Origin of the sequence: Streptomyces xanthophaeus (genome assembly GCF_000725805.1) — a bacterium.
GTDB lineage: Bacteria > Actinomycetota > Actinomycetes > Streptomycetales > Streptomycetaceae > Streptomyces > Streptomyces xanthophaeus.
Genome location: NZ_JOFT01000013.1, coordinates 1 through 113,123 on the forward strand (window position 1 = coordinate 1; position 113,123 = coordinate 113,123).

At 70.6% G+C, this 113,123-nt stretch carries 101 protein-coding genes and 5 pseudogenes (1 of these 106 running past the window's edge); 52 read left to right on the forward strand and 54 right to left on the reverse strand.

Annotation, left to right across the window (positions count from 1 at the left end; all coding sequences use genetic code 11):
* Both IO30_RS46810 and IO30_RS0107775 read right to left on the reverse strand, forming a co-directional pair.
* Window positions 1-98 (reverse strand): annotated as a pseudogene (locus IO30_RS46810) (class II glutamine amidotransferase); the annotation flags it as partial.
* Between the two features lie 64 nt (window positions 99-162).
* A complete protein-coding gene (locus IO30_RS0107775) occupies window positions 163-1,380 on the reverse strand; it encodes a hypothetical protein (protein WP_308443087.1) in 1,218 nt (405 codons plus the stop codon).
* A 295-nt stretch (window positions 1,381-1,675) separates the two neighbouring features.
* Between IO30_RS0107775 and IO30_RS0107780 the strand changes: the two genes are divergently transcribed.
* The 3 genes from IO30_RS0107780 (at window position 1,676) to IO30_RS0107790 (ending at window position 4,531) form a co-directional block, all read left to right on the forward strand.
* A complete protein-coding gene (locus IO30_RS0107780) occupies window positions 1,676-2,647 on the forward strand; it encodes a hypothetical protein (protein WP_157853147.1) in 972 nt (323 codons plus the stop codon).
* Between the two features lie 120 nt (window positions 2,648-2,767).
* Window positions 2,768-3,385: an HdeD family acid-resistance protein gene (locus IO30_RS0107785; RefSeq protein ID WP_051859124.1), complete on the forward strand. Its 618-nt coding sequence runs from the start codon at window positions 2,768-2,770 to the stop codon at window positions 3,383-3,385.
* Window positions 3,386-3,436: 51 nt separating this feature from the next.
* Complete coding sequence (locus IO30_RS0107790; protein WP_031140647.1) at window positions 3,437-4,531, forward strand: carboxylate-amine ligase; 1,095 nt, start codon at window positions 3,437-3,439, stop codon at window positions 4,529-4,531.
* Window positions 4,532-4,537: 6 nt separating this feature from the next.
* Here the strand turns inward: IO30_RS0107790 and IO30_RS0107795 are convergent, their stop codons facing one another.
* Both IO30_RS0107795 and IO30_RS0107800 read right to left on the reverse strand, forming a co-directional pair.
* Complete coding sequence (locus IO30_RS0107795) at window positions 4,538-4,813, reverse strand: isoamylase early set domain-containing protein (RefSeq protein WP_031140649.1); 276 nt, start codon at window positions 4,811-4,813, stop codon at window positions 4,538-4,540.
* Between the two features lie 160 nt (window positions 4,814-4,973).
* The gene (locus IO30_RS0107800) at window positions 4,974-5,438 is read right to left on the reverse strand and encodes a DUF6325 family protein (RefSeq protein WP_031140651.1); all 465 of its coding nucleotides are present in this window, start codon (window positions 5,436-5,438) and stop codon (window positions 4,974-4,976) included.
* A gap of 554 nt (window positions 5,439-5,992) precedes the next feature.
* Between IO30_RS0107800 and IO30_RS0107805 the strand changes: the two genes are divergently transcribed.
* The 4 genes from IO30_RS0107805 (at window position 5,993) to IO30_RS0107820 (ending at window position 13,343) form a co-directional block, all read left to right on the forward strand.
* On the forward strand, window positions 5,993-7,456 hold the full coding sequence (locus IO30_RS0107805) for a xanthine dehydrogenase small subunit (RefSeq protein WP_031140653.1): 1,464 nt from the start codon (window positions 5,993-5,995) through the stop codon (window positions 7,454-7,456).
* Window positions 7,453-9,852 carry a xanthine dehydrogenase molybdopterin binding subunit gene (gene xdhB, locus IO30_RS0107810; protein WP_031140655.1) on the forward strand — a complete coding sequence of 800 codons (2,400 nt, stop codon included), beginning with the start codon at window positions 7,453-7,455 and terminating at the stop codon, window positions 9,850-9,852. Before IO30_RS0107805 ends, xdhB begins: the two co-directional genes overlap by 4 nt.
* A 1-nt stretch (window position 9,853) precedes the next feature.
* Window positions 9,854-10,720: a xanthine dehydrogenase accessory protein XdhC gene (gene xdhC, locus IO30_RS0107815; protein WP_051902024.1), complete on the forward strand. Its 867-nt coding sequence runs from the start codon at window positions 9,854-9,856 to the stop codon at window positions 10,718-10,720.
* Between the two features lie 163 nt (window positions 10,721-10,883).
* Window positions 10,884-13,343, forward strand: a complete 2,460-nt coding sequence (locus IO30_RS0107820; RefSeq protein WP_031140659.1) for a SpoIIE family protein phosphatase — start codon at window positions 10,884-10,886, stop codon at window positions 13,341-13,343.
* 39 nt (window positions 13,344-13,382) lie between these two features.
* Here IO30_RS0107820 and IO30_RS0107825 read toward each other — a convergent pair whose 3' ends face one another.
* Complete coding sequence (locus IO30_RS0107825; protein ID WP_031140661.1) at window positions 13,383-13,991, reverse strand: TetR/AcrR family transcriptional regulator; 609 nt, start codon at window positions 13,989-13,991, stop codon at window positions 13,383-13,385.
* Window positions 13,992-14,198: 207 nt separating this feature from the next.
* On the opposite strand from IO30_RS0107825, the gene IO30_RS0107835 reads away from it, so the two are divergent.
* Window positions 14,199-15,044, forward strand: a complete 846-nt coding sequence (locus IO30_RS0107835; RefSeq protein WP_031140663.1) for an NAD(P)H-binding protein — start codon at window positions 14,199-14,201, stop codon at window positions 15,042-15,044.
* Window positions 15,045-15,103: 59 nt separating this feature from the next.
* Here the strand turns inward: IO30_RS0107835 and IO30_RS0107840 are convergent, their stop codons facing one another.
* From IO30_RS0107840 to IO30_RS0107870, 7 genes are all read right to left on the reverse strand, one after another.
* Window positions 15,104-15,832 (reverse strand): GAF and ANTAR domain-containing protein, encoded by a 729-nt coding sequence (locus tag IO30_RS0107840; protein ID WP_031140665.1) that lies wholly within the window; start codon window positions 15,830-15,832, stop codon window positions 15,104-15,106.
* Window positions 15,833-15,837: 5 nt separating this feature from the next.
* A complete protein-coding gene (locus IO30_RS0107845) occupies window positions 15,838-16,569 on the reverse strand; it encodes an ANTAR domain-containing protein (RefSeq protein WP_157853149.1) in 732 nt (243 codons plus the stop codon).
* A gap of 383 nt (window positions 16,570-16,952) precedes the next feature.
* Window positions 16,953-18,656, reverse strand: a complete 1,704-nt coding sequence (locus IO30_RS0107850) for a hypothetical protein (RefSeq protein WP_051902028.1) — start codon at window positions 18,654-18,656, stop codon at window positions 16,953-16,955.
* A complete protein-coding gene (locus tag IO30_RS47590; protein ID WP_272933188.1) occupies window positions 18,653-18,778 on the reverse strand; it encodes a hypothetical protein in 126 nt (41 codons plus the stop codon). The genes IO30_RS0107850 and IO30_RS47590 overlap by 4 nt, the downstream gene beginning before the upstream one ends.
* 499 nt (window positions 18,779-19,277) lie before the next feature.
* On the reverse strand, window positions 19,278-20,708 hold the full coding sequence (locus IO30_RS0107860) for a DUF2252 domain-containing protein (RefSeq protein ID WP_031140671.1): 1,431 nt from the start codon (window positions 20,706-20,708) through the stop codon (window positions 19,278-19,280).
* Window positions 20,709-20,779: 71 nt separating this feature from the next.
* Window positions 20,780-21,274 (reverse strand): DUF1269 domain-containing protein, encoded by a 495-nt coding sequence (locus IO30_RS0107865; protein WP_051859128.1) that lies wholly within the window; start codon window positions 21,272-21,274, stop codon window positions 20,780-20,782.
* A gap of 294 nt (window positions 21,275-21,568) precedes the next feature.
* Window positions 21,569-23,125 (reverse strand): DUF4246 domain-containing protein, encoded by a 1,557-nt coding sequence (locus IO30_RS0107870; protein WP_444545631.1) that lies wholly within the window; start codon window positions 23,123-23,125, stop codon window positions 21,569-21,571.
* 262 nt (window positions 23,126-23,387) lie between these two features.
* On the opposite strand from IO30_RS0107870, the gene IO30_RS0107875 reads away from it, so the two are divergent.
* Window positions 23,388-24,704, forward strand: a complete 1,317-nt coding sequence (locus IO30_RS0107875; RefSeq protein ID WP_031140677.1) for a polysaccharide deacetylase family protein — start codon at window positions 23,388-23,390, stop codon at window positions 24,702-24,704.
* Window positions 24,705-24,743: 39 nt separating this feature from the next.
* On the opposite strand, the gene IO30_RS0107880 is transcribed toward IO30_RS0107875, so the two are convergent.
* Window positions 24,744-26,588, reverse strand: coding sequence for a transglycosylase domain-containing protein (locus tag IO30_RS0107880; protein ID WP_051859129.1), 1,845 nt, complete (start codon window positions 26,586-26,588; stop codon window positions 24,744-24,746).
* A gap of 537 nt (window positions 26,589-27,125) precedes the next feature.
* Between IO30_RS0107880 and IO30_RS0107885 the strand changes: the two genes are divergently transcribed.
* Window positions 27,126-28,265: an amidase domain-containing protein gene (locus IO30_RS0107885; RefSeq protein ID WP_031140681.1), complete on the forward strand. Its 1,140-nt coding sequence runs from the start codon at window positions 27,126-27,128 to the stop codon at window positions 28,263-28,265.
* A 56-nt stretch (window positions 28,266-28,321) separates the two neighbouring features.
* Here IO30_RS0107885 and IO30_RS0107890 read toward each other — a convergent pair whose 3' ends face one another.
* Window positions 28,322-28,762: a hypothetical protein gene (locus tag IO30_RS0107890; protein WP_157853151.1), complete on the reverse strand. Its 441-nt coding sequence runs from the start codon at window positions 28,760-28,762 to the stop codon at window positions 28,322-28,324.
* Window positions 28,763-29,046: 284 nt separating this feature from the next.
* A pseudogene (locus tag IO30_RS40220) lies at window positions 29,047-29,764 on the reverse strand (amino acid permease); the annotation flags it as partial.
* Between the two features lie 119 nt (window positions 29,765-29,883).
* Here IO30_RS40220 and IO30_RS46815 point away from each other — a divergent pair.
* A pseudogene (locus IO30_RS46815) lies at window positions 29,884-30,245 on the forward strand (hypothetical protein); the annotation flags it as partial.
* Here IO30_RS46815 and IO30_RS0107910 read toward each other — a convergent pair.
* Window positions 30,196-30,399, reverse strand: coding sequence for a cold-shock protein (locus tag IO30_RS0107910; RefSeq protein ID WP_031140688.1), 204 nt, complete (start codon window positions 30,397-30,399; stop codon window positions 30,196-30,198). The pseudogene IO30_RS46815 and the gene IO30_RS0107910 overlap by 50 nt on opposite strands.
* 263 nt (window positions 30,400-30,662) lie before the next feature.
* Here IO30_RS0107910 and IO30_RS0107915 point away from each other — a divergent pair, with 263 nt between their 5' ends.
* From IO30_RS0107915 to IO30_RS0107930, 4 genes are all read left to right on the forward strand, one after another.
* The gene (locus IO30_RS0107915) at window positions 30,663-30,989 is read left to right on the forward strand and encodes a carboxymuconolactone decarboxylase family protein (protein ID WP_031140690.1); all 327 of its coding nucleotides are present in this window, start codon (window positions 30,663-30,665) and stop codon (window positions 30,987-30,989) included.
* A gap of 72 nt (window positions 30,990-31,061) precedes the next feature.
* Window positions 31,062-31,727: a trehalase-like domain-containing protein gene (locus tag IO30_RS40225; RefSeq protein ID WP_031140691.1), complete on the forward strand. Its 666-nt coding sequence runs from the start codon at window positions 31,062-31,064 to the stop codon at window positions 31,725-31,727.
* Between the two features lie 83 nt (window positions 31,728-31,810).
* Entirely contained in the window at window positions 31,811-32,107 is a 297-nt protein-coding gene (locus IO30_RS40230; protein ID WP_078903890.1) for an amphi-Trp domain-containing protein, read from the forward strand.
* A gap of 92 nt (window positions 32,108-32,199) precedes the next feature.
* Window positions 32,200-32,946, forward strand: coding sequence for a CPBP family intramembrane glutamic endopeptidase (locus IO30_RS0107930; protein WP_031140694.1), 747 nt, complete (start codon window positions 32,200-32,202; stop codon window positions 32,944-32,946).
* 27 nt (window positions 32,947-32,973) lie between these two features.
* Here IO30_RS0107930 and IO30_RS0107935 read toward each other — a convergent pair whose 3' ends face one another.
* Entirely contained in the window at window positions 32,974-34,668 is a 1,695-nt protein-coding gene (locus tag IO30_RS0107935; RefSeq protein WP_078903909.1) for an alpha/beta hydrolase, read from the reverse strand.
* 154 nt (window positions 34,669-34,822) lie between these two features.
* On the opposite strand from IO30_RS0107935, the gene IO30_RS0107940 reads away from it, so the two are divergent.
* On the forward strand, window positions 34,823-36,163 hold the full coding sequence (locus IO30_RS0107940) for a diacylglycerol/lipid kinase family protein (RefSeq protein WP_031140697.1): 1,341 nt from the start codon (window positions 34,823-34,825) through the stop codon (window positions 36,161-36,163).
* 51 nt (window positions 36,164-36,214) lie between these two features.
* Here IO30_RS0107940 and IO30_RS0107945 read toward each other — a convergent pair whose 3' ends face one another.
* From IO30_RS0107945 to IO30_RS46825, 3 genes are all read right to left on the reverse strand, one after another.
* Complete coding sequence (locus tag IO30_RS0107945; protein WP_031140699.1) at window positions 36,215-38,935, reverse strand: cation-translocating P-type ATPase; 2,721 nt, start codon at window positions 38,933-38,935, stop codon at window positions 36,215-36,217.
* A 63-nt stretch (window positions 38,936-38,998) separates the two neighbouring features.
* Window positions 38,999-39,970, reverse strand: coding sequence for a polyphosphate kinase 2 family protein (locus IO30_RS0107950; protein WP_031140701.1), 972 nt, complete (start codon window positions 39,968-39,970; stop codon window positions 38,999-39,001).
* Window positions 39,971-40,001: 31 nt separating this feature from the next.
* Window positions 40,002-40,418, reverse strand: a complete 417-nt coding sequence (locus IO30_RS46825; RefSeq protein ID WP_237403373.1) for a three-helix bundle dimerization domain-containing protein — start codon at window positions 40,416-40,418, stop codon at window positions 40,002-40,004.
* A 261-nt stretch (window positions 40,419-40,679) separates the two neighbouring features.
* Here IO30_RS46825 and IO30_RS0107960 point away from each other — a divergent pair, with 261 nt between their 5' ends.
* On the forward strand, window positions 40,680-41,183 hold the full coding sequence (locus IO30_RS0107960; RefSeq protein WP_031140704.1) for a GNAT family N-acetyltransferase: 504 nt from the start codon (window positions 40,680-40,682) through the stop codon (window positions 41,181-41,183).
* Between the two features lie 174 nt (window positions 41,184-41,357).
* Here the strand turns inward: IO30_RS0107960 and IO30_RS0107965 are convergent, their stop codons facing one another.
* Complete coding sequence (locus IO30_RS0107965; protein WP_031140705.1) at window positions 41,358-42,614, reverse strand: esterase/lipase family protein; 1,257 nt, start codon at window positions 42,612-42,614, stop codon at window positions 41,358-41,360.
* A gap of 515 nt (window positions 42,615-43,129) precedes the next feature.
* Here IO30_RS0107965 and IO30_RS43155 point away from each other — a divergent pair.
* The 3 genes and pseudogenes from IO30_RS43155 to IO30_RS43165 all read left to right on the forward strand — a co-directional run.
* Window positions 43,130-43,918 carry a PP2C family protein-serine/threonine phosphatase gene (locus IO30_RS43155; protein ID WP_078904614.1) on the forward strand — a complete coding sequence of 263 codons (789 nt, stop codon included), beginning with the start codon at window positions 43,130-43,132 and terminating at the stop codon, window positions 43,916-43,918.
* Between the two features lie 350 nt (window positions 43,919-44,268).
* Window positions 44,269-45,315, forward strand: a complete 1,047-nt coding sequence (locus IO30_RS41765) for an FUSC family protein (RefSeq protein ID WP_234321643.1) — start codon at window positions 44,269-44,271, stop codon at window positions 45,313-45,315.
* A 161-nt stretch (window positions 45,316-45,476) separates the two neighbouring features.
* A pseudogene (locus IO30_RS43165) lies at window positions 45,477-46,200 on the forward strand (alcohol dehydrogenase catalytic domain-containing protein); the annotation flags it as partial.
* A gap of 152 nt (window positions 46,201-46,352) precedes the next feature.
* On the opposite strand, the gene IO30_RS0107985 reads toward IO30_RS43165, so the two are convergent.
* Window positions 46,353-46,565, reverse strand: a complete 213-nt coding sequence (locus IO30_RS0107985; RefSeq protein ID WP_078903911.1) for a hypothetical protein — start codon at window positions 46,563-46,565, stop codon at window positions 46,353-46,355.
* Window positions 46,566-46,781: 216 nt separating this feature from the next.
* Between IO30_RS0107985 and IO30_RS43170 the strand changes: the two genes are divergently transcribed.
* Window positions 46,782-47,015 carry a DUF6479 family protein gene (locus IO30_RS43170; RefSeq protein ID WP_078903892.1) on the forward strand — a complete coding sequence of 78 codons (234 nt, stop codon included), beginning with the start codon at window positions 46,782-46,784 and terminating at the stop codon, window positions 47,013-47,015.
* A 79-nt stretch (window positions 47,016-47,094) separates the two neighbouring features.
* On the opposite strand, the gene IO30_RS0107995 is transcribed toward IO30_RS43170, so the two are convergent.
* Window positions 47,095-47,361 carry a DUF4235 domain-containing protein gene (locus IO30_RS0107995; RefSeq protein ID WP_031140717.1) on the reverse strand — a complete coding sequence of 89 codons (267 nt, stop codon included), beginning with the start codon at window positions 47,359-47,361 and terminating at the stop codon, window positions 47,095-47,097.
* Window positions 47,358-47,672, reverse strand: a complete 315-nt coding sequence (locus IO30_RS0108000; RefSeq protein WP_031140719.1) for a hypothetical protein — start codon at window positions 47,670-47,672, stop codon at window positions 47,358-47,360. The genes IO30_RS0107995 and IO30_RS0108000 overlap by 4 nt, the downstream gene beginning before the upstream one ends.
* A 271-nt stretch (window positions 47,673-47,943) precedes the next feature.
* Here IO30_RS0108000 and IO30_RS0108005 point away from each other — a divergent pair, with 271 nt between their 5' ends.
* Window positions 47,944-48,525, forward strand: coding sequence for a DUF2231 domain-containing protein (locus IO30_RS0108005; RefSeq protein WP_051859132.1), 582 nt, complete (start codon window positions 47,944-47,946; stop codon window positions 48,523-48,525).
* Between the two features lie 36 nt (window positions 48,526-48,561).
* On the opposite strand, the gene IO30_RS0108010 is transcribed toward IO30_RS0108005, so the two are convergent.
* The gene (locus tag IO30_RS0108010) at window positions 48,562-49,005 is read right to left on the reverse strand and encodes a hypothetical protein (protein ID WP_031140723.1); all 444 of its coding nucleotides are present in this window, start codon (window positions 49,003-49,005) and stop codon (window positions 48,562-48,564) included.
* Window positions 49,006-49,142: 137 nt separating this feature from the next.
* On the opposite strand from IO30_RS0108010, the gene IO30_RS0108015 reads away from it, so the two are divergent.
* Window positions 49,143-49,304, forward strand: coding sequence for a hypothetical protein (locus tag IO30_RS0108015; protein WP_031140725.1), 162 nt, complete (start codon window positions 49,143-49,145; stop codon window positions 49,302-49,304).
* Between the two features lie 312 nt (window positions 49,305-49,616).
* Window positions 49,617-49,985: a PRC-barrel domain-containing protein gene (locus tag IO30_RS0108020; RefSeq protein WP_037893473.1), complete on the forward strand. Its 369-nt coding sequence runs from the start codon at window positions 49,617-49,619 to the stop codon at window positions 49,983-49,985.
* Window positions 49,986-50,052: 67 nt separating this feature from the next.
* On the opposite strand, the gene IO30_RS0108025 is transcribed toward IO30_RS0108020, so the two are convergent.
* The 4 genes from IO30_RS0108025 to IO30_RS0108040 all read right to left on the reverse strand — a co-directional run bounded on the left by IO30_RS0108025 (window position 50,053) and on the right by IO30_RS0108040 (window position 53,532).
* The gene (locus IO30_RS0108025) at window positions 50,053-51,333 is read right to left on the reverse strand and encodes a preATP grasp domain-containing protein (RefSeq protein ID WP_031140729.1); all 1,281 of its coding nucleotides are present in this window, start codon (window positions 51,331-51,333) and stop codon (window positions 50,053-50,055) included.
* 137 nt (window positions 51,334-51,470) lie between these two features.
* Window positions 51,471-51,686, reverse strand: coding sequence for a hypothetical protein (locus tag IO30_RS0108030; protein WP_031140731.1), 216 nt, complete (start codon window positions 51,684-51,686; stop codon window positions 51,471-51,473).
* Window positions 51,687-51,824: 138 nt separating this feature from the next.
* Window positions 51,825-52,055 (reverse strand): DUF5133 domain-containing protein, encoded by a 231-nt coding sequence (locus IO30_RS0108035; protein ID WP_031140732.1) that lies wholly within the window; start codon window positions 52,053-52,055, stop codon window positions 51,825-51,827.
* 286 nt (window positions 52,056-52,341) lie between these two features.
* A complete protein-coding gene (locus IO30_RS0108040) occupies window positions 52,342-53,532 on the reverse strand; it encodes a cytochrome P450 (RefSeq protein ID WP_031140733.1) in 1,191 nt (396 codons plus the stop codon).
* A gap of 183 nt (window positions 53,533-53,715) precedes the next feature.
* On the opposite strand from IO30_RS0108040, the gene IO30_RS0108045 reads away from it, so the two are divergent.
* Window positions 53,716-54,390 carry a helix-turn-helix domain-containing protein gene (locus IO30_RS0108045; RefSeq protein WP_031140734.1) on the forward strand — a complete coding sequence of 225 codons (675 nt, stop codon included), beginning with the start codon at window positions 53,716-53,718 and terminating at the stop codon, window positions 54,388-54,390.
* An 82-nt stretch (window positions 54,391-54,472) separates the two neighbouring features.
* Here IO30_RS0108045 and IO30_RS0108050 read toward each other — a convergent pair whose 3' ends face one another.
* From IO30_RS0108050 to IO30_RS0108065, 4 genes are all read right to left on the reverse strand, one after another.
* Window positions 54,473-54,646 (reverse strand): hypothetical protein, encoded by a 174-nt coding sequence (locus IO30_RS0108050; RefSeq protein WP_157853153.1) that lies wholly within the window; start codon window positions 54,644-54,646, stop codon window positions 54,473-54,475.
* A 75-nt stretch (window positions 54,647-54,721) separates the two neighbouring features.
* A complete protein-coding gene (locus tag IO30_RS0108055) occupies window positions 54,722-56,659 on the reverse strand; it encodes an APC family permease (protein WP_031140738.1) in 1,938 nt (645 codons plus the stop codon).
* Window positions 56,660-56,999: 340 nt separating this feature from the next.
* On the reverse strand, window positions 57,000-59,150 hold the full coding sequence (gene kdpB / locus IO30_RS0108060; protein ID WP_031140740.1) for a potassium-transporting ATPase subunit KdpB: 2,151 nt from the start codon (window positions 59,148-59,150) through the stop codon (window positions 57,000-57,002).
* Window positions 59,151-59,410: 260 nt separating this feature from the next.
* Complete coding sequence (locus tag IO30_RS0108065; protein ID WP_031140742.1) at window positions 59,411-61,297, reverse strand: APC family permease; 1,887 nt, start codon at window positions 61,295-61,297, stop codon at window positions 59,411-59,413.
* A 241-nt stretch (window positions 61,298-61,538) separates the two neighbouring features.
* Here IO30_RS0108065 and kdpF (IO30_RS42570) point away from each other — a divergent pair, with 241 nt between their 5' ends.
* From kdpF (IO30_RS42570) to IO30_RS0108125, 11 genes are all read left to right on the forward strand, one after another.
* A complete protein-coding gene (gene kdpF, locus IO30_RS42570) occupies window positions 61,539-61,628 on the forward strand; it encodes a K(+)-transporting ATPase subunit F (RefSeq protein WP_037893476.1) in 90 nt (29 codons plus the stop codon).
* A 34-nt stretch (window positions 61,629-61,662) separates the two neighbouring features.
* Window positions 61,663-62,049, forward strand: coding sequence for a hypothetical protein (locus tag IO30_RS0108075; protein WP_031140744.1), 387 nt, complete (start codon window positions 61,663-61,665; stop codon window positions 62,047-62,049).
* 87 nt (window positions 62,050-62,136) lie between these two features.
* The gene (locus IO30_RS45880; protein WP_167347250.1) at window positions 62,137-62,292 is read left to right on the forward strand and encodes a hypothetical protein; all 156 of its coding nucleotides are present in this window, start codon (window positions 62,137-62,139) and stop codon (window positions 62,290-62,292) included.
* Entirely contained in the window at window positions 62,289-62,378 is a 90-nt protein-coding gene (gene kdpF / locus IO30_RS42575; protein ID WP_037789535.1) for a K(+)-transporting ATPase subunit F, read from the forward strand. The genes IO30_RS45880 and kdpF (IO30_RS42575) overlap by 4 nt, the downstream gene beginning before the upstream one ends.
* Before the next feature lie 6 nt (window positions 62,379-62,384).
* Window positions 62,385-64,049: a potassium-transporting ATPase subunit KdpA gene (gene kdpA / locus IO30_RS0108090; RefSeq protein ID WP_031140746.1), complete on the forward strand. Its 1,665-nt coding sequence runs from the start codon at window positions 62,385-62,387 to the stop codon at window positions 64,047-64,049.
* Entirely contained in the window at window positions 64,046-66,151 is a 2,106-nt protein-coding gene (gene kdpB / locus IO30_RS0108095; protein WP_031140748.1) for a potassium-transporting ATPase subunit KdpB, read from the forward strand. The genes kdpA and kdpB (IO30_RS0108095) overlap by 4 nt, the downstream gene beginning before the upstream one ends.
* A 7-nt stretch (window positions 66,152-66,158) precedes the next feature.
* Complete coding sequence (locus tag IO30_RS0108100; protein WP_031140750.1) at window positions 66,159-66,836, forward strand: potassium-transporting ATPase subunit C; 678 nt, start codon at window positions 66,159-66,161, stop codon at window positions 66,834-66,836.
* Between the two features lie 121 nt (window positions 66,837-66,957).
* Window positions 66,958-67,647, forward strand: coding sequence for a response regulator (locus IO30_RS0108105; protein WP_031140752.1), 690 nt, complete (start codon window positions 66,958-66,960; stop codon window positions 67,645-67,647).
* A gap of 58 nt (window positions 67,648-67,705) precedes the next feature.
* Window positions 67,706-70,249, forward strand: a complete 2,544-nt coding sequence (locus IO30_RS0108110; RefSeq protein WP_031140754.1) for a sensor histidine kinase — start codon at window positions 67,706-67,708, stop codon at window positions 70,247-70,249.
* Window positions 70,250-70,979: 730 nt separating this feature from the next.
* The gene (locus IO30_RS0108115) at window positions 70,980-71,786 is read left to right on the forward strand and encodes an SDR family NAD(P)-dependent oxidoreductase (RefSeq protein ID WP_031140755.1); all 807 of its coding nucleotides are present in this window, start codon (window positions 70,980-70,982) and stop codon (window positions 71,784-71,786) included.
* Between the two features lie 270 nt (window positions 71,787-72,056).
* The gene (locus IO30_RS0108125; RefSeq protein WP_245234110.1) at window positions 72,057-72,596 is read left to right on the forward strand and encodes a GNAT family N-acetyltransferase; all 540 of its coding nucleotides are present in this window, start codon (window positions 72,057-72,059) and stop codon (window positions 72,594-72,596) included.
* A gap of 37 nt (window positions 72,597-72,633) precedes the next feature.
* Here the strand turns inward: IO30_RS0108125 and IO30_RS0108130 are convergent, their stop codons facing one another.
* The gene (locus tag IO30_RS0108130; protein WP_031140759.1) at window positions 72,634-73,320 is read right to left on the reverse strand and encodes a response regulator; all 687 of its coding nucleotides are present in this window, start codon (window positions 73,318-73,320) and stop codon (window positions 72,634-72,636) included.
* A gap of 626 nt (window positions 73,321-73,946) precedes the next feature.
* Between IO30_RS0108130 and IO30_RS0108135 the strand changes: the two genes are divergently transcribed.
* On the forward strand, window positions 73,947-74,759 hold the full coding sequence (locus tag IO30_RS0108135) for a GNAT family N-acetyltransferase (RefSeq protein ID WP_031140762.1): 813 nt from the start codon (window positions 73,947-73,949) through the stop codon (window positions 74,757-74,759).
* Window positions 74,760-74,814: 55 nt separating this feature from the next.
* Here IO30_RS0108135 and IO30_RS46835 read toward each other — a convergent pair whose 3' ends face one another.
* Both IO30_RS46835 and IO30_RS46840 read right to left on the reverse strand, forming a co-directional pair.
* On the reverse strand, window positions 74,815-75,195 hold the full coding sequence (locus IO30_RS46835; RefSeq protein ID WP_234321645.1) for a hypothetical protein: 381 nt from the start codon (window positions 75,193-75,195) through the stop codon (window positions 74,815-74,817).
* Window positions 75,196-75,298: 103 nt separating this feature from the next.
* Window positions 75,299-75,691: pseudogene (locus IO30_RS46840) on the reverse strand (Na+/H+ antiporter); the annotation flags it as partial.
* Between the two features lie 464 nt (window positions 75,692-76,155).
* Here IO30_RS46840 and kdpF (IO30_RS44455) point away from each other — a divergent pair.
* The 4 genes from kdpF (IO30_RS44455) to IO30_RS0108160 all read left to right on the forward strand — a co-directional run bounded on the left by kdpF (IO30_RS44455) (window position 76,156) and on the right by IO30_RS0108160 (window position 80,499).
* A complete protein-coding gene (gene kdpF, locus IO30_RS44455) occupies window positions 76,156-76,245 on the forward strand; it encodes a K(+)-transporting ATPase subunit F (protein WP_107065056.1) in 90 nt (29 codons plus the stop codon).
* A gap of 2 nt (window positions 76,246-76,247) precedes the next feature.
* Entirely contained in the window at window positions 76,248-78,827 is a 2,580-nt protein-coding gene (locus IO30_RS0108150) for a sensor histidine kinase (protein ID WP_051902036.1), read from the forward strand.
* A 191-nt stretch (window positions 78,828-79,018) separates the two neighbouring features.
* Window positions 79,019-79,342, forward strand: a complete 324-nt coding sequence (locus IO30_RS0108155; RefSeq protein WP_237403378.1) for a hypothetical protein — start codon at window positions 79,019-79,021, stop codon at window positions 79,340-79,342.
* Window positions 79,342-80,499: a hypothetical protein gene (locus IO30_RS0108160; RefSeq protein WP_051902038.1), complete on the forward strand. Its 1,158-nt coding sequence runs from the start codon at window positions 79,342-79,344 to the stop codon at window positions 80,497-80,499. The genes IO30_RS0108155 and IO30_RS0108160 overlap by 1 nt, the downstream gene beginning before the upstream one ends.
* On the opposite strand, the gene IO30_RS0108165 is transcribed toward IO30_RS0108160, so the two are convergent.
* The 4 genes from IO30_RS0108165 to ppk2 all read right to left on the reverse strand — a co-directional run bounded on the left by IO30_RS0108165 (window position 80,423) and on the right by ppk2 (window position 87,499).
* Complete coding sequence (locus tag IO30_RS0108165) at window positions 80,423-81,955, reverse strand: pyridoxal phosphate-dependent decarboxylase family protein (protein WP_078904607.1); 1,533 nt, start codon at window positions 81,953-81,955, stop codon at window positions 80,423-80,425. The two genes, IO30_RS0108160 and IO30_RS0108165, sit on opposite strands and share 77 nt — an antisense overlap.
* 169 nt (window positions 81,956-82,124) lie before the next feature.
* Window positions 82,125-84,833, reverse strand: coding sequence for a pyruvate, phosphate dikinase (gene ppdK / locus IO30_RS0108170; RefSeq protein ID WP_031140774.1), 2,709 nt, complete (start codon window positions 84,831-84,833; stop codon window positions 82,125-82,127).
* Between the two features lie 116 nt (window positions 84,834-84,949).
* Window positions 84,950-86,650, reverse strand: coding sequence for a SulP family inorganic anion transporter (locus tag IO30_RS0108175; protein ID WP_031140776.1), 1,701 nt, complete (start codon window positions 86,648-86,650; stop codon window positions 84,950-84,952).
* A 54-nt stretch (window positions 86,651-86,704) separates the two neighbouring features.
* A complete protein-coding gene (gene ppk2, locus IO30_RS0108180; RefSeq protein ID WP_031140778.1) occupies window positions 86,705-87,499 on the reverse strand; it encodes a polyphosphate kinase 2 in 795 nt (264 codons plus the stop codon).
* A 175-nt stretch (window positions 87,500-87,674) separates the two neighbouring features.
* Between ppk2 and IO30_RS0108185 the strand changes: the two genes are divergently transcribed.
* The gene (locus IO30_RS0108185; RefSeq protein WP_051902040.1) at window positions 87,675-89,357 is read left to right on the forward strand and encodes a sensor histidine kinase; all 1,683 of its coding nucleotides are present in this window, start codon (window positions 87,675-87,677) and stop codon (window positions 89,355-89,357) included.
* 8 nt (window positions 89,358-89,365) lie between these two features.
* Here the strand turns inward: IO30_RS0108185 and IO30_RS0108190 are convergent, their stop codons facing one another.
* Both IO30_RS0108190 and IO30_RS41780 read right to left on the reverse strand, forming a co-directional pair.
* Window positions 89,366-89,869, reverse strand: a complete 504-nt coding sequence (locus IO30_RS0108190) for a pyridoxamine 5'-phosphate oxidase family protein (RefSeq protein ID WP_031140782.1) — start codon at window positions 89,867-89,869, stop codon at window positions 89,366-89,368.
* Between the two features lie 128 nt (window positions 89,870-89,997).
* Window positions 89,998-90,324, reverse strand: a complete 327-nt coding sequence (locus tag IO30_RS41780) for an STAS domain-containing protein (protein WP_051859136.1) — start codon at window positions 90,322-90,324, stop codon at window positions 89,998-90,000.
* Between the two features lie 262 nt (window positions 90,325-90,586).
* Between IO30_RS41780 and IO30_RS0108200 the strand changes: the two genes are divergently transcribed.
* Window positions 90,587-91,294, forward strand: coding sequence for a response regulator (locus IO30_RS0108200; protein ID WP_037893482.1), 708 nt, complete (start codon window positions 90,587-90,589; stop codon window positions 91,292-91,294).
* A 78-nt stretch (window positions 91,295-91,372) separates the two neighbouring features.
* Here IO30_RS0108200 and IO30_RS0108205 read toward each other — a convergent pair whose 3' ends face one another.
* Window positions 91,373-92,248 (reverse strand): universal stress protein, encoded by an 876-nt coding sequence (locus tag IO30_RS0108205; RefSeq protein WP_031140788.1) that lies wholly within the window; start codon window positions 92,246-92,248, stop codon window positions 91,373-91,375.
* 237 nt (window positions 92,249-92,485) lie between these two features.
* Here IO30_RS0108205 and IO30_RS0108210 point away from each other — a divergent pair, with 237 nt between their 5' ends.
* The gene (locus IO30_RS0108210; RefSeq protein ID WP_031140789.1) at window positions 92,486-94,846 is read left to right on the forward strand and encodes a phosphoketolase family protein; all 2,361 of its coding nucleotides are present in this window, start codon (window positions 92,486-92,488) and stop codon (window positions 94,844-94,846) included.
* 29 nt (window positions 94,847-94,875) lie between these two features.
* On the opposite strand, the gene IO30_RS43180 is transcribed toward IO30_RS0108210, so the two are convergent.
* Window positions 94,876-96,753 carry a PAS domain S-box protein gene (locus IO30_RS43180; protein ID WP_107065057.1) on the reverse strand — a complete coding sequence of 626 codons (1,878 nt, stop codon included), beginning with the start codon at window positions 96,751-96,753 and terminating at the stop codon, window positions 94,876-94,878.
* 204 nt (window positions 96,754-96,957) lie between these two features.
* A complete protein-coding gene (locus tag IO30_RS0108225) occupies window positions 96,958-97,242 on the reverse strand; it encodes an SHOCT domain-containing protein (protein WP_031140791.1) in 285 nt (94 codons plus the stop codon).
* Between the two features lie 407 nt (window positions 97,243-97,649).
* On the opposite strand from IO30_RS0108225, the gene IO30_RS0108230 reads away from it, so the two are divergent.
* The 8 genes from IO30_RS0108230 to IO30_RS0108265 all read left to right on the forward strand — a co-directional run bounded on the left by IO30_RS0108230 (window position 97,650) and on the right by IO30_RS0108265 (window position 104,502).
* Window positions 97,650-98,345, forward strand: coding sequence for a CBS domain-containing protein (locus tag IO30_RS0108230; RefSeq protein ID WP_031140793.1), 696 nt, complete (start codon window positions 97,650-97,652; stop codon window positions 98,343-98,345).
* A gap of 280 nt (window positions 98,346-98,625) precedes the next feature.
* Window positions 98,626-99,495: a universal stress protein gene (locus tag IO30_RS0108235; RefSeq protein WP_031140795.1), complete on the forward strand. Its 870-nt coding sequence runs from the start codon at window positions 98,626-98,628 to the stop codon at window positions 99,493-99,495.
* A 28-nt stretch (window positions 99,496-99,523) separates the two neighbouring features.
* A complete protein-coding gene (locus IO30_RS0108240) occupies window positions 99,524-100,210 on the forward strand; it encodes a CBS domain-containing protein (protein WP_031140797.1) in 687 nt (228 codons plus the stop codon).
* 240 nt (window positions 100,211-100,450) lie between these two features.
* Window positions 100,451-101,056 carry a CBS domain-containing protein gene (locus IO30_RS0108245; RefSeq protein ID WP_031140799.1) on the forward strand — a complete coding sequence of 202 codons (606 nt, stop codon included), beginning with the start codon at window positions 100,451-100,453 and terminating at the stop codon, window positions 101,054-101,056.
* A gap of 12 nt (window positions 101,057-101,068) precedes the next feature.
* Window positions 101,069-101,695, forward strand: coding sequence for a CBS domain-containing protein (locus IO30_RS0108250; protein ID WP_031140801.1), 627 nt, complete (start codon window positions 101,069-101,071; stop codon window positions 101,693-101,695).
* 9 nt (window positions 101,696-101,704) lie between these two features.
* Window positions 101,705-102,361 carry a CBS domain-containing protein gene (locus IO30_RS0108255; protein WP_031140804.1) on the forward strand — a complete coding sequence of 219 codons (657 nt, stop codon included), beginning with the start codon at window positions 101,705-101,707 and terminating at the stop codon, window positions 102,359-102,361.
* Window positions 102,362-102,609: 248 nt separating this feature from the next.
* The gene (locus IO30_RS0108260; RefSeq protein WP_031140806.1) at window positions 102,610-103,485 is read left to right on the forward strand and encodes a universal stress protein; all 876 of its coding nucleotides are present in this window, start codon (window positions 102,610-102,612) and stop codon (window positions 103,483-103,485) included.
* Window positions 103,486-103,512: 27 nt separating this feature from the next.
* Window positions 103,513-104,502 carry an Acg family FMN-binding oxidoreductase gene (locus IO30_RS0108265; RefSeq protein WP_031140808.1) on the forward strand — a complete coding sequence of 330 codons (990 nt, stop codon included), beginning with the start codon at window positions 103,513-103,515 and terminating at the stop codon, window positions 104,500-104,502.
* Window positions 104,503-104,575: 73 nt separating this feature from the next.
* Here IO30_RS0108265 and IO30_RS0108270 read toward each other — a convergent pair whose 3' ends face one another.
* From IO30_RS0108270 to IO30_RS0108310, 9 genes are all read right to left on the reverse strand, one after another.
* A complete protein-coding gene (locus IO30_RS0108270) occupies window positions 104,576-106,051 on the reverse strand; it encodes a bifunctional aminoglycoside phosphotransferase/ATP-binding protein (RefSeq protein ID WP_031140810.1) in 1,476 nt (491 codons plus the stop codon).
* A 103-nt stretch (window positions 106,052-106,154) separates the two neighbouring features.
* Window positions 106,155-107,030 carry a universal stress protein gene (locus tag IO30_RS0108275; protein WP_031140811.1) on the reverse strand — a complete coding sequence of 292 codons (876 nt, stop codon included), beginning with the start codon at window positions 107,028-107,030 and terminating at the stop codon, window positions 106,155-106,157.
* 244 nt (window positions 107,031-107,274) lie between these two features.
* A complete protein-coding gene (locus IO30_RS0108280) occupies window positions 107,275-108,639 on the reverse strand; it encodes a Ni/Fe hydrogenase subunit alpha (protein ID WP_031140813.1) in 1,365 nt (454 codons plus the stop codon).
* A complete protein-coding gene (locus IO30_RS0108285; RefSeq protein WP_031140815.1) occupies window positions 108,636-109,454 on the reverse strand; it encodes an NADH-quinone oxidoreductase subunit B family protein in 819 nt (272 codons plus the stop codon). Before IO30_RS0108285 ends, IO30_RS0108280 begins: the two co-directional genes overlap by 4 nt.
* Window position 109,455: 1 nt before the next feature.
* Entirely contained in the window at window positions 109,456-110,262 is an 807-nt protein-coding gene (locus tag IO30_RS0108290; protein WP_031140818.1) for an FAD/NAD(P)-binding protein, read from the reverse strand.
* Complete coding sequence (locus tag IO30_RS0108295; RefSeq protein ID WP_031140820.1) at window positions 110,259-110,744, reverse strand: cyclic nucleotide-binding domain-containing protein; 486 nt, start codon at window positions 110,742-110,744, stop codon at window positions 110,259-110,261. The genes IO30_RS0108290 and IO30_RS0108295 overlap by 4 nt, the downstream gene beginning before the upstream one ends.
* On the reverse strand, window positions 110,741-111,910 hold the full coding sequence (locus IO30_RS0108300; protein WP_031140822.1) for a 4Fe-4S dicluster domain-containing protein: 1,170 nt from the start codon (window positions 111,908-111,910) through the stop codon (window positions 110,741-110,743). The genes IO30_RS0108295 and IO30_RS0108300 overlap by 4 nt, the downstream gene beginning before the upstream one ends.
* 42 nt (window positions 111,911-111,952) lie before the next feature.
* Window positions 111,953-112,489, reverse strand: a complete 537-nt coding sequence (locus IO30_RS0108305; RefSeq protein ID WP_031140824.1) for a hydrogenase maturation protease — start codon at window positions 112,487-112,489, stop codon at window positions 111,953-111,955.
* A 134-nt stretch (window positions 112,490-112,623) separates the two neighbouring features.
* A protein-coding gene (locus tag IO30_RS0108310; RefSeq protein WP_031140827.1) for a potassium channel family protein crosses the window boundary here: on the reverse strand, window positions 112,624-113,123 show its 3' portion. Its footprint extends 388 nt past the window's final position; the window shows 500 of its 888 coding nt (coding positions 389-888); its start codon lies off the right edge, out of view; its stop codon occupies window positions 112,624-112,626.

The window sequence follows — 113,123 nt, forward strand, 5'->3', positions numbered from 1 at the left end:
TTCGAGTGCAGGCTCTGGTCGATCAGCGAATGAGCCGGTTTGTACAGGATGGTGTCGAGCAGCATGGGTGTTCCCGAGTACGCGAGCCATCGGCACATGTGCGATCACCTCCCTGCCATTCTCACGGGCCCTTCTGGTAACCGCCACGCAGGCGGCGGCGGGCTACCGGCCTGCCGGGCGCTCCGTCCTCGTGGTCTGGCGGCCGCCGGCCGCCAGCAGTGCCAGTACGGCGAGCACGGCGAGGAGGATGAGGACCAGCAGCAGGACGGTGAGCACCGTGGGGTGGTTCCACAGGGCGAACACGAGGGCGATGACGAGCAGCACTCCGGTGGTGATCCAGCGCCGGTTGGCCTCCACCCACGTGCCGGCCCGCCCGGTGTGCACTCCGTGGGAGGCGCCCCACCCGGCGGCGGAGTCCGCGGCGCGTTCCGCCGTGCCCCGTACCCCGCGCGGCAGCCGGCCGGCACCGGACAGGTAGGCGCCGAGGGCCACCACGATCCCGAGGACGATCGCGGTGCGGATGCTGACCCTCAGGAACCGCACGAGCGTGTCGAAGACGGCCGCTGCGGCGGCGGGCGACTGGACCTGTTCCGGGAGGTGGTCGAGGTAGTAACGGCGGGCGATGACCAGGCCGATGGCGAGGATCAGGCAGGCGGCGGCCGCGCACAGCATGGTGGTGACCAGCGCGCGGCGCCGGCGCCGCGCGAGCAGCACCCCCGCCACCCCGAGGAGCACGGTGAGCACCGGCAGCCAGTTGCCGAGGACGTCGAGGAGGTGGACGGCGCTTCTGATCTTGGCCAGTTTGTCGGACTGGAAGAGGACCATCTGCTTGTCGACCTCGGGGATCTTCTCCGCGGGGGCCAGCCCGGCCTTCACGAGGTCCTCCTTGACCCTCTCCACGGCTTCCCCGACGTCGAGTGTGACGGTGCCGCCCTCGACCCCCACCGCGCCACGGCCCTGGCCGGTCAGCGCGTGCACCACCGCGGAGTGCGCGGCACGGTTGGCGGTCGTCCAGACCTTCTCGAAGCGGTCGCTCTCCACGAAACGGGTCGCCACCTTGGACACCGCCGCGTCGGCGGCCGAGTCCAGCTGCGGGCCCAACGCCTTGACCGCCGTGCCGACGCGGGGCGGCAGCCCCTGCGATTCGAGCCATTTCGCGAGGTCGGCCGTGACCTGGGCGCCGTCGACGCGGACATCGGCCGCGTCGGTGATGCGGCGTACGGAGGCCGCTTCGATCGCCGGGTCGGAGGCGAGGGGGGAGACGGTGGACACGTACCGGTCGGTGTCCAGCACGATGTCGTGCACCCAGACCGTGAGGAGCGAGAGGGGGACGAGGATGCAGGTGAGCGTGATCAGCACCGCCGAGACGGTGCTCTTCACGATCCGCCCACCACGCGATCCACCCGCCCGGACCGGTGCGGGCGCCCCGGCGGACGCACCGGCGGGCGGCTGTGCGGGCGGCTCGGGCGGGACACTCATAACGCTCCCTGGGGACGGCTGAGGCGAAAGTCCGGCTACCGGCCATTGCACACCTGGCTCCAGGGATCCGCGCGTTCTGTTGCGCCCACCGTGGCAAGGGCAAGCGCAGCGGGCTGCTGTCCTCCGGCGGCTCCACCGGTGGCTCGTTAGGCTGGCAGTGAGACCTCCGCACCACTCGTACGACTGGAGGCGTCGCGTGTCCCCTCACCTGCCGCCCAGCCCGACCCGAACGGCTGTCGTGGCCGTGTGCGTGGCCGCCCTGGCCGCTGCGCCGTCGGGCCCCGCGCTCGCGTTCACCGGTGGCAACCACGAGACGGTCACACGGGCGGCCCTGCCCTGGGAGCCGGCCACCCTGTCAGCGATGGCGGATGCCCGTGACGGGGCGGTCAACGCCGACGACCACGGCGGATACTTCCTCTCCGGTCCGCTCCACTGCGACAACGCCGACTACCTCGCGGCCCGCTACGGCCAGGACTATCCCCGCAGCCGGGACGAGGCCACCACCGAGCTCCTCGCCTGCATCGGTACCTCCGTCGCCCGCTTCCGCAACGCGGTCCGGGCGGCCGACGGCCTCGTCGACGCCGACGGCAAGGTCAGGGCCGACCAGAGCGACCTGTCCTCCCCCTCCCCCTGTGTGTGGAACGAGGCGCCCACCCGCGCCAAGTGCGCGGTCCTGGAACAGCTCGGCCGGGGCTGGCACCCGATCCAGGACTTCTACTCGCACTCGAACTGGTCCGACCGGGCCGCGCCCGGTCCCGTCGGCCTCGACAACCCTCCCGGACTGGCACGTACCGATGTCGCACCCTTCTTCGACATCCGCCGCTACAGCGCCATGAAGGACGCCGACTGGACCCGGGACGCACGCACCCGGATACCCGTGGACCTCACCACCGGCTGCTATTCCGACATCGACTCCACCGGCGTGAAGTCCGCGGACTGCGCCGGCCGCGTCACCCACAACCGTGACCTGAACAAGGACACGGCCGCGTCCCGCCGCTCCAGAACCGGCGACAACTTCGCCCGCGCCACCTCCGGGGCCACCGCCGAGACCACCCGCCAGTGGAACGACTTCAAGGCCGAGCTGCGCGCGGCCTATCCGGACCATCGGCGCGGCGAGCAGATGGCCTGCGCCCTGGTCCACGACGACCCGGCATCGAGTTGCCCCTGAACGGCCGGGGCCGCGCCAGCTGTGACATACCGGCTTAAAATGGGCCTGACAGGTGGACAAGGCATGTCCGATGGCTTCGAAGGGCCCCGCAGGGCCGTTCGGCCGACCCCGGAGGCCCTGATGGCCGTATCCCCCGACGCAGCACCGCACCGCAGGCAGAGCAGCGATCCCGAGGACGTCCTCAGACAGCTCGGAGGCTCCTGGCACTGGGCGCTCGGCATCGCACTCGCGACCCTGATCCCGGGCATCCTCGTACTCGTCTGGCCCGACGAGACGCTGCACATCCTGGCCGTGATCCTCGGTCTCCAGCTCCTGGTGGCCGGTGGCTTCCGGTTCGTCACGGCGTTCTCGCACGGCGGCGACGGGGGCGGCAGCAGACTGGCCGGAATCCTGATCGCCATGCTGGCCTTCCTCGCCGGGGTGCTGGTCCTGCGGCATCCGATGCAGACGGTCGGCGCGCTGTCGCTGATCGTCGGAGTGTTCTGGCTGCTGACCGGGGTGCTCACGGCGTACGTGGCGATCGCCGACCGCACGCTCGTCCACCGCGGCCTGCTCTTCGCCCTCGGCGCCCTCGGCACCGTCGCCGGGATCGTCGTGCTCTGCTTCCCGGTGGACTCCGCGGTCGCCCTGACCCGGCTGCTGGGACTGTGGCTCGTCCTGCTCGGCGTGTTCGAAGTGGTGATGGCTTTCGCCCTGCGCTCCGCCACCCGCCGGATCACGCCCACGCCTCCTGGGTGAGCGGCGGCCGTCGACCGACTCGCGCCCCCTGAGTGAGGGTAGCCACACATCATGATCACTTTTGGGGTCGAAGAGGAGTACCTGCTGGTCCACCCGGAGACGCTCCTCCCCACTCCGCTCGTGCAGGACGTGCGTGCCACGGCACGCCTGGCGCCGATCGCGGACGAGCGCGAGGTCCAGGACGAGCTGCTGCAGGCGCAGATCGAGGTCGCCACCCCGGTGTGCACGGCCTTGGAGGAGGTGGGCGGACATCTCCTGCGGCTGCGTCACGCGGTCGCATCCGCCGCGCAGGAGAACGGCTGCCGCATCGCGGTCTCCGCCACCGCGCCGGTCAGGGGCGTGGCCCCCGTACCCGTCACCGGCACGCCCAGGTACCTGAAGATGGCGGGCGAGGCCCGCTTGCTGGTGGACGAACAGCTGATCTGCGGGATGCACGTACACGTGGGCGTGCCGGACCGGGAGACCGGGGTGGCCGTCCTGAACCGGCTGCGCGTCTGGCTTCCGACACTGCTGGCCATGTCCGCGAACGGTCCCCTGTGGGACGGGCGGGACACCGGCTTCGCCAGCTGGCGCACGATCGTCTTCGGCCGCTGGCCCGTCAGCGGACCGCCCCCGTACTTCGCGGGAGCCGCGGACTACGAGGCGCGGGCCGACGGGCTGCTGGAATCAGGGGTGATCCCCGACCGGGGGCAGATGTACTGGCAGGCCCGGCTCTCCGAGCGGTACCCGACGGTCGAGGTGCGCTGCTGCGACGTGCAGTTGGAGGCGGACGACGCCGTCATGCTCGCCGGGGTCATCCGCGGGCTGGCCGCCACCGCGATCGCCGAGGAGAAGGCGGGGGTCGCTCCGGCGCTGTGCCGGCCCGAGGTCCTGCAGGCCGCGACGTGGCACGCGGCCCGGCACGGGATGAGCGGCACGCTGGTGGACCCGGCCGGACGGATGCGCAGCAGCGGGGACGTGCTGTGCATGCTGTTGCGGCACATCGCGCCCGCGCTGGAGGAGAACGGTGACTTCCGCGAGGTGAGCTCGCTCGTCCACCGGCTCCTCCAGCAGGGCACCGCGGCGGACCGTCAGCGCCGGGCGCTGGCCGAAGCCGGTCTGCCGGCCCTCTCGGCCCTGATCACGGCAGGATCCACCACCGCGTGAGGTGCCTCAGGTGTGCAGGCGGCTGTTGTTACCGTCGTGGGCGTCCGCGGTCTCGTCGTCGAACCAGTAGTCGCCCGCGGCCAGGTAGCGGAAGGAGTGGACGCTCTTGCCCGGCAGGGCGACGGTGACGGCGCGCATCCCGTCGCGCCTCGGGGCCAGGGTATGGGTGCCCGGCTGCCAGTCGTTGAAGTCTCCGACGACGCTGACGGGGCCGGGCGGGGTGTCGGCGGGCAGGACGAAGGTGACCTCGGTGCGGTCCTTGCGCTGCTTGCGTTCGAGCACGGGGAAGGGCTCCTGACGGCAGGGCGGGTAGGTGTGCCCATGCTCGGCCTGCCGCCGCTGGTCGGCGGGGGACACGGCCGGGAGCCGCCGCGGCTTCACTCGCCCGGCGCTGCACCGGAGGGCGGGCCGGTCCTCCGACCGGCCCGGACCGCGGGCCCTCTCACTGCGGCGGGCGGTCCCCGGCGGCGGCTTCCTCCGCGTCGAGGGAGGCCAGGATGGCCTGCACGGGGATGCGTCCGCTCGCCACCATCTGGGCACCACTGCGGCGCAGGGCCCGGGCGAAGGGGGCGGCCCACCGGTTCTCGTACACCAGGATCGCGGCCGCGCTCCCGGGCTGGAGGGCGTTGCCGGCGTCGTCGAGGTCGTCCTGGTCGAGCAGTTCGGAGGACACGCCGTCGAAGACGGTCAGGCCCAGTGCGTCCGCGTCGTCGCCGAGTGCGGTGAGCTCCAGGGCGGTCACGGTGCCGTCGGCGTCCTTCCGTACGAACCGGAGGTCCAGGAGGCGGATGAGGCCCTTGTCCACCAGGTCGATCAGCAGGGGGAACGCCTCGCCCGTCATCCGGTTCCCGGGGAACTCGACGACCAGGTAGTCGACCGGGCCCATGTCTTCGATGTCGTCGCTCATGAGCACTCCTTGCGTGGGGGCCGCGGGCCGGCGGTGTTCCTGCGGGAACGGGTTCCCGCAGGCGACGCAATCGTGCGGTGGCGGCGGACGCAGCTCTGTTCTCATTGCAGCATCCGCCGTACGGCCCCGCACCTTCGCGCCGGGCGGGCTGGATGCGCCTACGAGAACTCCGACGGCGGAGCGGCCTGAGTTCGTGGAATCCACCGACATCGGCACTTGACCGGCGAACCTGCGGCAACGTAACTTCGAGCGCACCGACTCGTGGGCCACTGGAAGGAGGCGAAGCCGGATGTCGACCATCTCCGAACTGCTGCGCCTCGCTCACCAGATCGCGTGGGCCCCGGGCCGCGTAGCACACGGCTGCTGAACAGCCCCTTCCCGGCGTGCCCGATCGCGGCCCCGGAACCTCTCCACCTCTGTCACCACTCACGGCACATCTCTGCGTGCCGATCTGTCGCGCTCCGGGTCATCGAGCTGCGCCACTGAAAGAGAAAGCACCTTCACATGGCGACTAGGACAGTCATATCCACCGCCCGCCGGAACGAGGACCTGTCATGGTAGCGGCGCGGATCACGGTCAACGGGAAAGAGACCCCGATCGCACCGGCCGCACCCCACACCACGGTGCTGGACTTCCTGCGCGAGCGCGGCCTCACCGGCACCAAGGAGGGCTGCGCGGAGGGCGAATGCGGCGCCTGTTCGGTGCTGGTGGCCCGGCCCGGGGTGAACAGCCCCACGGACTGGGTGGCGGTCAACGCCTGCCTGGTCCCGGCCGCCGCCCTCGACGGTCAGGAGGTCATCACCTCCGAAGGCCTCGCCACCCCCGGCGAAGCCGGTGCGCCCGCCGCGCTGCACCCCGTACAGGAGGAGATGGCCGTCCGCGGCGGCTCCCAATGCGGGTACTGCACACCGGGGTTCATCTGCAGCATGGCCTCCGAGTACTACCGGCCCGACCGCTGCGCCCACCCGGATCCGGCCGACGGCGCCGATCCCGAGCACGGTCCGAACGGCTTCGACCTGCACGCGCTGAGCGGAAACCTCTGCCGCTGCACCGGCTACCGCCCCATCCGCGATGCCGCGTTCGCCGTCGGTACGCCCGCCGAGGACGACCCCCTGGCCCGGCGTCGCGAGCAGTCACCGCCCGCACCGGCCGCCACCGCCTACGCCCAGGGCGACAGCGAGTTCCTCCGGCCGGGCACGCTGGCCGATGCGCTGCGGCTCCTGCGCGAGCGCCCCGACGCGGTGGCCGTCGCCGGAAGCACCGACTGGGGCGTGGAGGTGAACATCCGTTCCCGCCGGGCGCCTTGCGTGGTCGCGGTCGACCGGCTGCCCGAACTGACGCAACTGCGCGTCGGATCCGACCGCGTCGAGATCGGGGCGGCGCTGACGCTCACGGAGATCGAACGCCGCCTCGACGGCAGCGTCCCGCTCCTGGCGCAGCTGTTCCCGCAGTTCGCCTCCCGCCTCGTCCGCAACAGTGCGACCCTCGGCGGGAACCTCGGTACCGGGTCCCCCATCGGCGACAGCCCGCCGGTGCTCCTCGCCCTGGAGGCCTCGCTGGTGCTCGCCGACGCCGACGGTGAGCGCGAGGTCCCCCTGGCCGACTACTTCACCGGCTACCGGCAGAGCGTGCGCCGTCCCGGCGAGCTGATCCGCGCGGTGCGCATCCCGCTGCCGCTGTCGCCGGTCACCGCCTTCCACAAGATCGCCAAACGGCGTTTCGACGACATCTCCAGCGTGGCGGTCGCCTTCGCCCTCGACATCGAGGACGGGATCGTACGCAAGGCACGCATCGGTCTCGGCGGCGTGGCCGCCACCCCGATCCGCGCCCTCGCCACCGAGGCGGCCCTGGAGGGCAGGCCGTGGGAGGCCCAGACCGTCGAGGCCGCGGCCCTGGTGCTGCAGGCCCAGGGGACACCGATGGACGATCACCGCGCCAGCGCCGGCTACCGCTCCGCGATGCTCGGCCAGAGCCTGCTGAAGATGTACGCGCAGACCACCGAGGAGGTGTCGTCATGAGCCATCTGTCCGAACGGCCCGAGAAGCCCGTGGTCGGCGTTTCGATGCCGCACGAGAGCGCCGACCTGCACGTCACCGGCGCCGCGCTCTACACCGACGACCTGGTGCACCGCACCAAGGACGTACTGCACGCCCACCCGGTCCAGGTCATGAAGGCCCACGGCAGGATCACCGCACTGCGCACCGCGCCCGCGCTGGCCGTGCCCGGTGTCGTCCGCGTGCTGACGGGGGCCGACGTACCCGGGGTCAACGACGCCGGGATGAAGCACGACGAACCGCTGTTCCCCGACGAGGTCATGTTCCACGGCCACGCGGTCGCCTGGGTCCTCGCCGAGACCCTGGAGGCGGCCCGGCTCGGTGCGGAGGCCGTCGAGGTGGAACTCGACGAGAAGCCCTCCGTGATCACGCTCGGGGAAGCGATCGCGGCGGAAAGCTTCCACGGCGCCCGGCCGTTGATGCTGACCGGCGACGTCGATGCGGGCTTCGAGGACTCCGCGCACGTGTTCACCGGCGAGTTCCAGTTCTCCGACCAGGAACACTTCTATCTCGAGACGCACGCGGCGCTGGCCCTCGTCGACGAGAACGGGCAGATGTTCGTCCAGAGCAGCACCCAGCATCCCTCGGAGACGCAGGAGATCGTCGCGCACGTCCTCGGCCTGCACAGCCACGAGGTGACCGTGCAGTGCCTGCGGATGGGCGGCGGCTTCGGCGGCAAGGAGATGCAGCCGCACGGGTTCGCGGCCGTCGCCGCGCTCGGCGCCAGGCTGACCGGCCGGCCGGTCCGGGTGCGGCTCACCCGGACCCAGGACCTGACCATGTCCGGCAAGCGCCACGGGTTCCACGCCACATGGAAGATCGGCTTCGACTCCGAGGGCCGCATCCAGGCCCTGGACGCCACCCTGACCGCCGACGGCGGCTGGAGCCTGGACCTGTCCGAGCCCGTGGTGGCCCGCGCGCTGTGCCACATCGACAACACGTACTGGATTCCCAACGCCCGCATCGCGGGCCGCATCGCCAAGACCAACAAGGTGTCCAACACCGCCTTCCGCGGCTTCGGCGGACCGCAGGGCATGCTGGTGATCGAGGACATCATGGGCCGGTGCGCACCCCTGCTCGGCCTGGATCCGATGGAGCTGCGCGAGCGCAACTTCTACCGGCAGGGCCAGTCGACGCCGTACGGACAGCCGGTTCCGCGCCCCGAACGGATCTCCACCGTCTGGCGGCAGGTCCACGACGACGCGGCCGTCACCGACCGCAAGCGCGAGATCGCCGCCTTCAACGCCGCGCACCCCGACACCAAGCGGGCACTCGCGCTCACCGGGATCAAGTTCGGGATCTCGTTCAACCTCACCGCCTTCAACCAGGCCGGTGCGCTGGTGCTGGTCTACAAGGACGGCTCGGTCCTGATCAACCACGGCGGCACCGAGATGGGGCAGGGCCTGCACACCAAGATGCTCCAGGTGGCCGCGACCACGCTCGGCATCCCGCTGCACAAGGTGCGCCTCGCCCCGACGCGCACGGACAAGGTGCCCAACACCTCGGCCACCGCCGCCAGCGCCGGCACGGACCTCAACGGCGCCGCGGTCAAGAACGCCTGCGAGCAGATCCGCGAGCGGCTGCTCCAGGTGGCCGGCACCCAACTGGGCGCGAACGCCTCGGACGTGCGCATCGTCGAGGGCGTCGCACGCGTCCTCGGCAACGACGAGGAGCTGGCCTGGGACGACCTGGTGCGCACCGCGTACTTCCAGCGCGTCCAGTTGTCGGCGGCCGGTTTCTACCGGACCGAGGGCCTGCACTGGGACGCGAAGGCCTTCCAGGGCTCACCGTTCAAGTACTTCTCCTACGGCGCCGCCGCGGCCGAGGTGGAGGTGGACGGCTTCACCGGCGCGTACCGCATCCGGCGGGTGGACATCGTGCACGACGTCGGCGACAGCCTCTCCCCGATGATCGACATAGGTCAGGTCGAGGGCGGTTTCGTGCAGGGTGCGGGCTGGCTGACCCTTGAGGACCTGCGCTGGGACGCGGGTGACGGGCCGAACCGCGGCCGTCTGCTGACCCAGGCGGCGAGCACGTACAAGCTGCCGAGCTTCTCGGAGATGCCCGAGGAGTTCAACGTCAGGCTGCTGGAGAACGCCACCGAGGAGGGTGCGGTCTACGGCTCCAAGGCGGTCGGTGAGCCCCCGCTGATGCTGGCCTTCTCCGTACGGGAGGCCCTGCGGCAGGCCGCCGCTGCGTTCGGGCCCGCCGGAGCCAGCGTGGAACTCGCCTCCCCCGCGACACCCGAGGCGGTGTACTGGGCGATCGAAGGAGCCCGTAGGGGCGGCGCGCGACACGGCGGCGACGCGCCCGACGGCAGCGGGGTCCCGACCGACGCAAGTGCTTTGAGCAATGCCTGACATGAGCTGGGTGGCCGCGGTCGCGCGGTTGCGGGCACGCCGGGAACCCGGCGTGCTCGTGACCGTCGCGACCGTGCGCGGCCACGCGCCCCGCCGCGCCGGTGCCAAACTCGTCGTGGGCCGGACCGAGACGTGGGGTTCGATCGGCGGCGGCAACATCGAGGCCGTCGCCATCGACCGGGCGCGCGAGCTGAACGGCACGCCCGGTCCGGAGCCGGAGCTGATGGAATTCGCCCTCAACGACAAGGTCACCGGCCGGCACGGCGTGCAGTGCTGCGGTGGAGCCGTCACCGTGCTGCTCGAACCGCTGCCGGTGGTCGAAGCGGTGGCGGTCTTCGGCGTCGGGCACGTCGGACTGGAACTGGCGCGCATCCTGGCCCGCCACCACCTCGACCTGCACCTGATCGACACCCGCCCCGACATGCTCACCGAGGAGCGGCTCTCCGTGCTCGCGGACGCGGTGGCGCAGGTCCACGTGCACCACAGCCTGCTGCTTCCGGAGGAGGTGCTCACCGAGCTGCCGCCCGGCACCCACGTCCTGGTCATGACCCACGACCACGCCGAGGACGCCGCGCTCTGCGACGCCGCCCTGCGCACCCCCGGCCTCGGGTCGATCGGCTTGATCGGCTCGGCCGCCAAATGGGCACGCTTCCGGCAACGCCTGGCCACCGAGGGCGGCCACGACGCCGCCACGATCGACCGGATCAAGACCCCGATCGGGATCGCCGGGATCACCGGGAAGGAACCCGCCACGATCGCGGTGAGCGTCGCGGCGGACCTGCTGCGGACCTTCGAGGAGGCCCGCCACCGGGAGGTGCCGGACACGGTCGCCGCAGTGCCGCACGCTCCCGTCGCCGGTATCGCCTGAGCGGCACCGCGCGCCTGCGGCGGCCGTCCTCCGCCCGGGCCGGGCTCGCGCGACACTGGTGGGTGAGGCCTGAAGCGGTACCGGATGGCGCAACGCCTCTGGCTCCCGTTCCGGACATGGACCAGCATGAGGACAGCGGGACCGGCGGACGAGATGGGCACGCATGCGCGCCAGTGAGAGCAACCAGGACTATCCCTTCGCCGTCACGAACACGGCCGCGGCCCTGCTGGACGGTGCCGGGACGGTCGTCGCCTGGACACCGGCGGCCGAAGCCCTCCTGGAGCGCACGTCCACGGAAGTGTGCGGCCGCCACGTACGGGACCTCCTGGCGGATGCGGGCAGCTGGGAAGCGGTCCTGGCCCAGGCCCGGGGCAGGCAGCCGCGGCAGGAGGGGTGGGAGGGCCGGGCCACGCTGCGGCACGGCACGGGACGCGAGCTGGCGATCGGCTTCCGCGTCATCCCGCTGAACGACGGCGCGGGCGCGGACGCGGCCCGCTGCCTCGTCCTGGGGGCGCCCCTGGAGCTGGTCGCCCAGTGGCGGCAGGACCACGCCTTCACCCAGGAACTGTTCCTGCAGGGCCGGGTGGGGCTGGCCGTCTTCGACGCGGACCTGCGCCTGCTGCGGACGAACACGCACCTGCTGCCGTACACCGGGGTGCCCGTCGCGCTGAACGGCCGGCGCCTGGCCGACTTCCTGTGGGCCGAGGACGCGCGGATCATCGACGAGCGGCTGCGGGAGGTCATGCGCACCGGGACGCCTCTCGTCGGTTTCGAGACGACCGTGCGCACCCTGGACGACCCGAGGGGCGGCCGGGTCGTGACCGTCCAGGCGTTCCGGCTCCAGGAGCCCGACGGAGATCCGATGGGTGTGGCGGCGGTGTTCACCGACGTCACGGACCACGAGCGGTCCCGTCGGCGCCTCGACCTGCTGTACCGGGCGACCGGGGCGCTGGGCGGTTCCCTGTCCGTCCCGCGCACGGTCGAGGACCTGGTCGAGGTCCTGGTGCCCACGTTCGGCGACTGCGCCGCGGTGGATCTCGCGGAGACCGTGCTGACCGGTGGTGAACCACCCGCCGACGGGCACCACGCACTGCCCCTGATCCGGATGGCCGTCGCCGGAGCGGAGGCGGACGCGCTGCGTACGGGTACGACCCACTTCACGGCGACGGAGGCGGGCATGCCGCTGCCCGTCGCGCCCGGTGCGCGGGAGTGCCAGGGCGAGCTGGTCACACGCCTCGGAACCCCGTCCGCGGGGTCAGGGGACGACGCGGCCCCGGAGTGGGCCACCGCCGTCCCGGGTGCGCATTCGGCCATGACGGCGCCGCTGTGCGCCCGCGGCATCATGTTCGGGAGGCTCACGCTCTGGCGCACGGGGGACGCGTCCCCGCTGGACGAGGAGGACCTGGCGCTCCTGGAGGAGGTCGCCGTCCGCGCGGCGGTCGCCGTGGACAACGCGCGGCGCTACACCAAGGAACGCCGTACCGCGGTGGGCCTGCAGCGCAGCCTCCTGCCTCCGGCCACCTCGGAAAGGCCCGCACTGGAAGCCGCCGGCCTCTACCTGCCCGCCGATGCGGACAGCGGGGTGGGCGGCGACTGGTTCGACGTCATCCCGCTGTCGTCGGCCCGGGTCGCCCTGGTGGTCGGGGACGTCGCCGGTCACGGGCTGCACGCCACGGCCATGATGGGGCGCCTGCGCAGCGCCGTACGGGCGATGGCGGACCTGGAACTGGAGCCCGAGGAGCTGCTGGCGCACGTGGACGACATGGTCCTGCAGGTCGTCGCCGAGGCCGAGAGCGAGGACCCGGAGGACGCCGACGCGGGCACTCCGGTGCCCAGCGGACCGGCCGGGGCCACCTGCCTGTACGCCGTCTACGACCCGGTCACCCGCAATTGCGTCATGGCCAGCGCCGGCCACCCGCCGCCGGCCGTGGTCGGCCCGGACGGAACGGTGGAGTACGTCGAGCTGAGCCCCGGCCCTCCCCTGGGGGTCGGTGGCTGGCCCTTCGAACCGGTCGAACGGAACCTGCCCCCGGGAAGCGTCCTCGTCCTGTACACCGACGGCCTCATCGAACGCGGTGAGGGGGACATCGACCAGGGCATGCGCGACCTGGCGGACCGGCTCGTACGGGCGGACGTGCTCGGCCGGCCGCTGCGTCAGGCCCGCCACGACATCGTGGAAGGCCTGCCGCCGGGCAGGCTGAGGGACGACGTCACGCTCCTGCTGGCCCGCACCCGGGTGGTGGAGGCCGGCTCCATCGCGACCTGGCAGCTCGATGCCGACCCGGCGAACGTCGCCGACGCACGCCATCTCGTCCTGGCCCAGCTGACCGCCTGGGACCTCGACGAGCTCGCCTTCAGCACGGAGCTCATCGTCAGCGAGCTGGTCACCAATGCCATTCGCCACGCCGGTGGCCCGGTCCGGCTCCGGCTGATCCGGGCGGACACCCTGACCTGCGAGGTCTCGGACTCCAGCAACACGCAGCCGAGGATGAGGCGTGCCCGGAGCTCCGAGGAGGGCGGTCGCGGCCTGTACATCGTCGCCCAGCTCTCGCACCGCTGGGGCTGCCGCTACACCATGGGCGGCAAGACCGTCTGGTCCGAACAGAGCCTGCCCCTCGCCTGACCGTCCCCTGCGGTCGTTCCCGCGGTGCGGGCGGCGGCCTCACTGCCCGTCGGCCGGTCCCCGTCGCGTGCGGGTGTCGAGGATCCCGGCGATGAACTCGGCCAGCTGCTCGCGCAGTTGCTCACGGGGCACGCCCTTGTCGCCCGCCAGATAGGCGACGAGGTCGGCCCGGGTGGCGGCGAGCAGGGCGTGGGCGGTGAAGTCCGTGCCGGCCGGGCCCGGGATCTGGTCCAGCAGGTCCCGGAGCAGGGTGTGCCACCGCTCGTAGTGCGCGGTCCGGTAGGGACTGTCCGCGCCCGTCCCCTCCAGGGCCAGGGCGAGGTGGCGGTTGTCGAGTTTGAAGCACAGGACGGCGTCCAGCAGGGCGGGCACGCGCTGGAGCGGGGCCGTGGCGGGCCCCAGCGGTGGCGGACCGTCCTCGACGGCGTTCCTGATCGGTTCCAGCCGCGCCTCGTACAGCGCGCCGATCAGCCCGGTCCGGTCCCCGAAGGCCCGGAAGAGCGTCCCCTTGCCGACGCCGGCCGCTGCCGCGATGTCGGCCATGGTCACGTCCCCGGGGCTCGGGCAGTGGGCGAACAGCTCATCGGCGGCGGCGAAGACGGCTGCCCGGTTACGGGCCGCGTCCTTGCGTGGGCTGCGTTCGGGCATCGAGATCCTCCGTTTGCGATCCGGACCGGCGGTCCGTATCGTTCACGAAGAAGCGGACCGCTGGTCCGTATCGTACGGGACGGAGTGCCTCATGCCCGCAACCACCTCACCGGCGGATCCGTACCGCCCCAGTCCGCGCCTGCGCGACTACCGGAACGCCCTCGCCGTCGAGGCGTCCGGGATCGACTTCACGGGGAGCAGCGCCCGATGACCCTCACCCCGGCCGTCCTCGTCACGGGCGCCACCGGCACCACCGGCAGCCGGACCGCCGCGCAGCTGATCGCCGCGGGCCACCGCGTCAAGGCCGCCGGACGCCGGGCCACCCCGTTCCCGGGGGCGGAGCCGGTCCGCTTCGACTGGTACGAAGGCGCCACCTTCGGCGCCGCCCTCGACGGAGTGGACCGTGCCTACCTCGTCCCGCCCGTCGGCGACCCCGATCCGGCCGCGGTCATGATGCCCTTCCTCCGGGAGGCCCGCGCCGCCGGAGTGCGTCGCGTCGTCCTCCTCAGCTCTTCGGCGATCCCTGCGGGCGGCCCGGCGGTCGGGGAGGTCCACCGGGCGCTGCCGGGCCTGTTCGACGAGTGGGCGGTCCTGAGGCCTTCCTGGTTCATGCAGAACTTCACCGGCGAGCACGCCCACGCCGACAGCATCCGCGAGGAGGGGGTCATCCGGACGGCAGCCGGGTCCGGCCGGGTCGGATTCGTCGACGCCGACGACATCGCCGCCGTCGCCGTGCACGCCCTGGCGGCCGACCGGGCGCCCGGCACCGACCTGGTCCTGACCGGGCCGCAGGCCCTCGGCCACGACGACATCGCCGCGATCCTCACCCAGGTCAACGGCCGCCCCGTGGTCCACCGGCACCTGACCTACGAGGAGCTGCGCGACCGCCTGGCCGCAGCGATACCGCAGGAGTTCGCGGCCATGCTGGCCGCCATGGACCGCGCCATCGCAGACGGAGCCGAGGACCGCACCACGGACACCGTCCGCCGCCTCACCGGCCGCCCGCCGAACCCCTTCCGGGTGGTGGCGGAGCGGGAACTGCGCACGGGTTGATTCCCGCACCCTCCCTGCCCCCGCCCCACGGCGGGCGCCCCGGCCACGGCGCGGCTCCGTCAGGTGCGGTCCATGGTCTCGGTGTCGAAGGCGCCCGAGGTGATCTGCGCGGCGAGCTCGGAGAGCTTGATCCGGTTGCTGCGGGCGTGGCGGCGCAGTGCGGTGAAGGCGGTGTCGGGGTCGGTCTGCCAGCGCTCCGCCAGGACGCCCTTCGCCTGTTCGATGGTGATGCGGCTGTTCAGCGCCGCTTCCAGCTGCTGGCGCTCGACGGCATGCCGGTCGATGGTGCGCTGCTGGAGGATGGCGATGGTGGCGACGTCGGCCAGCGCCTGGGCGAGGCGCACGTCGGCGGGGGTGAGGGTCCGGGTGTTCCGGTGGAAGAGGTTGAGCGCGCCGATGACCTGCTGGCGCAGGCTCATGGGCAGGGCGTGGGTGGTGGCGAAGCCGGCCTCGCGGGCGGCGGCGGCGAACGCGGGGAACCCGACGGTGGCCGCAGGGGTGTTGAGGTCGACGTTGAGCCAGGTGTGTCCGGTGCGGTGGCATTCGACGCAGGGGCCCTCGTCGTGCTGGAGGGCGAAGAGTTCCAGCAGCCGTGTGTGCTCGTCGGAAGCGGCGATGAGCTGGAGGGTGTCGCTGTGGTCGACGAGCATGACGCCGACGGCGGAGACATCGAGGAGCTCGACGCAGCGTTCGCACAGCCGTTGCAGGAAGTCGATCAGGTCGTAGTCGTCGAGCATCGTGTCGACGGCTTCGACGACTACTTCCAGAACACGGGTCTCGCGGTTCATGGCCTTCACTCCTTCGTTCGGCCAGATGCGTCCGGCTCCGGTTGTTCTCTGAAATGCACCCGCCTGGCCACCACGTCCGCGGCGACGTCTGCGACGGGGCGGGCGTGGCGGTAGGAGTAGGCGCGCAGGAGCAGCAGGGCCTGGGCGAGGGTGACGCCGGCCTGCACACTGATCATGCCGGTGGCCTGGTGCACGGCCGCCCGGTGGAAGTTCGGGTGTTCCTCCCCAGAGGCGGACTCCTGCGCCGTGGGCGTCTTGTCGAGGATGACGGCGAGCATGGCGGCGGCCAGGAGGCGGGCGTCCAGGAGGGCCGGGGCCGTCACGGGTCCGGGAACGGCGCGCTGGAAGGTCACGGTCCCCAGGCACGCCCCACCCAGGTGCAGGGGCATGCAGAACACGGCCCGTACTCCGAGGGCGACGGCTTCGGCCAGCAGCACCGGCCAGCGGTCCGCGGCCACGCTGTGCAGCTCGGGCTCGGTCACGGCGGTGAGGCGGGCGGCGGCGTCCCAGGCGGGTCCCTGCCCGAGGGTGAACTGCAGGTCCTCGAACGCGGCGCTGACCCCGGGTGAGCACCAGACCAGCTCACTGAAGCCCTGCGCCGTGGTCAGGGACACGGCGACACCGTCGAAACCCAGCACGACCGCGCACTGGGCCGGGTCTCCGCCGAAGAAGTCCGCGCTGCCCGTCCCGGGGCGCAGATCGGCGAGGACTTGCCCCATCCCCGAACTGCTCATCATGCGCCTCACCTCCCCGCCCCGGCTCGCAGGCCGCGAGGTTGTCTCCAGCCTAGACCTGCCTGGTGCCCCCGCAGGCCATTTCAGCCCGCCGGCCGGCTCCGCGGGCCGGTCGTCGCGGTCCGGGAACAGAGGGGAAACGTCACTGCACAAGCATTCGGGTGAATGCGCTGCGTCACGCGGGCGAGCGGGCGGTGACGTTCGTCATCATGGGGTCCGGCTCGCCGTCTCGGGGGCCGGCGCCCTGCCTGTCCGTGTGTCCTGCACGGCTTTTCGGCGCCGGTGGGAGGTGTTGTCGCCGTCGTATGTGGTCACCCAGACCTCGTGACCACGTCCGGTGCCGTACCCCCGAGCCCCTCTCCCCCCAAGGCCCCGTCACCGTCCGGTCAGGGCAGGTGCGCGCCGATGTAGCCGATGTGGATCTGTCCGGTGCGCCCGCTGGTGTCGTCGTAGAGGTGGAGGCGCGGGGCCGGAGGGCGGCCGGAGCCGATGCGGACGTGCTCGCCCATGAAGACCTGCCCCGCGGGGTGGATGGTGCGGGGTACGGGGAAGTAGCGGGCCTCGCGCGGGCGGGCACTGGCCATCAGGCGTTCCGACTCCCCGGGGGCGTGGCGGGTGGCGGGGAAGAGCGTGGCGGCGGCGGGCCAGCGCAGGTAGGCGGCGAGGTGGGGCAGCAGCCGCGGACCGTGTTCGGCCTTCGCCGCGGCATAGCTCTCCAGGGTCTCCAAGGTCTGCCAGGTCCGGCGGATCCAGACCGGCTCGTGGGGGTGGCCGCGCAGGGGGCGGATGGTTTCGGTGATGTCTGCCAGGAGGAGCCGGGCGAACGAATGGCGTGCCTGGTCGGCGAGTTCCTCCCAACCGGACGGCACGGGCGCTCTCTGCGCGGGGACGGGGACGCGGTGGGGCGTGGCGGTCAGCTGTGCCCGCAGGCGGAGGATCTCCTCGGTCTGCGCGTCGAGGAGCTCCTCTGCTGCCTCCACGTCCTGCTCGGAGGCCTCGCGGCGTTCGTCGGCGGCGCGTACGGCGACCAACAGGGCGCCGGAGCCGACCGATTCGGCGAGGGCGGCCAGCCGCGTCTGCACGTCCCGGAGCTGTTCGACCGCCGCGCGCTCGCGGTCCTCGGCCTCGCGGGCGGCCTTCAGCGCGTCGTCGAGCGCGGCCTTGCGGGTGTCCGCCAGGGCCCGTTGGCCGGCGTACTGCGCGGTGAGGGCACCCATGCACAGCCGTTGGTCCGCCAGGGCTGCCAGGACGCGGTCCAGGCGTTCGCGTTCGGATTCCAGGGGCCAGGCGTCGCGCAGTCCGTGGAGCCGGTCGAGGAAGCGGCCGGTCGCGGGCCAGGGCTCGTCCGCGTAGCGGACGACGGCGTCGAGGAGCGGTGCGCGACCGCGGACCGGGTGCCCTTTGACGGTGAGGGCTTCGGGGCGGATCCCGGTCCGGGGCGGCCGGGAGGGCAGGATGAGGGCGCCACCCGGGGGCAGTTGCACGCCGGTCGGTCGCAGGAAACGGTTCACGGCGTGGCGCTGCGCGCCGAAGACCCGGTACTCCAGGACGCGGCCCGTCAGCCCGGGAGGCAGCCCTTCCAGCACGGGGGTGTCCGAGTAGGTGGTGGCGTCGTCGTGGACGAGGACGGTGATCGAACAGGGGCTCGCGGTGGTATCCCGCAACCAGTCGCGCATCGCGGCCGTCGTGGGCACCCGGTTGGGATGGCCGAAGCGGCCCGCGGTGGACTGGTCGCAGACGTCCCACAGCAGCGTCGGGGGCGCGAACAGCGCCAGGGGCGAGGGCCACGACCAGTCCCAGGGCCGGCTCGCCTCGGCTACCAACCGGTAGCGGCATGCGCCCTGTTCCGCAACCTCGCGCACGGCCAGGTGAACCCGTACGGATGCGTCGGCGGCGGCCGGCCACCGGATGTGGAAGTCGGTGCTCTCCTCCTCGGCGGGGACACGGGGGAGGAAGTCCTCGACGGTCCCGGCCGCCTTCAGCGCATCGAGCCGGCCGTGGACCAGCGAGGCGGCTGCCGTTCCCACGAACCAGCCGCTGCAGGCCCAGACCGTCGGGGGCAGGGTGACGGGCCTCGGGGTACCGGTCACGTCCTGATGCCTTGGCGGACGGCGCCGGTGCCGGTGCCGGTGCCGGTGCCGGTGCCGGTGCCGGTGCCGATCACCGAAGCGGCGAGGGCGATCCACCGCACTCGCGGAACGGAACGGGACACAGGATTCTCCTCATGGGTCGGCTCACACCGCAGCAGGCCGGCTGCCCGGGGGCATGACGGTTCTGTCGCCGGGCCCGGAAGCGGCCCGGCGATTCGGCAGGACGTGATGGACAGCCCGCGCGGCGGGTGACGGTCAAGGGTGAGGAGCGAACAGGGCCGGCCGACCACGGGGGCTGGGTCATCGGCGCGGGACTCCGGGGCCACGGGGGCAGGGTGGCGGGGAGAGTCAGCGGTCACGGGGGCTGGGTGACCACGGGCGGCCGGCGCAGTGACTCGCGGTCATCGCCGTGACCCGTACGGGAGGCACGGGCAGACGGTGTTCGCGAGCCGACGGAAGGCCGGCCGGTCCCATTGTGACAAGGAGGTTCCGTCGGCGCGAACACGAAGCCGCGCATTCACCCGACCGGGCGTGCGGAGCGGTCACCTCGACGGACCGCACCGGCCGACCGATGGGAACGGGCTGATGAACTCCGCTTCTGCGTACGGCAGTTTGACGGCGTCAGGCTGCTGGCGGCTCTTCGGCCGGCAGCCTGCCCGCGCGTACGGCGTCGAGCAGGGCCTGGTGGTCGCGTTCGTTCTGGTCGGCATAGGCTTCGGCGAAGGTGACCAGCGCCCGGTCGAAGGAATCGCCCCGTCCCAGGTAGGCGGCGATCGCGATCCGGTCTCCCGACCGCGCGTGCGCACGGGCCAGGGTGATGCCGCACAGCTCACCGAACGTCTCCAACTGCTCGGGCGGCATCGTCTCCGGCATCGCGATCCCCTTCCAGTCGCGCAGCTGGCGGATGTAGAAGTCGCGCTGCTTCCCGTCGATCCCCTCCACCCGGTCCCAGCCGAGGAAGATGTCGCTGGCCGCCTGCATGAGCCGCTGCCCCGCGACCACGCGCTCGCCCTGGTTGGCGTGCCGGCTCGCGCCGACGTGGGCGGCGAGCACGGAGGTGTCGGCCTCCTTGGCCTGCAGGAAGAGCGGGTCGGATCCGTCGCGGCCGAGCAGCAGCAGGATCCAGCAGCGCGTACCGACGCTGCCGACACCCACCACCTTGCGGGCCATGTCCACCAGCCGGTAGTCCTCCAGGAGTGCCCGCCGGTCGGTCGGCAACGTCTGGCCGTAGCGCGCGAGCAGCCCGCGGAGCTGCTCCTCGAGCGCACCGCGCTCGACGTCCGGCAGGAGATCTGCGATCGGCACCAGCAGCGGCGGGTCCGCCATGATCATCGGCTGCCCGTGGGCCTCTTCCGTGAGTTTCCCGAAGACCTGCAAGGTGTCGTGCGTGCGGGCTTTCGCCATGGCACGAGCCAGCTTTTTCCGTCCGCTCTTGTCGAGCTGGTCGGCGGTCAGGGCCTCCAGGCGGTCCGAGTCGATCTTCGCGTACCAGACGTCGAGGTTGCCCATGCCCGCGAAGCCGCGCATCGCCCCGCGGTACGAGCGCATGCTGCGTCCCACGATGCGCGCGCGTTCGGCGTCGTCGAAGCCGTTCGCCCGGCCCGCGATCACGAGGCTCGCCGCCAGCCGTTTGACGTCCCACTCCCAGGGGCCGGGCAGGGTCTCGTCGAAGTCGTTGATGTCGAACATCAGCCGCCGCTCGGGGGATGCCAGCAGCCGGAAGTTCAGCAGGTGCGCGTCCCCGCACAGCTGGGCCGTGATCCCCGAGTGGGGCGTGCCGGCCAGGTCGGACGCCATGATGGCGGCGGCCCCCCGGTAGAAGCGGAAGGGAGACTCCGACATCCTGCTGTAGCGGATCGGGACCAGCTCGGGTACCCGCGCCGAGGACTGCTCCTCCAGGATCGCCAGTGGATCGGGCCTGTCCGGAGCCGGCCGGTACACCGCGTGCTGCGACCGCGGCACCCGGCGCCGTGCCTCCTTGCCGTGGGCTGCGCGTTCCTCGGGGCTGCTGTGGGGCACCGCGCGCATCGCGGTGATCGAGGTCTGGGCCATCGTTGCGCTCCTGCCTGGCTGTGCGGTTCCGCCGGTCCCCCCGGACGAGAACGACCCCCTCGAAAGGGGCCCTACCCGTCCTCTTCGGCCATCTGCTCCGCGGCCCGCACCTGGGCAGCGAACTCCTCCTCGGGCACGCGTTCCAGGGCCCCGCCGTGGCGCCGGGCCAGCTCGTCTCCGGGTTCCTGCGCGGCCTCGTCGAGATCGACGACGAGCAACGAGGAGCCCTCGTCGATGCGGCCGCTCAGCATGATCAGACCGGCGGTGTCCTCCATCAGGTCCTGGTTCTCCACCGCGCCGCCCAGGGCCGCGCCCGCCGCGGCACCCAGCACGACACCCAGCGGCCCGCCCAGCAGGCCGATCAGCCCACCGGCGACGCCGCCGCCCGCGGTCCGCCTGCCGGCACCCTTCACATGGGTCTCCGGCACGTCCAGCAAGCCGTCGGCGGAGCGCTCCACGACCGCTGCCTGACGCAGCCCGGGCAGCGTCAGGGCCTCCTGGAACGCCGCACGGCTGGCCTCCCGGTCACTGAACGTGATCAGCAGCACCTGATGGCTGTGCGCCATGTCGACCGTCCTCCGTTCCCACGCGGGCACGCGCTTCCCCTTCAGTGGAACCCGCGCCGCGCCTCCCCGCCACACGCAGCGCGGGCGCTGAACCGTGCGCGCCGCCCCCGGCCTGCCCGGTCGCTTGCTCCTTGCGGACCGTGAGGCCCTGCTCGGCGCCGTACGCGGCGCTCGTCTCCTGCCAGGCCTCCAGCCCGTGCCCACGTCGCGGGCCGCGTCGGCCAGTACCTGGTTGGCCTGCTGCCCGCCGAAGTGCGGGAAGGCGGTCTGGCACCTGCCGGCCGGCCGGCCCCGTCAGTGCTCGCAGAGGGAGAATTCTCGTTCGTAGAGCTGCTCGTTGTGCTCGTCGACGAAGAACTTGCGTTCCTGCATGAGTTGCTCGCGGTACTCCTTGGCCTGCTCCAGCGTCATCGTCGAGGTGTCGGACCACGGCTGCTGCGGCGGCACATCGGATGTCGAGACGATCTCTTGCGACGGGTCGACGAGGAAGAAGGCGAGGATCTTGCGGTGCCCAGGGCGGGTGGGGTCCGTGAGGCGGAACGAGTCGACGCGGTGTTGCAGGATGTTCGGGAACGCAAGGCAGCGGCCCGCTGGGGTCGGTGCCGATCCCAGTACCTGGTTCAGTGCGTCTTCGTCCTCCAGGCCGTAGACCTCGCGCAGGCCGTCGTCGTCGTTCTGCTCGTAGGACGGGTCGTCGAGTGCCGCCCGGAAACTCAGCCGGCTCTCGGTGATGTTCTCGCTGTCCCAGTAGTAGATGCCGGTCGAGACGATCCGCTCGTTCATCATTCCCTCGACGTGCCAGGAACCGCCGTCGTACTCGGGCTTTTCCGGGGTGAGGTGAATGGTGGCGAGCTTGACGATGACCTGGAGGCGGCGGCCGCGCAGGTCGACCCTGGCGGATGCGTCGGGCAGCTCGGGCGGGGTGAAGGCCGGGGCGTCCGGGACGACCGGACGGCGGTTCTCCCACCAGTCGTCGTGGGCCGTCTCCCAGGCGCGCAGGGCTTCCGCGTAGGCCGCGCCGTCGCTGTAGGCGGACTTCTTCGGGTACTCCGGCTTCGAGTCGTACCACCCGTAGGGATCGGCCTCGATCCGCAGGGGCCGCGGATGGCGCAGATCGGTGAGCACGTTCTCCAGCAACGGGCGGAAGCGCGCGAACAGTTCCGGCAGGACGGAGGCCAGTTCGTGATGGGTCTCGGGGTGGACGTTGTTGACGTAGGAACGGAAGGCGACATCGCCGTCGTCACTGACGTCCACGTCCGTGGGCAGCCACTGGAACTTCTCCGAGAATTCGTACTTCGAGTAGCGGTCCGTCGGGTTCCGCCACGCCCGCTCGGGCGCACCGCTCACGTCTCTCACCAGACAGAAGAGTGAGGGATGGACCAGGTCCAGCACCTGGCCGTCGGATCCGGGATGCCAGTCCTTTTCCTCTTCGGGCACCTGCTCCAGAACCCGGACGGCGTCGCGCAGCCGGGACCGGAGCTTGTCGTCGACCAGCGCGTCCGACTGCCACACCCCGTCGACGGCGGACACCTCGACGCCGGTTCGCCCGTCCCGCAGCGCGGCGTAATGCCGGAGTTCTTCGAGCACGTAGCGGACCTGCGCCTCGGTAAGGCCCTGGCCCACCGCTTCCCGGGTCCACCTGGCGACGATGTCGCCGTCGTGCATCTTGTCGAACCACCCCGGCTTCGACCGGATGTGCGAGCTGCACTGCATCATCTGCAGTTCCCGCAGCGTCCTGGGTGTCGCGAACGCTATGGAACGGGAAGCGTGGAAGGGCAGCGGGAAGGCAGACAGGCCGGTCAATTCCTTGGTCCTCTGAGTCGGTGTGCGGTGGCGGGAAGAATACTTCAGCCGACTGACACCGCAGCCGTGCTCCCGCCCTCCGGCCCGGGAGGGTCGCGAACCGGCCTCCTGCGTCGCCCAGGTGATGGCCTTCCGACGGACGCTCGCGGCTCTGGAGCAGCGACGCGACGTCTCCACCCGGCGCTGTGAGGTGGCTGTGAAGCGTCGTAGGGGAGGGGCTCAGGGTGCGGGAGGAGTGCCGACAAGTTCTATATTCATACGAACCATCCACGCGCGGCCCTGCTGCGGTGAGTAGGGGGAGACGATAGCGATGGCCGACACCGAAGCCGCTGCGGGCACCCGGGCGGAGTCCCGGAGCAGCCGCAAGGTCCGCAGGAAGGCGCAGAACCGCAAGCGCCTGGTCATAGGCGTGGCCGTGCTCGCCCTGGGCGCGGCCGGCGCCGCCGCGTACGCCTTCACGGGCTCCTCCGGAACCCCCGATGCCGACGCGAAGCTCGCGGCGCCGGGTGCTGCGGCCGAGGGGGCCGCCGCCGCCAAGGCGACGGAAGAGGCCTGGGACGGCAAGGTCAAGGTGCTGGGCGACGGCTCCACCTCCTACACCGGACCGCAGCCGGGACAGCTCAAGCCCGAGAAGCTGGGGCCCGGCGAGAAGCCGCCGCAGTTCGTGGTGTTCTCCTGGGACGGCGCGCTGGAAGGCGACGACCACCTCTTCTCCCACTTCCGCCAGGTGGCACGGGAGAACAAGGCCCACATGACCTTCTTCCTCACGGGCATCTACCTGCTGCCGGAGAGCAAGAAGGCGCTCTACCACCCGCCGCAGCACGGCGAGGGGGCGGCCGCCATCTCGTACCCGACCGTCCCGCACATCAAGTCCACCCTCGGACAGCTGCGCGGAGCCTGGACCGACGGCAACGAGATCGGTTCGCACTTCAACGGGCACTTCTGCGGGCCCAAGGGCGGCGGGGAGTGGAGCCCCGCCGAATGGAAGAGCGAGACGGACCAGACGTACTCGTTCATCAAGAACTGGAAGACCAACACCGGCTTCACCAAGGAGGCGCCGCTGCCCTTCGACCCGGACCGGGAAGTCGTCGGCGGCCGTGCCCCGTGCCTTGAGGGCCAGCAGAACCTGCTGACCGCGATCAAGCCGTACGGCTGGCGTTACGACGCGAGTTCCTCGGGCGACTTCCAGCTCTGGCCGTCCAAGCTGGACGGCATCTGGAACTTCCCCCTCCAGCTGGTGCCGTTGCAGGGCAAGGAGGTGCAGGTCCTCTCCATGGACTTCAACTTCCTCTACAACCAGTCGGGCGACAGCACCCAGGGCGACCCGGCGAAGTTCGCAGGGTGGCAGGCGCAGGTCCAGGGTTCGTACATGAACGGCTTCAACCGCGTCTACAACGGCAGCCGGGCCCCGATGTTCATCGGCAACCACTTCGAGGACTGGAACGGCGGCATCTACATGAAGGCCGTCGAGAACGTCATGAAGGACGTCTGCCCGCGCCAGGACGTGCGCTGCGTGTCGTTCCGGGAGCTGGCGGACTGGCTCGACGTCCAGGACCCGAAGGTTCTGGGCCAGCTGCGCATGCTCGACCCGGCACAGGTCCCGGACTGGAACACACTGATCAAGTAGCCGGCCTCGGCGGCTGCCGGGCGGCGCCCGCCGCCCGGCCTACTTCACCGCCTTGACGTAGTTCGCCCACAAGCGCAGCGCCCGGTCACTGCCGGGCGTGTTCGGGGCGTCGCCGCCCAGACCCGTCAGCGGCTGCGGGACCAGGTCGGTCAGCGACATCCGGTAGACCACGACGGCCGTGGACTCGTTCTCGGTGCTGGCCACGAACCAGCCCACCGTGTTCGCGGCCGTCGTCCCCGTCTTGCCGGCCGCGCCGGGGTGCGCCTTGGCCACCGCCTTCGCCGATCCCTCGGTGACGGCGGAGCGCAGGGCGTCCGTCACCGCGCGGGCGGTCTCGGCCTTCACGGCCCGGGTCGGCTGCGGCGCGTCGAGCGGCATCGCGGCGCCGTTGCGGGTGATCGAGCGCACCGAGTAGGGGTCGGTGTGCACGCCGTCGGCGGCGAACGTCTCGTAGGCGCCGGCCATGCGGATCGCGCTGGGGGTCGAGTTCTCCCCCAGTGCGAACGTGGGAATCCGCGGCCCGAGGCTCGCTGCGAGCAGGCCCGAACGCTCGGCGAACGACTCCACCCGGTCGAGGCCGACATCGAGGCCGAGCTGCAGCATGGGGGTGTTGATGGAGTTGGCGACGGCCTGACTCAAGGTCACCTGGCCCCAGCTGCGGCCGCCGTCGTTGCGCCCCTTCACCACCTTGCCGCTGCGGTCCCAGTACGGCCCCTCCGGCGTCTGCACGGTCACCTGGTCGTTGCCGTCGGCCATGGTGGAAGGGGAGACGGGCGTGCGGTCCTTGCCGCGCGTGCGCACTACCCCGTCCTCAAGGGCAGCGGCGTAGACGAACGGCGTGAGCGCCGTGCCGGCCGGGATCGTCGTCGCGTTCGACTCGTTGAAGCCCTGCTTCAGGTAGTCGGGGCCGCCGTACACGGCGAGGAGCCTCCCGTCCGGGGCCACGCTCGCCGCGCCGATCCTCGCGTGTTTGTCGGTGTCGGGGCGCTTCTCGGCGTCGAAGTCCTTCTGCGCCTCCTGGACGGCACCGGTCAGGGCCGTCATGCGTTCCTTGTCGAACGTCGTGTAGATCTGGTAGCCGCCCAGGTCGAACTCGGCGTCGGGGATGTGGCCGGTCTTGATCGCGTAGGCCTTGGCCAGCTCCACCAGGTAGCCGGTCTGCGCGCCGGGGGTACCGGGGAGGGAGGCGCCCGTGGGCTCGGGGAACTTCGTGTAGGTCGCCCGCTCGGCGCGGGTGAGCTTGCCGGTCTCGACCATGCGGTCCAGGATCCACGACCACCGCTCGACGGCCCGCTCGTGGTTCTCCGGGCTGAGGGCGGGGTCGTACAGTCCGGCGCCCTTGAGCAGGGAGGCCAGGAAGGCGCCTTCGCTGACGTCGAGCTGCGAGACGTCCTTGCCGTAGTACGCCTGCGACGCGCGCTGCAAGCCGTAGGTACCGCGCCCGAACCAGCTGGTGTTGAGGTAGTCCTGGAGGATCTCCTTCTTGTCCCTCTGGTTGTCCAGCTTCACTGCGAGCAGGATCTCGGTGAACTTCCGCGAGAGGGTGCGGTCCTGCTTCAGGTAGGCGTTCTTCACGTACTGCTGCGTGATGGTGGAGCCGCCTTGGGTCTCGCCCCCGGTCACCGCGGCGTGCGCGGCGCGCAGGAAGCCGGACGGCGAGACTCCGGGGTCCGAGTAGAAGCTGGCGTTCTCGGCTGCCAGAACAGCGTCCTGGACCTTGGGAGGGACCTTGTCCAGCGGCATCTCCTGTCGGCTGACCCAGCCCGTACGGGCCATCGTGGTGCCGTCGGCCCAGTAGTAGACGTTGTCCTGCTGCGTGGCGAACGAGTTGATGTCGTCGGGTATCTCCGTGGTGGCGTAGGCGTAGGTGACGAAGCCCGTCATGGCTATGCACGCGTACAGGCAGGCACCCAGCCATTGGCGCCACGAGGGTGTCCACCGGCGCCAGCCGGTGCGGCCCGGTCTCGGGAAGTCGGGCCGCAGGCGCCGTATTCGGGTACGTGCCAGACCGATGGCCGGGGCCAGGGCGCCGAGGCGGCCGGCTCCCTCCCGGGGGCGGCGGCGCGCCCCCGACTTGCCCCGGCGTCCGGAGCGGACGCCGCCCGTGCCCTCCGGAGCCGCCCGCCTGCCCCGCGCTCGCCCTCTTGCAGCCGAACCCTGCCTATCCACTGCGAATGCCCCCTGTGCTGTGCTTTCCCGCACACACTAGATGTATTTGCTGTGGGGCCTGTCGGGTGGTGGTCTCTTCCCGGCCGCGAGCGGGGACGGCGGGACGGCGGCGAAGCGGAGGCGGACCGCCCTGCGGGTGGGGCGACGGCGCCTGGCGACCGTCGTCGAAACGGAACGGAAAGAAAGAGTCGCCCAGTTGTGCGACGATGCCGTCCCCCGGTTCGTGTGTACCGGGTGACAAGGGGAACAACAGTGATACCTAAGAGGTTCAGGCCCGCCGCCATTGCGGCCCTGACCGTAGCCCTGGCGTCCGGCAGCATGCTCGCGTACTCGGCGAGTGCCGGCACCGGGCCCGAGGCGGCCGATCGCGCCACCTCCGAAGCCTTTGCCCGCATAGCCGACGACGTGCTCTCCGAGCGCACCCAGGCCTTGGTCGAGGACCAGCCGGGACGCCGTCAGGCCGGCCAGACCCCCGCGAAGACTCGGATGTCGGCCCAGCTGAAGAAGGACGAGGAAGCCGCGATCTCGTCGCTGCGGTCCCGCAAGACACGGCTTGCGGATCTCGGCGAGGCCTACACGGGCGCCGACACCCGCGTCGCCGTCGACCGTGCCACGGTCACCGGCGGGAAGGCGACCGTCGAGGTCACCGAGCAGACCACGCTCACCTACAAGAAACTGCGCGGCGACGAGCCGGAGACCACCGACTTCCGCACGCGTTACGAACTGAAGCTCACCAGCAAGCGGGGAGGTGGCTGGGAACTGACATCCATCAAGTCCCGGGACACCGGCCCCGTCGCGATCAACGAGCCGGTGGCGACCAAGGGCAAGGTCGTCAAGGACGACGGCAACCAGTACCCGGACGGCACGCCCGCGTCCACCAAGTACCCGGCTCCGGCCAAGCCCAAGGCGAAGACCGGCGGTGCCTACGACTACGCCGCCATGGCGAAGTACGCGGAGAAGCACTGGAGCAACTACAACCCGGCGTACCGCAAGTTCAACGGCGCCGGCGGCGACTGCACGAACTTCATCAGCCAGGCACTGAAGGCGGGTGGCTGGAAGGCCGTTCCGGGCTCCACCTCGGACTACCGGAACTGGTGGTATGACGGAACCCGCCAGTCCGACTCTTGGGTCGGCGCGAACGAGTGGGCCTGGTTCACGCTGTCCAACCAGCGGGCCGCCAACCTGGCGAACGTCTACCAGACGGACGTCGGTGACATCCTGCAGCTGGACTTCAACAAGGACGGGTCCAAGGACCACTCCATGATGGTGACGTACCGCAGCAGCGCAGGAATGCCGTACCTCACCTACCACTCGACCAACACGTACCGTAAGTCCCTCGCGAGCCTCATCGCGTCCTACCCGGACGCGGTCTACTTCGCGTACCGCACCTGACGGACACCCTCCGGCTCCTCCTGCCGCGGAACTTCCGCGGCAGGAGGAGCCGACCGCTAACTTCCCGCGGGCGGGGACGTCTTGAAGTCGTCGGGGTTCAGGGCCGGAGCCGGGACGATCTTGAACGAGAGGAGGGGGAGGCCGATGATGACCTTGCCGGGCTCCATGGGCGTCGGGTCATGCGGCGCACCCGCGCACGCGTCCGCCGTGTAGACGAACACCGACGTATTGGTGTGGTTGGCCACCGCACGGAAGTAACTGCCCTCCGGGGCTTCGGGGAAGACCTCTTTGACCGTGTAGCAGTGCCCGTCCTGGGGGCTCTTGACGAGCTTGTGCTGGGCGCCGATGAGCGGGCCCTCCTTGCCCGGCTCACCCAGGGTGGCCTGGACGTCGCCGACGGCGGCCGAGGCCGAGGTGGGCAGGGCCACCGCGAGCATCAGAGCCGCTCCTGCCGCGACGAAGGGTCCGGCCCGGCGTGCGATCGGTTGACGGCGCATGGATCCTCCAGGGTGCAGCATCATCCGGGATGCGATCAGGGACGCCTCCTCAGCCAGTATCCCCTCGGGGCATCAAGGGCGCAGAACGGCCAGGAGCCGCCTCACCGCCGCTCACAACTCACCGCGGACCACTATCGGCCTGAAGCAGGGACGGCGGAACGGTCAGGACGGGGCAGGCGGCGTGGGTGAGGCGGTAGCAGGCCACCGAGGGCCCCGGGGCAGGTCGCCGGGGTAGGCGTCCCCCGGCGGCTCCGCGTCACGAGGTGCTGCGCACCTGCCCCCGCCGCCGAGACGAGGGCCAGCCACACCACGCCGTGGCGGTGTACCTGGCGGTCGGCCTTGAGGGCGAAGAAGTGCGGCAGGTGGTTGTCGCGGGCCAGCAGGCTCATCAGGACCGTGAGCCCTCCGAAGGACGTGTTGGCGGCGAGCGCCAGCAGCACCATCGTGGCGAACTGGACGACATAGAACGCGCGTTGTGGCCGAACGAGGCGTCGGCGAGCTGGGCGAGGACGGTGACGCCCTCCACCGGCTGGAGGTGGAAGCGGCCGATCAGCGCCGACAGCCCGATCAGCATCACGCCGAGCAGCGCGCCGAGCGCGACCTCGGTGCGCTGGGCGCGGCGGGCGGCCGGCGCCCGGAAGGACGGCACGGCGTTGGCGACGGCCTCGACGCCGGTCAGCGCCGAGCAGTCGGCCGCGAAGGCCTTCAGCAGGAGCAGGGCGACGACCGCGGTGGCGCCCTCCCCGAGCGCGGAGGCGTGCCCGGCGGCGGAGGCGGTACTGGCCGGGCCGTCGCGGAACAGACCGACGGCGGTCATCGCCAGGATGGACCCGACGAAGAGCGCGGTCGGGGCCAGGAACGCCTTCGCCGAGTCCACGACCCCGCGCAGGTTCACGGCCGTGACCAGGACCTGGACCGCGCGGCCGAGGTCAGCGCGGCGACGCCGGCGGTGACGGACACGGCGAAGTTGAGGACGTAGTCGAGGATGAGCGAGGCCGCGGCGTGCGGCAGCGGGAAGACCGGGCCCGACGCCCTGCTGGAACAGGTACGCGGGACCTTCGCCAGGGAGGCCGTGGCGCTGCTGGAGCGCGGCACGGAGGTCGACCCGCGGACCTGCACGGGCAGCACCGGGCGCCGGGGTGGGCCTCGGCCCGGCCGTGGCGAAGGGCTTCCCGGAGGCCATGGACGGCACCCTGACCGCCGAGGGCACCCCTGGCGGCGGCCTGACAAGGTCCTCGCCCTGCCCCTGGAGGACGGGCCACCCCAGCCACTCCCCGACCTACCGGCCGGAGCCACGCAGCAGCCAGTGGCGCGGCACTGCCGGGCAGCGCGAAGTGCTCCTGACGGCTACGTGCTGCCCGGCACCACGGCGTCGGCCAGGGGCGGCAGCCCCAGGACCTGGTCCGGCTGCCGCGGACCCAGGTCCACGGCAGTCAGAGGGCCCTCACCTTGTCGGCCTGCGGACCACGCTGCCCGCTGGTGATCTCGAATTCCACCCGCTGGTTCTCCTCCAGGTTCCTGAACCCGGATCCCTGGATCGCGCTGAAGTGAACGAAGACGTCCGCACCGCCCTCATCCGGAGAGATGAAACCGAAGCCCTTCTCCCCGTTGAACCACTTCACAGTCCCCTGAGCCATACACAACCCCTCGAAAGACATGGCCAGGAACATGATCCGCACCCGGCTGCACGCCGATACTCCCCAACCACGCCAGGACAAAACCCGGACCGGGGCATCTCGCACGCTGACCGCGGCCACCCCGCGCGCAGGATCGGGAGCGGTTCTAGGGTGGGATGAAGGGGACGCTGGTGGTCTGCGGGCCTCCACTCCTTTCATGTCACTCCCGCATGCTCGGGGCGGGCGCGACGACGACACCCCAGATACCCCGGAGGGCACGCGTCATGTCCACTGCATCTGAAACCCCTGTCCTGGATACCCTCGCCGCCATGACGGTCGACTCGCTCGAGCGGTGCGGGCTGGCCCCGGACATGCTCCTGATGACCCGTATCGCGGCCCTCGCGGCATCGGACGCCCCGCCGATCTCCTACGCCGCCCACATCGACCCCGCCCTCCAAGCCGGTCTGACCGCCGAGCAGTTGCAGGACGTACTGGTTGCCATCGCCCCCATCGTGGGCACCGCCCGGGTCATGACGGCAGCCGGCAACATCACCGCGGCACTCGGCATCGCCATCGCCGTCGCCGAGGCCGAGATCGAAGCCCAAGGCTGACACGGTCGCAGGGGCGGGAGCGGGAGCGGGACACGCTGAACGTGCCGCAATCCCCAGGGCAAGGGAGCCTTCATGAACGCCTACCCGCCCATCGCCGATCACGGCATGGTCGGCGACCTCCAGACGGCCGCACGGGTGTCGTCTGCAGGGACGATCGACTGGTGGTGTACGCCTCGTTTCGACTCCCCCAGCGTGTTCGCGTCGCTCCTCGACAGCGAGCGCGGCGGCTATTGCCGGCTTTCCGCGGACCTCCCTGCGGAGCGCGGAACAGCGGTCCGTCAGCTCTACCTGTCGGACACGGCCGTCCTGGTCACCCGTTTCATGGCACCCGGCGGCGTCGGTGAGGTCGCCGATTTCATGGCCCCGCTGAACACCACGACACCGACGGACCGGCATCGTCTGGTACGGGTGGTGCGGGTGGTGCGGGGAACCCTGGACTTCAACCTCGACTGCCGCCCACGGTTCGACTACGGGCGCGCACCGCACACCCTTGAGCGGACGGACGAGTCCTCGGTGGTCTTCCACGGTCCGGGCACGAAGCTGTACCTGCAGACCATCGGACCCTTCGTGCTCCGGCCTGACGGCGAGGACGTCACCAGAGCTTCCCCGACGAGCAGCAAGGCGAGATCTCCGGCCTGTCGCGCAGCATCTCCAACCTCGGCCCCTCGCTCGGTACCGCGGTCGCGGGCACCATCCTCGTCGCCGGCCTCACCACCCATGCCTACGGCGCCGCGATGATCACGCTGGCCGCCCTCGGGCTCGTCGGCCTCGCCGGTCTTCCTGCCGCATGAACCCACGTAGCTCAAGGGATAGGAGACATCGTGAAGGACCTCAAGTTTGAGCAGAAGGGCTCCCTGTCGCGCCTCGAAGCCGCTGATCAGCTCTCCGCGCTGGCGGAGGCGCTGAGGCAGGGCGGCAACGTCGAACTGGAATTCGGCTCCGGGACGCTGAGCCTGCAGGTCCCCGACGAAGTCAGTACCGAGATCGAGGTCGAGGTCGGCGACGGGCAGGTCGAGCTGGAGGTCGAACTCAAGTGGCCCACCGTGCAGCCCGAGGCCGCGCCGTCACGGGCGAAGCGGCCGGCACGGAGCAGGGGCAAGGCAGCCCGGACGTCGTGACGTGCGCGTTTGCCGATGGCCGAGCGTGCCGAGCGTGCCGAGCCTGCAAGATGAACCCGACTGACCTGTCGTCATGACCGAGGTGGGTTCGCATGGCCCGCAGCACCGCCGATGACACCGGGCGGCGACACCCTCGGCTCCCGCGACGCATCGGTACGTGGCCGGCCGTGGGAGTCACGGTGGCCGTCCTCGCCGCCGCCAACCTGGCCCTGAACCGCTGGACGGGCCCGTGGGGCCTGGTGACGGCCGTCGTGGTCAGCGGCCTGCTCCTCGGTGTGCTCCGCTGGGCCGGCGGAACCCTCGCGGACGCGGGTCTGGCCCGGGGCACGCTGGCCCGCGGCGCCCGTTGGGCGCTGGTCCTGATCGGCCTGGTCGGCTTCGTCTACCTGGCCGGGGCCCTGCTGCCGGCCACCAGGGGGCTGTTCGAGGACCGGCGGTACGAGGCGATGGACGGGGGCGAGGTGATGCTCCGCGTGTTCGTGCTGGTGCCCGTCGGCACGGTACTGGTGGAGGAGATCGCCTTCCGCGGCGTGCTCTACGGTCTCGTGCACCGCGCCCGCGGGGCGGTCCCGGCGACCGTCGTGTCGAGTCTGCTGTTCGGGCTGTGGCACGTGCTGCCGTCGCTGCACCTGGCGGCGGCGAAACCGGCCGTGAACTCGGTCGTCGGCGACTCCGGGCTCGGAGCCGTGCTGGCGGTGCTGGGGGCCGTGCTGTTCACCGCGGCGGCCGGCGTCCTGTTCTGCGAACTGCGCCGCCGCAGCGGCAGCCTGCTGGCTCCCATGGGCCTGCACTGGGCGGTCAACGCCTTCGGCTACCTCGTCGGGTACCTGCTGCGCTGACCGGCGGCGGGGCGGGGTGGGGTGGGATCAGTTCTGCGGCGAGACGATGTCCTTCAGCCCGTCCAGGTCCTGCGCGGTGAATCCGCCGGGCCGCATGATGTCGTTCCAGGCGTCGACGTACGCGGCCTTGTACGTGTGGCCGTGGCCGTCCGGTACGCCGGTCGAGAACGGCAGGTCGGCGGTGACCTGCCAGAAGGTCACGAACGGGATCCAGACCATGGATTCGAGCACGTCCGGGCCGGGCCGCTCCCCGATCCAGTCGGGCTCGGTGAGAGCCAGGCTCGGGCTCCACCAGACGATCGGGTCGGAGGGGTGCATGAGGTAGAGCACCCGCGGACCGTCCCACGGCCGGTCCTTTGGAGGGGTCCCGGTGGCCGGGTCGTCGGTGAAGCGGACGGTCCGCCCCTCCCGGTAGACGGGTTCGATCTCGGGACTGCCCGCGTCCCGGTGGTCGCTGAACTCACGGAACAGCGTGTTGAAGTTGGGCGGGCCGACGAACACGGTGCCGGCGGTGCGGTTGCGCAGGTCGGCCTCCCCGCTGAAGGCCGTCTCACCTCCGAACGACCCCAGGCTCTCACCGGCCACGAACAGGCGCGGGCGCTGGTCCGGGGGCAGCTTGGACCATGTGTCGTAGACCGCGTCGAAGAGATCGCGGCCTGCCTCGCGCGCCTTGGACTGGTCCACCAGGTACGACATCCACGACGGCAGGTAGGAGTACTGGATCGCCACGGTGGCCGCATCGCCGTTGCCCAGGTACTCGAACGAGTCCACAGCGGCGGGATCGACCCAGCCGCTGCCCGTGGTGGTCATCACGAGCAGGTTCTCGCGGGTGAAGCCGCCCGCCCGTTCGAGGTCCGCGACGGCCCGGGCCGCCCGGGTCTCCGTGTCGTCTGAGGTCTCCAGCCCGGCGTAGGCGCGGATGGGTTCCTGCGCCGTGCGGTGGGTGAACGCGCCGATCTCCTGGGCCGAGGGTCCTCCGTCGGCGAACGCCCGGCCCTGGCGGCCCAGGGAGTCCCACGGCACGAGTGAGCCGGGCCCGCCCGAGCGCAGCGCCGACGTGGGCTGGTGCACGCCTTCCGGGGTCTCCGTGTCACGCAGCGAGAAGGCCTCGTTGGCCGCGTTCACGAAGCTGCTCAGCAGCAGCCCGGAGAACGCGGCCCACGCCAGGCCCGCCACCAGGAGCCAGCCGACCACCCGCGCCGCACGCCTGCCGATCCACCGATCGAGCAGGTCGGCGGTCCGGCGGTACAGCGCCCGGAGCCCCCGGCCGGCCAGGAGGAGCAGCAGGAAGACGAGGGCGGCGACGACGGGGCAGGCGACGGTGGCGAGGGCGTTGTAGTCGGTGACGCCCATGAGCCGGCGGATCTCGTGCTGCCAGTACTGGCCGAGCCCGAACGAGACGGCGAAGAGCACGACCGCACCGACGATCAGGACGAGCCAGGTCCGGCGCGAGGGGCTGCGCGCGTCCCGGTCGGCGAAGGCGCGCCACACGTAGGCGGCGACCACGCCCAGCCCGTAGCCGATGGCCGCGCTGATGCCGCAGACCAGTCCCTGCAGGACGCCTCCGCGGGGAAGGAGCGACGGGGTGAAGGACAGGCACGCCAGGACGAGTGCGCCCCAGCACCCGGGCACCGTGAGGCGAAGCCGTCGGCGGTGCCCGGGCGGCGCCGGCTCCTCCGACGGAGGGACCGGCGGCGGGACCGGCGCGGGATCATGCGTCATGGTGTCCTCCGCGACCATGGTCCCAAGGCCCGGTTGGTCGTGCCATCCGGCGCGGGTGGCCGCGGTTGGCGGGCCGCGCGCGGGCGGCGCTCGTAGCCTGGAGTGGGTGCCCGACTCCTGTCCGGCAGCCGTCGGAGCGGCGGGAGGTTGTCGTATGAGCAGGCGTTGGACCGCGCGTCTGGCCCTGGCGGCGGGACTGGCGGCGCTCGTGGTGCTGGTGGTGTTCGGAGGCTTCGCGAGCCTCCTGCTGATGGCGGTGGGGTGGGCCGGACTGTTCCTCACGGCGGCAGGCGTGTGGTGGATGCTCACCCACACCGGCTGGATCAGGGGCCTCGCCGGGCTTCTGGTGGTCGTCGCACCGCTCGCCGTCCTGCTCCTGTACGCGGCCGCCGGCCTGCTGTGGGTCGTGCTGGTCTCGGTCGGGCTGTGGGCGCTGGCCGTCGCCGCGGGCAGCGCCGCTCTTGCGGAGGACACCGCGTCGGGCATGCCGGAACACCCCGCCGTCCGGGCCGAGCGGCCCTTCGTGATCATGAATCCGCGCTCGGGCGGCGGAAAGGTAGGGAAGTTCCGTCTGGCGGAGCGGGCCAGGGCCCTGGGTGCCGAGGTCGTCGTGCTGGATCCGGCCCAACGGCAGGACGTGGCCGAGCTGGCACGTCAGGCCGTCGAGGACGGGGCCGACCTGCTGGGTGTTGCGGGCGGCGACGGTACACAGGCCCTGGTCGCCGCCGTGGCCGTGGAGCACGACATTCCGTTCATGGTGATCAGCGCCGGCACGCGCAACCACTTCGCCATGGACCTGGGCCTAGACCGGCAGGATCCCTCCCGCTGTCTGGAGGCGCTGACCGACGGCGTCGAACTCCGCGTCGATCTGGGCTTCATCCATGAGGGGGAACCGGCGGACGGGAACCCGGGGCGCGTCTTCGTCAACAGCGCCTCGTTCGGCGTGTACGCCGAAGTCGTGCAGAGTCCGGCCTACCGTGACGACAAGGCACGCACCATCTTGGAGATGCTGCCGGCTCTGCTGGCCCAGCACAGCGGCTCGCGGCTGAGGGTCCGTGCGGATGCGCTGGTCCTGGAGGGCCCCCAGGCCGTGCTGGTGAGCAACAACCCGTACCAGAAGGGTGACTCTGCGGGGCTCGGGCGCCGGCAGCGACTGGATTCCGGTGAACTCGGGGTGCTCGGCGTCGAAGTCTCCAGCGCCGCCGAAGCGGCGGGACTGCTGCTGCACGGCAGGCAGGGCCGCGGGCTGACCGCCGTCACCGCCCGCGAGGTCGTCGTCGAGGCCGACGCTGCCACCATCCCGGTCGGTGTCGACGGGGAGGCTCTGGTGCTCTCCACTCCCGTGCACTGCCGCATCGCCTCCGGCGCCCTGCGCGTGCGCGTGCCACGGCACCGTCCCGGCGTGCCGCGGGTCGCGCCCCCGTTGGACTGGCGCCGGGTACGGCGGCTGGCCCTGACCATGGGACGGACCGCAGCAGGACACGACGCCGCCTGAGCGCCGGCCGTCGGAGCCTTCCGGTGGCTCCCGCTCGGCGGGGTCGATGCCTCAGGCGGCCTTCGACCGGCGGGCCACGAGTTTGCCCAGTTCCCATACGAGCAGGAGCGCGAGGGCGGCCAGCAGTGCCCAGCCGAACTGCCGCGCGTCGATCTCGGTCGTCCCGAGGATGCGCTGGAAGCCGACCATCTGGGTCACCAGCACGGAGAGCACGAGCTGGGCCAGGGCCACCCAGTTCATCTGCTTGCTGTCGAACGTGGAGGCCGTCAGCACGGACTCCGTCTCGCTGCGGCACTCGAACGCCGCGACGATCAGGCAGAGCGAGAAGGCCGTGAACGCGATCGACTGGCCCGTCGCGACGCTGTCGTAACGGCTCTGGCCGAGCCGGATCAGCCCGAGCAGCAGGACGGTGATCGCCAGCCCGCCCAGCCCGACCGTGATGAGCACGGGCCGCGTGAGCACCGATTCCCCGCGCGGGCGCGGCCTGCGCCGCATGAGGCCGGCGCTTTCGCGGTCGAAGCCGAGCGCGAAGCCGAAGGAGGCGTTGACGACGAAGTGGATCCACAGCACCTGCGGCGGGGTGAAGGGCTCACCGGCGGCGATGTTGAAGACGGTGGCCCCGAGGAACGTCAGTACGAACGTGACCAGCAGGAGCAGAACGAACCGGATGTACTTGCTGAGGTTGTCGTAGATCGTCCGGCCCTGCTCGACGGCGTAGACGATGGTGGCGAAGTTGTCGTCGGAGAGGATCATGCGTCCGGCGTTCTTCGCCACGTCCGTGCCACTGCCCATGGCGATGCCGATGTCGGCGGCCTTGATGGCGGGCGCGTCGTTGACGCCGTCCCCGGTCATCGCCACGACCTCGCCCTTCTTCTTGAGCGTGTTCGCGAGCAGTACCTTGTGCTCCGGGGCGACCCGCCCCACCACGCCGATCTCCTCGATGCGGGCGAGCTGCTCGTCCTCGCTCATGGCGGCGAAATCGGCGCCGAGGACGGCCTCGCCGGGGATCCCGATCTGCCGGGCGATCGCCGCCCCGGTGGTGACGTCGTCCCCGGTCACCAGGCGGACCCGGATGTGCGCGGCCTGCGCGTCGGCCACTGCGGCCCTGGCCTCCTCGCGCGGCGGATCGACCATGCCGACGAGACTGGTCATCTGCAGGTCGGTGACGTACGCGAGCAGGTCGCCGTCCGGATCGAAGCCGTCCGGGTCCAGGTCACGGGTGGCCGCGGCCATCACACGGCGGCCCTCGCCGCCCATCCGCTCGTTCTGCGCCTCGGCGCGGCGGAGCAGGTCGGCGTCCCACGGCACGGTCTCGCCCGCCGCCAGCGCGGTGGCGGCCCGGGCCATCACCGCCGGGGCCGCCCCCTTGACGAAGCAGCGCACGACCTGGCGCCCGGAGACGTCGGCCGCCGAGTGGAAGGTGGCCATCAGCTTGTACTCGGGGTCGAACGGCAGGGTGGCGAGCCGGGGAAGGGCGTCCCTGGTGGCGTCGGTGTCGAGGCCGGCCTTGTGCGCGAGCACCAGCAGTGCCCCTTCGGTCGGATCGCCCACCACCTCACCGCCCACCAGCTTGGCGTCGCTGGCCACCACGTACGGCAGGATCGCGTCCTCGATCCCCGCGGCGGCCCCGGCGGCGTGGTGAATCCTGCCCTCCAGTCCGTAGCCCGTGCCCGACACGGTGTACCGGTCGGTGGGGCTCAGCACTTCGACTGCGGTCATCTGGTTCATCGTCAGGGTGCCGGTCTTGTCCGAGTTGATCGCCGACGTGAACGCCAGCGTCTCCACCGACGGCAGTTCCTTGACGATGGCGTTCCGCTTCGCCAGGTTCAGGCTCCCGACGGACAGGATCGCCTGGGTCACGGTCGGCAGGGCCTCGGGAATGGCCGCGATGGCCAGCGAGACCGCGCTGACGAACAGGACGTCCCAGGCCTGGTCCCGCTGCCGCCCCAGGGCGAACATCACGATCATGGTGAGGCCCGCCGCCCCCGTGATCCACAGGGTCAGCCGGTCGAGCTCCTTGGTCAGCGGCGGCACTTCCCTCTCGGTGGCCGACAGCATGCCGGAGATCTTGCCGAGCTCGGTGTCCGCGCCGGTCGCCGTGACGATCATGACACCGCTGCCATGGGTGACCGGGGTGTTCATGAACGCGGTGTTGGTCTGGTCGCCAGGTGACCTCGCGCCGCCCGGCAGCGGGCCGGTCTCCTTCGCGGCGGGCACGCTCTCACCGGTGAGCGCCGACTCGTCGATCTGCAGGGCGCTGGCCTCGATGAGACGTCCGTCCGCCGGTACCTGGTCCCCCGCGGAGATGAGCACGACATCTCCGTCGACGAGCTGTTCGGAGGGGATCTCGGCCTCCCTGCCGTCCCTGCGCACCCGGGCCGTCGCCTTCATCATCGACTTCAGCGCGTTCATGGCGCTCTCGGCCTTGCCCTCCTGGCGCAGGCCCACCACCGCGTTCAGCAGCGTCAGTACGATCAACAGGATCGCGGTGGTCCACTCCTGGATGACCAGCGAGACGATCGCCGCTGTCACCAGGACGAGCTGCATGTAACTGCGGTACTGGGCGAGGAAGCGCCGCCAGGCCGGTGTCCGCTCCTCCTCGGGCAGGGCGTTAGGGCCGTGCGCGGCCAGGAGCTCCGCGGCCCGCGCCGCCGACAGACCGGCCGCGGGATCGACGCCGAACGCCGCCATGACCTCCTCGGGGGAGCGCGCGTACCAGCCGTCCCCGGCATCCCGGGGCTGTTCGGCAGGGGAATCCGACCGCACCGTCATGGTTGTGCCTCCGATCCGGGGCCGCGGACGCATCCGGGCCGGCCGCGCGCCGTCCGAGGGCCGCTAGCCACGCTTCTTCTTCGGCTTGCTCCTCGGCTTGCCGTGCCGGGCGGTGTACGGATCAGCCTCGGCTCCGGCGGGCGCCTCCTTCTCCAGCGCCCGTTTGGTGACGAGCAGGTCCTTGCGGGCCTCTTCCCCCACATCGGGGTACTGCGGATCGATGTCCATCAGGCTGTGCGCGAGGATCGCCCCCGCGCAGAGCCGCGCGAACCACTTCCGGTCAGCCGGCACGACATACCACGGCGCCCACTTCGTGCTCGTGGCCGACAGCATCTCGGAGAACGCCTGCTGGTACTCGTCCCACCGGCGCCGCTCCCGGACGTCGGCGGCGGAGAACTTCCAGTTCTTCTCCGGCAGGTCGATCCGTTTCAGGAAGCGGGTGCGCTGCTCCTCCTTGGACAGGTTCAGGAAGATCTTCACCACCCTGAACCCGTTGTCCGTGAGGTAATGCTCCCAGCGGTTGATCTCCCGGTAGCGCCGGTCCCAGATGTCCGGCCCGAGCACGTCCTGCGGCAGCCTCTGCCGCAGGAGGACTTCGGGGTGGACCCGCACGACGAGGACCTCCTCGTAGTGCGAGCGGTTGAAGATGGCGATCTCGCCGCGCTCGGGCAGCCGCCGGGCGTAGCGCCACAGGTAGTCGTGGTCGAGTTCCTCGGAGGACGGCACCTTGAAGCTGCTGACCCGGACGCCCTGGGGGTTGACGCCGCTCATCACGTGCCGGATCGTCCCGTCCTTGCCCCCGGCGTCGAGCGCCTGGAGGCAGAGCACCACGCCGTACGTGTCCTGGGCCGCCAGCCGCTCCTGGTACTCGGCGAGCAGCGACACCCCGGTCCGCAGCAGTTCGGTCCCGGCCCGCTTCTTCATGCCGGCCTTGTAGCGGGGATCGAAGTCCCGTTCCAGACGTACCTTCGACCCCGGTCGCACCCGTAGCGGCTCGATGAAGTCCGCGATGCGTTCGGCTCTGTCGTCGGACATCAGCGCTCGTCCCTTCCCCGGCCCCAGGCGGTCACGGCCCGTCCCCCGCTGTGTCCGGGGCGTCCGGGGCGTCCGGGGCGTCCGGGGCGTCCGGGGCGTCCGGGGCGTCCGGGATATCCGGGGTGTCCGGGGCGTCCGGGGCGTCCGGGGCGTCCGGGGTGCTCCCGGTGGCGGCGGCGAGCGCCTTCCGGGACCGGCGTTCGGCCAGGATCGGGACGTACTTCCTGACCCTGGCCTGCCGGAACGCGCCGTACGCGGCCTCGACCGTCGCCTCCACGGTGTCCGCGTCGACCGACGGGTAGGCCGCCTTCAACCGGGCCACGGTCGTCCGGACGGACACCAGCTCCTCCGGGGTGGGTGACCACACTTCCGTCGCCCGCGCCCCGGGATCTTCTCGGGCGGGTGCGCTCCCGGTCCGTTCCGCGCCCTGGAGCGTTGCAGGTGCCATGTCCCACGACCTTCGGACCGTCGATCCGCGCATGCCGACATCGGGTGAGGGTGTTCGTCATGGCGATTCTCTGCCAAACGGGACAAGATCGCCCATTGGGTGCACGGATGCGGCAGGTCAGCGCAGCCGCCCGCGGGTTTTCAGCGGCACCGGCGGGAGGTGCGGGGCGGGGATCGGGGGCCGTCGTAGCCCCTGACCTCGCCGCGCACGCGGGGAAAATCCAGGGGATCGGACGGCCGCGCGCTGCTACGGTCGGGCGCCATGAGCTGGCTCCCCGATCACTTCGCCCATCCCGTCCTGGTACCGCTGCCGGGCAGTGGTCATCACCTGCGGCCGATCCGGGAGACGGACACCCCGCTCGACTATCCGGCTGTGATGGGTTCGCGCGAGCGGCTGTGGACCATCTTCGGCCCAGCCTGGGGCTGGCCCGCGGCCACCATGACCTACGAGGCAGACCAGGCAGACCTGTTGCGGCACGAGAAGGAGATCGCCGCACACCAGTCTTTCAACTACGCCCTGTTCGACGCGGCGGAGACAACTCTGCTCGGCTGCGTCTACATCGACCCACCGGAGAGGGCCGGCGCGGACGGCGAGATCTCCTGGTGGGTGGTGGACGAGCTGGTGGACAGCACGGTCGAGCAGGCCCTCGACGAGCTGGTGCCGCAGTGGATCGCCGCCGACTGGCCGTTCGAGCAGCCGCGCTTCCTCGGCCGAGAGATCTCCTGGTCGGACTGGCTCGCCCTGCCGGAACACTCCGACGCGTAAGTAGCTTTGGTCCTCATGCTCTGGGGGCTTGGTGCTCGAACGGCCGTCTCGACGGGTGAACGAGCGACCCTCGAAGCGGAAGCGGGGGCAGCGGCCGGGAGCCCCTCGGCGGCATCCCGGGGCGAGCCGGGGTGGGCGGGACGGCCGTCGGGCAAGCCCCGCCCACCCCGCTGGTCACTCGGCCACGATCTCGTTCACGAGCCACGCCCCGAGTTCTTCGGTCATGGTGGTGTGGCCCTCGTTGCGGCCGGCGCAGTGGAAGGCGTCGAGCGCGCCGTCGCCCGCGGCGATCGGACGGTACAGCGCCTGCGGGTCGTCGATGTCGCCGGACGCGACGGCGCTGATGGCGGGGATGAAGCAGGACGTGGTGATGACGTCCGGGTCGACCACGTTGCCGAGGAGGCTCATGAGGAGGGCGGCGAGGCCGTAGCTGCCGGTGTCGCCGGCCGGGGACTGCATGGTGAACAGGCCGCCGGGAGCACCGTCGACGTCGGGCAGCCCGCTGGTGCGCACCAGGGTCTCCTCGTCGCCGGCCTTCTGGAGCCTGGCGACGATCTGCTCGCCCTGGGCCTGGATCTTCAGCCAGGTGTCCTGCAGCGTTTCACCGTCGCCCCGTACCGCGACCGAGCCGGCCTCTGCGCCGTTTCCGACACCGGTCTTCACGCCGTTGGCGACGCCGATCTTGCGGACGTTCCGCGGCCACCCGCCGAGTTCGTCGAGCTTGCGGAGGAACGTCAGGCGCTCCGGTGCCTGCCCCGGCTCGGCGTCGACCTTGCCGATGTGCCACCGCGCCATCTCCTTCGCCGCGGGGCTGTTGAGCAGCCCGGAGAGCTGGCGCAGCACGGGGCCCAGCGCGGGATGCTCTCCCCACTGGTCCGTCGCGTAGTGGGTGAAGGCCTGGAGGGAGACGGGGAACCACGCCCCGTGGTGAGGGGTGTCGTAGGAGAGGTAGGTGGCGGTCTCGTGGTCCGGCAGGTTGGGGTCCTTCTCCATCCTGGCCAGCGCGTAGCGGGTGATGAGCCCGCCCATGCTGAAGCCGCCGACGGCCAGCTTCCGGTCACCCACCCGCTCGTGAACGGCCCGGCTGATGCACTCGATCGCGGTCTCGGCGTTGGCCGTGATCGAGGCTGTCCGGTCGTGGTAGCCGAGGATGATCACATCCCGGCCGGCGGCGTGGAGTTCACTGATGAAGCGGTAGTTCCCGTTCTCCTCCAGCCCGTGCCAGAGCTGGTCCAGGTTGGTGGATCCACCCGAGAAACCGTCCGAGAGGATGACGGGCCGAAGGAGCTGCCGACGGTTCAGCGGGCTGTAGTACACCCAGGCCGTCCCGCCCTCCAGGGGCCACTCGTCGTGCGCGTCCGGCGCGGGCGGAAAGGAGGAACGGGCCTGCGGGGAAGCAGGCCCCCAGATGTCAACGACGGTGTTGGACATGCTTGGTCGACTCCTTGCGTAGTCATGGAAGCACCGCGCTCACGTGCAGTGCCCCGGGGAGGCCGGGGAGTTGCCGAGGCGAAGCAGCTCCCTGCCGCACGGCATCCTCACACCGCCCCCTCGGCCGCTCCCCGCGCCTCTGACCAGGGAAACCATCCCTCCGAGTGATCATCTTCAGCATTCGGTCGAGGCGTGGCACACCAAAATCGTTTCGCCATAAGGGGGTTGCCCAAGAGGTCCCTACGGCTAGGGATGCCTTTCGGTCGCCGTGGGTCCGGGTGTCAGAGGAGCCGAGTTGTCTGACGACGTGTGGGCGGTGAAGGTCCGGTGAGCAGTGACGACGGCGCGGGCACCATCAGGTCCGCCCGCGAGCGCGCCGGGCAGACGAGGTCCCGGGAGGCGAGCTGGGCCAGGTCGTCCTCGCCCCACGGCGTGAGCTGCAGGAAGATCCTCGCCGTGCCCAAAGCCGCGAAGGACGCCTCCAGTTCAAGCTCACGGCCTGGTGCCTGACCAGCATGCTGCGGCAGGCCACCCTCGACCATCCCCCCTACAGTCCCGCCACCGCACTGACCGCCCTCGACGCCGCCTGCTCGGTCCTGCCCATGAAGACCAGCGGCACCCTGGTGCACGCCCGCCTCGACCCCGTCGACGGCAGCCCCGACTGGACGCTGACCTGGTCCAACGCCGGCCACCCGCCGCCCCTGCTCCGCACTCCCGACGGGCAGGTGACCCAGCTGCTCGAACACGACGTACTGCTGCACCGGTCGCTCGGGCCGTTCGACCGCACGGAGCACCGGCGCCCCCTGCTTCCCGGCTCGACGCTCCTGCTGTACACGGACGGGCTCGTCGAACGCTGCGGCCACGACATGGACGCCGCCGTCGCACAACTCGTCGCCCTGCTCGCCCGCCACGGGAACCACCCCCTGAACCCGTACCTGAGGACGACGTCGTCCTGCTCGCCGTGCGAACTCCCTCAATGCCGCAGCAACAGCGTTACTGAGACGGCAGGAGCGGCGATCTCCGCGACAGTGGTGCACATGCGGTTTCTGTTCGGCCGCCGATCCGCCCGAGCCGGGCGCTCTCGGCGCGGACCGCGACCTACGTACGGTTCCTGGCTCAGCGGCGCAGCGGCGGTCCTGCGCATCACCCCCGACGTCGAAGCGGCGCGCCGGGCCGGAGCCGACGCGCCGCCGGGGCCGGGCCTCAGTGCTCAGGCAGGGCCGTGCGCAGGGCGCTGCTGCCCCGTTCCCAGGCTTCGCGGATGTGGGCCTCGGTCTGGGCCTGGAGTTCCAGCTCGCGGGTGATGTGTTGCGCACCGCCGTCGCCCCCGGCTTTACAAGATCGGGCAGTTGGCTGCCATTGCCGCGATCCGGACCCCCGAGCTTCTTCCTCACCCGGGAGATCGCGCAGGAGCGGGCCGGGATCGAGCAGGACCGCAAAGGGTCCGGGCCTCGCTTCACGGCTCCCCGAAGGCTGAAGGCCCTTTGTGACCCGGATCCGAGCGTTGAGCGCGGCTGGCGGGGCAGGCGCGCGTCGGAGGTGGTCGGTCTTGCCCAGAGGGGTGGATACGGCGCGAAGAATCTGGTCGGCGGCCAGGGAGCAGGCCGACTATCTGCGCCGCGCTGTGCGGGGAGCCGGGAGCGAGCGTGACCAGGTGGTCCTCGTCGCCAAGACCGTGGTCGCGGCGATGGCGGCGTGGATGCTCGCGCGGTACCTGCTGCCGCCTGCCGTTTCGACGTTCGCGCCGTTCACCGCGCTGGTGGCGCTTCAGGCGACCGTGTACCGGTCGCTCCGGGACTGCCTCCAGTACGTGGTGGCCATGGCAGCGGGAGCCACGCTCGCCGCCACCCTGGCGGCCGCGGCCGGCATCCACGGCTGGACGTTCGCCCTCCTCACCCTGATCGCGCTCTGCGTCGGCCGGATCCGGCGCTTCGGCCAGCAGGGCCTCCAGGTCGCCATCGTCGGCTTCTTCGCGTTCTCCTCCGGCCAGGGACGGATCGACTACATCGGCCACCTGGTCGCGTCCGTGGGTATCGGGGCGCTCTGCGGCCTCGCCGCCCATCTCGTCCTCGCTCCCGCCCGGCACACCCACCACCGTCAGCAAGCCGTGACCGACCTGTACGGCACCATGTCCCGGCGCCTCGACGACCTCGCCGACACCCTCGAAGCGAGCGATCCAGACCGGGATCACCTGCGTCAGTGGCGCCGCGACTGGCGCAGCCTGTCCGCCGAGTGTGAGCGCATCCGCCACACCGTCGAAGCCGAGATCGAGAACGGCCGCATGAACCCGCGCCCATCCGTCAGCGGGTCGGGTGAAGCCCTCCCCCGCGCTCGGGAGGCAATCACCGTCGCCGAACGCAGCATGGACCACCTGCGCTCCATGTCCCGGACCCTGGACTACGCCCTCGACAGCGGCGAACTCGGGAATCTCCCCGGCGTCTTCCGGCCCGGCTTCAGCGACGTCCTGCGCGCCGTGGCCACGGTGATGGAGGAAATGGGCGGGGTGTCCCCCACCGATCCGGAGCTCCTCGACGCGAAGATCGACGAAGCGACCGCCGAACTCGACCGGGTGCAACAGCAGGAACGATCCACCCCGGAAGCCTCCCCGGCCGTAGCCGCCTTGCAGGGCACGCTCCTCACGGATGCCGGCCGCCTCCTGGCCGATCTCCGGTCGGGCCGGCAGAGCCTCGCCACGATCTGAGGACCATCGCTCGGATGGTCCCGGCGTGGTGTGAGGTGAGCGCGGGGCGGGGTAGCGCGGTACGAGAGGCATCAGCCGCCGAGGCAGCCGGACGCCGCCCCGCGACCAGGTCGCCCCTGAGGACTGACCGCGCCAACACCCGCAAAGAAGGACCCCGGACGGTGACGGTCAAGGACGTCCCCGGCGACATCCTGGTGAAGATCACCACCACTAACATCTGCGGCTCCGACCTCCACATGTACGAGGGCCGGACCTCCTTCGAAACGGGCCGGACCCTCGGCCACGAGAACCTCGGCCAGGTCGTGGAAGTGGGCAGTGTCGTCAGCAAGGTCAAGGTAGGCGACTGGGTGGTGCTGCCGTTCAACATCGCCTGCGGCGTCTGCAAGCAGTGCGAACAGGGCCTCACCAACTACTGCCTCACCATGCAGCCCGAGCCGGACATGGCCGGCGCCGCGTACGGCTTCGCCGAGATGGGCCCCTACCAGGGCGGCCAGGCGGAACTCCTGCGCGTGCCCTACGGCGACTTCAACGCCCTGCGCCTGGGCGAGGACGCCGCCGAGCGCCAGCTCGACTACGTGATGCTGGCCGACACCTTCCCCCACCGGCGACCAGACCATCGTCTACGGAGCCGGTCCGGTCGGCCTCATGGCCGCCTGCTCCGCGATCCTCAAGGGCGCCGGCCGCGTCCGGGTCGCCGACCACCAGCCCGACCGGCTCCGGATCGCCGAGGAGATCGGCGCCGTCGCCGTCAACACCGCCGAGCAGGATCCGGCCGGAGTCGTCAAGGAAGCCACCCTCGGCCTGGGCGCGGACAACGGCTGCGAATGCGTCGATGGAGATCAACATGCCGGCCCGGATCGTGCCTGCGACAGAGGTCTTCAGCTGAAGAAACAGCGTCGGCACGCGCAGGCGGGAGCGTCCCGCCCCTCAACGGTCCGCGGCATTGAGCCTTGCCCGGGTTGGACCAACGTGCGGCGGATTCACCCCCGCGCCGGTCGCCCCGCTCGCCCGCATGAACGATCCGATCGGACGCCCGGTCAGTGCTTGGCGCTCGGTACGGCCAGGGGCTCGCTCGGAGCCCTCTTCTTCGCCGCCTCCTTCTGCTCGCCGAGTCGAGTGAGGCGGTTACGCCCCATGGCCTTGCGCACGTCGGGGAACCACTCCTCCTCCTCGACGTGGTGGCGGACGTTCTCCATGAAAAGCTTCTCGACCGTTCTGTGGTCTTCCTTGAGCAGAACGATCCCGTCCACCAACGCCTCCAGACTTCGCACTCCAGGCGGCGCGGCCGGCCACCCACGCCCGTTACCCGGCCGACGCTTGTGGTGCTCGCCCAGAACGAGGGATTGGCCAGATTGGGGGACGCGCCTGCGCCGTCCGCTGGACGAGCCAGGTCCTGGGCAGGCGCACAGTCGGGATAAACCCGTTCGAGTGCTGGTATGTCCGCGGATCGCGGGTAGGGGCCGCGCATGACAGCCATCGAAACGCTCGCGGCCGAAGGCCAGGCCTCACTCTTCCTCATCTTCGCCGGAGTGGTCCTCGTCATCCTCCTGATCGGTGCTTTCTGGTATGGGAGCCGACGCAGGCGGCGCGAAGTTCCGCCGACCGAGCAGAATCCCGTCGCGCAACGCCGCGCGGACTCCTGGCAGACCCCGGAAGAGCACGCGCGCGATCAAAAGGACCAAGAGTATCCCCGGCCTTGACTGGACGGGCCGGACCCACTGATCCGTGGACCCGGCCCGCAATGGCCAGTCGGGGAAGAGGGCCGGCACCGCCGGTGGGTCAGCCCGGCCAGGCTCCGGTCGCACGACGTATCGCCACGGCGCCCGATCGCTCGACCGACGACTTGACCACGGCGAAGATCGCTCCCTGGATCGCAGCGGCGAGCAGGATCTGCGTCCACGTGCGGTCTTCGTCAGTGGCGTCCGGGGCATCACCCTCACCTTCGATGATCTTCCAGGCCTGCTTGAACACAGCCCCCGCGGCCATGCCGCTCGCCGCCCCGAGGAGGAATCCGACGGGCTTGTAGGCAGCGCCGGAGGCCTTCATCGGCGACGTGCGCGGTTGCGACGCACCAGCACGAGGGCAATGATCACAGCGCCGGCGACCAGGAGCGGCGTGCGGTTGCCTCGTGTGGCCCTCGCAGCTTGGTCGGCCCTCTCGAGCAGCGGGTCGGGGGCCATGTCCGCCGCGTACTGTCCGGCGCGGGTCGCGCCGTCCCACACCTGCGTGGCGGCCTGGGCAGTCTTGTTCAGGACCGAGTCGGGGGTGTTGTCCCGCACCAGCCGGGCGGCTTGTTCCGCCTTCTCGCGGATCTGGTCGGCGATGAGGGAAGCCTTCTCGGCGGGTTGCTGCTTCATGTCGGCGTCTTCTCCTTGGTTCGGGTCCTGATGTCGGCCTCGGCGGCCGGAGTCTCGACGTTCTGGTCGAGCCCGACGCGAGTGCACGCGGCCTTCCTGCGCCGCGCTTACCCCAGCACGGCCTCGGCACCCGCCCCCTCGAGCAGGAGCTCTGCGCAGGCCTTCGCAGCAGGACTGCGATGAAGAGACCACGGCCCCGCGACGGGCCTGTCGTTCGGGTGCAGTCGGCGCCAGGCCGGGATGGCGGCGTGGCAGCGGGTAGGCGTCCTGTATGAACTCACGCACCCTCGGCACCTCGCCCACGGCCGGGCCGACCGCGGCCCTCGACACCGCCTCGGCATGCTGGCTGAAGACCCTGGACCGGCTCGAACGGACCACGGTGGCCGATCCGGCCATCAGGATGCTGCAGCGGGGAATCCGCTCGCTCCCCCTGGGCGGCATGCGTGATCTGCTGCGCGGCAGACCTCTGGGGCACCCCGTCCACCCCGTGCTCGTGCAGGTGCCCATCGGATGCTGGCTGTCGGCCTCGGTGCTCGACTTCGTGCCCGGGACACACCACGCGTCGACCACCCTGACCGCCGTCGGACTGGTAGGCGTCGCCCCGGCAGCGGTCGCCGGCTGGGCGGACTGGGCGGACCTGCCGCCCGAGCAGGCCCGGGTCGGCCTGGCCCACGCAGCCTCCAACGTCGCCGCGGTGGCCTGCTACACCGCGTCACTGACCGCACGACTCCGCGGCCGCCCGGGGAAGGGCCGGCTGTGGGCCCTGGGCGGGATGGCTGCCGTAGCCGTCAGCGGTGCGCTGGGCGGGCACGTGGCCTACCGGCAGGCCGTAGGAGCGCACGCCGCAGCGTGAGGGCGGCCTCGCCGGATCCTTCGCCGGGCCGGGCCGTCATTCAGGAGGGGGCGTTGCGGTGTGGTCAGGATGGTGGGGGGTGCGGCGAAGCGTTTTGAGGCGGGCCTCCAGGAGGTGGTCGCGTCCGCCGGCCACCTCGTCGACGATTGCGCGTTCCACCGCGGCGAAGGGCTGGTAGTAGGTGGAGTCGTAGGCCTCGATGATCTGGAACGTCCAATGACCCGGGATGACGTTGCGGCCCACGATCTCGTGCTCGACCCTGGCGGCCTGCTCCTCGTAGCCCGCCTCCCGCAGGAGTCGCGCCGCGTCGCCGAGCTCGAAGTCCGCCGTCCCGGTCAGCTGATGGAACCCGTAGAGGTGGCCACGGGCCCGCTCCGTGGTTTCCAGCGCCTTCGACAGCGCACCCAGCGCGCGGACCGTCTTCTCGTCGACACCGTCCGGAACCTCATGGGCCGGATCCATCTCCTGATTTCTGTCCATGGAAGATGTTCTGCCCGAAGGACGCCTCCCCGGTGGGGCGATTGGGCCAACCAGCGTAAGCGGGAGAAGAAACAAACAGGAATCGAATGCATGTCCTCGGCGCGGTCGGGCACACGGAGCTTCGGAGGTTGATAACTATGGTTCCCCTGCTTCTCGTTCTTCTGCTGGCCCTGATCCTCTTCGGCGCGGGTTTCGCGGTGAAGATTCTTTGGTGGGTGGCTATCGCAGTCCTGATCCTGTGGCTGATCGGTTTCGTAGCCCGCCCCAAGGGCGGTAGCGGCCGCTGGTACCGCTGGTAGCCGTACAACAGCGCAGTTCTGACACTGCATGGCAGTGGCCGGTCACCTCTTTCTCGGGGTGATCGGCCACTGCCATGTTGTTGTCGTCGACAGGCCTTCGCCGACACGGAACGAATATCGGCGCACATGTGGGGCATTCGGAGGGCAGCCCGGTCCCGCGTTCAAGACAGGTGCGTGAAGTCGAAAAGGCGGGGCAGGTGAAGTCCAGGCGGTACGCAGCACATCCGCCGAGCACGACGTACGGAACAAGGAGGATCGGCGGAGAAGCATTTCGCCGCCGATCCTCCATTGACCGGAGGAGTTGTTTTTCGCGTGACTGAGCATGTGTGGAGTTACAAGTCGACGTCGGGCCTTGTGGCCGGCACCGATCTGACGGGCTACAAGGTCGAGGCGACCGACGGCAGCATCGGCAAGGTCGACAAGCACTCCGACGAGGTCGGTGACGCCTACCTGGTGGTCGACACCGGTGTCTGGATCTTCGGCAAGGAGGTCCTGCTGCCGGCGAGCACCGTGGTCAGCGTCGACCCGGAGGAGCGGAAGGTCTTCGTCGACCGGACCAGGGGCCAGATCAAGGACGCCCCCGAGTTCCACCGCGACAAGCACCTCGGCGACGCGGGCTATCGCGACGAGCTGGGCACGTACTACGGCACCGGTGCCCCGTTCGGCGGCCGCCCCGCCTGATCCCGATCCCGCAGCATGACGCCGGTCCCGGCACCCTTCCTGGGTGCCGGGACCGGCGTCGTGCTGCTCAGCCACCTTCGAATTCGAGGACCTCCGCCAACGCGGTTTCCTGCTCCGCCACGTCCCCGGCACTCCTGGCGATCACCGCGTACCGCCAGGAACGGCCGTCGGGCGGCACGTCCGCGTACAGGACCACGCCCTCGCCGCGATCCGGGTCGAACGCGAGGCGGGAAGCGCGCAGCCGGGCGAGCGCCTCGTCGAAGCCCATGGCAGTCCGTGTCGAGCCCTTCGACACCGCCCACGCCGGGTGTGAGGTGGCAGATCCCTCGGTCAGCCGGGTGACCATGGTGTGCGGTGTGGTGGTGGCCGTACGGCGGATGTTGCTCTCACTCGCGTACGCGACACCCTCGGTGTCCACCAGCGCGTCGAGCCCGAAGGGCCCGGCGTAGCCGTGGTCGGACAGGTGGCGGCCCAGGGCCGTCCCCCATTCCTCCAGCTCGTCGGCCACGTGCGCACCGGACGGCGGCAGCGGAGAGGCGTATCCCGTGAAGGAGCCCTGAACCGTGCGCATCGCTCCGCTGAAGAGCGCGCGGGTCCCGGAGGCGGAGACCTCCAGCTGGACACTGACCGACTGGGCCACGTCGAGGCACTCCTCCACCACCCACAGGCCTTCGGGTCCACCGACCGTATCGAGCGGCAGGCTCGCCCCGCCCCTCAGGTCGTCGCGGGTCACGAAGCGCATCCCGTGTCCTCCGGCCGAACGGTCGGGCTTCACCACGACACGCTCGTGGTCCCGCAGAAGCGCGCGTGCCACGCCTTCGGCCTCCGGGCGCCGGCACATCCGGCCCGTCGGCAGCCGCATGCCCAGTTGCTCGGCCGTCTCGCGGAAGCCGGTCTTCGTGTTCAGCAGCATGGTCGTCTTCAGGGCGGCCTCTGCGGCCTCGACCGTGGGATACGGGTGGACGTCGATGCCGATGTCCCGGGCGAACGCGATCGCCGACGCGTCCAACGCCGTCGGCAGCAGCGCCGCACCCCGGTCCCCGGCGAGGGCCCGGACCTGCTCGAGGAGGCCGGCCTCGCGCACCGCCCGCGCCAGCGGGACGGCTCCGGCGGGAGGCACCTCGATCACCGCGACCGATTCCGGGGGCACCCCGGTCAGGTCGTACACGTAACGCAGGAACTCCCGGCTCAGCGGCACGGGAGTGACGAACACGTCCCCCGGTCGAAGCAGCCACGCCTTCCGCGGCGCCTGCTGGGCCCACGTCGTCAGGATCTGCCCCTCGTCGAGGTCCACCGCCAAATCCGAGAGGAAGTTCGCGAACACGACGATCGGGCCCGTCTCCGTCACCGCTCTGCTCCTCTGATTGCCACACGGCCGGCCACGGTCAGCCTGCTCCCCCGCTCAGCCCGTTCCGGACGCGGCCGGGCCCAGGACGGGGAGCCGTATCCCCCGCCCGGCGCGTCCGAGCGGACCGGGGCGGCAGGTCAGGGAAACGGTTCCCACGCCTCGGGGCCGGCTCCCCGCCACTCCACGAAGTCAGGGTCGGTGATGTCGACATCCTCGGCGTTCTCCATACCGGCCGCGGCGAGAAAGGCACGAACATCGGCAGGCCGATGCGCCACTCCGATGGCAACACCGTCGTAGCGGACACGTCGCCAGCCCTGCTGGTCGGGCGGGTAGATGATCAGCTTGGCGGCCATGGACCAAGCCTCTGCCGCCTCAAGCTCCTTGGCACCCCTTCACGGCCGAACGGGTGACCTTCACCGGGCAGCTGTCGCCCGGGCGCCGTCCGCGGTCGCTCCACGCCGAACGGGTGGCCCCCACTGACGGCTGACCGATCAGCCGGTGACGAGCACGGAGTCGTCGAGGGCACCCGTGCCAGGCAGGTGGTGGCGGGCGGCAATCAGGGCGGCGTGCACGTCCGTCGTGCCGGTGGCCACACAGAGCGCCCGCTCGACGTCCTCGATCTCCCCGCGCACGGGAGAGTCGCCTTCCGCGGCGTCGAGGACGGACAGCGCCCAGTAACGGTCGACGAGGCCGGGGAGCACAGCCGGGTGAGCCATCAGCATGGGTGGTTGCCTTTCGCCAGCGGGTCCAACAGGTGGCCGTCGCCTACCCTCCCGATCACCGTTGAACCCCATCACCGTCCGACCCGCTCCACTCCTCCGGCCGCAATCCGCCAGGGGGTACCTCACGGCTCCGTCACTGATCGGGACCTGCAGATCGGTCATGATCTGTGCCAGCGCGTCACGGTCCTCGTCGGCCTGACGGGTCCAGGGTGTCGGTGACGTCGGAGAAGTCGACGCCGACGCGTCGCACCGGCTGTACGCGACCTCACCCACCTCTGGCTGACGGTCACGCGTCCCAGGTGACCGGGAGGCTCTTCACTCCGTAGATGTCCGCGGCCTCCGGGCGCAGGGCAACGTCCTCGGCCGGTACGGCCAGGCGCAGAGAGGGGAAACGCCCCAGCAGCGCGGTGACCGCGACTCGCATCTCGATGCGGGCCAGCTGCGCGCCCAGGCACAGGTGGATGCCGTGGCCGAAGGCCAGGTGCCCGCCGGCGTCCCTCCGAAGGTCGAGCACGTGGGGATCCGCGTAGCGCTCGGGGTCGCGGTTGGCGGTGTTGTACGACAGGACGACCGTCGTGCCGGCCTCGATGGTCTGGCCGCCCACCTCGACGTCCTCCAGCGCCGTCCGCATGAACGACTTGGCGACGCTCAGATACCGCAGCAGCTCCTCCACCGCCTGGTCGATGAGCGCGGGCTCGGCGCGCAGCGCCGCCAGTTGCTCCGGGTTCTGCAGGAGCGCGAAGACCCCGAGGGACAGCATGTTGGCGGTGGTGTCGAATCCGGCCGCCAGCAGGATCAGGCTGATCCCCTGCAGCTCCTCATCGGTCAGGTCGCTGTCGGTGAGTTCGCTGAGCACGTCGTCGGTCGGGTTCGCGCGCTTGGCGGCCACCAGCTCAGCGAGGTAGTTCTGGGTCGCGGTGTAAGCCGCCATCAGGTCCTCATCGTTCGTCTCCCCGTTCATGAACTTGTCGATCTGTTCCTGGAAGGAGTCCCGGTCCTCGTACGGCACCCCGAGCAGCTCGCAGATGACGATGGTGGGAATGGGCTTGGCGAACGCGGTCACCAGGTCCGCCGACGGTCCGGTCTTCTCCATGGCGTCCAGGCAGGCGGTCGTGATCTGCTCGATGCGCTCGGTGAGCAGTCGCATCCGCCGAGCGGTGAACTTGCCCACCAGCGGCTTCCGGTAGCGGTTGTGCTGGGGGTCGTCCATGAGGAGGAACTCGCCGGGCGGCGCCGGCGGGATCTCGAAGTCGACCACGTTCAGGAGGTCCTTGCGCGAGCTGAACCGCGGATCGGCCAGGACCGACCGGACCAGATCGTGTCCGGTGATCATCCAGCCGGGCTTCCCGCCGGGGTGGGTGTAGCGGCTGATGGGACCGTGGCTGCGGGCATCGATCAGCTCTGCCGGCGGGTCGAAGGGACAGCCGGGCCGACGCTCCGTCGGCAGCGCCGCAACCGTGTGGACCGATTCGTCCATGACCATTCCTCACCTCGCGATAGTGCGCGTTCGCAACATCTCGAAAGCTACGTTGCATTCAGAGTGTCTGCAATCCGCCGAACAGCATAAGTACAGGTGGCTGGCGGCAAATTGATGCAATGACGCTGGGCTCGAATGCAACGGGGCGTTGCATTGGGTGACAGCGAAGGCAATACTCGCGGCATGCCTGGAGGACGATTGACCCAGCAGGAACGCCAGCGCATCGCAGCCGGACTCGCCGACCAACTCTCCTATGCCGAGATCGCCAGGCGGCTCGACCGGCCGACCTCGACGATCAGCCGGGAGATCGCACGCAACAGTGGCCCGGGCGGCTACCGGCCCCAGCAGGCTCACCAGGCGACGGTCCAGCGGGCGCGGCGTGGCACACCGGCACCCCCGCGCACGGCCGAAGCGCCGAGCGACACGATGGTGGAGGAGATCATCGAGCTGGCGGTCGGATCCGGGCTGCCGAGAATGACAGCGCGCGTGCACGTCGACCTGTTGCTGTCCGAGGACGGCAGACGCACCGCAGCCGAGCTGACCCGCAGGCTGAAGGTCAGCCCGGCGTCCGTCTCCGTAGCCGTGAACTTCCTGGTCCAGCACGGGTACGTCCGGCGTGAGCGCGATCCGCAGCGGCGCCGGGACGTCTACGTGGTCGACGACGACGCCTGGTACCACTCGATCGTGATCAGCGTGCGGCAGACGCTCAAGTCGGCGCACGCCTCAACGGCCGCGGCGCAGACGTACGGGCTCGACAGCTCCGTGGGGCAGCGACTGGCCAAGGTGGGCGCCTTCCTGGAACAGGTCAGCCTGGACATGCTGAAGTCGGCCGACCGATGCCGCGACCTCCTGGCGTGACGGGTCTCCGCGAAACCATCCGTTCCGCCGCAGCGGCAATGCGGTGACGTCTGACTGCCTTCCGGAACCGGGATGCAGGTGGCTAGGGCCGGTAGACGAGCTCGATCACCATCGCTGCGATGACCACCCAGACCCCGATGCCGAGCAGCCATAGGGCATCGAGGATCGCGCCGGTGGCGATGACGGTCAGACCTGCCGCCCCGAGGGCGAGTACGGTCCGGCGGACGGCGCGATCGGGGCGCCAGGAGATGGTCACGACAGTGAGCATCCCTCCGGATCCGCGTGGTGGCGAGGATCCGGAGGGTTTCCTGTCGGCATCTTGGCGGTGACGTCAGCCCGCGTGGACGTGGGGGCGTCGGGCTCGGTCCGGTTCGGCCTCGCGGATGACCTCGCGGGTGACGGGGGCGACTTCACCCTGGCCGAAGAGGAAGAAGCGGAAGAAATTGGCGAACGGGTTGCCCTCGGTCCACTCGAAGTAGATGTGGGGCCGCTGCCCGGTCTCGTCGCGGACATGGAGGAGGAGGGCGGCCAGGGCGTTGGGGATGCTGGAGCTCTCCAGGGTCAGCACGCGGTAGCGGTCGTGCAGCACTTCGCCGCGCACGCGCATGCCTGATTCGAACTCGGACGCGTCCAGGACAGTGACCTCGACGAACATGACGTCGTCCCCGGCGGGGATGTCATTGTCCGCGCGGATCTGTTCCTTCTTCTGCCGGTACTCGGCGAGGTCCCGGTTGTCGGGCTCGTTCGCGATGAACCGGATCGTGCGGTTGGCGGTGTCGCGGATGAACCGCTGGGCCATGTCGTCGAACTCGATGTGCGTGACGCGCAGCTCGAAGACCCGGGCCAGACGGGAGAGGAGGGACAGGGCCATGATGCCGGCGATGAAGCAGGCACCGATCTTCACGCCGTCGGGGCGTTCGACGATGTTGACGGCGGTGGTGTAGATGAAGACGGCGGAGATGATGCCGAAGCCGATGGTCCAGCCGCGCTCGCCGGCTCGCCGGGCCGCGATGGTGACCGCGACCGCGGCCGAGGTGATCAGGACGAGGACACCGGTGGCGTACGCGCCGCCCTGGGCGTCGACGTCGGCGTTGAAGATCCAGGTGACCAGGAACGCGACAAGGGTGAAAACGATGACCATGGGGCGCAGCGCTCGCGCCCAGTGGGGGGCCATGCCGTAACGGGGCAGGTAGCGCGGCATCAGGTTCAGCAGACCGGCCATCGCCGACGAGCCGGCGAACCAAAGGATCAGGATCGTGGAGATGTCGTAGACCGTCCCGAAGGCCGATCCCAGGTATTCGTGGGCCAGATAGGCCAGGGCTCGTCCGTTGGCCTCACCACCTGGCTGGAATTGGGCTGGTGGGATCAGCAGCGTCGTGATGAAGCTGCTGGTGATCAGGAAGACGCTCATGATGATGGCCGCGGTCGTCAGCAGCTTCTTCGCACCGCGGATCCTGCCGGCCGGCCTGGTTTCGGTGTCCTCCGGGTCGCCCTTCACGTGGGGCATGACCGCCACACCGGTCTCGAAGCCGGAGAGGCCGAGCGCGAGCTTCGGGAACACGATGAGCGCGATGGCGACCATCATGAGCGGGTTGCCGTGCTCGGCGGTCAGCGCCTCGGTCCAGTCGGTGACGACGTGGGGTTCGGCGGCCACCTCCCACAGGCCGCGCGCCACCACGACGACGTTCAGGCTGAGGTACGTGGCCACCAAGACGACTGCGACGCCGATGGCCTCGCTGAACCCCTTGAGGAACACGGCACCGAGGAGCGCGATCATGATCAGAGTGATCAGCACCTCGTGACCGTGCAGAGTGCTCGTGAGGTGCGGGTTCTCCACCAGGTGGGCGGTCGCGTCCGCCGCCGACAGGGTGATGGTGATCAGGAAGTCGGTCGCCGCGAACCCCAGCAGGGTCAGCACGAACAGCTTCCCCTTCCAGAACGTCAGCAACCGCTCCAGCATGGCGATCGACCCCTCGCCATGGGGACTCTCCTCGGCCACCCGCCGGTACACGGGCAGGGCACCGAAAAGGGTGAGGAGGACCAGCACGATGGTCGCGAGCGGCGACAGCAGGCCGGCGGCCAGCGCCGCGATGCCGGGCTGGTAGCCGAGGGTGGAGAAGTAGTCCAGACCCGTCAGGCACATGACCCGCCACCAAGGCCGGCCGTGGGGCTGGGCCGCCGCCTCCTTGGCGGCGGGCGAACTGTTCTCGGCGGTCAAGCCTTCCAGCATCCACGCGCGCAGGCGCGAGGAGCGGGCCGGGGTGGCCATCGTGGGGAGCTCCTGTCGTACGGCAAAGAATGAGCCATCGACACCGACGGCGGAGCAAGCGTACGCAGATTGATCTCATATGCCCGCAGCTGAGGCAATCCTGACGCGTCCTTAACGCGGACAGCGCCACCTGTGGAGTAGCGAACGCCGGAGGACGAGGAGCGGGGGCGGCCGGACGAAGGCCGCCCCCGCGGGGAAGCCGACGGAGTGTCGATCAACGCCGGCCGGCCTGGAGGGGCCATGGTGCCGGAGGTGGGAAAGGGCATGCGGGAAGCAGAGGCTGCGACGGCCAGCGGCCAGGAGCCTCGCGTTCCCCTGATGAGCCGTTTCCTCGAGGAGGTCAGCCGAGGCCGGGGATGGTGGACACCAGCAGGTCGATGAGCTTGATGCCGACGAAAGGCAGGATCAGGCCGCCGAGGCCATAGACGCCCAGGTTGCGGCGCAGCAGGTCGTGCGCGGAGGCGGGCCGGTAGCGGACACCACGCAGGGCGAGCGGGATGAGGGCGACGATGATCAAGGCGTTGAAGATGATCGCCGAGGTGATCGCCGAGGTGGGGCTGCTCAGGCCCATGATGTTGAGTGCTTCGAGTCCCGGGTAGGCCGCGGTGAACATGGCCGGGATGATCGCGAAGTACTTCGCGACGTCGTTCGTGATGGAGAAGGTGGTGAGCGCGCCCCGGGTGATGAGGAGCTGCTTGCCGATTTCGACGATCTCGATGAGCTTGGTGGGGTTGGAGTCCAGGTCCACCATGTTCCCGGCCTCCTTGGCGGCCGAGGTGCCCGTGTTCATCGCCACGCCCACGTCGGCCTGCGCGAGCGCCGGGGCGTCGTTCGTCCCGTCACCGGTCATCGCGACGAGCTTGCCGCCGGCCTGCTCCCGCTTGATCAGCGCGAGCTTGTCCTCCGGCGTCGCATGGGCGAGATACTCGTCCACCCCCGCCTCCGCGGCGATGGCGCGAGCCGTCAGCTCATTGTCGCCGGTCACCATGACCGTACGGATCCCCATGCTCCGCAGCTCCGCGAAGCGCTCCCGGATGCCTTCCTTGACCACGTCCTTGAGGTGGATGATGCCGAGGACCCTCGGCCCGTCCCAGTCGTGGACTGCCACCAGCAGCGGGGTGCCACCGGATTGCGAGACCTGGGCGGACCATGCGGCGGCCTCCGCCTGTACGGTCCCGCCGCGCATCGCCACCCAGTCCATGACCTCGACGACGGCGCCCTTGCGGATGGCGCATCCCGCGCCGTTGTCCCAGCTCAGGTTGACGCCGCTCATCCGGGTGCGGGCGCTGAACTCGGTGAAGCGCGGGTTGCTGAGGTCCTCGGCGGCGGCCGGCTGGAGCCCGTACCGCTGGGCCAGAGCGACGACGGACCGGCCTTCGGGGGTCTCGTCGGCGAGGGAGGACAGCTGTGCGGCGTCGGCGAGCCTGGTGTGGTCGACGCCCGGGAGCGGGATGAAGGCGGCGGCCTCGCGGTTGCCGTGCGTGATGGTGCCGGTCTTGTCGAGGAGCAGGGTGTTGATGTCACCGGCGGCCTCGACGGCGCGGCCGCTCAGCGCGATGACGTTGCGCTGCACGAGGCGGTCCATGCCGGCGATGCCGATCGCGGAGAGCAGGGCGCCGATCGTGGTGGGGATGAGGGTCACCAGGAGCGCGACCAGCACGGTCGTGGACTGGGCGGCGCCCGCGTACGCGGCCATCGGCTGGATGCTGACCACGATCAGGATGAAGATGACGGTCAGGGCGGCCAGCAGGATGTTCAGCGCGATCTCGTTCGGGGTCTTCTGCCGGGACGCACCCTCGACCAGCGCGATCATCCGGTCGATGAAGCTGTTCCCGGAGCGCGAGGTGACCCGTACGACGATCGAGTCCGACAGGACGGTCGTGCCGCCGGTGACTCCGGACCGGTCACCGCCCGACTCCCGGAGCACGGGGGCCGATTCACCGGTCACCGCCGATTCGTCCACCATCGCCGCTCCGTCGACCACGTCCCCGTCGGCCGGTACCAGCTCCCCCGCTTCGACGAGGACGAAATCGAAGGGCTGGAGCTCGGCCGGGGTCACCACCTCGGTCTCGGCGTGGCGCAGGTTCGTCCCGTACGTCCAGCGCTTCAGCCGGAGAGCGACGGTGTCGGTACGCGCCTTGCGCAGCGACTCGGCCTGGGCTCGGCCACGGCCCTCGGCGACGGCCTCGGCGAGGTTGGCGAACAGAACCGTCAGCCAGAGCCAGACGCTGATCACCCAGGTGAAGACGGACGGGTGGATGAGCGCCGAGAGCGTCGTCAGGGCGGAGCCCACGGCCACGACGAACAGCACCGGCTTCTTCACCAGTTCGCGCGGGTGGAGCTTGGCTACGGCCTCCCGGGCGGAGGTGGCGAGGAGCTCGGGCTCCAGCACGTTCGCCTGGCCGGAGCGTTTCCGGGACGGCCGGTTGAGCGGGGTCCGCGGAGGGGTCCCGAGACCCGGGGGCACGTGCTGCGCGGCGGCGGGAGGCATGGGGAGGAGACCTTCTGGTGAGTTCGGCCGGACACCCCTGCCGGGCCGGTCGGCACGCGGCGGGTGCGGGTGAGAGGTGTCGCCGCCGGGGACTGTCTCGCATGGACCCCCTCGGCCGTCATGTGAGTGGTCGAGGTCCCCGGCGGCGCAACAGGCAGGAAACTACTGCCCGTTCCAGCGGAAATCCTCCTGAGGGCGGGGGATTTGCCACCTTCTTGACGGCGGCGCACGCGACGCATCAAGCCGCCGTCAAGGGCACGTCAACGCGCGTCGGCCGTGATGCGGAAGCGCAGTCGGCAGATGACGGCGTCGGTGTCGCGGCGCACCGCGTGGGCGACCACGGAGCCACGCTGGTTCTGCAGCATCCGCTGCCACAGGTGAGCGGGTTCCGTTTCCGGGATGAGGACGGTCACCTGGGCATCCGGGTGTTTCTGCATGAGCTCGCGCACGTACGCCGACACCGGCCGGCCGAGCGAGCGGGTATCGGAGGCGACCTCGATCAGCTCGATGCCGGGCTTCCACAACTCCCAGTCCCGGCGCAGCGCTTCGGCCGCTTGCCGGTCCTCAGGACCGGTGTGGGTGACGGTCACGGCGAGGACCTCGTCGCCGAGCGAGCGGGCCGCGGTCAGCGCCTGACAGGTCAGTCGGGACAGCCCCGACACGGGCACGACGATCAGAGAGCGGGAGCATCGCGGCGGCTGCGGGATGCGGCCGAGCTCCAGGCGTGCGCCGATCTGGGCGTAGGCGCGGTTGACCTTCTCGAAGCCGAGGACGATCAGCGGCAGGGCGAGCACGATCAGCCAGGCGCCCTCGGTGAACTTGGTGGCGGTCACGACGACCGCCGAGACTCCGGTGAGCAGGGCGCCGAAGCCGTTGAGGCCGGCCTTGGCCTGCCAGCCCTTGGGGCGTTCGCCGTACCAGTGTCGGACCATGCCGACCTGGCAGATGGTGAAGCCGACGAAGACGCCGATCGCGAAGAGCGGGACGAGGGTGTTGGTGTCGCCGCCGGAGAACACCAGCAGTGCGGCGGACACGAGGGCCAGCCACACCACACCGTGGCGGTGTACCTGGCGGTCCGCCTTGAGGGCGAAGACGTGCGGCAGGTAGTTGTCCCGGGCCAGCAGGCTCATCAGCACGGGAAGCCCGCCGAAGGAGGTGTTCGCGGCCAGCGCGAGCAGCACCATCGTCGCGAACTGGACCACGTAGAAGGCGAGGTTGTGGCCGAAGGAGGCGTCCGCGAGCTGGGCCAGCACGGTCACCCCCTCGACCGGCTGGAGGTGGAAGCGGCCGATCAGGACCGAGAGGCCGATCAGCATCACGCCGAGCAGGGCTCCGAGGGCCACCTCGGTCCGCTGGGCGCGTCGCGCGGCCGGGGCACGGAAGGCCGGCACCGCATTGGCGACGGCCTCGACGCCGGTCAGGGCGGAACAGCCGGCCGCGAAGGCCTTCAGCAGCAGGAGCGCGCCGACCCCGGTGGCCCCTTCGCCGAGCGCGGAGGCATGGCCGGCGGCCGAGGCGGTGCTGACCGGGCCGTCGCGGAAGAGACCGACCGCCACCATGGTGAGGATCGACCCGACGAACACCGCGGTCGGTACGAGGAACGCCTTGGCGGAGTCGACGACCCCGCGCAGGTTCACCGCCGTGACCAGGACCAGGACCCCGAGGCAGATCCACACCCGTTCCCCGTACAGCTCGGGGAAGGCCGAGGTCAGCGCCGCGACGCCGGCGGTGACGGAGACGGCGACGTTCAGGACGTAGTCGAGGATCAGCGAGGCCGCGGCCACCAGACTCGTGCGCCGGCCGAGATGCTTCTTGGCGACGGCGTACGAACCGCCACCGTCCGGGAACGCCGCGATCACCTGCCGGTACGAGGCCACCAGTACGGCGAGCAGAGCAGCGATCGCGAGGGTGACGGGAAGGGTGAACCCGAGCCCGTAGGCGCCGGCCGCCGCCAGGACCAGCACGATCGACTCGGGCCCGTACGCCACGGAGGCCATCGCGTCGAGCGACAGCGCGGCCAGGCCCTGGAGGGCGGTCAGCTGGTGCCGGTCCCCCGCCTCGGGAGGCGTCCGTAGGCCGGTATCAGGAGGTTCCTCCGTGCCCGGTGCCTTTCCTGCCGCGGTCGTCTTCCCCATGTCTATGGCCATCTTCGCTGTTCCTCCGCTTGGACAAAGTGAGGACAGCGTCGGGACGCCATGGCCGAATGACCAGTGCTCTTGGCGGGATCCATATGGCCGCCGCGCCACTCTTCACGTGCTCCTGACGCCGGGGCCGCAAAGTCGTACGAGGTGCGTCAAGACCTCGCCAGGGCGAGTGGCTCCTTCATCGGCCGCGGGCACGCTTGACATGCGCGACACATGTCCGACGGAGTCAAGGGAGTACACGCTGATGGACGCGGAGAACGTGGTCGGACTCATCGTCGCCGTCGCTCTGCTCGGCTACCTCGTGACCGCTCTGATCAAGCCCGAGAGGTTCTGATCCGAGACCGTCCTGTCCGGACGGGAGGCATCACATGTCCGGATACTCACACCGACCCCCGGACCGTGCCGTCCTGCTCGCCGCCCTCCTGGTGCCCTTCCTCGTGGCGCTTGCGCTCGTGCCGTTCCGCACCGGCCTTCCGGCGACGCACGAAGCACTGATCATGGCCGCCGCGGTGGTCGCCGTCGCGGCGCTCGGCACCCGGGCGATCGTCTCGCAGCTGGCCGTACGGGTACAGCGGCTCCGAACGGCCGTGGTCGCCGACGCCTCGCATCTGTCGAGCCTCCAGGGAACCGCCCGTCTGGTCGAGGACGGCGGCTCACCGGAAGCGGTGGTCGAGTACGTCCGCCTGGTCGCGGTCGAGCCGGCCGCTCAGGCCGGTGCCGCGCTGGACACGGCCGGCCTCTCCCACCAGGGCTGACCGGCGGTTCACGGCCTCTCGCGTATGTGCGGCGTTAAGAGTTCCCCTGCGTCCGTATGGACACCATCAAGGTGTCTTAACGCCGGGATGAAGACACGGTTATCTCGACATCGGCCATCTGGCCGATTCATTTCTTCCCTCTTCATCCAGGAGCTCACGGTGGCCGATCTGGCCTTCGTCGTCACCACGATCGCGGTCTTCGCGCTGGTGGCTCTCATCGCCCGGGGGGTGACCAAGCTGTGAACGCCGAAAACATCGTCGGCCTCGTCGTGGCCGTCTCCCTGCTGGGCTACCTCGTCCTCGCCCTTGTGTACCCGGAGAGGTTCTAGCCACCGATGAGTCCCGTTCTCGCTGGTGTGCTCCAGCTCCTCGCTCTGATCGCCGCGCTCGCGCTGGCCTACCGCCCGCTGGGCGACTACATGGCACGCGTCTACTCCTCCGAGAAGCACTACAAGCCGGAGAAATGGATCTACAAGGCCATCGGCGCCAACCCCTCGGCCGAGATGCGCTGGCCGGCGTATCTGCGCGCGGTCCTCGCCTTCTCCGCCGTGAGCGTCCTCTTCCTCTACGCCCTCCAGCGGGCCCAGGGCATCCTGCCCGGCTCGCTCGGCTTCTCCGCGATCGACCCCGACCAGGCCTTCAACACCGCCGCGTCGTTCGTCGCCAACACCAACTGGCAGTCGTACTACGGCGAGCAGGCCATGGGCCACGTCGTACAGACCGGCGGCCTGGCGGTGCAGAACTTCGTCTCCGCCGCTGTCGGCATGGCCGTCGCGGTGGCCCTCGTACGGGGCTTCGCGCGCTCCCGCACGGGTGAGCTCGGCAACTTCTGGGCCGACATGGTCCGCGGAGTGGTCCGTATCCTGCTGCCGATCTCGGTGATCGGCGCGGTCGTCCTGGTCGCCTGCGGCGCGATCCAGAACTTCTCCGGCATCCACGAGGTCGGCCAGTTCATGGGCGGCTCGCAGCAGTGGAACGGCGGGGCGGTGGCCTCGCAGGAGGTCATCAAGGAGCTGGGGACCAACGGCGGCGGCTACTTCAACGCCAACTCGGCCCACCCCTTCGAGAACCCGGCCCCCTTCTCGAACCTCTTCGAGGTCTTCCTCATCCTCGTCATCCCGTTCTCCCTCACCCGCACCTTCGGCCGCATGGTCGGCAACCTGCGCCAGGGCTACGCGATCCTCGCCACGATGGCCACCATCTGGATCGGTTTCACGGCGCTGATGATGTGGACCGAGTTCGCCCACCACGGCCCGGCGCTCCAGGCCGCGGGCGGGGCGATGGAGGGCAAGGAGACCCGCTTCGGGATCGGCGCGTCCGCGATCTTCTCGGTCGCGACCACGCTGACCTCGACCGGGGCGGTCAACTCCTTCCACTCCTCGTACACGGGCCTGGGCGGCGGCATCCAGCTGCTGGGCATGCAGCTCGGCGAGATCGCCCCTGGTGGTGTCGGCTCCGGCCTCTACGGCATGCTGATCATGGCGATCATCGCGGTGTTCATCGCCGGTCTGATGGTCGGCCGGACCCCGGAGTACCTGGGCAAGAAGATCGGCACCCGCGAGATCAAGTTCGCGGCCTGCTACATCCTCATCACCCCGGCCCTCGTCCTCGGCTTCACCGCCGCGGCGATGGCGCTGGACACCCCGGCGAACTCGATGGCGAACACGGGGGCGCACGGCTTCTCGGAGATCCTCTACGCCTACACCTCGGGCGCCAACAACAACGGCTCCGCCTTCGCCGGCCTGAACGCCGACACCCAGTGGTTCAACAGCACCATCGGCATCGCCATGCTCCTGGGCCGCTTCCTGCCCATGGTCTTCGTCCTGGCCCTGGCCGGCTCGCTCGCCGAGCAGAAGCCCGTCCCCGAGACCGCAGGCACGCTCCGTACCGACAAGCCGCTCTACACAGGCCTGCTCGTCGGCACCATCCTCATCGTCACCGGACTCACCTACTTCCCGGCCTTGGCGCTGGGTCCGCTCGCCGAAGGGCTCGCATCATGAGCACCGCCACGCCCACCAGGGCTCCGCACCAGGACGTGCCCACCGGCCACAAGCCGGGCGGCGGACGCGTGGGCGGCGGCCTCTTCGACCCCAAGCAGCTGCTGAAGTCCTTCCCCGACGCGATCCGCAAGCTCGACCCCCGGATCATGATCAAGTCGCCGGTCATGTTCGTGGTCCTGATCGGCTCGGTGGTCACGACCGTCCTCGCGATCAAGGACCCGACGGACTGGTTCGGCTGGGCGATCACCGCCTGGCTGTGGCTGACCACCATCTTCGCCAACCTCGCGGAGGCCGTGGCCGAGGGCCGCGGCAAGGCCCAGGCCGACACCCTGCGCAAGGCCAAGACCGACTCCGTCGCCCGCCGCCTGACCGAGGACGGCCGGAGCGAGGAGCAGGTCCCGGGAGCCGAGCTGCGCATCGGCGACCTGGTGGTCTGCGAGGCCGGGGATGTCATCCCCGGCGACGGTGACGTGGTGGAAGGCGTCGCGTCCGTCGACGAGTCCGCCATCACCGGCGAGTCCGCCCCGGTCATCCGCGAATCCGGCGGCGACCGCTCGGCCGTCACCGGTGGCACGAAGGTCCTGTCCGACCGGATCGTCATCAAGATCACGACGAAGCCCGGCGAGACCTTCATCGACCGCATGATCGCCCTCGTCGAGGGCGCGGCCCGGCAGAAGACGCCCAACGAGATCGCGCTGAACATCCTGCTCGCGTCCCTCACCATCGTCTTCCTGCTGGCCGTGGTCACACTGCAGCCGTTCGCGATCTACGCGGGCGCCGAGCAGTCGATGATCGTGCTCACGGCGCTGCTGGTCTGCCTGATCCCGACGACAATCGGCGCGCTGCTCTCCGCGATCGGTATCGCGGGCATGGACCGGCTCGTCCAGCGCAACGTCCTCGCGATGAGCGGTCGTGCGGTGGAAGCCGCTGGTGACGTCTCGACCCTGCTGCTCGACAAGACGGGCACCATCACCCTCGGCAACCGCCAAGCTTCGGAGTTCGTCCCGGTCAAGGGCACCACGGCGGCGGAGCTGGCGGACGCCGCCCAGCTCTCCTCCCTCGCGGACGAGACCCCCGAGGGCCGCTCCATCGTCGTTCTGGCGAAGGAGAAGTACGGACTGCGCGAACGCCACCAGGGCGAGCTGTCGCAGGCCGAGTGGATCGCCTTCACCGCGCAGACCCGTATGTCGGGTGTCGACGTGGACGGCAAGCAGACCCGCAAGGGCGCGGCCGGATCGGTCATCACCTGGGTCCGGGAGCAGGGTGGCCAGGTCTCCGACGACGCCGACCTCCTCGCCAACAAGATCTCGGAGGCCGGCGGTACGCCGCTGCTCGTCGCCGTCAAGGACGAGCAGGGCGCCCGCGTGCTCGGTGTCATCCACCTCAAGGACGTGGTCAAGGAGGGCATGCGCGAGCGGTTCGAGGAGCTGCGCCGCATGGGCATCAAGACGGTCATGATCACGGGTGACAACCCGCTGACCGCCAAGGCCATCGCCGAAGAGGCGGGCGTAGACGACTTCCTCGCGGAGGCGACTCCCGAGGACAAGATGGCCCTCATCAAGCGGGAGCAGGCCGGCGGCAAGCTCGTCGCGATGACCGGCGACGGGACGAACGACGCCCCGGCCCTCGCCCAGGCCGACGTCGGCGTGGCGATGAACACGGGCACCTCGGCCGCCAAGGAGGCCGGGAACATGGTGGACCTGGACTCCAACCCCACCAAGCTCATCGAGATCGTCGAGATCGGCAAGCAGCTGCTGATCACGCGCGGCGCGCTCACCACCTTCTCGATCGCCAACGACGTCGCGAAGTACTTCGCGATCATCCCCGCGATGTTCGCCGTGGTCTACCCCGGCCTGGACAAGCTCAACATCATGGGCCTGTCCTCGCCCGAGTCCGCGATCCTCTCCGCCGTCATCTTCAACGCGCTGATCATCATCGCCCTCGTGCCGCTCGCCCTCAAGGGCGTCCAGTACAAGCCGACGAGCGCCGACAAGATGCTCCGCCGCAACATCGGGCTGTACGGCGTGGGCGGGCTGATCGCCCCGTTCATCGGCATCAAGCTCATCGACCTGCTCATCTCCCTCATCCCCGGAATCGGCTGAGACGACAATGAACAACTCAGTAGGCAACACCGTCCGGCTGATCGGCGCGGGCCTGCGAGCCCTTCTCGTTCTGACCGTGATCTGCGGGGTCATCTACCCGCTCGCCGTCACCGGCATCGCCCAGGCCCTGTTCAACGACAAGGCCAACGGCTCCGAACTCAAGGACAAGAGCGGCCAGGTCGTCGGCTCCTCCCTCATCGGGCAGACCTATAACCTCCCGAAGAACGACCCGAGCGACGCCGAGGAGGCCGCGAAGCCGGACCTCAGGTGGTTCCAGCCGCGCCCCTCCAACGGGCTGGGCAGCAACAGCGTCAACACGCAGTACGCACTGATCCTCTCCGGCGCCACCAACAAGGCCGCCGACAACCCGGACCTGGTCAAGCTGGTCGAGGACGCCAAGGCCGCGGTCATCGCGGACAACTCGACAACCTCGTACCAGGTGAAGCCGCAGGACGTCCCGGCCGACGCCGTCACCTCCTCCGGCTCCGGCCTCGACCCGAACATCTCCCCCGCGTACGCGAAGATCCAGATCCACCGCGTCGCCGAACAGAACAAGCTCGACGTCAAGCAGGTCGAGCGGCTGGTGGAGCAGAACACCGAGGGCCGCACGCTCGGCTTCATGGGCGAGCCGCGCGTCAACGTCCTTGAGCTCAACATCGCCCTGAAGGCGCTGTCCAAGAGCTGAGCTCCACATCGCACGGACTGAGAGCCGGCGGGGCGCGGAGCTCCCCCAGCTGCCGCTGGGAGGTGTCCCCGCGCCCTGCCGGCTCTCACCGTGCCCGTTACGAAGGAAAGGCTGCACGCCGATGACCCGGGTGCTGGTGGTGGAGGACGACCCTCAACTCGTCCGCGCGCTCAAGATCAACCTCCAGGCGCGCAAGTTCGAGGTCGAAGAGGCCCCCGACGGCGGCTCCGCCCTGCGGCTCGCGGCCGCACGCAAGCCGGACGTCATAGTGCTGGACCTCGGCCTCCCCGACATGGACGGCATCGAAGTCATCAAGGCCGTCCGCGGCTGGAGCAAGGTCCCCATCCTGGTCCTCTCCGCCCGCCATACCTCCGAGGACAAGATCCGGGCCCTGGACGCAGGCGCCGACGACTATGTGACGAAACCGTTCAGCATGGACGAGCTCCTGGCACGGCTACGGGCGGCCGCGCGGCGACATGAAGAACCCTCGGCTTCACAGGCCGACGAAGTTGCCGTGGTCACGACCGACGAGTTCACCGTCGATCTGGTCGCGAAGAAGGTACGCCGGGGTGAGCGCACCGTACGGCTGACCCCGACCGAGTGGCACCTGCTGGAAATCCTCATCACCCACCCGGGTCGGCTGATCACCCAGAGTCGGCTGCTGCTGGAAGTCTGGGGCCCGACCTACGGGGAGAACACCAACTACCTGCGCGTCTACATGGCCCAGCTACGGCGCAAACTGGAAGCGGACCCCTCGCATCCGCGATACCTGATCACCGAACCGGGCATGGGCTACCGCTTCGAACCCTGATCACCCGCCCGATCCACGGCACAGACCCCCGTCGTCAGCAGAGAAGAAGAGTCGGAACATGGGACGCGGCAAGCTCCGCATCTACCTCGGCGCGGCACCGGGCGTCGGCAAGACGTACGCGATGCTCTCCGAAGCGCACCGCCGGATCGAGCGGGGCACCGACTGCGTCGTCGGCTTCGTCGAGCACCACAACCGGCCGCGCACCGAGGTGATGCTGCACGGCCTGGAACTCGTCGAACGGCGCGGGATCGAGTACCGGGGCAGCACCTTCACCGAGATGGACGTCGACGCGATCCTCGCCCGCCGCCCCGCCGTGGCTCTCGTCGACGAGCTCGCCCACACCAATGTCCCCGGCTCGCGCAATGCCAAGCGCTGGCAGGACGTCGAGGAACTCCTCCAGGCCGGCATCGACGTCGTGTCCACCGTCAACATCCAGCACCTCGAATCGCTGGGCGACGTGGTCGAGACGATCACCGGGGTGCGCCAGCGCGAGACCGTTCCCGACGAGGTCGCGCGCCGCGCCGACCAGATCGAGCTCGTCGACATGTCCCCGCAGGCCCTGCGCCGACGCATGGCACACGGCAACGTCTACAAGCCCGACAAGGTCGACGCCGCCCTGTCCAACTACTTCCGCCCCGGCAACCTCACCGCGCTGCGCGAGCTCGCGCTGCTCTGGGTCGCCGACCGGGTCGACGAGTACCTCCAGGAGTACCGCGGCGAGCACAACATCCGCTCCACCTGGCAGGCCCGCGAACGCATCGTCGTCGGCCTCACCGGCGGCCCCGAGGGGCGTCAGCTCATCCGACGCGCCGCACGCCTCGCCGAGAAGGGAGCGGGCGGCGAGGTGCTCGCCGTCTACATCGCCCGCAGCGACGGCCTCACCTCCGCCTCGCCCAAGGAACTGGCCGTTCAGCGCACCCTGGTCGAGGATCTGGGCGGCACGTTCCACCACGTGATAGGCGACAGCGTCCCCGACGCGCTCCTGGAGTTCGCCCGCGGCTGCAACGCCACCCAGATCGTGCTCGGCGTCAGCCGCAGGCGATCCTGGCAGTACGTATTCGGGCCGGGCGTGAGCGCCACGGTCGCCCGCGAATCCGGCCCCGACCTCGACGTCCACATCGTCACCCACGACGAGGCCGCCAAGGGCCGCGGCCTGCCGATCGCCCGCGGCGCACGGCTCGGCCGCTCCCGCATCGTCTGGGGCTGGCTGACCGGTATCGCCGGACCCGCGCTCCTCACCGTCCTGCTGAACCAGGTCATCCCGGACCTCGGACTCGCCAACGACATGCTGCTGTTCCTCACCTTCACGGTGGCGGCGGCCTTGCTGGGGGGCCTGCTCCCCGCACTGGCCTCAGCAGCGTTCGGATCGCTGCTCCTGAACTACTTCTTCACCCCGCCTCTGCACGAGTTCACCATCTCCGACCCGAAGAACATCGTCGCCATCGCGATCTTCGTCGGCGTCGCGGTGTCCGTCGCCTCGGTGGTCGACCTGGCCGCTCGGCGCACCCATCAGGCCGCCCGGCTGCGTGCCGAGTCCGAGATCCTCTCCTTCCTCGCCGGCAGCGTCCTGCGCGGCGAGGACTCCCTCGACGCCCTCCTCGAACGGCTCCGCGAGACCTTCGCCATGCAGTCGGTCGCACTCCTCGAACGGAGCAGTGAGGTCGACCCCTGGACCACGGCCTCGGCCGTCGGCACCGGCCCCGTCAGCCGACCCGAGAACGCGGACGTGGACCTGCCCATAGGCGACAACATGGCGCTCGCCCTCACGGGCCGGGTACTGCCCGCCGAGGACCGCCGCGTCCTCGGTGCCTTCGCCGCACAGGCCGCTGTCGTACTCGACCGCCAGCGCCTGGTCGACGAGGCGGGCAAGGCCAAGGAACTCGCCGAGGGCAACCGCATCCGCACCGCTCTGCTCGCCGCCGTCAGCCACGACCTGCGCACCCCGCTCGCCGGCATCAAGGCGTCTGTCACGTCCCTGCGCTCCGACGACGTCGACTGGTCCGACGACGACAAGGCCGAACTCCTCGAAGGCATCGAGGACGGCGCCGACCGCCTCGCCGCCCTGATCGGGAACCTCCTCGACATGTCCCGCCTCAACACCGGCACCGTCGTCCCCCTCATCCGGGAGACGGATCTCGACGAGGTCGTCCCGATGGCGCTGGGCGGCGTACCCGAGGACAGCGTGGACCTCGACATCCCCGAGACCCTCCCGATGGTCGCCGTGGACCGGGGCCTGCTGGAACGGGCCGTCGCCAACATCGTCGAGAACGCCGTCAAGTACAGCCCCCACGGACAGCCGGTCAACGTCACGGCCAGCGCCCTGCACGAGCGGGTGGAGCTCCGCGTCGTCGACCGGGGACCCGGCGTCCCCGACGAGGCCAAGGACCGGATCTTCGAGCCCTTCCAGCGCCACGGCGACGCGCCGCGCGGCGCCGGAGTCGGCCTCGGCCTCGCCGTCGCCCGCGGCTTCACCGAGGCCATCGGCGGCACTCTCACCGCCGAGGACACCCCCGGCGGCGGCCTCACCATGGTCATCACCCTCCCCATAGCAGGCGACGTCCCTCCGGTATCACCGGAACTCCCGACGTCTGCGGTCAGCTGACAACGAGGCGGCCGGCAGGACGACTCAGGCTCGCCGACCTGGGTCACCCCATGGCCACCTCATGGCCTGCGATCGTCTCCGTACCAGTCAGTGCAGCGGACCCGCGATTGCCCCCGCGTATGGGGTGCGGACCGAAACACGCGAGCCGTCCGGCCCCGGTATCCCCACACCGGAGAGCCGGACGGCTCATGTGTTGTGCGACGGGTGACCGACACACGGTCGCATCGGTCCGTACCCCCACGGTGGGACCATGCGCTGGGCCGGGCGATGTTCAGGTCACCGCCCACCAGCCGCGTGCCGCCGGTCCGTCGTCCGGCTCCGCCGCTCCACCAGTCTGCGCCGGGCAGAGAGCTCCGTCAGCACTCCTTGACGGGTTCCTTCCGCGCGAAAGTCGATCTTTGATGCTCCTCTGACGAAAGGTCATCAGAAGGTCGTCAAGAAGCCTCCGAGCGCTTGCCTCCGGGTCCCCGATGCGCTGGGATTGCGCCATGAACAGCGGTCCGCGCTATGACGATCGGCCACCGAATCCGGTGCAGCCGACGGCGCCCGCTGTCCGCCCGGCCTTCTGACTTCGGCCGCGCCTCTTCGGCGTACCTGCCATCAGCCCCCTGAAGGGCGCTGACCGAGGCCTCGTACGCATCCTCACCTTCACCGCATGGTCCGAGCCCACGCTCCCGCCTCTCGCTGGGGCGCCGGGCACTTCGGCCATGCCTGCTTCCAGGAATCCCACATGTCTTCATCCCTGTCCGGACGTACCGTCCTCGTCACCGGAGCCACCTCCGGCATCGGCTACGAGACCGCCCGCCAGCTCGCCGAGCGGGGCGCCACCGTCCTCCTCCACGGCCGCACGCCCGAGGACGCCCAGGCCGCCGCCGACCGACTCGTTGCCACCGCCGGTGTGGACGGCGCCCGTCTCCGGCCGCTCGCCGCCGACTTCGCCCGCCTGGAGGAGGTCGAGAACCTGGCCCACGCAGTCGTGCGGGAGCACGCGCGCCTGGACGTACTCGTCAACAACGCAGCCATCGCGGCCCCCGAGCGCCACACGCTCACCGTCGACGGCAACGAGGTCGCCTTCCAGGTCAACTTCCTCGCCCACTACCTCCTCACCAACCTCCTGGAGTCCGCCCTCACCACCGACCCCGGCGGGCGCGTCGTCAACGTCTCCTCCGCCCTCCACCGCACCGCGGCCATCCAGTGGAGCGACCCCAACCGGGAGCGCCGCTACTCACGGCTCGCCGCCTACGCGCAGTCGCAGCTGGCCCTGACCGTCTTCGCCTCCGACCCGCGCGTCACCGCCGTCTCCGTCCACCCCGGTGTCTGCGCGACCGGTCTCCTGCCGCTGTACGGGAACGAGGGCGAATCCGCCGCCGAGGGTGCCCAGCACGTCGTTCGTCTCTGCGACCCGGCCACCGAGATCGTCAACGGCGCCTACTACGACCGCTCCGAGCGCGCCGCCCCGGCCGCCGCCGCCACCGAGGACCGCACGATCAAGCGCCTCAACAAGCTCGCCGACCTTCTCGTCGGCCACACCGCCTGAAGGGATCCCGGCACATGTCCAAGCGCGCACGCAAGAAGAGGGCCCGCCGCAAGAAGGGCTCCAACCACGGCAGCAAGCCCTCCTGCTAGCCACCGGCCCATTCCGCGGGGCGGCCCTCCGAACAGGGCCGCCCCGCCTCCATGTCCCGACAAGGAGACCAATGATCAACCTGCCGTCCCACCGGGGCCCCGGGCGCGGCCCGCCCTGACCCAGCACGTACGGACCACCGAGGCCGGCCGCTGGTGGGTGGACCGCGTCATCCAGGCGCGCGTGATCGCCGCCGAATGCGGGGACCACGTGCTCCTGCGCGGAGACCCACAAGCCCTGGAGCCGAGGGATCTCACGGTCTTCGCAGACCGCTCCATAGAGGCTCCGAGCCGCTTCCTTCCGCTGATCGGGGCCGCGTTCGACCGGGACACGCACGCGCTCAGCGGCCTGCCGCCCGCGATGAGCGGGATCCACCGCACCTGGGGCGGCCCGGACGCCCTCGCACGCTCCGGCCATGCCTGGGCCGCCTTCCAGGGCGACCGCATCGTGGCCGTGGCCTGCACCTACTTCCTCGGCACCGCCTTCGAGGACGTCGTCTGCGTGACGGTGCCCGACCCGCGACTCCAGTACTTGGCTCTCGACTGCATCAACGCCTTGTCCTCGGACATCACGGCCCGCGGACACACCCCCAGCTGGACCTGCTCCGCGAGCAACCGCCCCGGCCGCTTGCTCGCCTGGACCGCAGGCTTACGTCCCGAGCTGGAGTACGCCCGCTACGCCGTCGGCAGGCCGACGGCAACCGGAAGAGTGGCGGCGGTCTGAGAGCCGGTCGGATGACGCCCCCGCCGGCTTCACGCGCTCACACCTCGAAGCGGTACCCCATGCCCGGGGCGGTGATCAGATGACGCGGCCGCGACGGGTCCGCTTCCAGCTTCCGCCGGAGGTGGGCCATGTACACCCGAAGGTAGTTGGTCTGCGTTCGGTGGGAGGAACCCCACACCTCCTGGAGCAGGCGCCGCTGGCTGACGAGCCGGCCCCGGTTGCGGATCAGGACCTCCAGCAGATGCCACTCCGTCGGCGTGAGCCTGATGTTCTTCCCTCCGCGCCTGGCCTTCTTCGCCAGCAGGTCGATGGTGAACTCGGCGGTCTCGACGACCGCTTCCTCCGTGGTGGTCGGCACCGGTGTCGGCGTGCGGCGGATGACGGCTCCCAGTCGGGCCAGCAGTTCATCCATGCTGAACGGCTTGGTGACGTAGTCGTCGGCGCCCGCGTCCAGGGCCCGGATCTTCTCCTCGGAGCCGTGGCGGGCGGAGACCACCAGGACCGGCACCTGCGACCATCCGCGCAGTTGCTTGATCACGTCGATGCCGTCCATGTCCGGCAGCCCGAGGTCGAGCAGGACCACGTCCGGGCGGCGGGCCGCCACGGCGTCCAGGGCCGCACCCCCGTCCTGGGCGGAGTCCACTTCGTACTTCCGCGCCTTCAGATTGATGACCAGCAACCGAGCCAGCTGCGGTTCGTCATCCACCACCAGCACCCGGGTCATCGGCGTGCCGCCTTCCTGTCGTACGTCCCCTGGCAATCCGGCCATCGTGAGCCGGCGATGAGCTTCGGACAGGGCAGTCAACCAGAGGAAACAGCGGTCATCGGCCGCCTCAGCAGGCGCTGACGACGTCCATACGACCATGGGCGCTGCTTTGACGTCCTTCTTACGGCGCGACTCGCACGGCGGGCAGGGCACGAGCCGCATACGACGGCGAACAGGGCGGACGGAGCCCCGGCGCGACCACACCCGTGACCGGGTCGACGTTCCGCATCAGAGCTGTGTCAAGGACTCGCAGACCTCCTTGAGCCCCGCCCCGCGAACCAGTTGGATGAGCGATGTGAACAGCGCTCTGCGTCATGACGACCGGCCGCCGCATACGGTGCACCCGGCCCCGCACGCTGCTCACCTGCCGGTGCGCTGACGCACCGCCCCATCCGCGGCCGCCCGCCCCCGCCCGTTGCGCGGGCGGCCGCTTCCGCCCCGCGCCTGCCCCCGCTCCGGGTCGGCGCGGGGCCCCATCCATCGCATTCTCCGGTTCGCCCGCCCGATCGGCGATCGGACCCGCATGCCCGCATGGGCCGCCCTCCTCCCCTGCTCGCACAGCCGTGCACCCTCTGGAGAACTTCGTGATCGAAATCGCACCGCGGCACCTTCCGGCCCTGAGCCGCTGGTTCCCCACGGGCTCGCCCGGTCCCGGCACCCTTGCCGAGCACGTGCTGACCACGGGTGTCGGCCACTGGTGGGCCGACCGCCCCGATCAACCCCGCGTCCTCGCCGTCAGCTGCGCGGACCACGTGCTGCTGCGCGGCGACCCGAGCGTCCTCGCACCGGACTCGTTGAAGCAGTTCGCCGGCCAGTACGTCGAAACTCCCGCGCGCTTCCGGCCCGCGCTCGGCCCCGCCTTCGAACGCGTCGTCCCCTGGGAACGGATGCTGTACGTCCACCAGACCCAGGTGACTCCCACCCGCCCGCCGCGCGGCGTCACGGTGAGACGCTTGACGTCCGGGGACGCTGCGGCGTTGGCCGAACTGCACTCCGGGAACGCCTGGATCCACGCCAGCTGGGGCGGGGCCTCCGGCCTCGCCGCCTCCGGCCACGGCTGGGCCGCGTTCGCCAAGGGCCGGATCCTGTCCGTCGCCTGCACCTACTTCCTCGGCAGCGCCTACGAGGACATCGCGGTCGTCACCGTGCCGGATCGCCGCCGCGAACTCCCCCAGCTACCGCTGGGAGGGGCCCCCACCGCGCTGGCCTGTGTCGCCGGCCTGACGGCTGACATCCAGGCCCGTGGACACACGGCGAGCTGGTGCTGCTCGCGCGACAACCGGCCCAGCCGGCTGCTGGCCTGGACGGGCGGCTTCCGGCTGACCCGCGAATACGTCCACCACGCCACCGGACGCGCCGTGGCATCCGAGGCCCGGGCAACGCCGGTACCCGCGTAGCCGGGCTCGCCGTGCCCGTTCCGCAACGCGCGGCGTCAGTGCTGGGGAGCACGGCTCAGGTCACCAGGTCCAGCCGCGCCTCCTCCAGGTCCAGTGAGCGCTGCAGCCGTTGACGGGTGGTGTCGCTGATGTGGTGTTCGTCGTAGAGCCGCTGGAGTTCGACGGCCTCCACCCGGATCAGGTCGCGGCGCAGCAGCCGGTAGACATGGTCTGCGGACTCCGCCAGGTCGGCTTCATCCAAGCGGTCGCGGGCATGGTCGAGGCGGGCCTGCAGGCTGCGTCGCAAACGGTCCGCCACGACGTCCCGTACGGCTTCGATGTCGGACATCTCGTCCAGGCGGCGGATCCCGGCGGTGGCAAGGCTGCACCGGGCGGATGCCTCCTCGCGTTCGGTGTGGTCCGGTTCGAGGGCGATGCCGGAGCGGCGGAACCACATCGGCCAGGGTGAAGCCCTGGGCGACCAGGGTGACGACCACCACCGATGTGGTCAGTACGAGGACGAGCGGGCGCCGGCCCAGCAGGCTGCCGTCGCACGGCGATCAGGGTCGTGGCGACGACGAGGGCGTACAGGGGCAGAGCCGGTCGGCTTCGGTCAGCGCCGCGACCTGTCCGGGCAGGGTGAGGCCGATGAGGCTGAAGACGACGCTCTCCAGCAGGAAGACAACGGCGCCGTTGACGGCGTGCAGCTGGATCCGTATGCGGGCGTTGGTGAACGGGTCCGCCTGACCGGCGAGCACGACGCCCGCCACCACGCCCCCGGTCGGGACGCTGCCGCCGGCGAGCAGCGCGAACTCGGTTCCCGCGGCCTGCCAGGACACCCCGGCGGAGGCCGCGGCGACGACCACCGCGACTCGGAAGAGCACGAGCGACGTCGCGTCGTTGAAGAGGCTCTCGGCCCGTACCAGGACCTGGACCCGGGGCGGCAGAGCGAGACGGCGGCCGAGCGCAGTGACGGCGACCGGGTCCGTGCTCGCGAGGACGGCACCCGGGAACCAGCGCCATCTGCCAGGTCAGCAGAGTGAGCGATCATTTCGGGCTGACCCGTATCGGCGGAGTACCCGGTGTCAGCGCGACGGCGAGGCCCGCCACAACGAGCAGTGAGGGCGCGGGAATCCGCCAGCGCCGGGCGCCTGTGGCCACGACCGTGGCCAGCACCACGAGGAACAAGATCGTACCGACACTGCGCATGACGCCCCCACCGAGTCGACGCAGGCCACGCGGCCCACGACGCCGACCAGGCTTCCCGGCACACCGCCTTCACTGTCGTCCTCCTCCCCGTCAATGCACCGTCAAAGTCCCAGCGGAGGGGCGTAAGGAGTGCGTCAGGAGCGTTCTCCTCACTGCATCACTGGTGTTCGCTGGTGAGGTCGAGGGCGCACGGAGGAGTCGGGTACGGGTGAGCACGGAAACGGTCGTAGGCATCATCGTCGCGGTCTGTCTGGTCGGCTATTTGGTCCTGGCGTTGTTCTTCCCGGAGAAGTTCTGACGATGACGTCCACGCACGGGGCCGCCCCGGAGGCGGAGGCCGGACCGCGGCCCGTCGTGCCGCCCGGCAGGCTCAAGGTCTTTCTGGGCGCGGCCCCCGGAGTCGGCAAGACGTACCGGATGCTCGACGAGGCCCACCGCCGGGCTGCCCGTGGCGCGGATGTGGTGGCCGGCTTCGTGGAATGCCACCGGCGCCGGCACACCGAGGCGAGGCTCGTCGGTCTGGAGACCCTGCCCCTGGCCGCCCTCGAGTACCGCGGTGCCCGGTACGCCGAACTGGACGGGGAGGCGCTGCAGGCCAGACGGCCGCAGGTGGTACTGATCGATGAACTCGCCCACACCAACGTCCCCGGGGGCGGGCGCCATCCGAAGCGCTGGCAGGACGTCAAGGACATCCTCGCCGCCGGAATCGACGTCGTGACCACGCTCAACATCCAGCATCTGGAATCGCTCAGCGACGTCGTCGAGAAGATCACCGGGGTGCCGCAGCGGGAGACCGTTCCCGACGAGTTCGTGCGCCGCGCCCACGAGATCGAGCTGGTCGACATACCGCCCGAGGGGCTGCGGCGCCGGATGGCGCACGGCAACATCTATCCGCCGGAGCGGATCGATGCCTCGCTGGCGAACTACTTCCGTCCGGGCAACCTCATCGCGCTGCGGGAGCTGGCACTTCTGTGGCTGGCGGGGCGTGTGGACGAGGCTCTCCACAAGTACCGCACCGAGCACGGCATCGGGGACGTCTGGGAGACCCGGGAGAGGGTCGTGGTGGCTCTCACCGGTGGCCCGGAGGGTGAAACCCTCATCCGCCGCGCGGCACGCATCGCGGGCCGGTCCGCCGGTGGCGAGCTGCTCGCCGTGCACGTCGCCCGGAGCGACGGGCTCGCCGCCGGCGTCTCGCATGCGGAGCTGGCCGGACAAAGGGCCCTTGTCGAGGGCCTCGGCGGCAGCTACCACTCCGTCGTCGGCGACGAAGTACCCACCGCCCTGGTGGACTTCGCCATGGTGGAGAACGCCACCCAACTGGTCCTCGGTACGAGCCGCCGCCGTCGGCTGGAACGATTCCTCACCGGCCGGGGCATCGGCGAGACCGTCGTGGCGCTCTCGGAGGACATCGACGTCCACATGGTCACGCACGAGCGGGCGGGCCATGGCCGGCTGCTCCCCTCCCGACGCCGTACGCTCCCCACGTCCCGCCTCATCGCCGGACCGGTGGCAGCCCTGCTGCTCCCCTTACTGCTCACCGTCACCCTCGATCGGATGCGCGGCACGCTGAACCTCACCAGCGAGGCGCTGTTGTTCCTCGTGGCCGTCGTGGGCGTGGCCTGCATCGGCGGGGTGATCTCCGCTCTGATCGCGGCGCTCACCGCTGCCCTGCTCCTGAACTACTGGTTCATGGCGCCCGTGGGCGAGTTCACCATGAACGACCCGGACAGTGTGCTGGCGCTGGTGGTCTTCGCCGTCGTCGCCGCCACCGTGGCAGCCGCGGCGGACAGGTCCCTGCGCCTCTCCCGCCGTGCCGCGCGGGCCACGGCGGAAGCGGAGACGATGTCGTCGCTCGCGGGCAGCATCGTCCGCGGCGACCAGACGATTCCGGCCTTGCTGGAGCGTACGCGGGAGACCTTCGGTATGGACACTGTCGAATTGGCTCCCGAAGCCCCCGGCACGGGTGCGGGAAAGGACAGCGGACTCCGTGCCCGCGGCGAGGCGGACCCCGCCCTTGCGGTAGCGGCCGGGCCCGAGGCCTTCCTCGTCCTGCGCGGCCGTACGCTGCCGTCCTCCGAGCACCGCGTGCTGGCCGCTTTCGCCGCGCATGTCGGCGCAGCGGTCGAGCGGGCCCGGCTGGCCGAGGCCGCCGCCGAGGTCGAACCCATCAAGGCCGCCGACCGCCTGCGCACCGCCCTGCTCCGAGCCGTGAGCCACGACCTGCGGACCCCCTTGGCAGGGGCGCTGGCCTCGGTCAGCTCGCTGCGCAACCAGGATGTCGAGTTCTCCGCCGAGGACCGCGCGGAACTCCTGGCGTCCGCCGAGGTGTCCCTGAACCGGCTCAACCGCCTGGTGGAAAACCTGCTCGACCTCAGCCGCCTGCAAGCCGGCGCGCTCACGCTCGACCTGCGGGCCACCACGCTGGAGGAGGTCCTGCCGGCCGCACTGGACTCGCTGGACCTGACGCCCGGGAGCGGACCCGCCGTCGATGTGCAGAACCTCGAATCGGTACCGGCGCTTCACGCCGATCCGCCCCTGCTCGAACGGGTACTGGCCAACCTCGTCGGCAACGCGGTCCGCCACGCACCCTCGGACCGCCCGGTGCTGGTGACCGCCAGCGCCCTGGCCGGGCGGGTCGACATAAGGATCGCCGACCGCGGCCCAGGGATCGCCACCGACGACCGCGAGCGCGCCTTCGAGCCCTTCCAGCGCCTCGGCGACCGCGACAACACCGCCGGACTCGGGCTCGGGCTCGCCCTGGCCAGGGGACTCACCGAGGCGATGGACGGCACGCTCACCCCCGAGGACACCCCGGGAGGAGGACTGACCATGGTCCTGTCCTTGCCCGTTGCCACCGAGGTGACAGCAGGGCGGCCCTGACCGCGTGTCCTCACCCCGGTCATTTCGGACCCGGCCCGGTCCGGTCAAGTCATCTTCACCATGGGGGTCTTATGTCATTCGATGAGGAATGGGCAGAGCTGAGGTCAGCGGCCGCCCAGAACCGGACTGCGATGCGGCTCGATCAGCTGGATCCCCGAGGAGGCGGCGGACCGGGGCCACAGGGGGATCTGGTGGTCGCCCGGAAGGACCTGGCGGCAATCGGCGATGCGGCATTCACACTGCGGCAGAGGCTCGCCACCGACGGGGACCACGCCAAGGCGAGCACGCACGAGGCGGCAGGCACCCTGAAGAAGGACTTCGCCCTGGGCGCCGCCCTCTCGACGGTCGCGGAGAAGTGGCACGACCAGGTCGGCACCTTGCTGGATGCCTGCGCCCACGTCTCCAACCACCTGGACTACACACAGAAGGCCCATGCGGGCGACGCGTACTGGCTTGCCACGCAGTTCAAGTTCGGCGCCCTGGACAAGGGCTTCGAGGAAGGGGCGCAGCGCTGATGGATCTGGACGCATTGCGTTTCGCGGACTTCTCGAAGCTGTCCACCGCGGTGGCCGACTGGACGGCCATGGCCACGAAGCTGTGGGAGTTGGAGCCGGATGCCCGAGGCGACCTCGGCGGGAAGGCGGCCAAGGCCGAATGGGCGGGCGTGAATGCGACCGTGACCCGGGAGTTCATCGGCAAGACCGCCAAGGAATTCAGCGACGCCGCCACCGAGGCCACCAGCATCGGAAACATCCTGCGGGACACCCACAGCGAGCTCGTCGACTACAAGAAGCGGCTGAACGAGGCCATTTCACGCGGCCTGGAAAAGAACCTGACCGTGGTTCCGACGGGTGGCGGGTTCACCGTCACCATGAACGTCCACCCCGACCGTGCGGTCAAGGGCACCACTGTGCCCGAGCACACCGAGGCCGACGCCACCGCCTTGCGCGACGAAGTGCAGAGGATTCTGGAAGGGGCGACCGAGAGCGACACGACTGCGGCACGGGCTCTGACGATGCTGGTCCGCCAGACCCCGTACGGGTTCTCCGACGCCGCCTACTACGACCGAGACCAGGCCGCGAACGCCGTGAAGGACGCCGACCGGGTCGCGAAACTCCTGGGTACCAAGGGTGACGGCATGTCCCCGGAGGAGTTCGACATGCTCAACCGCGACGTCGCCAAGTACAAGGACGACCGGCTCTTCCAGGAGAAACTGGCCACCACGATCGGCCCGCGCGGCCTGCTCGACTTCTGGGCCGACCTGGCCGATCCCTCCGACGGCGGCACCCTGCAGCGCTCACGCCATGACCAGCTCGGAGACTTCCAGCGCAACCTCTCCCTCACCCTGGCGGGCGCCACCCGGTCCGACAGCCCGGCCATGCACACCTGGGAGAACGACATGGTCAAGCTGGGCGAGGAGCGCATCCAGACTCGCGGCAGCCAGGTCTGCGGCTACCAGGTGATGAGCAGCCTCATGCGCAGCGGTGACGGGGACAACCGCTTCTTGCAGGACTACGGCAACGCGCTCGTCGCGACCGAGAAGAAGAGGGAGAGACTGGGACCTGACCGGACTCCGCGGGCACCAGAGGCTGTGATCACCGTTTGCTCGGACCGCCGTTCACCGGGGTCGGCGGGTGGTCCTGGGTGTCGGCGGCGTGGAGGACTTCGCTGATCAGGAGGTCGAGGTCGTCGGTGGTGGTCCTGTAGTTGCACATGCACGCACGGAGGACGGTGCGGCCTCGCGTGGCGACGGTGGCGAGGTAGGCGCGTCCGTTGTCCTGTACGCGGCGTGCGACGGCGGTGTGAAGGGTGTCCGGGTCTCCCTCGCCGGGGTCGGCGATGCGGAAGCAGACAACCGGCCAGGGACCGCCGGCCACGAGTTGGAGCCGGGGTTCCGCGGAGATCCTGTCGCGTAGCTGGTCGGCGAGTGTGAGGTAGTGCTCGATCAGGGTGGTGACGCCCCCGCGCCCGAGGTGGTTGAGGGTGGCCCACAGGGCCAGGGCCCGGGTGCCGGGCCGGGTCAGCTCGATGGTGGCGTGGGAGAGCCAGGGCTGGGCGTCCTGTTCGCCCGGGGTGAGGTAGGAGGCATGGTGGGCGAAGGCCGTGTGCAGGTGCTCGGGGTCGGGGACCAGGAGGGCTCCGCAGCCCACTGGCACGCTGAGCGTCTTGTGCGGGTCCACGGTCAGGGAGTCGACGCCTCCGATGCCCTGGTAGAGGGGGGCCAAGGCGGGGACGGCGGCTCCGAGGCCGCCCCAGGCGCCGTCGGCGTGGTGCCACATCCCGGTGTTCCGGCACAGGTCGGTGACGGGTTCGAGGGGATCGACGGCGCCGGTGGCGGTGGTGCCGAGTGTGGTGACGGTGCAGAAGGGCAGCAGGCCCGCGTCCAAGTCGGCGGTGACCGCGGCGCGCAGCGCGGCGGGGTCCAGGCGGTCGTACGCGTCGGTGGGGACGGGCCGAAGCCGGTGGGCCGGCAGACCGATGCAGGCGGCGGCCTTGGTGACGGACATGTGCGCCTGGGCGCTGTAGTAGAGGGTGAGGCGGGCGTGGTCGCGGTCGTAGGCGGGGCCGTCGCCGGAACCGCGGCGGGTGAGGAACCAGGTGCGGGCGGTGGCCAGGGCGAGCATGTTGGCCATGGAGCCGCCGCTGGTCAGGACTCCGCCCGTGGTGTCGGGCAGCCCGGCCAGGCCGGCGAGCATGCGGACGGTGCCGCGTTCCAGGTCCATGAGGGCGTTCTCGCCCATTCCGCAGGTCGCGTTGATGGCGGAGGCCAGCAGTTCCGCGACGAGACCGGCGGGTGCGGGTGGGGAGTTGACCCAGGCGAAGAACGCGGGGTGTCCGTTGCCGGTGGGATGCGGGGCGATCTCGTCCCGTACGAAGTCCAGTACCCGTCCCAGTTCTTGACCAGTCTCGGCGAGCGACACCTCGCGCAACCGCGCCCGGTGGGCCGGAGCCATGGGACGGGACACCGCGTTCGCCGGGAGGTCGGTCAGGTACTGGGACACCCACTCCGCCGCGAAGACGAGCTCGTCCCGCAGCGTCTTCGGGTGTACCGAGGGCAGCAGGTGCCCCAGGGGCGAAACGGTGTCCTTGTACTGGGCCGGTTCCAGGTAAGGCGAGTTGTGGGCCATGGCGGCGGAAAAACCCTTCGTCGTCACAAGGCCCCAGGTCAACGCACCAAGGACCATGATCCTAACGAGTTGTCCCACTGGACGACACGCGAGGCGAGAAGCCGAACAGGAGGGCGGATAAACGCTCCTGCCCGAGAGCCGTGAACTACAACTCACCGCGTCGGCAGCATCACTTCGTCTCGTCTTCCCAGCGTTCGGTCAGTGCCGCGCGGCCGGCTTCGAGACGGGCCACCGGGACCCGGAACGGTGAGCAGGAGACGTAGTCGAGGCCCGCGTGGTGGAAGAAGTGCACGGAGGCCGGGTCTCCCCCGTGTTCCCCACAGACGCCGATCTTGAGGTCGGGCCGGGCGGCGCGGCCTTCGCGGATCGCGATCTCCACGAGGCGTCCGACGCCTTCCCGGTCGATCGTCTCGAACGGGGAGGTCGGGAAGATGCCCTTGTCGAGGTAGGCGGAGAAGAACGCCGCTTCGACGTCGTCGCGGGAGAAGCCCCAAGTGGTCTGTGTCAGGTCGTTCGTTCCGAAGGAGAAGAACTCCGCCTCCGTCGCAATGCGGCCGGCCGTCAGGGCGGCCCTGGGCAGTTCGATCATGGTTCCGACCGGGCAGGTCACGGTCACGCCCGTCTCGTGTGCGACTGTGGACAGCACCGCCTCCACCTCCTCTTTCACGAGGTGGAGCTCCTCGACCGCCCCGACGAGCGGGACCATGATCTCGGCTCGGGGATCGCCGCCCACCCGCTTGCGCGCCACGACGGCCTCGGCGATGGCGCGCACCTGCATGGCGACAAGTCCCGGTACGACCAGGCCCAGCCGGACCCCGCGCAGGCCGAGCATGGGGTTCTCCTCATGCGTACGCGTGACGGCGGCCAGTAGCTCCCGGTCACGCGGGGTGGCCGCCCGGCCCAGCGCTTCGTCCCGCGCGAGGCGTACGGCCAGCTCCGTGCGGTCGGGCAGAAACTCGTGCAGGGGCGGGTCGAGCAGCCGGATGGTGACGGGCAGGCCGTCCATGGCGGCGAGGATTCCGGTGAAGTCTTCGCGCTGCAACGGCAGGAGTGCGGCGAGCGCCGCGTCCCGTTCCGCATCGGTGCGGGCCAGGATCATGGCCTCCACCAGCGGACGACGGTCTCCGAGGAACATGTGCTCGGTGCGGCAGAGGCCGATTCCCTGCGCGCCGAAACGGCGTGCACGGGCCGCGTCCTGCGGCGTGTCGGCGTTCGCCCGCACCTCCAGCCGCCGGACGCCGTCGGCGTGCACCATGAGCCGGTGCACTTCGGCACAGTCCTGTTGCCCGGCGTTGTCCGCCGGCTCCCGGGCCTCGTCGAAGTAGCGCACGACCTCGGATTCGACCAGCGGTACGGCGCCGAGGCGGACCGTCCCGTCGAAGCCGTCAACGGAGATCATCTCGCCCTCCGGCACGATTACTTCACCGGCTACGAACCGGCGCGCGTGCGGATCCACGGACAGCGCGTCGGCGCCGCAGACGCAGACTTTCCCCATGCCCCGCGCGACGACCGCCGCATGGCTGGTCTTGCCGCCCCGGCTGGTGAGCACCGCCTGGGCGGCGAGCATGCCCGGCAGGTCGTCGGGGGTGGTCTCCTGCCGTACCAGTACGACCTTCTCGCCGGAGGCAGCCCTGCGGACCGCTTCCGCGGAGTCGAACACGACCGCGCCCACGGCGGCTCCGGGCGACGCCGCTACGCCCCGTGCGATGACCGGAGCCGCGGCCTCGGTGTCGAACCGGGGGAACATCAGGTGGGCGAGCTTGGCGCCGTCGACCCGGCCCAGCGCTTCGTCCGCCGAGATGAGGCCCTCTTCGGCCAGTTGCGAGGCGATGCTGAAGGCGGCCTGCGCGGTGCGCTTGCCGACCCGGGTCTGGAGCATCCACAGGGTGCCGTGCTCGATGGTGAACTCGATGTCGCACAGGTCCCTGTAGTGCTCTTCCAGCTGCCCCATGTGTGTGCGCAGCTGCTGGAACGAGGCCGGGTCCAGGGCGGCCAGTTCGTGCAGCGGCACGGTGTTGCGGACGCCCGAGACGACGTCCTCGCCCTGTGCGTTGGCGAGGTAGTCGCCGTAGAGGCCGCGGCGGCCGGTGGCCGGGTCGCGGGTGAAGGCGACGCCGCTGCCGGAATCCGTACCGAGGTTCCCGAACACCATCCGCTGGATGGTGACCGCCGTGCCGAGGTCGTCCGCGATGTGTTCGCGGTGGCGGTAGAGGCGGGCGCGCTCGCCGTTCCACGAGGTGAAGACGGCGAGGATCGCCTCGCGGAGTTGTTCGCGCGGATCCTGCGGGAACGTGCGACCGGTCCGCTCGAGGACGAGGTCCTTGAAGGACTCGACGATCCGGATGAGGTCGCAGGTGTCCAGCCCGGAGTCGTCCGTGACGTGGTGCTGCTCCTTGACGCGCCGGAGCACGTCCTCGAACAGTGCGCCGTCGACTCCCATGACGACGCTTGCGAACATCTGTACGAGTCGACGGTAGGAGTCCCAGGCGAAGCGCTCCCGCTCCGGCGTCTTGGCCAGTCCGAGCACCGACAGGTCGTTGAGGCCGATGTCGAGGATGGTCTCCATCATGCCCGGCATGGAGAAGCGTGCCCCCGAGCGGACCGACAGCAGCAGCGGGTCGTCGACCTGTCCCAGCCTCTTTCCGGTGGCCCGCTCCAGCGCTGCCAGGTGTTCACCGATCTGGCGGTCGAGGTCCTCCGGCGGCTCGCCGGTGGCCAGGAAGGCCCGGCAGGCCTCGGTGGTGATGGTGAAGCCGGGCGGAACGGGCAGTCCCATGCGTGCCATCTCCGCCAGGTTGGCGCCCTTGCCGCCGAGCAGGTCGGCCATGTCACGGCTGCCCTCGGCGAAGTCGTACACGTAGGAACCCCTGGAACCCATGACTGCCACCAGTCTCCTCGGCGGAACGGTGCTCTTGCTCCCACACTGGCTGACCGGCGCCGCCTTCCAGAGGGGCCGGACGGCCCTTCCTGGGGACACCCGGCCCCCAGGTCGGCTCAGGCCTGCTCGGTCCCGGCTTCCCGGCTCCAGGCACGGTAGGCCTCCAGAGCGGTGGGCAGGGTCGGGTAGATCCTGCTCGCGCCCACCGAGGCGGTGAGCCCGTACGCGTCCAGGTCCTCGCGGAGATCCTGTTTGACCCGGGCCAGAGCGAAGACGATTCCGCGGTGCTCCAGTTCCTGGCGGAGTGCGTCCACGGCGTCCATGGCGGTGATGTCCACCTCGACGTTCGCCTCGGTGTTGAGGACGAACCACCGGGCCGCGGGCTCCTGTTCGTCGACGGCGGCCAGGGCCCGGCGGCGGAAGTTCTCCGCGTTGGCGAAGAACAGCGGCGAGTCGTAGCGGTAGATCAGCAGCCCGGGAACGGTCCGCGCCGTCGGGTAGTCGTCCACGTCGTGCATGCCGGCGAGCCCGGGGACCATCCCCTCCACCGCATCGTGCGGACGCGCCACGCGGGCCAGCAGCTCCGCGACGGACAGCGCCACGGCGACGAGGACGCCGTACAGGATGCCGAGGGCGAGCACGCCCACGAGGCATCCCACGGCCAGCAGCAGCTCGCGCCGGCGAAAGGCCGCCAGGCGTCGGAACTCACTGACCTCGACCAGCCGGACCGCGGCATAGACGACGATGGCGCCGAGCACGGCACTCGGCGTGTGGGCCAGGAGGGGACCCAGGAAGAGCAGGACCAGCAGCACCACGAGCGCGGCGAAGAGGGAGTAGGCCTGGCTCCTGGCCTTCGAGGACTGGGCGAGGGCGGTCCGACTGGCGCTGCTGCTGACGGGGAACCCGTGGAGGACACCCGCTCCGAGGTTCGCCGCCCCCAGAGCCAGGAGTTCGCGATTGGGTTCCAGCGACCGCGGATCCGCCCGGGACGCGAAGGCCCGGGCGGTCAGGATCACGTCCGAGTATCCGACGAGCAGGACACCCAGCGCGGGGACCACCAGCTGGGTCAGGTCGCCGAGCGGTGGAAGCCCCGGCAGCGGCAGCCCGGAGGGTACCGCTCCGATCACGGGGATCCCGTACCTGTGGTCGAGTCCGAACGCGGCCACCGCGGCGGTGCCGAGGACCAGGGCGAGCAGGGGGCGAGGAAGGAGAGGCCAGTGCCCCGGCAGGACGAAGAGCAAGGCGAGGACGGCCAGAGCCAGGCAGGCGGTCGGCCAGTGGACGTGCCCGGCGTTCATGACGAAGGAGTACAGCTTCGGCAGGAAGTCCGCGCCCGTCGTGCGCACTCCGGTGAGCCTGGGCAGCTGGTCGACGACCATGATCAGGGCAACCCCGGCCAGGTAGCCGACGAGTACGGGCCGCGAGAGCAGATCCGCGAGGAATCCCAGCCGCACGGCCCAGGCCACCAGGAACAGGAGGCCTACGACCACCGCGAGAGCGGCCGCGAGCACGGCATACCGGCCCGGGTCCCCGCCGGCGAGCGGCCCGACGGCGGCGGCGGTCATCAGCGCGGTGGTCGACTCGGGTCCGACCGACAGCAGCCGCGAGGACCCGATCAGGGCGTAGAGCACGATCGCGGGCAGCACGGCCCAGAGTCCCGCGACCGGCGGGAGCCCGGCCACGGCGGCGTACGCCATGACCTGCGGCACCAGGTAGGCGGCGACGGTGACGCCGGCGAGCGCGTCCCGCCCGAGCCAGGACCGCTCGTACCCCTGGAGGCCGTGCGGCAGGAAGGACGATCTTCCACGCCCGGACATCGGTCTCCTCACGGATGGTGCCCCCTACAGTATCCGCCGGCCACTCTCCGCACCTCAGCCGTTCCCGAGCGTGGCCGCGTGGTCGGGTACGGCTGTCTGCAGCTCCTTGGACGGGCGCTCGTAGCCCGTGGAAGCGGGACGGGGCGGCAGGGTCAGCGAGGGCAGGGCCACGTCCGCATAAGGGACCGAGGACAGCAGGTGGGCGATCATGTTCAGCCTGGCGCTGCGCTTGTCGTCACTCTCGACGACGTACCACGGGGCGTCGGCGGTGTCCGTGTGGACGAGCATCTCGTCCTTGGCCCGCGAGTACGACTCCCAGCGGGTGAGGGATTCCAGATCCATCGGAGAGAGCTTCCACCGCCGCAGCGGGTCTTGGGCCCGGCGGCGGAAGCGTTCCTCCTGGACCGCGTCGCTCACGGAGAACCAGTACTTGCGGAGCAGGATCCCGTCCTCGACCAGCATGCGCTCGAAGACAGGGCATTGACGCAGGAAGCGCTGGTGCTCGGCCTGCGTACAGAATCCCATGACGTGTTCCACGCCGGCACGGTTGTACCAACTGCGGTCGAACAGGACGATCTCGCCGGCGGCGGGCAGGTGCTCGACGTACCGCTGGAAGTACCACTGGGTGCGCTCCCGCTCCGTCGGAGTGGGCAGAGCCGCGATGCGGGCGACGCGGGGGTTGAGGTGTTCGGCAACGCGCTTGATCGTGCCTCCCTTGCCGGCCGCGTCCCGGCCCTCGAAGACGACGACGAGCCGGGCACCCCGTGCCCGCGTCCATTCCTGAAGCTTGACCAACTCCGTCTGGAGCCGCAGCAGCTCACTCTCGTAGACCGTCCTCTTCAGGCTCATGGCCGTTTCCTCCTCGTCGTTGTCCGGTGCCGCGATCAAGTCAGTCAGGGCAGGCGTCCGCGCGCAACGACGCCCCCCGGGGCCGGGGCGTGTCGATACGCTGTCCCCCGGACGGGGCAGGCAGACGGAGGGGAAGCGCGTGAGTGTGGGGGATCCGTTGACTCAGGTGCCGCGGATGCGGCTGGACGAGTTGCTCGACGAACTCCAGGTGCGCATCGACGCGGTGCGCGGCACCCGCGACCGGGTGCACAGCCTCCTGGAGGCCGTCATGTCGGTCGGGCGGGAGCTGGATCTGGCCCAGGTGCTCCGGCGGATCGTGGAGGCGGCGGCGCTGCTCGTCGACGCCGACTACGGCGCGCTGGGCGTCATCGGCCCCGACGGACGGACTCTCTCGCAGTTCCTCACGGTCGGACTCACCGAGAAGGAGATCGCCGAGATCGGCCCCCTGCCGGCCGGCCACGGCCTGCTCGGGGAGGTCATCCACCACCCGGAGCCCCTGCGCCTCACCGACCTCGGCGCGCACTCCTCCTCCTACGGCTTTCCGGCTCACCACCCGCCCATGCGCACGTTCCTCGGCGTCCCGATCCGGGTCCGCGACGAGGTCTTCGGCAACCTCTACCTCACCGACAAGCGCGGCGGGATCGATTTCGACACCGAGGACGAGACGGTCATCTCCACCCTCTCCGTGGCGGCGGGCGTGGCGATCGACAACGCGCGGCTCTACGAGAGCTCGCAGCGCCAACAGCGGTGGCTCAGGGCGAACGCGGAGATCACCGAGAGCCTGCTGTCCGGCAGTTCGCGCCCGGCGGTGCTGGAGCTCATCGCCCGCCGTGCCCAGGAGATCACCGCGGCGCGGCTCGCGGACATCTCCATGCCGGTGGCCGGAGCCGAGGGCCTGGTCGTCGAGTTCGCGGTCGGAGCGGACAGCGAAGCCCGGCAGGGGCTCGTCGTCCCCCTCACGGGAACGCTCTCGGGAGCCGCGCACCGGACCGGCCGGTCCGTCGCGTCCCTGCACGCCTCCGACGACGACCGGTATCCCGCCGATGTCCAGGTGCAGGACGGGCTCGGACCTGCCGTGGCGGTCCCGCTGGGCACCGCTGCCGGAGCGAGCAGGGGTGTCCTGCTGCTCGCCCGCCCGGTGGGAGGGCCGGCGTTCGGCGAAGGGGAACTGGAGCCGCTCGTCGCGTTCGCCGGTCAGGCGGCGCTGGCCTTGGAGCTGGCGGAGCGGCGACGGGACGCCGAGCAGATCGCCCTGCTGGAGGAGCGTGACCGGATCGCCCGCGACCTGCACGACCTCGCCATCCAGCGGCTCTTCGCCACCGGGATGACGCTGCAGAGTGCCGCTCGCCTGGTCGAGCACGAGGGGGCTGCGGAGCGGGTCGGTCGTGCGGTCGACGATCTGGACGAGACCATCAAGATCATCCGGTCGACGATCTTCGGGCTCCGTACGAAGGACCGCGAGAGCGGACCCGGCCTGCGGGCGCGTGCTGCCCGTGCCGTCGGCGACGCGGCCACCGCCCTCGGACACCCGCCGCGTCTGAGCATGGAGGGCCTGCTCGACACGGACGTGCCGCCGCACGTCGCCGACCACGTCATGGCGGTGCTCGGCGAACTCCTGAGCAACGCGGTCCGCCACGCGCAGTCGACCCGGGTCGGTGTCGTCCTCAAGGCCGGACCGGGGGAGATCACGCTGACCGTCTCGGACAACGGCAGGGGCATTCCTGCGCAGGGACGCAGGAGCGGCTTGCTCAACCTCGCTGAGCGGGCCGAGGCCCTGGGCGGGACCTTCACCGTCGATGCACCCGATGAGGGAGGCAGCAGGCTCGTCTGGCGGGCGCCGCTGCCCACCGGGAGCTGACGCCACGGTCACGACCGATCCCGGCGGGCGACCGGCGCGGGCTGCGTTCCCACCGCCTCCAGCCTGAATCCGGTGACGAGGTCGGGGCGGATCCGCAGAGCGCCGGCCATGGGCCGCGCCACCCAGGGGCGCAGAAGTTCCGCATAGCGGTCCGCCTCGCCGGCGTCTGCCACCGGGCTCGCGTATCCGGTGACGACCACGCTCCATCCGAGGTGCGTGTCGGGGTCTATGGCGTCCGCTTCGTAGGCGACCACCACACCGGGAACGCCGACGGGTGCCACAAGGGAGGCGAGCGCACCGTCGTCGTGGATCCGCACGATGATGTCCCCGTCCTCGACGAGGTGGTTGACCGGGCGGACGGCGGGCAACGCGTGCTGCGTGAAGACGATGCGTCCCAGGGACACCGTCGCCACCAGCCGGAGCGCCTCAGCCCTCTCCAGCTCCCGCATGCGCCGGGCAGGCGACGCATCACGGACCCGGCTGTCGGCGCACTGTGTGCCGTCCTGGTCCATGATGCGCGCCTTCGTCGAGTACCAAATCGGTCCGTACGGCTTTCGATTCACCAGCCTCCCTCTCGACCCGGTGAGGGAACCAGGGCCGAACGGTCCACATCAGGCTCCGGATGCGGACGGCACCGCGATCACGTGACGACGAGCCGCAGGTCTCGGTCGGCACCGAGCACCCGCATGGACTTGACCACCGGCGGCGGTACGTCGCAGAGGAGGAGCCGCGTTCCCGAGGCACGACAGCGACGGTTCAGACGCACGAAGAGGTCGATTCCGGCGCTGTCGCAGAAAGTGAGGCGGCGCAGGTCCAGAATCAGGTTCCGATGGCCGGCTCGTGCGAGTTCGTGGAGGCGCAGCTCCACTTGCTCCGCCGTGAAGAAGTCGAGCTCCCCGGACAGGGTGACTCCCAGACCGCGATCATCACGTGCGATGGTCCTCAGGTCGATCAAGGCGGTCGTCATGGGATCCTCCGCGCTGCTTGCGGCTCCGTCGAGTCGCGCCGTTCCCCGTGCGTCATCAGTTCATCCGGTGCCGAGTGCACTCGGGAAGGTCCGGCAGGCCCTCCGGGCAGGGCCGAAGGTCCCTCTTCGGAGGGCCGACCGGTACGCCGCCGATCCGCGTACGGGCCGATGAGGGCCGATCGGCCCTGGCCGTTCGGCCCGTCGGAGGGGCAGGATGCCGGTGTTCGTGCTCCCAGGACGAACCCAGCGAAGGAGTTGTGTCATGACCGACAGCGGTGCCCTCACCTCTGCGAAGACGCCGATCACGGTCTTCCTGCTCGACGACCACGAAGTCGTGCGCCGCGGGGTGCACGACCTGCTGGACGCCGAGCCCGACCTGACCGTGATCGGCGAGGCGGGCACGGCGGAACAGGCGCTGATCCGCATTCCCGCGCTGCGCCCCCAGGTGGCGGTGCTGGACGTCCGGCTTCAGGACGGCGACGGGGTGAGCGTGTGCCGGGAGCTGCGCTCGCGGATGCCCGAGCTGGCCTGCCTGATGCTCACGTCGTTCGACGACGAGGAGGCGCTGCTGGACGCCGTGATGGCGGGGGCCTCGGGCTACGTCCTGAAGCAGATCACCGGCACCGACCTGGTCACTGCCGTCCGTACCGTCGCGTCCGGTCAGTCCATGCTGGACCCGGGGGCCACGACCCGGCTCATGGCCCGGATGCGCGGCGACGTACCCAAGGAGGAGCAGGTCCCCGGCCTCCCGGGCTTCACCGACCGGGAGAAGGAGATCCTCGTCATGGTCAGCGAGGGACTCACCAACCGGGAGATCGGCAAGCGGATGTACCTTGCGGAGAAGACGGTGAAGAACATCATCTCGCGGCTGTTCATCAAACTCGGAGTGGAGCGTCGGGTCCAGGCCGCCGTCATCGCCAGTCACGCGCTGACCCCTCCGAGCCGGCATCCGGCCGCGGCCGCCGAATAGCGGATGCCGTGCCGGTAGGCGGGGTGCACCGTACAGTCACGCACCCCGCCCCCGCCCCTTCCCGCTCCCCCGGCCCGGTCAGGGGTGCGGGACCACCGCGACCGGGCAGGCCGAGTGGTGCAGGACCGCATGGGCCACGGATCCGATGCGCGTGCCCACCGACGACTCGCGCACCTTGCGGCCGACGACAAGGAGCTGCGGGTCCGACGATGCGGTCAGCAGGACGTGGCCGGCGCTGCCCTGTTCCACGTGCTCGACGACCTCCACCTGCGGGTACCTGAGCCTCCACGGCTCCAGCGCCTGCTCCAGCGCCGCCTTCTCGTACGGTTCCAGACCTCCGAACTGGTCGGCGATCCAGAGCGATCCGGGGCTGTAGCCGTAGACCGGGGGCAGGCTCCAGGCGCGGACCGCGCGGAGCGGGACCTTGCGTACGGCGGCCGCCTCGAAGGCGATGCGCAGCACCTCGGCGGACTCCTCCACGCCGCCCTGCTGGCCCACGACGACCTCGCCCAGCTCCGGCAGGGCCACCGGCCTGCCGTGCGCGGAACGCACGGAGACCACGGGGCACTCCGCGGCGGCGATCACCTGCTGACCGTACGAGCCGAGCAGGAAGCCGACCAGGGCGCTGTGCCCGCGGGTACCGAGAACGAGCAGTTCCGCTCCCTTGGCGGCATGCAGCAGAGCCGGCACCGCCGCGTCGGAGAGCACCTCCGCGGTGACGGTGAGCCCCGGGTACCGCTGGGTGAGCTCTCCCTCGGCCTCCCTCAGGGTGTCCTCGGCGCGCCGGGCTTCGGTGCTGCGGTCCTGGACGAGCGGGAGTGCGAGCGGCTGCCACAGCCAGGCGTGGACCACGTGCAGGGGCAGGTCGCGCCGTACGGCTTCGCGAGCGGCCCAGTCGGCCGCGGCCCGGCTTTCCGGGGATCCGTCCACTCCGACGACGAGGGTGCGCTTCACAGGTCTGTCCTCCGTGCTGATGCCAGGGCATCGGGGTCGGCCGGCAGGGGGAGCGGCACCGGCCGGGGGAACCGGCGCCGCTGAAACCACCCTCGCCGCGACGGTCCGTGCCGCACAGGGGCCGACAGTCCCTCCCCGAGGGCCGGTCCTCCCCTCGCGAAGGAGACGGTGCAGGGGCAGGGTGTCGCCATCGGCTCAGTCGACGAACGTTCCGGACCGCCGCACGGAGGAGCGGACATGACCGCGTACCCCATCTCGGAGCTCGACGCCCACTGGCGCGCCGCCAACTACCTGGCAGTGGGCCAGATCTACCTCATGGACAACCCGCTGCTGGCCGAACCCCTGCGTCCGGAGCACATCAAGCCCCGGCTCCTCGGCCACTGGGGCACCTCCCCCGGCCTCAACCTCGTGCACACCCACCTGAACCACGCGATCAAGGAGCGGTCCCTCGATGCCCTGTGCGTCTGGGGTCCGGGCCACGGCGGACCCGCGGTCCTCGCCAACTCCTGGCTTGAGGGCACGTACACCGAGACCTACCCCGGCATCACGCGGGACGCTGCGGGCATGGCCACGCTGTTCCGGCAGTTCTCCTTCCCCGGCGGCGTACCGAGCCATGTGGCACCGGAGACGCCCGGCTCCGTCCACGAGGGCGGCGAGCTGGGGTACGCCCTGTCCCACGCCTACGGGGCCGCCTTCGACCACCCCGGCCTGCTGGTCGCCTGCGTGATCGGCGACGGTGAGGCGGAGACGGGGCCGCTGGCCGCGTCCTGGCATTCGAACAAGTTCCTCGACCCGGTCCACGACGGCGCCGTTCTGCCGATCCTCCATCTGAACGGCTACAAGATCGCGAACCCGACGGTGCTGTCCCGGATCCCCGAGGGAGAGCTCGACGCGCTGCTGCGCGGCTACGGCCACGACCCGTTGTACGTCACGGGCAGCGACCCCGCCCTCGTCCACCGGGCCATGGCCCGCACGATGGAGCACGCCCTCGACCGCATCGCCCTCATCCAGCGCGAGTTCCGCTCCGGCGCCACCGGTCCCCGCCGGGAACACCCGCGCTGGCCGATGATCGTCATGCGCACCCCCAAGGGCTGGACCGGCCCGGAGACCGTCGACGGCGACCCGGTCGAGGGCACGTGGCGCGCTCACCAGGTCCCGCTGGCCGGGGTGCGCGAGAACCCCGAACACCTCAGGCAGTTGGAGGGCTGGATGCGCTCGTACCGGCCGGAGGAGCTCTTCGACGCCGAGGGACGCCCCACCGCACGGGTCCTCGCCTGCGTCCCCGAGGGCCATCGCCGCCTGGGCGCCGTCCCGTACGCGAACGGAGGCCGGCTGCTGCGGCCGCTGCCGATGCCGTCGCTCGATGCCTACGCCGTCCCCGTCGAGAAGCCGGGCAGCACCCTCCACGAACCGACCCGCGTGCTGGGGCGCTTCCTCACCCGGATCATGCACGACACCGCCGAGCGGCGGGACTTCAGGGTCGTCGGACCTGACGAGACCGCCTCCAACCGCCTCGACGACCTGTACGAGGCGACCGGAAAGGCCTGGCAGGGCATCACGGAGGCCACCGACCGCGATCTGTCCCGGCACGGCCGGGTCATGGAGATCCTGTCCGAACACGTCTGCCAGGGCTGGCTGGAGGGCTACCTCCTCACCGGCCGCCACGGGGTCTTCTCCACGTACGAAGCCTTCGCGCACATCGTCGACTCCATGGTCGGCCAGCACATCAAGTGGCTGAAGACCTCGCGCGAACTGTCCTGGCGGGCCCCGGTCGCCTCCCTCAACTACCTGCTCACCTCGCACGTCTGGCGCCAGGACAACAACGGCTTCTCCCACCAGGACCCCGGATTCGTCGACCACGTCCTCAACAAGAGCCCCGAGGTCGTGCGGGTCTACCTGCCGCCGGACGCCAACACCCTCCTCGCCGTGGCCGATCACGCCCTGCGCAGCCGTGACCGGGTCAACGTCATCGTCGCCGGAAAGCAGCCCTGCTTCGACTGGCTGCCGATGGACGGGGCCCGCACCCACGTGGCGCGCGGCGCCGGCGTGTGGAAGTGGGCGGGCACCGACCACGGCTCCCGCGAGCCGGACGTCGTACTCGCCTGCGCCGGCGACGTTCCCACCATGGAGGTGCTGGCCGCCTCGGCCCTGCTGCGCGAACACCTCCCCCGGCTGGCCGTCCGGGTCGTCAACGTCGTCGACATCGCCCGGCTGATGCCCCACGAGGAACACCCGCACGGCATGACGGACACCGAGTACGACGCTCTCTTCACCACCGACCGGCCGGTGATCTTCGCCTACCACGGCTATCCGTGGCTGATCCACCGCCTGGCCTACCGCCGTACCGGTCACCCGAACCTGCATGTGCGCGGGTACAAGGAGTCCGGCACGACGACCACCCCCTTCGACATGGTCGTGCGCAACGACATGGACCGCTACCGACTCGTCATGGACGTCATCGACCGCGTCCCCGGCCTCGCCGGCCGGGCCGAGGGGCTCCGCCAGACGATGGCGGACCAGCGCATCCGCCACCACGACTGGATCCGCGAGCACGGCACCGACCTGCCGGAGATCGCCGACTGGGCCTGGCCGTACTGAGCCGCCCGGCCGCCGGATGACGCTCGCCGTCAGCGACGCGGGGGCGGCAGCGGCAGGGCGAACCAGACCGCCTTGCCCTCCGCCGTCGGCAGCGTGCCCCAGGAGCTGGCGAGGGAGTCGACCAGGAGCAGCCCCCGGCCCGATTCCGCGTCCGGGGCGGCGAAGCGGGCCTGGGGAAGCACCGGGCTTCCGTCGCAGACCTCGACGCCCAGCTCTCGACCGGCCTGCCGCAGCCGGAGCCGCAGGGGCCCGCTGCCGTGGCGGACGGCGTTGGAGAGCAGCTCGGATGCCAGCAGACAGGCCGTCTCCCGCAGGTGTTCGTCGTCCTTGCCCCAGGCCTCAAGGGTGGCGCGCAGGAAGCGGCGGCCCTCGGCGACACTGCTCGGGGCGGCGTCCAGGACGACGGACCGCGAGGTGGCCGGGGTCTCGGGGATGCGCACGAGGAGCAGGGTGACGTCGTCCGCGTTGTCGTCGGCGTCCGGGAGGAGATCGGCCAGCAACCGGTCTGCCACGGCCTCCAGGGATCCGGCCGTCGCGAGGCCCTTCTCCAGCGCCGCGGCGAGCCCGTCGACCTGCCCTTCGATGTCGCCGGCGGGCGTCTCCACCAGTCCGTCCGTGTAGAGCGCCAGCACCGAGCCCGGCGCGACCGCGTGCCGGCTCTCGTGGTGGGGTACCTCACCGACCCCGAGCGGTACGCTCACCTCGACCGGCAACCGGTCCACCTCGCCGCCGGGGGCGGCCAGCAGGACGGGCAGGTGTCCGGCCGAACAGACGGTTATCTCGGCCGCGTCCGCGTCCACGACGAGGTAGCAGCAGGTGACGAACTGGTCCGGGAGTTCGCTGACCACGGCGTCGAGGGCGCGCATCAGCTGCCAGGGCGGCATTCCGGTCTTCGCCAAGGCGTGCGAGGCGGACCGTAGCTGCCCCATGACAGCGGCGGCATCCAGCCCGCGTCCCATCACGTCGCCGATCATCACGCCGACCCGGCCGCCGCCCAGCGGGATCAGGTCGAACCAGTCCCCTCCCACCCCGGCCCCCTGCCGGGCGGGAAAGTAGCGGCTCGCGGTCGAAATGCCCGGCACGTCCGGCGGTGAGCCCATGAGGCTGCGCTGGAGGGTGAGAGCGACGTGGCGTTGCTGTTCGTAGAGCCGGGCGAGCATCTCCTCGGCGGCCTTGCGCTCCGTGACGTCGCGGATGGCCGCGGAGACGAGCGTCCCGTCGGGGGTCTCCAGGGGGCTCAGGCTGATCTCGACCGGGAACTCGCGCCCGTCCCGGCACAGGCCGTACAGCTCGAGCCCCGCGCCCATGGGTCTGACCTGCCGGTTGACGAAGTAGCCGTCGCGGAAGGAGGAGTGGTGGCCGCGGAACCGGTGGGGTACGAGCACCTCGACGGGCCGCCCGAGCAAATCCTCGCGCGCATAGCCGAAGAGCGCCTCGGTCTGGGCGTTGACCAGCTGGATGGTGCCGCTCTCGTCGACGATCACCATCGCGTCGGGGGCCGCCTCCAGCAGGGCCCGGAACCGTTCCTCGGCGGCCCGGCGCTCGCTGACGTCCCGCACGGCAGCCGAGATCAGCAGGCCCTCGGGGGTCTCCAGCGGGCTCAGGCTGATCTCCACGGGGAACTCGCGCCCGTCGCGGCGCAGACCGTACAGTTCCAGCCCCGCCCCCATCGGGCGGACCTGGCGGCTGGCCGCGTAGCCGAGCCGGTGGCGCGGATGCTGACCACGGAACCGCTCGGGCACCAGCACATCGATGGGGCGCCCCAGGAGTTCCTTCCGGGGGTAGCCGAACAGGGCCTCGGTCTGGGCATTGACCAGGCGGATCACCCCGGCGTCGTCCACGATCACCATCGCGTCCGGTGCCGCTTCCAGCAGAGCCCTGAAGGGCTCTTCGGTCGTCGCTGCCATGCTGCGCCTCGCACTCGCCGGATCCCGCAGAAGGTACATCGGACCACGCGGCCGAAAACCGCACTCCGGAATGACCGGGATCCGTCCACAATTGACCGGCTGTGAACGTGTCCGCCGAACGCCTGCGAGCCAGGCCTCGAGGGACCGGTCGGCCCGACCCCGCGGCCGGGAGCCGGACGTGACGTGAAGTGGCCCCGACCGGGTTCAGCTGTCTCGCGGTCCCGGCCGGCCTTGACCCGGCCCGTGCGCCCGCAGTGCGGTCAGACCTCGTTCGTACTCTTCTTCGTCGATCTCGCCTCGGGCGAAGCGTTCGGCGAGCAGTTGCCTGGCGGAGGGCGCAGCCGGGGGCTGCGTCGGGCCCGAGGGGTAACGGTCGACGCTGCGGAGGAACAGAACGACTGCCCCGACGGCCAGGGCCACGAAGAGAACCATGCTGAACGACATGACGAACCAGCCCCATCCGCCCATTCCGTGGTCGTACCCGAACATGGTTCACGCTCCTGCTGCGATGGTCCGGGACATGGCACTCGGTGGCATGTCCCCCGTGTCCTCACTGTCCGTCGGCCCTTGTCGTCCGGGCATGGGCCGGTCGGGGGCGCGAGCAGGGCCGATGGGCCCATCCCCCTTGCGCAGGGCCCGGGAGACCGTCTGGCCTTCCGGCAGGGCAGGGCCCTCGCGGGAGGCACACCGCCGGGCAGCGGCTGCCGCCCGCCGCCCACACGTGCAGCAGCCTCAGGGAGCCTCGCGAAGCTGTGCCCCGCGTGCGGCACGGGTCCGATCGGGCCCGGCTCCGGACCGTTCGGCCCTCCTCCTCCCGTGGCATTCGGCGGATCGTGGTCATGGCGTCCTATGGCCTTCCCGTCCGGGTGGATGGCTGTGACGGCAGGAGGTGTCTCATGAAGCACATCAAGGTCGGAGACCTGATGACCGACGAGGTCGTCTCGGTCCTGACGTCCACCCCTTTCAAGGATGTCGCCAAGCTGCTCGCTCAGCACGACATCAGCGGACTGCCGGTCCTCGACGACGACGACCGGGTGCTCGGCGTCGTCTCCGAGAGCGACCTGATCGGCCGCGCCGCCGCCGATCACCCCCCGATGGGCGAAGAGCCCGATGCCGGCCGAGGCGGAGCCGCGTTCCCGTCCGAGGCGACCTTCACCGCCGGTGAGGTCATGTCCGCGCCGGCGGTCACGGTCCACGCGGACGAGACCGCGGCAGGAGCCGCCCGGCTGATGGCCCGCAGGAGCGTCGAGCGGCTGCCGGTCGTGGACGACGAGGACCGCCTCGTCGGCATCGTCACCCGACGTGACCTGCTGTGGCTCTTCCTGCGACCGGACTCGGAGATACGACACCGCGTGGTCGCGGACATACTCGTGGACACCTTGGGGCTCGGCGCGGACGTGGTCACCGTCCATGTGGTGGACGGCATCGTGACCCTGGAGGGCCGACTGGAGAAACAGAGCCAGATTCCGGTCCTGATCCGCCTCACCAACCAGCTGGACGGTGTGGTCGCCGTCGCCCCCCGTCTGACGGCCCGCATCGATGACTCCCAGATCACCCCTCAGCACCGCAGCGCCCTCGGGATGTCCCTGTGACCGCGACGTCCGGTACCGGTTCATTCGGGACCGGGACCGATCCGGCTGTACGGGCTCCCTGGAGGCGGGCTGAACACCGGATACGAGGCCGTCGGCCGGCAGCCGGTGGCAGGCCACGGCCCTGGACGGCCGGCGCGGACCGCGTCGCCTCGCGCACCTCCGTGAAGCAGCGGGGGCTGGTCGGCCCTGTAGAGGGCCACTCGGCCCCTCCTCGGTCGTCGCGCCGCAGGCGACGCTGGAAGAGGACCGCGGCCCCGCGCCGCCCGAGGAGGTTCTGACCATGAAGCACCATGTGACCGTCGGCGTGGACGGCTCTCCAGAGAGCCGGGCCGCGGCCCGCTGGGGCGCCCGGGAGGCAGCCTTGCGCGAAGTGCCGCTGCGGCTCGTCCACGCCGTCGACTGGCTGATCAGTCCTGCGGTACCGGTGCCGGGCCGCGAAGTGGCCGACCGTTGGGCCGACGAGGCGCTCACCGAGGCATTGGAGGACGTGCGACGCCGGCATCCCGGCCTGGAGGTCTCGACGAGATGCCTCTCCGGCAGGCCGGCGGCGGCCCTGGCCGCGGAGGCGGCCGACGCCGGGCTGCTCGTACTCGGCTCCCGCGGGGTGAAAGGCCTGGCCGGCTTCCTCATCGGCTCGGTGAGCCTGTCGACGCTCGTGGCCACGGAGACGCCGGTGGCGCTCGTACGCATGTCGGACACCCCCGACGAGTCGGCACCCACCCGGTACCGGGAGATCGTCGTGGGTGTCGACATCCACGAGGCAGCGGACAGGGTCCTCGCCTTCGCCTTCGAAGAGGCCGCCCGTCGTGGCTGCGCCCTGCGTGCGGTCCACGCCTGGAAGATGCCTTCCATGTATCAGTACGCCCCCTTCTTCGACCCGGAGAACGAGCGGGAGGTCGGCCGGAGCGTCACCGTGATGCTCGACGACATGCTGATGCCGTGGCGGCACAAGTTCCCGTCCCTGAGCGTCACCCACGAGGCGTTCATGGGGCCCGCGGACGACCAGCTCGTCCGGGCCTCAGCGGGCGCGGACCTCGTTGTGGTGGGCCGCCGTCTGCGCCGCTCCCCTCTGGGGGCGCACCTGGGCTCCGTGGCTCATGCGGTCCTGCACCACGCCGCCGCCCCCGTAGCGGTCATAGCTCACGACTGACGGCCCCACTCGCAAGGGAGATCGGACCATGTCTCACCGCACTGTCGCAGACGTCATGACCCGGAGCGTGGCTACGGCCGACCCCGAGGCATCACTCAAAACGGTCGCTCGGAGCCTCGGTGACAACGGGGTCTCCGCCCTGCCCGTCGTGGACACCCGTCACCGCCCCATCGGCATCGTCTCCGAAGCCGACCTCCTCCGCAGGCAAGCCGGCCTGCCCGACGCCCAAGGGCGTGATCCCCTCCGCAGTCCGGCGCCCACGGGCCGTTCCTCCATGGATGCCCGGACCGCCGGCGATCTGATGTCCGCCCCCGTCCTGACCGCCCGGCCGGAGTGGGGCATCGTCGAAACGGCCCGCTTCCTGCACGAGCGGGGCGTGAAGCGTCTGCCGGTGGTCGACGAGACCGGAACCCTGGTGGGCATCGTCAGCCGTACCGACCTGCTGCGTCCCCTGCTGCGTCGCGACGATGCCATCCGCGATGAGATCGTCGACGACGTGCTGGGCCGGACCCTCAGGATGACACCCGGCGGCGTGACGGTGACCGTACGCGACGGGGTCGTCTCCTTGAGCGGCCAGGTCGAGGACCGGTCCGCCATTCCGGTCGTGGAACGACTGTGCCAGTCGGTCGACGGGGTCGTCAGCGTGGACCAGGCACTCGGCTACGCGATCGACGACATGGCCCCCATCGCCGATCCGCACCGAGCCGCCCGTTGACCCGCACGGCAAAAGGCGGAAAGAGCCCGCCCGCTTCTCGCGGATCCCGATCGTGCGGTGCACGGCCGCCGGCCGCTTCGCCGCATCCCCTCAGGGGCTCTCTCCGCCGCTTTCGTGAAAGCACGACCGGACGGCGGTGCGACAGGGCCGACCAGCCCCAGGTCGCCCCCTGGCGGCCCTACCGCCGACGGGCGACAACGTGGACGCTCGGACCTATGAGGACGCCGCTCTGGAGGAATCATGAAGCACCTGCGCACCGTCGACGACGTGATGACCCATGCCGTCATCTCGGTCGACCGCGGAACACCGTTCAAGGACATCGTGGAGGCCATGCGGCAGTGGCGGATCAGCGCCCTGCCCGTCCTGTCAGAGGACGGACGGGTCGCCGGCGTGGTGTCCGAAGCGGATCTGCTGCTCAAGGCCCAGGGCGCGGACGAGTCCCGCGCGGTCACCGCCGGGCAGCTGATGACCGTACCCGCGGTCACCGTGACCAAGGACGCCACCATCCCCGGCGCCGCCCGCCTGATGGCCCGCGGCCACCTCAAGCGGCTCCCCGTCGTCGACGGCGACGGCCGCCTCATCGGCGTGGTCAGCCGCGGCGACCTCCTCAAGATCTACCTCCGCCCGGACGCGGACATCGCCGAGGAGCTCCGCCAGCTGATCATGGCCGAGCTCATCCCCGCCGGATCGGCCACGGTCCAGGTCCATGTGGCCGACGGCATCGTCCACCTGGACGGTTCCGTCCCGGACCCGGCCCTCAAACACGTGCTGGTGCGCGTCGCGCGCACCGTACCGGGGGTCGTGGACGTCACGGCCGTGCGCCTCGACGCCGAAGTCCGCGCGTGAAGGAGGCCGACGATGAGGCACCGCAGCGTCGCCGACCTGATGACCCCGACGGCCGTCAGCGTCCAGCGGGGCACCCCGTTCAAGGAGATCGCCAGGCTCCTCAAGGAGTTCGACATCTCCGCCGTGCCCGTGGTGGACGAGGCCGAACGTCCCGTGGGCGTCGTCTCCGAAGCCGACCTGCTCCGCGAGCGCAGTTCCGGCAGCGGCGCGAACACCGCCGCCGATCTCATGACCAGCCCCGCCGTCACCGCACAGACCGAATGGAGCGTGGTCCGCGCAGCGCGGGTCATGCGGGGGCGCCGGGTCAAGAGACTGCCCGTGGTGGACGCCGCCGGCCGGCTGATCGGCATCCTGAGCCGCAGCGACCTGCTTCAGCTCTTCCTGCGCAGGGACCACGCGATCCAGGAGGAGATCCTCGAAGACGTCCTGACCCACACCCTCGGGCTCAGCCCGTCGTCCTTGACGGTCGAGGTCGACGACGGGCTGGTGACCCTCAGCGGCACCGTCAGCCGGCGCAGCCTGGTCCCCATCGTGCTGCGCCTGTGTCAGAGCGTCGACGGCGTCGTGGACGTGGTCAACCGGCTCGACCACGAGCAGGACGACGTGCCGGCCGGCGCACGGACGCCCACCGAGCGGTAGGAGAAGAGCATGAAGCATCGGGAAGTCGGAGAACTGATGACCCGCGAGGTCGTCACCGTCCGCAACAACGCTCCGTTCAAGGAGATCGCCCGCACCCTGACGGAACACAAGGTGTCGGCCGTACCTGTCGTCGACCGTTCCGGCCACCCGCTCGGCGTGATCTCCGAACGGGACCTGCTGCCGAAATCCGCAGGCCAGAGCGACTACTTCCGGTCACTTCCCGAACGGGAGACCTGGGAGGAGGACAAGGCTGCGGGTACGCGCGCCGAGGAGCTGATGTCCTCGCCTCCCGTGTGCGCCAGACCGGACTGGACCGTCGCCGAAGCCGCCAGGCTGATGGAGGCCCAAGGAGTCAAACGGCTCCTGGTCGTGGACGAATCGGACGTACTGATCGGTATCGTCAGCCGACGGGACCTGCTGCGGATCTTCCTCCGGGACGACGAGGACATCCGTCACGAGATCATGGGTGACGTGCTCGACCTCAGCCTGCGCCAGAGCCCCTCGGCCATCACCGTGGGCGTCACCGACGGCCGGGTCGAGCTGCAAGGAACGGTCGACTACAAAAGCCTCATCCCACTCATCGAACGCCTCTGCCGGACCGTGGACGGCGTGGTGTCCGTCACCTCACGTCTCGGCTACGCCATCGACGACACGGATTCCGCCTGAAGCAACCGCCGATCCGCCTAGAGGCGGGCGGCGACGAGCTACGGCCGGACGCCGGGCCGGCCAGCAGCCCGTCCGACGTGACCGACGCCGGTTGATCAAGGCCCCAGACCTCGCCTCCGTCCACCGCACCGGAGACGGGGCCGGTCGGTCCCACGGGGGACCGACCGGCCCCTCCACGGGAGACCGTCGGGCGGGCAGGCTTGAGTCAGCGCGGTGAGCGCCGCCCCCTGCAGAAGGAGTGGGAGACCATGGCGAACCGAGTGACGGTCGGCCTCGACGGGTCCTCGGAAAGCACGGCGGCTGCCCGCTGGGCAGCCCATGAAGCCGAGCTCCGCGGTGCCTCCCTGGACCTGGTCCACGCAGAGGAATGGCTGGAGAACCCTCCCCTTCCCGTCACGACCACCGAGGACCGTCGGCGGTGGGCCGGGGCCGTCCTCCGCGACACCGCCGAAGACGTGCGCCGCGTGCATCCGTCGTTGAAGGTCGGCACCCGCCGAGTGAGCGGACTGCCTTCCGTGGCGCTCACGCACGCCGCCGAGGACTCCGACATGCTCGTACTCGGCTCGCGCGCGCTCGGCAGCGTCGCCGGGTTCCTCGTCGGGTCCACCGGCTTCGCCATCGTCACCGAGGCCGCGCGCCCCGTCGTACTGGTCCGGTCGGTGGACCGCGCGGGCAATCCGCCGGACGGTGCCCGCGACCGTGGGCCCATCGTGGTCGGCGTGGACATCCACCGGCCCTGTGACAAGCTGCTCGCCTTCGCCTTCGAGGAGGCGTCCCACCGCCACTGCCCGCTCGTGATCATCCACGGCTGGTCGCCACCGCCCGTCTTCAGCTACGCACCGGCTCTCGACCCGGGGGTCCAGCAGGAAATGGCCAACGGCATCACCACCACGATGGCCGAGATGATCCGCCCCTGGCACGAGAAATATCCTTCGCTGCGGGTCGACTCCCGGGCCACCCTCGGCCAGCCGGCGATTCAGATCCTCGACGCGGCCTCCGCCGCCGCCCTCGTCGTCGTCGGCCGCCGTGTCCGCCGCTCCGCATTCGGCACTCACATCGGCCCCGTCACACACGCCGTGATGCACCACGCGGTCTCGCCGGTCGCCGTCGTCGCACACGCATGAGGCCCACCGCACAGGCAGGAAAGTCCCATGACCGCATCGCTTCCGAACCCGGCAGAGATCGTTCCGCTCATCGAGGATGCAGTCACGGCTCCGTCCATGCACAACGCCCAGCCATGGAAGTTCCTCTACCGACCGGCTTCCGGGCTCATCGAGTTGTACGGCGACCCGGACCGTGTCATGCCACATGGCGACCCGGACCACCGCGCCCTCCATTTGGGCTGCGCCGCCGCCCTGTTCAACCTACGGGTGTCCGCAGCCGCGGCAGGCTGGGGCACAGGCGTACGGTTGCTGCCCGACCCGGACGATCCGTGGTTGCTGATCGCTGCCGACCTCCGGGAACCCGGGCCGACGGACAGGGATCTTGGAACTCTCCATCCAGCCGTTCGGCAACGCCACTCCAGCCGATTTCCTTTCGCGGAGGAGGAGATCCCTCCGGCGCTGTTGGACGGTCTGCGAGCCGCCGCTCTTCTCGAAGGGTGTCGCCTGGCCGTGCCGGACGCCTGGCACACCGACACCGTTCTGGGCCTGGTGCACGACTCCGAGCACCGTGAGGAGATGGATCCCGCCATGACGGCGGAGACGAAGGCGTGGACCCATGCCGGCACACCAGAGGAGCGGACCCGTCCCGACGGGATCCCCGTGGACGCATTCGGCCCGAAGCACTCGGGTCGTGGTGGGGTCGTGCGCGACTTCGGTCGCTCCCGGCCCGTTCCGGGGCGCGGGTGGGCCGCCTTCGAGCAGAACCCGCACATCGTGCTGCTGGGCACTGCGGGTGACGGGCCCGAGGACTGGCTACGGGCAGGACAGGCCCTGCAGCGGGTTCTCCTTCAAGCCACCGCCGACGGACTGGTCACGTCCATGACTTCGCAGCCGCTCGAATGGCCCGCGCTCCGCTGGACGGTGCGCGATCCGGGCTCGGCGATGACCCACGTCCAGATGGTGATCAGGATCGGCTACGGACCGCAGGGTCCCGTGACGCCCCGACGCCCCGTTGCCGAGGTACTGGACATCCGGTGAAGCCCAAGATCGAACTCTCGCCGGTACGTTCGTTGCGGCGGGCGCGCCCCTGCACGCGGCTTCGCCGTTCTCCTTAATCCGGCTCCATGTAAGGGCGGCGGAAGACCGGGGCCTGGCCGGAGCCGTAAGGGCGTACGGCCGCCATCGCCTGGACGACCGCGACCTCCAAGGGGCCGCCGGTGTCGACGGGGACGGCCTCCTCCCACGGCGGTTCCGCGGCAGCCATGGCCTCGGCCACCTCAGGGGTGGCGTCGGACGCTCCGGGGGCGCGGGTGGTCAGGCGCGCCGTCGACACGTCGCCCGGGGCCTGGCAGTGCAGGGCCACCAGGTCGGCGCTGGTACGTTCGGCCATGCGCAGAGCGGCCTCGCGTTGTGCGGCATCGGACCAGGTGGCGTCGAGTACGACGGACTCGCCCCGTGAGAGCAGCACGGACGCCCGGTCGAGCAGGGCCGCGTACGTCCTCGCGGTCCACTCGGGCGTGTACAGCCCCTCGCCGTAGCCGGCGGCCGCGGATTCCTCCGCCGGGATGCCTGCCAGCTCCTTGCGCAGGCGGTCGCTGCTGAGCAGCGTGACGCCCAGACGATCGGCCAGGGCGCCGGAGAGCGTGGACTTCCCGCTGCCCGGGAGGCCGCCGACGAGGGTCAGGCCGACGGCGGAAGTGCGCAGGTGGCGCAGCGTCGTGGTGACCAGGCGCCGTGCTGCCGCCTCCGCGCCCCGGGCGCCTTGAGCTGCCTGGATCAGGGACACCTTGGCCCGGACGAACGCGCGGTAGGCGACGTAGTGGTGCCACAGGGACGGCGGTGCGGGGTCGCCGGAGTACTCGCCGTACTGGGCGAGGAAGAGCGCCGCGGCCTCCGGGGCACCCGTCTGCTCCAGGTCCATGGCGAGGAAGGCCGCGTCGTCGAGGCCGTCGACGTAGCGGAGGCGGTCGTCGAATTCCAGACAGTCCAGGACGCGGGGGCCGTCGTCGAGGCAGAAGATGTCCTGGGCGAGCAGGTCGCCGTGGCCGTCGACGACCCGTCCCTGCTCGATCCGGGCGTCGAACAGCGTCTCGCGGCCTGCGAGATAGCGACGCACCAGGCGCTCCACCTCCTCCACCCCGTCGAGCAGGCCACCTTCTTCGGTCAGTCCCCTGACCTGCGTGAAGCTCGCTTCCCAGCGTGCGGACAGCGCGTCCCGCCTGCCCTGCTCGTCGATGTCCGGGCCGCGGGGCGCGTCCGCGTGACGGGAGGCGAGCAGGCGTGCGACGGACCGCAGGACGTCGTCGACGTCGGCGCCTTCATTCACGAGCCGGGACAGCCGGCGTTCCGCCGGCATGCGACGCATCACCACGAGGGGTTCGGACGTGTCGGCGTCCGGTCCGCGAAATTCGCCCAGCCCCAGGTAGACATCGGGAGCGAAGCGACGGTTGAGGGCGATCTCCCGTTCGCAGACGGTCCGCCGGGCCGCTGTGGTCGTGTAGTCGAGGAATCCCAGGTCGACCGGCTTCTTCAGCTTGTAGGCGCGGTCACCGACGAAGAACAGGACCGCGGTGTGCGTCTCGCACACCTCTGCCCGCGGGAGCGGCGGGACATCGAGGCCGGTGCCGGTCCGGAGCGCGGACGCGTCGGTGCGGTGCGCCGGCACCGGTGGCTCCTCGCTGTGGCTCGGCTCAGTCATGGGGAATGACGGCGACGGGGCAGCGCGCGTGATGGATCGCGGCGGTGGCCACGGAACCCAATGGAGGTGCCAGCGCGGGACGATGCCTGCGTCGGCCGACGACCAGCAGCCCTGCGTCCTTGGCAGTCCGGACCACGACCTTGGTCGGGCTTTCAAGACCGATACCGGAAGTCACCTGCACGCTCGGGAACTTCTCGCGCCAGGGGCGGAGAGCGTCACTCAGGAGCTTCTGCGCGTCCTGCCTGATCTTTTCGGTCACGTCGTGGTCCGTGCCCCAGGGAACGTGAGCGTGGAGGGGCATGCTTCGGCCGTGGACGGCTTGCAGGGGAACGCCTCGTGCCGCGGCGGCGGCGAAGGAGAACGCGAGCAGGTCGTCGCACGGACCGTGCAGTTTCAGGGCCACCACCACGGCGCCCGAGGCGCCCGGAGCGGACGGCGGACCCTCTTCGCGCGTCCCGGCGCGCACCAGGACCACCGGCCGCTCGGCCCGTGCCACGACGGGCATGCTGACGTCGCCCAGGAAGTAGCTCTCGACGGGCTCCAGTCCTCGCGAACCGAGCACGGTCATCTCGGACTCCGCCGACGCCTTCAGCAGCGCCTCCTGAGCGTCCTCGGCGACCAGGTTGCCGACGATGGTCAGGCCCGGGTGGCGAGCTTGGAGCTCCGCCTTCGCGTGGTGCACGATCCGCTTCGCCCAGTAGTTCTGGTCCATCTCGGAGGGGATGTGGACCGGTTCCGGCGTCAGCAGGGGCCACGCGTGCAGCAGTCGCAGGGTGAGTCTGCGGCGGTCGGCTTCGTCAGCGGCCCAACGGGCGGCGGCGAGGCTCTCGGGTGAGCCGTCGAGGCCCACGGTGACGACTGGCTCCATGCCGACTGCTCCGTCTGGTAGTGACTGGAAGGGCGGTGAGGTGTCCGGTTCCGGCCGGCCGGAGCCCTGTCGTCCCCGCGCTGGCGCCGGTAGCCGTGAAGCGACCGTAAGCGGTACTCGATGACGCATCTGTGCCAACGCGCCGAGCGCACGGCCGTATGTCATCCGGGGAGCACATGCAGCCTTCCCGCAGTGCGCTGGAGCCGGAGGCGGTCCCGGCCGGTGAGGTCGCGCCTGGGCGCGATCACCGAATGTGCTCGACGTCCAGTTCCAGGAAGTGGGCCGAGCACGAGATGCACGGGTCGTGGTTGCGGACGGCCCGCTCGCACAGCCGGGTGAGCTCGGCCTCTGACGCCTCGCCCCGATCGAGCCCGGCCTGGACCAGCCGGCGCAGGTCCTCCTCGATGGCGCCCTGGTTCTGGGCGGTCGGCGGCACGATGCGGGCGTCCGTGACACGCCCCCCGTCGTCGAGCGCGTAGCGGTGGTAGAGCAGGCCGCGTGGTGCCTCCGTGGCACCGTGCCCGGTGCCGGCCCGGGCCGGCACCTCCACGCACGGGCCGGGCGGACGCTCGTACTCCGTGATGATCCGCAGGGCCTCCTCCACCGCGTACAGGACTTCCACCGCCCGGACGAGGATGCTTCGGTACGGGTTCCTGCAGACCGCTCCCCGTCCGGCACCGGCGCGTGACGGGGGGTCACCCAGTCCGGCCTCCCGTGCGGCTTCCAGAGCCAGTGGGGACAGCAGGTGGCCGCTGACCGCCCAGCGGGCGAGGGAGCCGGTGAGGTGCCTTCGGCCGTCCAGCCGGGAGTGGAGTGCGGTGGAGTGGGAGACCTGCTCCTCGGCCACGTGGTCGCTGAAGTCCGGCAGGGGGAAGCCGTACGGCGGGAGCGTCGCGTCGTACGGGAGCACGCTGGGGACACCGGACTCGATGGCGTAGGTGCCGGTCTCGGCGAGGGCGAGCAGGTCGGCCGTGCACTCGGCGTCCGGGAATTCGAAGCCGGCGACCCAGCGCACCGTGTCCCAGGCGTCGTCGAGGGCCGTGCGCAGCCGTTCTTCCAGGGGACGGAGTTCGGCGCGGGTCGGAGCGCGGTGGAAGCCGCCGATCCGGACGTTGACCGGGTGGATGGCCCGGCCCCCGAGCAGTTCGACCACGGCGTTGCCGGTCTGCTTCAGGCGCAGTCCCCGCTCGACGTGCTCGGGATGGGAGCGGGAGAGACCGATCACGTCGTCCTCGCCGAGGAAGTCCGGTGCGTGCAGCATGTGGATGTGCAGTGTCTGGCTCTCGATCCATTCGCCGCAGTACAGCAGTCGGCGCAGGGCGGCCAGTTGTCCGTCGACGACGATGCCGCACGCGTCCTCGATGGCACGGCAGGCGCTCATCTGGTAGGCGACGGGGCAGATCCCGCAGATGCGGGAGGTGAGGTCGGGTGGCTCCGTGTGGGCTCTGCCCCGGAGGAAGGCTTCGAAGAACCGCGGCGGCTCGTAGATCTTGAGCCGTGCTTCGGTGACCGTGCCGTCGTGGATCCTCAGGTGCAGTGCGGTCTCACCCTCCACACGGGCGAGTGAGGGGATGCGCAGCTCCTGGTACCGGGGCGTGGGATCGCTCATCCCGGTCCTTCAGCATCGGTCACGCCGGGCTGTCCTTGCTCCTCCACGGCGGTGAAGGCGGTCACGTTGAAGGTGTGCAGGAACCTGCCGATGTCCTCCTCGCTCATCCCGTCACGCTGCATGAGCGGAACCAGCGCGGGAAGGTTCGTGGTTCCGGCCGGCCCGAAGCAGCCGTAGCAGCCGCGCCCGTAGGTCGGGCACAGGGCCCCGCAGCCCGCGTGGGTGACGGGGCCGAGGCAGGGTGTGCCGTGGGCGACGGTGACGCAGACGTTGCCGCGCCGTTTGCAGGCGAAGCAGACGCTGTGGTTCGGGATGGCGGGCTTGCGTCCGGCGAGGAACGCGGTGATGACCTCGACGAGCTGACCGCGGTCGATGGGACAGCCGCGCAGTTCGAAATCGACGGGTACGTGGGCCGAGACCGGCGTGGAGGTCGCGAGGGTCTCGATGTAGTCGGGGCGGGCGTAGACGGTCGCCAGGTACCCCTCGACATCGGCGTAGTTGCGCAGCGCCTGTACGCCGCCCGCCGTGGCGCAGGCCCCGATGGTGACGAGGTGGCGGGCTTCGGCGCGGATGCGCCGGATGCGCTCCACGTGCTCGGGTGTGCTGACCGACCCTTCGACGAGCACGAGGTCGTACGGGCCGGGCGCGGCTTCGCTGGACGCCTCCAGGAAGTGGGCGATCTCCAGTTCGGCGGCGATGCCGAGCAGTTCGTCCTCGCAGTCGAGGAGAGTGAGCTGACAGCCGTCGCAGGAGGCGAACTTGAACACGCCGAGGCGGGGGCGGGCAGGGGGCTGAGGTGTGGTGGGGGTGCTCATCTCACAGTTCCCGGACGGTGAGCAGGGGCTCGGCCTGGTCGTAGCCGACGACCGGGCCGTCGCGGCAGAGCAGCAGGGGTCCGAGCTGGCAGTGTCCGCAGTGGCCGGTGGCACAGCGCATGTTGCGTTCGAGGGAGACCCGGATGCGGTCGGGACGTACCCCTTGGTGGATCAGGGCGCGTGCGGTCGCGCGCATCATCACCTCGGGACCGCAGACGAAGGCGACCGTGTCCGAAGGTGTGAACCGGGCCTCGCGGAGCAGCGTGGTGACGACGCCGACCCGGCCGGTCCAGCCGCCATCGGGCCGATCGACCGTGACGGCGCCGAACGGCTGTCCCCAGGCGGGGAACTCGTCCCCGTACAGCAGATCGGCGGGGGTCCGGGCGCCCGCGAGGACGTTCAGCCGCCCGAACGCCTGGGGCTCGGCCAGAACCGTCTCGACGAGGGGACGCAGCGGAGCGAGCCCGATGCCTCCGGCGATGACGAGCAGGTCATTGCCATGTGCGGCGGCCGGGTCCCAGGCGGTGCCGAAGGGGCCGCGCACGCCGACCCACCCGCCGGTCCGCAGCCCGCACAGTGCGCGGGAGACGGCCCCGACGGCGCGGACCGTGTGCGTCAGCCGGTGCCCGTCCGTGAGCCGGGACACGGACACCGGGATCTCGCCGGCACCGAACGCGTACAGCATCGCGAACTGGCCGGGTGCGAAGGGCTCCAGGGCTTCCGCGGCGGGTTCCAGTACGAGCGTGACCGTGTCGTGCGTCTCGGCTCGGCGGTCCACCACGCGGTAGGAGAGGGGCGTGAGCGTCATGGCACCGGCCCGCTCCCCTGCGGTCCCGGCGGTCCGTACAGGTCGAGCAGCCGGGTGCGGGTGGCTCGGAGCCGGTCGCCGATGGTCCCGGCGACGACGGTGACCAGCGACAGGCCCAGCGCCGTGTCCTCGGCGCACAGGTCATGGACCGCGGCGGCGTCGAATTCCCAGGCGTGGACGGGGTCCCGGGTCTCGGCCGCGAGGTGCCACTGCCGTGGCGGGCACAGCCATGACCAGCCGAGCAGGCTGCCGGCGCCGATGGTCTCGACGACCACTCGCCCCCGGCCGGGCATGTGGATGTCGAGCGCGACCGTGCCCGAGCGGATGACCCAGAAGCGGTCGGCCTCCTCCCCTTCCTCGAAGATCCGCGTGGCACCGGGAAGGGCGACTTCACGGGCGAGGGCCATCAGCTTCCCGCGGTGCTCCGCCGTCAGAGCGGTGAACACCCCCTCGCCGGGAGGCCCACCCGGATGCGGGGTCACGGCGTGCTCTCCCGCTGCGTGGCCTCTTGGTGCAGGGCGTGGGCTTCCTCGGTGAGGTCGATGCCCGTGGGACACCAGACGATGCACCGGCCGCAGCCGACACAGCCGGAGCTGTCGAACTGGTCGTGCCAGGTACCCAGCTTGTGCGTGAGCCACTGGCGGTAGCGGCTGCGCGGGGTGGACCGGACCGGGCCGCCGTGGAGATGCGAGAAGTCCAGGTCGTAGCAGGAGTCCCAGAGGCGCCAGCGCTCGGCGTGATCGCCGGTCAGGTCGGTGACGTCCTCCGTGGTGGTGCAGAAGCAGGTGGGGCAGACCATGGTGCAGTTGCCGCAGCTGAGGCACCGGGCGGTGACGTCGTCCCAGCGATCCGCTTCCAGGTTGTCCCGCATCAGCGTGGGCAGGTCCACCGGCGGCATGGAGCGGCCCATGCGTTCGGCGGCGGCGCTCACGGCCTGGGTCGCAGCCGCCCGGGTGGAGCCGTCGGGGCTCCGTCCCGGCAGTTCCGCGAGGACCGCGGCTCCCTCCTCGCTCCCGCTCCGGCACAGGAAGCGGTGGCCCTCATCGTCCACGACCTCGGTGAGCGCGAGGTCGTACCCGGCGTCGGCGGCCGGCCCGCTCCCCATCGAGACGCAGAAGCAGGTGGCACCCGGCTCGGTGCACTCGGCGGCGATCAGGAATGCACCCGTCCGTCGTGCCAGGTAGGCGGGGTCCCGGTACTTGCCTCCGCTCATCACCCGGTCCAGGATCTGGATGGCACGCAGATCGCAGGGCCGCACGCCGAGGAACGCGTACGAAATGCTCTCCTGCTTCTCCTCCCGGACTACCGGCGCACCGTCCGGGCCGCGGTCCGCGGACCACTGGCGGACGCGCTGCGGATGGAGGAACGACTTCCACGACTGGGGTCCCGCGCTGTGTGCGAAGGCCGCCCCGTCCTCGCGGCGGCGGAGCCGGTACCGGCCCGCCTCCAGCTCGACCCCCCACCCGTAGGGAAGGGCATCGGCGGAGTCCAGTTCGTCGAGGACGATCGCGCCGTCGCGCACGGTCGGGCCGATCACCGTGCGGCCGCGCGCCTTCAGGACACGCACGAGCGCGGCCAGACCGTCGCGGTCGAGAACCGTCCCGGCCTGGTGGTCGAGGGCGGCTCCGCCATCCGAAGCGTCGGTCATGGTGCACCTCTCGGTCTCCACGTGCCTAGATCCGGCAGCATGTCAGACCGGCGGGCTCCCGGGTTCGAACCCGGTCCGGCGAGTCCGTTCGCCGTGTGTGCGGACGTCTTCCTCGATGCGCCGGGCCAGATCCGGCAGAGCGGCCGCCACCGCCGGGGTGAGCCCCGCGCCCAGCGAGCGGTCCGCTCCCTCGACCGCGTACACGATGAGGCGGCCGGGACCGCGCCCGAGACTGTCGGCGAGGCGCAGGGCCTCGGCGAGCCCCAGCCCGTGGGTGCTCTGCCTGCCCGCGGCAGCCGGGTGCGGCATCTCGCCCGGGGCCGCACACCACCGGTGTGCACGGCCGGGCTGCGCCGCGGGTGGGAAGCAGGCGTCGATGACGAGGGTGAGGGCCTTGTCCTCCCAGAGGGTCATCAGGCGGCCGGGGTCTCCGTCGCTCCGGGCGAGCTCGGTACCCGAGGGAAGAGGCCGCCGTGCTTCCCGTGCGCACAACAGCGCGATGGTGGCCCACCCCACCCCGTCATCGCGCCGGAACTCGTTGCCGATCCCGATGACCGCCGTGCCGGCGAGCGACTTCATAGGTACCCGCTTCCCGCTTCGGGCGTCTCCGGCCACAGCCTGCCCTGCTCGCGGGACCGGGTCCTGCGGCACGGGGCAAACGGCGCAAGGAGCAGTACCGAGTGTGCGGCCACTCGGACACGTGCAAGGCCGGCTCAGGGCTTCTGGGGAGCGTGGTCACCGTGCCCGTGGTCGCGGGCGAAGGCGTCGAGCGCCTGCCTGGGCGAACCCTGGGTGTGCAGGAAGCGTTCGTCCAGGATGCTCGCGAGGTCTGCAAGGGCGGAACGCAACACCATGGAGGCGAGCCGGACATCCCGGTGTCCGGCATCCGAAGCCTCATCGGCGATGTCGAGGGCGTAGCCGATCTGGTGGGCGAGGGAGGTCCGGTCGTCGCCGTCGTGGAAGTAGTAGGACTCCGCGTACTGGAGGAAGTCGACCGCTGCCACGGACAGCGCTGCGGCCAGGCTGTCCAGCATGGCGGCCCCGGCCGGGGAGTCGATCTGCTCCTTCGAGGGATGGGTACGGGAGAGGTGGGAGAGCCGCAACGCCAGCGCCCTGCGGCGCGCCAAAGCCGGATAGATGCCGAGGATCCAGGAGACCGTCGCGGTCAGGAGGGCGAACCCGACCAGCGCCTCCAGGGGTGCGAAGATGCGCA

Bases quoted from the DNA above. Each gene is read 5' to 3' on its own strand.
- IO30_RS0107785 (WP_051859124.1), top strand. From the start codon at position 2,768: ATGGCCGTATCCCCCGACGCAGCACCGCACCGCAGGCAGAGCAGCGAT.
- IO30_RS0107790 (WP_031140647.1), top strand. From the start codon at position 3,437: ATGATCACTTTTGGGGTCGAAGAGGAGTACCTGCTGGTCCACCCGGAG.
- IO30_RS0107800 (WP_031140651.1), bottom strand. From the start codon at position 5,438: ATGAGCGACGACATCGAAGACATGGGCCCGGTCGACTACCTGGTCGTC.
- IO30_RS0107805 (WP_031140653.1), top strand. From the start codon at position 5,993: ATGGTAGCGGCGCGGATCACGGTCAACGGGAAAGAGACCCCGATCGCA.
- xdhB (WP_031140655.1), top strand. From the start codon at position 7,453: ATGAGCCATCTGTCCGAACGGCCCGAGAAGCCCGTGGTCGGCGTTTCG.
- xdhC (WP_051902024.1), top strand. From the start codon at position 9,854: ATGAGCTGGGTGGCCGCGGTCGCGCGGTTGCGGGCACGCCGGGAACCC.
- IO30_RS0107820 (WP_031140659.1), top strand. From the start codon at position 10,884: ATGCGCGCCAGTGAGAGCAACCAGGACTATCCCTTCGCCGTCACGAAC.
- IO30_RS0107825 (WP_031140661.1), bottom strand. From the start codon at position 13,991: ATGCCCGAACGCAGCCCACGCAAGGACGCGGCCCGTAACCGGGCAGCC.
- IO30_RS0107835 (WP_031140663.1), top strand. From the start codon at position 14,199: ATGACCCTCACCCCGGCCGTCCTCGTCACGGGCGCCACCGGCACCACC.
- IO30_RS0107840 (WP_031140665.1), bottom strand. From the start codon at position 15,832: ATGAACCGCGAGACCCGTGTTCTGGAAGTAGTCGTCGAAGCCGTCGAC.
- IO30_RS0107845 (WP_157853149.1), bottom strand. From the start codon at position 16,569: ATGATGAGCAGTTCGGGGATGGGGCAAGTCCTCGCCGATCTGCGCCCC.
- IO30_RS0107860 (WP_031140671.1), bottom strand. From the start codon at position 20,708: ATGGCCCAGACCTCGATCACCGCGATGCGCGCGGTGCCCCACAGCAGC.
- IO30_RS0107865 (WP_051859128.1), bottom strand. From the start codon at position 21,274: ATGGCGCACAGCCATCAGGTGCTGCTGATCACGTTCAGTGACCGGGAG.
- IO30_RS0107875 (WP_031140677.1), top strand. From the start codon at position 23,388: ATGGCCGACACCGAAGCCGCTGCGGGCACCCGGGCGGAGTCCCGGAGC.
- IO30_RS0107880 (WP_051859129.1), bottom strand. From the start codon at position 26,588: ATGACGGGCTTCGTCACCTACGCCTACGCCACCACGGAGATACCCGAC.
- IO30_RS0107890 (WP_157853151.1), bottom strand. From the start codon at position 28,762: ATGCGCCGTCAACCGATCGCACGCCGGGCCGGACCCTTCGTCGCGGCA.
- IO30_RS0107910 (WP_031140688.1), bottom strand. From the start codon at position 30,399: ATGGCTCAGGGGACTGTGAAGTGGTTCAACGGGGAGAAGGGCTTCGGT.
- IO30_RS0107915 (WP_031140690.1), top strand. From the start codon at position 30,663: ATGTCCACTGCATCTGAAACCCCTGTCCTGGATACCCTCGCCGCCATG.
- IO30_RS40225 (WP_031140691.1), top strand. From the start codon at position 31,062: ATGAACGCCTACCCGCCCATCGCCGATCACGGCATGGTCGGCGACCTC.
- IO30_RS0107930 (WP_031140694.1), top strand. From the start codon at position 32,200: ATGGCCCGCAGCACCGCCGATGACACCGGGCGGCGACACCCTCGGCTC.
- IO30_RS0107935 (WP_078903909.1), bottom strand. From the start codon at position 34,668: ATGACGCATGATCCCGCGCCGGTCCCGCCGCCGGTCCCTCCGTCGGAG.
- IO30_RS0107940 (WP_031140697.1), top strand. From the start codon at position 34,823: ATGAGCAGGCGTTGGACCGCGCGTCTGGCCCTGGCGGCGGGACTGGCG.
- IO30_RS0107945 (WP_031140699.1), bottom strand. From the start codon at position 38,935: ATGACGGTGCGGTCGGATTCCCCTGCCGAACAGCCCCGGGATGCCGGG.
- IO30_RS0107950 (WP_031140701.1), bottom strand. From the start codon at position 39,970: ATGTCCGACGACAGAGCCGAACGCATCGCGGACTTCATCGAGCCGCTA.
- IO30_RS46825 (WP_237403373.1), bottom strand. From the start codon at position 40,418: ATGGCACCTGCAACGCTCCAGGGCGCGGAACGGACCGGGAGCGCACCC.
- IO30_RS0107960 (WP_031140704.1), top strand. From the start codon at position 40,680: ATGAGCTGGCTCCCCGATCACTTCGCCCATCCCGTCCTGGTACCGCTG.
- IO30_RS0107965 (WP_031140705.1), bottom strand. From the start codon at position 42,614: ATGTCCAACACCGTCGTTGACATCTGGGGGCCTGCTTCCCCGCAGGCC.
- IO30_RS43155 (WP_078904614.1), top strand. From the start codon at position 43,130: ATGCTGCGGCAGGCCACCCTCGACCATCCCCCCTACAGTCCCGCCACC.
- IO30_RS43170 (WP_078903892.1), top strand. From the start codon at position 46,782: ATGACAGCCATCGAAACGCTCGCGGCCGAAGGCCAGGCCTCACTCTTC.
- IO30_RS0107995 (WP_031140717.1), bottom strand. From the start codon at position 47,361: ATGAAGGCCTCCGGCGCTGCCTACAAGCCCGTCGGATTCCTCCTCGGG.
- IO30_RS0108000 (WP_031140719.1), bottom strand. From the start codon at position 47,672: ATGAAGCAGCAACCCGCCGAGAAGGCTTCCCTCATCGCCGACCAGATC.
- IO30_RS0108005 (WP_051859132.1), top strand. From the start codon at position 47,944: ATGAACTCACGCACCCTCGGCACCTCGCCCACGGCCGGGCCGACCGCG.
- IO30_RS0108010 (WP_031140723.1), bottom strand. From the start codon at position 49,005: ATGGACAGAAATCAGGAGATGGATCCGGCCCATGAGGTTCCGGACGGT.
- IO30_RS0108015 (WP_031140725.1), top strand. From the start codon at position 49,143: ATGGTTCCCCTGCTTCTCGTTCTTCTGCTGGCCCTGATCCTCTTCGGC.
- IO30_RS0108030 (WP_031140731.1), bottom strand. From the start codon at position 51,686: ATGGCCGCCAAGCTGATCATCTACCCGCCCGACCAGCAGGGCTGGCGA.
- IO30_RS0108035 (WP_031140732.1), bottom strand. From the start codon at position 52,055: ATGCTGATGGCTCACCCGGCTGTGCTCCCCGGCCTCGTCGACCGTTAC.
- IO30_RS0108040 (WP_031140733.1), bottom strand. From the start codon at position 53,532: ATGGACGAATCGGTCCACACGGTTGCGGCGCTGCCGACGGAGCGTCGG.
- IO30_RS0108045 (WP_031140734.1), top strand. From the start codon at position 53,716: ATGCCTGGAGGACGATTGACCCAGCAGGAACGCCAGCGCATCGCAGCC.
- IO30_RS0108055 (WP_031140738.1), bottom strand. From the start codon at position 56,659: ATGGCCACCCCGGCCCGCTCCTCGCGCCTGCGCGCGTGGATGCTGGAA.
- kdpB (WP_031140740.1), bottom strand. From the start codon at position 59,150: ATGCCTCCCGCCGCCGCGCAGCACGTGCCCCCGGGTCTCGGGACCCCT.
- IO30_RS0108065 (WP_031140742.1), bottom strand. From the start codon at position 61,297: ATGGCCATAGACATGGGGAAGACGACCGCGGCAGGAAAGGCACCGGGC.
- kdpF (WP_037893476.1), top strand. From the start codon at position 61,539: ATGGACGCGGAGAACGTGGTCGGACTCATCGTCGCCGTCGCTCTGCTC.
- IO30_RS0108075 (WP_031140744.1), top strand. From the start codon at position 61,663: ATGTCCGGATACTCACACCGACCCCCGGACCGTGCCGTCCTGCTCGCC.
- IO30_RS45880 (WP_167347250.1), top strand. From the start codon at position 62,137: ATGAAGACACGGTTATCTCGACATCGGCCATCTGGCCGATTCATTTCT.
- kdpA (WP_031140746.1), top strand. From the start codon at position 62,385: ATGAGTCCCGTTCTCGCTGGTGTGCTCCAGCTCCTCGCTCTGATCGCC.
- kdpB (WP_031140748.1), top strand. From the start codon at position 64,046: ATGAGCACCGCCACGCCCACCAGGGCTCCGCACCAGGACGTGCCCACC.
- IO30_RS0108100 (WP_031140750.1), top strand. From the start codon at position 66,159: ATGAACAACTCAGTAGGCAACACCGTCCGGCTGATCGGCGCGGGCCTG.
- IO30_RS0108105 (WP_031140752.1), top strand. From the start codon at position 66,958: ATGACCCGGGTGCTGGTGGTGGAGGACGACCCTCAACTCGTCCGCGCG.
- IO30_RS0108110 (WP_031140754.1), top strand. From the start codon at position 67,706: ATGGGACGCGGCAAGCTCCGCATCTACCTCGGCGCGGCACCGGGCGTC.
- IO30_RS0108115 (WP_031140755.1), top strand. From the start codon at position 70,980: ATGTCTTCATCCCTGTCCGGACGTACCGTCCTCGTCACCGGAGCCACC.
- IO30_RS0108130 (WP_031140759.1), bottom strand. From the start codon at position 73,320: ATGACCCGGGTGCTGGTGGTGGATGACGAACCGCAGCTGGCTCGGTTG.
- IO30_RS46835 (WP_234321645.1), bottom strand. From the start codon at position 75,195: ATGTGGTTCCGCCGCTCCGGCATCGCCCTCGAACCGGACCACACCGAA.
- IO30_RS0108150 (WP_051902036.1), top strand. From the start codon at position 76,248: ATGACGTCCACGCACGGGGCCGCCCCGGAGGCGGAGGCCGGACCGCGG.
- IO30_RS0108160 (WP_051902038.1), top strand. From the start codon at position 79,342: ATGGATCTGGACGCATTGCGTTTCGCGGACTTCTCGAAGCTGTCCACC.
- IO30_RS0108165 (WP_078904607.1), bottom strand. From the start codon at position 81,955: ATGGCCCACAACTCGCCTTACCTGGAACCGGCCCAGTACAAGGACACC.
- ppdK (WP_031140774.1), bottom strand. From the start codon at position 84,833: ATGGGTTCCAGGGGTTCCTACGTGTACGACTTCGCCGAGGGCAGCCGT.
- IO30_RS0108175 (WP_031140776.1), bottom strand. From the start codon at position 86,650: ATGTCCGGGCGTGGAAGATCGTCCTTCCTGCCGCACGGCCTCCAGGGG.
- ppk2 (WP_031140778.1), bottom strand. From the start codon at position 87,499: ATGAGCCTGAAGAGGACGGTCTACGAGAGTGAGCTGCTGCGGCTCCAG.
- IO30_RS0108185 (WP_051902040.1), top strand. From the start codon at position 87,675: ATGCGGCTGGACGAGTTGCTCGACGAACTCCAGGTGCGCATCGACGCG.
- IO30_RS0108190 (WP_031140782.1), bottom strand. From the start codon at position 89,869: ATGGACCAGGACGGCACACAGTGCGCCGACAGCCGGGTCCGTGATGCG.
- IO30_RS41780 (WP_051859136.1), bottom strand. From the start codon at position 90,324: ATGACGACCGCCTTGATCGACCTGAGGACCATCGCACGTGATGATCGC.
- IO30_RS0108200 (WP_037893482.1), top strand. From the start codon at position 90,587: ATGACCGACAGCGGTGCCCTCACCTCTGCGAAGACGCCGATCACGGTC.
- IO30_RS0108210 (WP_031140789.1), top strand. From the start codon at position 92,486: ATGACCGCGTACCCCATCTCGGAGCTCGACGCCCACTGGCGCGCCGCC.
- IO30_RS43180 (WP_107065057.1), bottom strand. From the start codon at position 96,753: ATGGCAGCGACGACCGAAGAGCCCTTCAGGGCTCTGCTGGAAGCGGCA.
- IO30_RS0108225 (WP_031140791.1), bottom strand. From the start codon at position 97,242: ATGTTCGGGTACGACCACGGAATGGGCGGATGGGGCTGGTTCGTCATG.
- IO30_RS0108230 (WP_031140793.1), top strand. From the start codon at position 97,650: ATGAAGCACATCAAGGTCGGAGACCTGATGACCGACGAGGTCGTCTCG.
- IO30_RS0108235 (WP_031140795.1), top strand. From the start codon at position 98,626: ATGAAGCACCATGTGACCGTCGGCGTGGACGGCTCTCCAGAGAGCCGG.
- IO30_RS0108240 (WP_031140797.1), top strand. From the start codon at position 99,524: ATGTCTCACCGCACTGTCGCAGACGTCATGACCCGGAGCGTGGCTACG.
- IO30_RS0108245 (WP_031140799.1), top strand. From the start codon at position 100,451: ATGAAGCACCTGCGCACCGTCGACGACGTGATGACCCATGCCGTCATC.
- IO30_RS0108250 (WP_031140801.1), top strand. From the start codon at position 101,069: ATGAGGCACCGCAGCGTCGCCGACCTGATGACCCCGACGGCCGTCAGC.
- IO30_RS0108255 (WP_031140804.1), top strand. From the start codon at position 101,705: ATGAAGCATCGGGAAGTCGGAGAACTGATGACCCGCGAGGTCGTCACC.
- IO30_RS0108260 (WP_031140806.1), top strand. From the start codon at position 102,610: ATGGCGAACCGAGTGACGGTCGGCCTCGACGGGTCCTCGGAAAGCACG.
- IO30_RS0108265 (WP_031140808.1), top strand. From the start codon at position 103,513: ATGACCGCATCGCTTCCGAACCCGGCAGAGATCGTTCCGCTCATCGAG.
- IO30_RS0108275 (WP_031140811.1), bottom strand. From the start codon at position 107,030: ATGGAGCCAGTCGTCACCGTGGGCCTCGACGGCTCACCCGAGAGCCTC.
- IO30_RS0108280 (WP_031140813.1), bottom strand. From the start codon at position 108,639: ATGAGCGATCCCACGCCCCGGTACCAGGAGCTGCGCATCCCCTCACTC.
- IO30_RS0108285 (WP_031140815.1), bottom strand. From the start codon at position 109,454: ATGAGCACCCCCACCACACCTCAGCCCCCTGCCCGCCCCCGCCTCGGC.
- IO30_RS0108290 (WP_031140818.1), bottom strand. From the start codon at position 110,262: ATGACGCTCACGCCCCTCTCCTACCGCGTGGTGGACCGCCGAGCCGAG.
- IO30_RS0108300 (WP_031140822.1), bottom strand. From the start codon at position 111,910: ATGACCGACGCTTCGGATGGCGGAGCCGCCCTCGACCACCAGGCCGGG.
- IO30_RS0108305 (WP_031140824.1), bottom strand. From the start codon at position 112,489: ATGAAGTCGCTCGCCGGCACGGCGGTCATCGGGATCGGCAACGAGTTC.